Source organism: Pseudomonas sp. Rh2 (assembly GCF_040762985.1).
Classification (GTDB): Bacteria; Pseudomonadota; Gammaproteobacteria; order Pseudomonadales; family Pseudomonadaceae; genus Aquipseudomonas; species Aquipseudomonas taiwanensis.
The window spans coordinates 1,089,660-1,202,350 of the sequence record NZ_CP142890.1; the positions used below are offsets into that span (position 1 = coordinate 1,089,660).

103 protein-coding genes and 2 pseudogenes (1 of these 105 only partly in view) are annotated in these 112,691 nt (G+C 62.9%); 47 read left to right on the forward strand and 58 right to left on the reverse strand.

Going from position 1 to position 112,691, the window contains the following annotated elements; all coding sequences use genetic code 11:
- The 7 genes from rnr to dnaB form a co-directional block, all read left to right on the forward strand.
- On the forward strand, positions 1 to 1,202 hold the final stretch of the coding sequence (gene rnr / locus VXM67_RS04890) for a ribonuclease R (protein ID WP_023378485.1). Its footprint begins 1,375 nt before the window's first position; only the last 1,202 of its 2,577 coding nucleotides appear in the window; its start codon lies beyond the left edge, outside the window; its stop codon occupies positions 1,200 to 1,202.
- Positions 1,199 to 1,945 (forward strand): 23S rRNA (guanosine(2251)-2'-O)-methyltransferase RlmB, encoded by a 747-nt coding sequence (gene rlmB / locus VXM67_RS04895; RefSeq protein WP_023378486.1) that lies wholly within the window; start codon positions 1,199 to 1,201, stop codon positions 1,943 to 1,945. The genes rnr and rlmB overlap by 4 nt, the downstream gene beginning before the upstream one ends.
- 246 nt (positions 1,946 to 2,191) lie before the next feature.
- Positions 2,192 to 2,617 carry a 30S ribosomal protein S6 gene (gene rpsF, locus VXM67_RS04900; RefSeq protein ID WP_023378487.1) on the forward strand — a complete coding sequence of 142 codons (426 nt, stop codon included), beginning with the start codon at positions 2,192 to 2,194 and terminating at the stop codon, positions 2,615 to 2,617.
- Between the two features lie 28 nt (positions 2,618 to 2,645).
- A complete protein-coding gene (gene rpsR / locus VXM67_RS04905; protein WP_003249563.1) occupies positions 2,646 to 2,876 on the forward strand; it encodes a 30S ribosomal protein S18 in 231 nt (76 codons plus the stop codon).
- 33 nt (positions 2,877 to 2,909) lie between these two features.
- Complete coding sequence (locus tag VXM67_RS04910) at positions 2,910 to 3,773, forward strand: hypothetical protein (RefSeq protein WP_023378488.1); 864 nt, start codon at positions 2,910 to 2,912, stop codon at positions 3,771 to 3,773.
- A 20-nt stretch (positions 3,774 to 3,793) separates the two neighbouring features.
- The gene (gene rplI, locus VXM67_RS04915) at positions 3,794 to 4,240 is read left to right on the forward strand and encodes a 50S ribosomal protein L9 (RefSeq protein WP_023378489.1); all 447 of its coding nucleotides are present in this window, start codon (positions 3,794 to 3,796) and stop codon (positions 4,238 to 4,240) included.
- Positions 4,241 to 4,353: 113 nt separating this feature from the next.
- The gene (gene dnaB / locus VXM67_RS04920; protein WP_104882396.1) at positions 4,354 to 5,751 is read left to right on the forward strand and encodes a replicative DNA helicase; all 1,398 of its coding nucleotides are present in this window, start codon (positions 4,354 to 4,356) and stop codon (positions 5,749 to 5,751) included.
- Between the two features lie 75 nt (positions 5,752 to 5,826).
- On the opposite strand, the gene VXM67_RS04925 is transcribed toward dnaB, so the two are convergent.
- A complete protein-coding gene (locus VXM67_RS04925; protein ID WP_027907969.1) occupies positions 5,827 to 7,452 on the reverse strand; it encodes an ATP-binding cassette domain-containing protein in 1,626 nt (541 codons plus the stop codon).
- A 1-nt stretch (position 7,453) separates the two neighbouring features.
- Complete coding sequence (locus VXM67_RS04930) at positions 7,454 to 8,608, reverse strand: YcaO-like family protein (RefSeq protein ID WP_367237528.1); 1,155 nt, start codon at positions 8,606 to 8,608, stop codon at positions 7,454 to 7,456.
- A gap of 523 nt (positions 8,609 to 9,131) precedes the next feature.
- On the opposite strand from VXM67_RS04930, the gene VXM67_RS04935 reads away from it, so the two are divergent.
- Positions 9,132 to 11,429: a YgiQ family radical SAM protein gene (locus tag VXM67_RS04935; RefSeq protein WP_023378493.1), complete on the forward strand. Its 2,298-nt coding sequence runs from the start codon at positions 9,132 to 9,134 to the stop codon at positions 11,427 to 11,429.
- Positions 11,430 to 11,539: 110 nt separating this feature from the next.
- Here the strand turns inward: VXM67_RS04935 and VXM67_RS04940 are convergent, their stop codons facing one another.
- Positions 11,540 to 12,127, reverse strand: coding sequence for a TIGR00730 family Rossman fold protein (locus VXM67_RS04940; protein ID WP_023378494.1), 588 nt, complete (start codon positions 12,125 to 12,127; stop codon positions 11,540 to 11,542).
- Positions 12,128 to 12,477: 350 nt separating this feature from the next.
- Here VXM67_RS04940 and azu point away from each other — a divergent pair, with 350 nt between their 5' ends.
- Positions 12,478 to 12,927: an azurin gene (gene azu / locus VXM67_RS04945; RefSeq protein ID WP_367237529.1), complete on the forward strand. Its 450-nt coding sequence runs from the start codon at positions 12,478 to 12,480 to the stop codon at positions 12,925 to 12,927.
- Positions 12,928 to 13,072: 145 nt separating this feature from the next.
- On the opposite strand, the gene nadE is transcribed toward azu, so the two are convergent.
- Together nadE and pncB are read right to left on the reverse strand one after the other, a co-directional pair.
- The gene (gene nadE / locus VXM67_RS04950; RefSeq protein ID WP_104882229.1) at positions 13,073 to 13,900 is read right to left on the reverse strand and encodes an ammonia-dependent NAD(+) synthetase; all 828 of its coding nucleotides are present in this window, start codon (positions 13,898 to 13,900) and stop codon (positions 13,073 to 13,075) included.
- A 3-nt stretch (positions 13,901 to 13,903) separates the two neighbouring features.
- Positions 13,904 to 15,109, reverse strand: coding sequence for a nicotinate phosphoribosyltransferase (gene pncB, locus VXM67_RS04955; protein WP_027907974.1), 1,206 nt, complete (start codon positions 15,107 to 15,109; stop codon positions 13,904 to 13,906).
- A gap of 479 nt (positions 15,110 to 15,588) precedes the next feature.
- On the opposite strand from pncB, the gene VXM67_RS04960 reads away from it, so the two are divergent.
- From VXM67_RS04960 to VXM67_RS04985, 6 genes are all read left to right on the forward strand, one after another.
- Positions 15,589 to 16,725 (forward strand): branched-chain amino acid ABC transporter substrate-binding protein, encoded by a 1,137-nt coding sequence (locus VXM67_RS04960; protein ID WP_023378500.1) that lies wholly within the window; start codon positions 15,589 to 15,591, stop codon positions 16,723 to 16,725.
- A gap of 151 nt (positions 16,726 to 16,876) precedes the next feature.
- Positions 16,877 to 17,791, forward strand: coding sequence for a branched-chain amino acid ABC transporter permease (locus VXM67_RS04965; protein ID WP_013974411.1), 915 nt, complete (start codon positions 16,877 to 16,879; stop codon positions 17,789 to 17,791).
- 2 nt (positions 17,792 to 17,793) lie between these two features.
- Positions 17,794 to 19,092 (forward strand): high-affinity branched-chain amino acid ABC transporter permease LivM, encoded by a 1,299-nt coding sequence (gene livM / locus VXM67_RS04970; RefSeq protein WP_023378502.1) that lies wholly within the window; start codon positions 17,794 to 17,796, stop codon positions 19,090 to 19,092.
- Complete coding sequence (locus VXM67_RS04975; RefSeq protein ID WP_023378503.1) at positions 19,089 to 19,964, forward strand: ATP-binding cassette domain-containing protein; 876 nt, start codon at positions 19,089 to 19,091, stop codon at positions 19,962 to 19,964. Before livM ends, VXM67_RS04975 begins: the two co-directional genes overlap by 4 nt.
- Positions 19,961 to 20,677, forward strand: coding sequence for an ABC transporter ATP-binding protein (locus tag VXM67_RS04980; RefSeq protein ID WP_027907975.1), 717 nt, complete (start codon positions 19,961 to 19,963; stop codon positions 20,675 to 20,677). Before VXM67_RS04975 ends, VXM67_RS04980 begins: the two co-directional genes overlap by 4 nt.
- 628 nt (positions 20,678 to 21,305) lie before the next feature.
- The gene (locus tag VXM67_RS04985; RefSeq protein WP_023378505.1) at positions 21,306 to 22,073 is read left to right on the forward strand and encodes an SDR family oxidoreductase; all 768 of its coding nucleotides are present in this window, start codon (positions 21,306 to 21,308) and stop codon (positions 22,071 to 22,073) included.
- A 56-nt stretch (positions 22,074 to 22,129) separates the two neighbouring features.
- On the opposite strand, the gene VXM67_RS04990 is transcribed toward VXM67_RS04985, so the two are convergent.
- The 3 genes from VXM67_RS04990 to VXM67_RS05000 all read right to left on the reverse strand — a co-directional run bounded on the left by VXM67_RS04990 (position 22,130) and on the right by VXM67_RS05000 (position 24,672).
- Positions 22,130 to 23,227, reverse strand: a complete 1,098-nt coding sequence (locus VXM67_RS04990) for an AGE family epimerase/isomerase (protein ID WP_104882227.1) — start codon at positions 23,225 to 23,227, stop codon at positions 22,130 to 22,132.
- Between the two features lie 102 nt (positions 23,228 to 23,329).
- The gene (locus VXM67_RS04995; protein ID WP_023378507.1) at positions 23,330 to 23,962 is read right to left on the reverse strand and encodes a TetR family transcriptional regulator; all 633 of its coding nucleotides are present in this window, start codon (positions 23,960 to 23,962) and stop codon (positions 23,330 to 23,332) included.
- A gap of 122 nt (positions 23,963 to 24,084) precedes the next feature.
- Positions 24,085 to 24,672, reverse strand: coding sequence for a hypothetical protein (locus VXM67_RS05000; RefSeq protein WP_023378508.1), 588 nt, complete (start codon positions 24,670 to 24,672; stop codon positions 24,085 to 24,087).
- A 339-nt stretch (positions 24,673 to 25,011) separates the two neighbouring features.
- On the opposite strand from VXM67_RS05000, the gene VXM67_RS05005 reads away from it, so the two are divergent.
- Positions 25,012 to 27,072: an AsmA family protein gene (locus VXM67_RS05005; RefSeq protein ID WP_023378509.1), complete on the forward strand. Its 2,061-nt coding sequence runs from the start codon at positions 25,012 to 25,014 to the stop codon at positions 27,070 to 27,072.
- Positions 27,073 to 27,434: 362 nt separating this feature from the next.
- Here VXM67_RS05005 and VXM67_RS05010 read toward each other — a convergent pair.
- A pseudogene (locus VXM67_RS05010) lies at positions 27,435 to 27,964 on the reverse strand (bacterioferritin).
- Positions 27,965 to 28,011: 47 nt separating this feature from the next.
- On the reverse strand, positions 28,012 to 28,353 hold the full coding sequence (gene osmE / locus VXM67_RS05015) for an osmotically-inducible lipoprotein OsmE (protein ID WP_023378511.1): 342 nt from the start codon (positions 28,351 to 28,353) through the stop codon (positions 28,012 to 28,014).
- 123 nt (positions 28,354 to 28,476) lie between these two features.
- On the opposite strand from osmE, the gene VXM67_RS05020 reads away from it, so the two are divergent.
- From VXM67_RS05020 to VXM67_RS05030, 3 genes are all read left to right on the forward strand, one after another.
- Entirely contained in the window at positions 28,477 to 29,367 is an 891-nt protein-coding gene (locus VXM67_RS05020) for a triacylglycerol lipase (protein WP_023378512.1), read from the forward strand.
- Between the two features lie 62 nt (positions 29,368 to 29,429).
- Entirely contained in the window at positions 29,430 to 29,702 is a 273-nt protein-coding gene (locus tag VXM67_RS05025; RefSeq protein ID WP_023378513.1) for a PsiF family protein, read from the forward strand.
- 71 nt (positions 29,703 to 29,773) lie between these two features.
- A complete protein-coding gene (locus VXM67_RS05030; RefSeq protein WP_023378514.1) occupies positions 29,774 to 30,781 on the forward strand; it encodes an AI-2E family transporter in 1,008 nt (335 codons plus the stop codon).
- Positions 30,782 to 30,839: 58 nt separating this feature from the next.
- Here VXM67_RS05030 and VXM67_RS05035 read toward each other — a convergent pair whose 3' ends face one another.
- Complete coding sequence (locus VXM67_RS05035; RefSeq protein WP_186598266.1) at positions 30,840 to 32,111, reverse strand: Hsp70 family protein; 1,272 nt, start codon at positions 32,109 to 32,111, stop codon at positions 30,840 to 30,842.
- A 163-nt stretch (positions 32,112 to 32,274) separates the two neighbouring features.
- Between VXM67_RS05035 and cbpA the strand changes: the two genes are divergently transcribed.
- On the forward strand, positions 32,275 to 33,225 hold the full coding sequence (cbpA, locus tag VXM67_RS05040; protein WP_027907980.1) for a curved DNA-binding protein: 951 nt from the start codon (positions 32,275 to 32,277) through the stop codon (positions 33,223 to 33,225).
- Between the two features lie 2 nt (positions 33,226 to 33,227).
- Complete coding sequence (locus VXM67_RS05045) at positions 33,228 to 33,533, forward strand: chaperone modulator CbpM (RefSeq protein WP_023378516.1); 306 nt, start codon at positions 33,228 to 33,230, stop codon at positions 33,531 to 33,533.
- 95 nt (positions 33,534 to 33,628) lie between these two features.
- Here VXM67_RS05045 and VXM67_RS05050 read toward each other — a convergent pair whose 3' ends face one another.
- From VXM67_RS05050 to VXM67_RS05120, 15 genes and pseudogenes are all read right to left on the reverse strand, one after another.
- Positions 33,629 to 34,144 (reverse strand): GNAT family N-acetyltransferase, encoded by a 516-nt coding sequence (locus tag VXM67_RS05050; RefSeq protein WP_023378518.1) that lies wholly within the window; start codon positions 34,142 to 34,144, stop codon positions 33,629 to 33,631.
- Between the two features lie 31 nt (positions 34,145 to 34,175).
- Positions 34,176 to 34,874, reverse strand: a complete 699-nt coding sequence (gene urtE / locus VXM67_RS05055) for an urea ABC transporter ATP-binding subunit UrtE (RefSeq protein ID WP_023378520.1) — start codon at positions 34,872 to 34,874, stop codon at positions 34,176 to 34,178.
- Positions 34,875 to 34,958: 84 nt separating this feature from the next.
- Positions 34,959 to 35,783, reverse strand: coding sequence for an urea ABC transporter ATP-binding protein UrtD (gene urtD / locus VXM67_RS05060; protein ID WP_238346404.1), 825 nt, complete (start codon positions 35,781 to 35,783; stop codon positions 34,959 to 34,961).
- A 43-nt stretch (positions 35,784 to 35,826) separates the two neighbouring features.
- Positions 35,827 to 36,891: pseudogene (urtC, locus tag VXM67_RS05065) on the reverse strand (urea ABC transporter permease subunit UrtC); the annotation flags it as partial.
- Positions 36,891 to 38,345, reverse strand: coding sequence for an urea ABC transporter permease subunit UrtB (gene urtB, locus VXM67_RS05070; protein WP_238346405.1), 1,455 nt, complete (start codon positions 38,343 to 38,345; stop codon positions 36,891 to 36,893). The gene urtB and the pseudogene urtC, both read right to left, overlap by 1 nt.
- Positions 38,346 to 38,517: 172 nt before the next feature.
- Entirely contained in the window at positions 38,518 to 39,783 is a 1,266-nt protein-coding gene (urtA, locus tag VXM67_RS05075; RefSeq protein ID WP_023378524.1) for an urea ABC transporter substrate-binding protein, read from the reverse strand.
- A gap of 190 nt (positions 39,784 to 39,973) precedes the next feature.
- Complete coding sequence (gene cycA, locus VXM67_RS05080; RefSeq protein WP_023378525.1) at positions 39,974 to 41,389, reverse strand: D-serine/D-alanine/glycine transporter; 1,416 nt, start codon at positions 41,387 to 41,389, stop codon at positions 39,974 to 39,976.
- A gap of 170 nt (positions 41,390 to 41,559) precedes the next feature.
- The gene (locus VXM67_RS05085; RefSeq protein ID WP_023378526.1) at positions 41,560 to 42,927 is read right to left on the reverse strand and encodes a PepSY domain-containing protein; all 1,368 of its coding nucleotides are present in this window, start codon (positions 42,925 to 42,927) and stop codon (positions 41,560 to 41,562) included.
- 59 nt (positions 42,928 to 42,986) lie between these two features.
- A complete protein-coding gene (locus VXM67_RS05090; protein WP_027907982.1) occupies positions 42,987 to 45,044 on the reverse strand; it encodes a TonB-dependent copper receptor in 2,058 nt (685 codons plus the stop codon).
- 65 nt (positions 45,045 to 45,109) lie between these two features.
- A complete protein-coding gene (locus tag VXM67_RS05095; protein WP_023378528.1) occupies positions 45,110 to 45,541 on the reverse strand; it encodes a DUF2946 domain-containing protein in 432 nt (143 codons plus the stop codon).
- Positions 45,542 to 45,566: 25 nt separating this feature from the next.
- Positions 45,567 to 46,052 (reverse strand): copper chaperone PCu(A)C, encoded by a 486-nt coding sequence (locus VXM67_RS05100; protein ID WP_023378529.1) that lies wholly within the window; start codon positions 46,050 to 46,052, stop codon positions 45,567 to 45,569.
- 47 nt (positions 46,053 to 46,099) lie between these two features.
- Positions 46,100 to 46,489 (reverse strand): DUF2946 domain-containing protein, encoded by a 390-nt coding sequence (locus VXM67_RS05105; RefSeq protein ID WP_023378530.1) that lies wholly within the window; start codon positions 46,487 to 46,489, stop codon positions 46,100 to 46,102.
- 139 nt (positions 46,490 to 46,628) lie between these two features.
- Positions 46,629 to 47,423, reverse strand: a complete 795-nt coding sequence (locus tag VXM67_RS05110; RefSeq protein ID WP_081669743.1) for a cobalt-precorrin-6A reductase — start codon at positions 47,421 to 47,423, stop codon at positions 46,629 to 46,631.
- The gene (locus tag VXM67_RS05115) at positions 47,420 to 48,514 is read right to left on the reverse strand and encodes a cobalt-precorrin-5B (C(1))-methyltransferase (RefSeq protein ID WP_023378532.1); all 1,095 of its coding nucleotides are present in this window, start codon (positions 48,512 to 48,514) and stop codon (positions 47,420 to 47,422) included. The genes VXM67_RS05110 and VXM67_RS05115 overlap by 4 nt, the downstream gene beginning before the upstream one ends.
- Positions 48,507 to 49,718, reverse strand: a complete 1,212-nt coding sequence (locus tag VXM67_RS05120) for a bifunctional cobalt-precorrin-7 (C(5))-methyltransferase/cobalt-precorrin-6B (C(15))-methyltransferase (RefSeq protein WP_027907983.1) — start codon at positions 49,716 to 49,718, stop codon at positions 48,507 to 48,509. The genes VXM67_RS05115 and VXM67_RS05120 overlap by 8 nt, the downstream gene beginning before the upstream one ends.
- Positions 49,719 to 49,848: 130 nt before the next feature.
- Here VXM67_RS05120 and cobG point away from each other — a divergent pair, with 130 nt between their 5' ends.
- From cobG to VXM67_RS05150, 6 genes are all read left to right on the forward strand, one after another.
- Entirely contained in the window at positions 49,849 to 51,180 is a 1,332-nt protein-coding gene (gene cobG / locus VXM67_RS05125; RefSeq protein WP_027907984.1) for a precorrin-3B synthase, read from the forward strand.
- A complete protein-coding gene (locus VXM67_RS05130) occupies positions 51,173 to 51,799 on the forward strand; it encodes a precorrin-8X methylmutase (protein ID WP_023378535.1) in 627 nt (208 codons plus the stop codon). Before cobG ends, VXM67_RS05130 begins: the two co-directional genes overlap by 8 nt.
- Complete coding sequence (locus VXM67_RS05135; RefSeq protein WP_023378536.1) at positions 51,799 to 52,530, forward strand: precorrin-2 C(20)-methyltransferase; 732 nt, start codon at positions 51,799 to 51,801, stop codon at positions 52,528 to 52,530. Before VXM67_RS05130 ends, VXM67_RS05135 begins: the two co-directional genes overlap by 1 nt.
- Positions 52,518 to 54,224 (forward strand): precorrin-3B C(17)-methyltransferase, encoded by a 1,707-nt coding sequence (gene cobJ / locus VXM67_RS05140; protein ID WP_027907985.1) that lies wholly within the window; start codon positions 52,518 to 52,520, stop codon positions 54,222 to 54,224. The genes VXM67_RS05135 and cobJ overlap by 13 nt, the downstream gene beginning before the upstream one ends.
- A gap of 116 nt (positions 54,225 to 54,340) precedes the next feature.
- Positions 54,341 to 55,024: a hypothetical protein gene (locus VXM67_RS05145; protein ID WP_023378538.1), complete on the forward strand. Its 684-nt coding sequence runs from the start codon at positions 54,341 to 54,343 to the stop codon at positions 55,022 to 55,024.
- A gap of 70 nt (positions 55,025 to 55,094) precedes the next feature.
- A complete protein-coding gene (locus VXM67_RS05150; protein ID WP_367237530.1) occupies positions 55,095 to 55,751 on the forward strand; it encodes a hypothetical protein in 657 nt (218 codons plus the stop codon).
- Here the strand turns inward: VXM67_RS05150 and VXM67_RS05155 are convergent.
- The 13 genes from VXM67_RS05155 to leuS all read right to left on the reverse strand — a co-directional run bounded on the left by VXM67_RS05155 (position 55,748) and on the right by leuS (position 72,507).
- Positions 55,748 to 56,344, reverse strand: a complete 597-nt coding sequence (locus VXM67_RS05155) for a MarC family protein (protein WP_023378540.1) — start codon at positions 56,342 to 56,344, stop codon at positions 55,748 to 55,750. The genes VXM67_RS05150 and VXM67_RS05155 overlap by 4 nt on opposite strands.
- A gap of 79 nt (positions 56,345 to 56,423) precedes the next feature.
- The gene (locus VXM67_RS05160; protein WP_023378541.1) at positions 56,424 to 59,195 is read right to left on the reverse strand and encodes a hybrid sensor histidine kinase/response regulator; all 2,772 of its coding nucleotides are present in this window, start codon (positions 59,193 to 59,195) and stop codon (positions 56,424 to 56,426) included.
- Between the two features lie 135 nt (positions 59,196 to 59,330).
- A complete protein-coding gene (gene purD / locus VXM67_RS05165; RefSeq protein WP_023378542.1) occupies positions 59,331 to 60,626 on the reverse strand; it encodes a phosphoribosylamine--glycine ligase in 1,296 nt (431 codons plus the stop codon).
- A gap of 182 nt (positions 60,627 to 60,808) precedes the next feature.
- Positions 60,809 to 62,416, reverse strand: a complete 1,608-nt coding sequence (purH, locus tag VXM67_RS05170; protein ID WP_367237531.1) for a bifunctional phosphoribosylaminoimidazolecarboxamide formyltransferase/IMP cyclohydrolase — start codon at positions 62,414 to 62,416, stop codon at positions 60,809 to 60,811.
- 81 nt (positions 62,417 to 62,497) lie between these two features.
- Positions 62,498 to 62,818, reverse strand: coding sequence for a DNA-binding transcriptional regulator Fis (gene fis / locus VXM67_RS05175; RefSeq protein WP_011535876.1), 321 nt, complete (start codon positions 62,816 to 62,818; stop codon positions 62,498 to 62,500).
- On the reverse strand, positions 62,815 to 63,828 hold the full coding sequence (gene dusB, locus VXM67_RS05180) for a tRNA dihydrouridine synthase DusB (protein ID WP_027907988.1): 1,014 nt from the start codon (positions 63,826 to 63,828) through the stop codon (positions 62,815 to 62,817). Before dusB ends, fis begins: the two co-directional genes overlap by 4 nt.
- 176 nt (positions 63,829 to 64,004) lie before the next feature.
- Positions 64,005 to 65,345, reverse strand: coding sequence for a DUF3426 domain-containing protein (locus tag VXM67_RS05185; protein ID WP_367237532.1), 1,341 nt, complete (start codon positions 65,343 to 65,345; stop codon positions 64,005 to 64,007).
- A gap of 42 nt (positions 65,346 to 65,387) precedes the next feature.
- Complete coding sequence (prmA, locus tag VXM67_RS05190; protein ID WP_023378546.1) at positions 65,388 to 66,266, reverse strand: 50S ribosomal protein L11 methyltransferase; 879 nt, start codon at positions 66,264 to 66,266, stop codon at positions 65,388 to 65,390.
- 185 nt (positions 66,267 to 66,451) lie between these two features.
- Positions 66,452 to 67,768, reverse strand: a complete 1,317-nt coding sequence (locus VXM67_RS05195) for a lytic murein transglycosylase (RefSeq protein ID WP_027907990.1) — start codon at positions 67,766 to 67,768, stop codon at positions 66,452 to 66,454.
- 60 nt (positions 67,769 to 67,828) lie between these two features.
- The gene (gene arfA / locus VXM67_RS05200) at positions 67,829 to 67,993 is read right to left on the reverse strand and encodes an alternative ribosome rescue factor ArfA (protein WP_023378548.1); all 165 of its coding nucleotides are present in this window, start codon (positions 67,991 to 67,993) and stop codon (positions 67,829 to 67,831) included.
- 163 nt (positions 67,994 to 68,156) lie between these two features.
- The gene (gene holA, locus VXM67_RS05205) at positions 68,157 to 69,194 is read right to left on the reverse strand and encodes a DNA polymerase III subunit delta (protein ID WP_027907991.1); all 1,038 of its coding nucleotides are present in this window, start codon (positions 69,192 to 69,194) and stop codon (positions 68,157 to 68,159) included.
- Positions 69,195 to 69,233: 39 nt separating this feature from the next.
- Positions 69,234 to 69,839, reverse strand: coding sequence for an LPS assembly lipoprotein LptE (gene lptE / locus VXM67_RS05210; protein ID WP_023378551.1), 606 nt, complete (start codon positions 69,837 to 69,839; stop codon positions 69,234 to 69,236).
- Between the two features lie 61 nt (positions 69,840 to 69,900).
- Entirely contained in the window at positions 69,901 to 72,507 is a 2,607-nt protein-coding gene (gene leuS, locus VXM67_RS05215) for a leucine--tRNA ligase (protein ID WP_023378552.1), read from the reverse strand.
- A 226-nt stretch (positions 72,508 to 72,733) separates the two neighbouring features.
- Here leuS and VXM67_RS05220 point away from each other — a divergent pair, with 226 nt between their 5' ends.
- Both VXM67_RS05220 and VXM67_RS05225 read left to right on the forward strand, forming a co-directional pair.
- A complete protein-coding gene (locus VXM67_RS05220) occupies positions 72,734 to 73,048 on the forward strand; it encodes a hypothetical protein (RefSeq protein WP_023378553.1) in 315 nt (104 codons plus the stop codon).
- Positions 73,049 to 73,179: 131 nt separating this feature from the next.
- Positions 73,180 to 73,941 carry a YdcF family protein gene (locus VXM67_RS05225; protein ID WP_027907992.1) on the forward strand — a complete coding sequence of 254 codons (762 nt, stop codon included), beginning with the start codon at positions 73,180 to 73,182 and terminating at the stop codon, positions 73,939 to 73,941.
- 152 nt (positions 73,942 to 74,093) lie between these two features.
- Here VXM67_RS05225 and lnt read toward each other — a convergent pair whose 3' ends face one another.
- The 4 genes from lnt to VXM67_RS05245 are packed head-to-tail and all read right to left on the reverse strand — an operon-like array spanning position 74,094 to position 77,949.
- Positions 74,094 to 75,611, reverse strand: a complete 1,518-nt coding sequence (gene lnt, locus VXM67_RS05230) for an apolipoprotein N-acyltransferase (RefSeq protein WP_023378555.1) — start codon at positions 75,609 to 75,611, stop codon at positions 74,094 to 74,096.
- A gap of 8 nt (positions 75,612 to 75,619) precedes the next feature.
- Positions 75,620 to 76,459, reverse strand: a complete 840-nt coding sequence (locus VXM67_RS05235) for an HlyC/CorC family transporter (protein ID WP_023378556.1) — start codon at positions 76,457 to 76,459, stop codon at positions 75,620 to 75,622.
- Between the two features lie 25 nt (positions 76,460 to 76,484).
- Entirely contained in the window at positions 76,485 to 76,958 is a 474-nt protein-coding gene (gene ybeY / locus VXM67_RS05240) for an rRNA maturation RNase YbeY (protein WP_023378557.1), read from the reverse strand.
- Entirely contained in the window at positions 76,951 to 77,949 is a 999-nt protein-coding gene (locus VXM67_RS05245; protein WP_023378558.1) for a PhoH family protein, read from the reverse strand. The genes ybeY and VXM67_RS05245 overlap by 8 nt, the downstream gene beginning before the upstream one ends.
- A gap of 248 nt (positions 77,950 to 78,197) precedes the next feature.
- Between VXM67_RS05245 and VXM67_RS05250 the strand changes: the two genes are divergently transcribed.
- Positions 78,198 to 78,524: a DUF1820 family protein gene (locus tag VXM67_RS05250; RefSeq protein WP_016393488.1), complete on the forward strand. Its 327-nt coding sequence runs from the start codon at positions 78,198 to 78,200 to the stop codon at positions 78,522 to 78,524.
- Positions 78,525 to 78,530: 6 nt separating this feature from the next.
- Here the strand turns inward: VXM67_RS05250 and VXM67_RS05255 are convergent, their stop codons facing one another.
- The 4 genes from VXM67_RS05255 to VXM67_RS05270 all read right to left on the reverse strand — a co-directional run bounded on the left by VXM67_RS05255 (position 78,531) and on the right by VXM67_RS05270 (position 82,030).
- Positions 78,531 to 79,076 carry a tetratricopeptide repeat protein gene (locus tag VXM67_RS05255; protein WP_023378559.1) on the reverse strand — a complete coding sequence of 182 codons (546 nt, stop codon included), beginning with the start codon at positions 79,074 to 79,076 and terminating at the stop codon, positions 78,531 to 78,533.
- Between the two features lie 217 nt (positions 79,077 to 79,293).
- Positions 79,294 to 80,577 carry a glutamate-1-semialdehyde 2,1-aminomutase gene (gene hemL / locus VXM67_RS05260; protein WP_367237533.1) on the reverse strand — a complete coding sequence of 428 codons (1,284 nt, stop codon included), beginning with the start codon at positions 80,575 to 80,577 and terminating at the stop codon, positions 79,294 to 79,296.
- Between the two features lie 17 nt (positions 80,578 to 80,594).
- Positions 80,595 to 81,218 (reverse strand): thiamine phosphate synthase, encoded by a 624-nt coding sequence (thiE, locus tag VXM67_RS05265; RefSeq protein WP_023378561.1) that lies wholly within the window; start codon positions 81,216 to 81,218, stop codon positions 80,595 to 80,597.
- A 14-nt stretch (positions 81,219 to 81,232) separates the two neighbouring features.
- Positions 81,233 to 82,030 (reverse strand): hydroxymethylpyrimidine/phosphomethylpyrimidine kinase, encoded by a 798-nt coding sequence (locus VXM67_RS05270; RefSeq protein WP_023378562.1) that lies wholly within the window; start codon positions 82,028 to 82,030, stop codon positions 81,233 to 81,235.
- Positions 82,031 to 82,295: 265 nt separating this feature from the next.
- On the opposite strand from VXM67_RS05270, the gene VXM67_RS05275 reads away from it, so the two are divergent.
- From VXM67_RS05275 to VXM67_RS05290, 4 genes are all read left to right on the forward strand, one after another.
- Positions 82,296 to 84,287: a hybrid sensor histidine kinase/response regulator gene (locus tag VXM67_RS05275; protein WP_027907995.1), complete on the forward strand. Its 1,992-nt coding sequence runs from the start codon at positions 82,296 to 82,298 to the stop codon at positions 84,285 to 84,287.
- Between the two features lie 102 nt (positions 84,288 to 84,389).
- Entirely contained in the window at positions 84,390 to 86,042 is a 1,653-nt protein-coding gene (locus tag VXM67_RS05280; RefSeq protein WP_023378564.1) for an acyl-CoA dehydrogenase family protein, read from the forward strand.
- A 936-nt stretch (positions 86,043 to 86,978) separates the two neighbouring features.
- Positions 86,979 to 88,442, forward strand: coding sequence for an AMP nucleosidase (gene amn, locus VXM67_RS05285; RefSeq protein ID WP_023378565.1), 1,464 nt, complete (start codon positions 86,979 to 86,981; stop codon positions 88,440 to 88,442).
- Between the two features lie 6 nt (positions 88,443 to 88,448).
- Positions 88,449 to 89,084, forward strand: coding sequence for a pseudouridine synthase (locus tag VXM67_RS05290; protein WP_027907996.1), 636 nt, complete (start codon positions 88,449 to 88,451; stop codon positions 89,082 to 89,084).
- Between the two features lie 72 nt (positions 89,085 to 89,156).
- Here the strand turns inward: VXM67_RS05290 and VXM67_RS05295 are convergent, their stop codons facing one another.
- Both VXM67_RS05295 and VXM67_RS05300 read right to left on the reverse strand, forming a co-directional pair.
- Complete coding sequence (locus tag VXM67_RS05295; RefSeq protein ID WP_023378567.1) at positions 89,157 to 89,360, reverse strand: DUF2788 domain-containing protein; 204 nt, start codon at positions 89,358 to 89,360, stop codon at positions 89,157 to 89,159.
- Positions 89,361 to 89,379: 19 nt separating this feature from the next.
- Positions 89,380 to 89,856: an Lrp/AsnC family transcriptional regulator gene (locus tag VXM67_RS05300; RefSeq protein ID WP_016712159.1), complete on the reverse strand. Its 477-nt coding sequence runs from the start codon at positions 89,854 to 89,856 to the stop codon at positions 89,380 to 89,382.
- Between the two features lie 395 nt (positions 89,857 to 90,251).
- Here VXM67_RS05300 and VXM67_RS05305 point away from each other — a divergent pair, with 395 nt between their 5' ends.
- Positions 90,252 to 91,091: a DUF6515 family protein gene (locus tag VXM67_RS05305; protein ID WP_027907997.1), complete on the forward strand. Its 840-nt coding sequence runs from the start codon at positions 90,252 to 90,254 to the stop codon at positions 91,089 to 91,091.
- A 69-nt stretch (positions 91,092 to 91,160) separates the two neighbouring features.
- Here VXM67_RS05305 and VXM67_RS05310 read toward each other — a convergent pair whose 3' ends face one another.
- The gene (locus tag VXM67_RS05310) at positions 91,161 to 92,030 is read right to left on the reverse strand and encodes a cation diffusion facilitator family transporter (RefSeq protein ID WP_023378569.1); all 870 of its coding nucleotides are present in this window, start codon (positions 92,028 to 92,030) and stop codon (positions 91,161 to 91,163) included.
- Positions 92,031 to 92,055: 25 nt separating this feature from the next.
- On the reverse strand, positions 92,056 to 92,475 hold the full coding sequence (locus tag VXM67_RS05315; RefSeq protein WP_023378570.1) for a hypothetical protein: 420 nt from the start codon (positions 92,473 to 92,475) through the stop codon (positions 92,056 to 92,058).
- A gap of 118 nt (positions 92,476 to 92,593) precedes the next feature.
- Between VXM67_RS05315 and hrpB the strand changes: the two genes are divergently transcribed.
- Complete coding sequence (hrpB, locus tag VXM67_RS05320; RefSeq protein WP_104882211.1) at positions 92,594 to 95,122, forward strand: ATP-dependent helicase HrpB; 2,529 nt, start codon at positions 92,594 to 92,596, stop codon at positions 95,120 to 95,122.
- A gap of 43 nt (positions 95,123 to 95,165) precedes the next feature.
- Here hrpB and VXM67_RS05325 read toward each other — a convergent pair whose 3' ends face one another.
- Positions 95,166 to 95,822, reverse strand: coding sequence for a YciC family protein (locus VXM67_RS05325; protein ID WP_023378572.1), 657 nt, complete (start codon positions 95,820 to 95,822; stop codon positions 95,166 to 95,168).
- A gap of 155 nt (positions 95,823 to 95,977) precedes the next feature.
- Between VXM67_RS05325 and VXM67_RS05330 the strand changes: the two genes are divergently transcribed.
- Both VXM67_RS05330 and VXM67_RS05335 read left to right on the forward strand, forming a co-directional pair.
- The gene (locus VXM67_RS05330; RefSeq protein ID WP_027908000.1) at positions 95,978 to 96,721 is read left to right on the forward strand and encodes a DUF2076 domain-containing protein; all 744 of its coding nucleotides are present in this window, start codon (positions 95,978 to 95,980) and stop codon (positions 96,719 to 96,721) included.
- Positions 96,722 to 96,784: 63 nt separating this feature from the next.
- Positions 96,785 to 97,264, forward strand: a complete 480-nt coding sequence (locus tag VXM67_RS05335) for an NYN domain-containing protein (protein ID WP_023378574.1) — start codon at positions 96,785 to 96,787, stop codon at positions 97,262 to 97,264.
- Between the two features lie 2 nt (positions 97,265 to 97,266).
- Here the strand turns inward: VXM67_RS05335 and VXM67_RS05340 are convergent, their stop codons facing one another.
- Positions 97,267 to 97,725 (reverse strand): Lrp/AsnC family transcriptional regulator, encoded by a 459-nt coding sequence (locus VXM67_RS05340; protein ID WP_027908001.1) that lies wholly within the window; start codon positions 97,723 to 97,725, stop codon positions 97,267 to 97,269.
- A 151-nt stretch (positions 97,726 to 97,876) separates the two neighbouring features.
- Here VXM67_RS05340 and yedA point away from each other — a divergent pair, with 151 nt between their 5' ends.
- Positions 97,877 to 98,797 carry a drug/metabolite exporter YedA gene (gene yedA / locus VXM67_RS05345; protein WP_023378576.1) on the forward strand — a complete coding sequence of 307 codons (921 nt, stop codon included), beginning with the start codon at positions 97,877 to 97,879 and terminating at the stop codon, positions 98,795 to 98,797.
- A 56-nt stretch (positions 98,798 to 98,853) separates the two neighbouring features.
- Entirely contained in the window at positions 98,854 to 100,185 is a 1,332-nt protein-coding gene (locus tag VXM67_RS05350) for a DEAD/DEAH box helicase (RefSeq protein WP_027908003.1), read from the forward strand.
- Between the two features lie 45 nt (positions 100,186 to 100,230).
- On the opposite strand, the gene VXM67_RS05355 is transcribed toward VXM67_RS05350, so the two are convergent.
- The 3 genes from VXM67_RS05355 to VXM67_RS05365 form a co-directional block, all read right to left on the reverse strand.
- Entirely contained in the window at positions 100,231 to 101,481 is a 1,251-nt protein-coding gene (locus tag VXM67_RS05355) for a TIGR03862 family flavoprotein (protein WP_367237534.1), read from the reverse strand.
- A gap of 149 nt (positions 101,482 to 101,630) precedes the next feature.
- On the reverse strand, positions 101,631 to 102,545 hold the full coding sequence (locus VXM67_RS05360) for a histone deacetylase (protein ID WP_023378579.1): 915 nt from the start codon (positions 102,543 to 102,545) through the stop codon (positions 101,631 to 101,633).
- A gap of 75 nt (positions 102,546 to 102,620) precedes the next feature.
- Positions 102,621 to 103,310: a histidine phosphatase family protein gene (locus tag VXM67_RS05365; RefSeq protein ID WP_023378581.1), complete on the reverse strand. Its 690-nt coding sequence runs from the start codon at positions 103,308 to 103,310 to the stop codon at positions 102,621 to 102,623.
- A 163-nt stretch (positions 103,311 to 103,473) separates the two neighbouring features.
- Between VXM67_RS05365 and VXM67_RS05370 the strand changes: the two genes are divergently transcribed.
- The 4 genes from VXM67_RS05370 (at position 103,474) to VXM67_RS05385 (ending at position 106,734) form a co-directional block, all read left to right on the forward strand.
- Entirely contained in the window at positions 103,474 to 104,043 is a 570-nt protein-coding gene (locus VXM67_RS05370) for a GNAT family N-acetyltransferase (RefSeq protein WP_023378582.1), read from the forward strand.
- Between the two features lie 95 nt (positions 104,044 to 104,138).
- Entirely contained in the window at positions 104,139 to 105,008 is an 870-nt protein-coding gene (gene tesB, locus VXM67_RS05375; protein ID WP_023378583.1) for an acyl-CoA thioesterase II, read from the forward strand.
- A complete protein-coding gene (locus tag VXM67_RS05380) occupies positions 105,005 to 105,595 on the forward strand; it encodes an HAD family hydrolase (RefSeq protein ID WP_027908005.1) in 591 nt (196 codons plus the stop codon). Before tesB ends, VXM67_RS05380 begins: the two co-directional genes overlap by 4 nt.
- 128 nt (positions 105,596 to 105,723) lie before the next feature.
- Positions 105,724 to 106,734: an NAD(P)-dependent alcohol dehydrogenase gene (locus VXM67_RS05385; protein WP_023378585.1), complete on the forward strand. Its 1,011-nt coding sequence runs from the start codon at positions 105,724 to 105,726 to the stop codon at positions 106,732 to 106,734.
- 9 nt (positions 106,735 to 106,743) lie between these two features.
- Here the strand turns inward: VXM67_RS05385 and VXM67_RS05390 are convergent, their stop codons facing one another.
- Complete coding sequence (locus tag VXM67_RS05390; protein ID WP_367237535.1) at positions 106,744 to 107,436, reverse strand: FadR/GntR family transcriptional regulator; 693 nt, start codon at positions 107,434 to 107,436, stop codon at positions 106,744 to 106,746.
- Between the two features lie 290 nt (positions 107,437 to 107,726).
- On the opposite strand from VXM67_RS05390, the gene VXM67_RS05395 reads away from it, so the two are divergent.
- The 3 genes from VXM67_RS05395 to gabP all read left to right on the forward strand — a co-directional run bounded on the left by VXM67_RS05395 (position 107,727) and on the right by gabP (position 112,352).
- Positions 107,727 to 109,076 (forward strand): MFS transporter, encoded by a 1,350-nt coding sequence (locus VXM67_RS05395; RefSeq protein ID WP_202675856.1) that lies wholly within the window; start codon positions 107,727 to 107,729, stop codon positions 109,074 to 109,076.
- Positions 109,077 to 109,094: 18 nt separating this feature from the next.
- Positions 109,095 to 110,468 carry a glucarate dehydratase gene (gudD, locus tag VXM67_RS05400; RefSeq protein WP_367237536.1) on the forward strand — a complete coding sequence of 458 codons (1,374 nt, stop codon included), beginning with the start codon at positions 109,095 to 109,097 and terminating at the stop codon, positions 110,466 to 110,468.
- A gap of 492 nt (positions 110,469 to 110,960) precedes the next feature.
- Entirely contained in the window at positions 110,961 to 112,352 is a 1,392-nt protein-coding gene (gene gabP / locus VXM67_RS05405; RefSeq protein WP_023378589.1) for a GABA permease, read from the forward strand.
- A gap of 69 nt (positions 112,353 to 112,421) precedes the next feature.
- Here gabP and VXM67_RS05410 read toward each other — a convergent pair whose 3' ends face one another.
- Complete coding sequence (locus VXM67_RS05410; RefSeq protein ID WP_104882201.1) at positions 112,422 to 112,685, reverse strand: DUF3077 domain-containing protein; 264 nt, start codon at positions 112,683 to 112,685, stop codon at positions 112,422 to 112,424.
- Positions 112,686 to 112,691 lie beyond the last annotated feature (6 nt).

The following is a 112,691-nucleotide window of genomic DNA, read 5'->3' on the forward strand; positions in this document are numbered from 1 at the left end:
CGGAAATCCGCCCCACCGTGCGCAACGACGCGCACAAGCTGATCGAAGAGTGCATGCTGGCGGCCAACGTGGCCACCGCCGAGTTCCTGCAGAAGCACGGGGTTCCGGCCCTGTACCGCGTGCACGACGGTCCGCCGCCGGAGCGTCTGGAAAAACTGCGAGCCTTCCTGGGTGAGCTGGGGCTGACCCTGCACAAGGGCAAGGACCCGTCGCCCAAGGACTACCAGGCCTTGCTGGCCAGCATCGCCGATCGTCCGGATTTCCACCTGATCCAGACCGTGATGCTGCGCTCGTTGAGCCAGGCGGTGTACAGCACCGACAACAACGGCCACTTCGGTTTGAACTACGAGGCGTATACCCACTTCACCTCGCCGATCCGTCGCTACCCGGACCTGCTGGTGCACCGCGCCATCCGCAGCATCATCCGCTCCAAGGTCGAGACCCCGCACGTCAAGCGGGCTGGCGCGATGAGTATTCCGAAGGCGCGTATCTACCCGTACGACGAGAACACCCTCGAGCAATTGGGCGAACAGTGTTCGATGACCGAGCGCCGTGCCGACGAGGCCACCCGCGACGTGGTCAACTGGCTCAAGTGTGAGTACATGAAGGATCGCGTGGGTGAAACCTTCCCCGGCGTGATCACTGCCGTGACCGGTTTCGGCCTGTTCGTCGAACTGACCGATATCTACGTGGAAGGCCTGGTGCATGTCAGTGCGCTGCCGGGCGACTACTACCACTTCGACCCCGTGCACCATCGTCTGTCGGGCGAGCGCAGTGGGCGCACCTTCCGCCTGGGCGACACCATCGAGGTCAAGGTCATGCGCGTCGACCTGGACGAGCGCAAGATCGACTTCGAGGTGTCCGAGCAGCAGCTCAGCGCACCAGTGGGCCGTAAAGGTCGTAACGCCGCTCCAGTCGCCGACAAGTCCGAGGCCCCGAAGGTCGAAGCCAAGGCGACGCCCAAGCCGCGCAGCCGCAAGAGCGAGGCCGCCGAGGCGTACTTCCCGAAAGACGCGGTCCAGCGTAACGCCGAAGTGCGCAAGAGCCGTGAAATGAAAAAGGCGCTGATGAGCGAAGCCCGCAGCAGCGGCCATGCCAGCAGCAAGTCGGACAAAGGCGGCAAGTCGTCCGGCAAGCCGACCAAGCACCGTAAAGGTCCGTCCAAATCTGGCGGGCCACGCAAAGGCAAGAGCAAGCCATGAGTCAGCTGGAAAAAATCTACGGCGTGCACGCCGTGCAGGCGCTGCTGCAGCACCATCCGAAGCGGGTCAAGCAGATCTGGCTGTCTGAGGGGCGCAGCGAGCCACGTGTCCAGGGCTTGCTGGCGCTGGCCGCCGAGAACCGCGTACCGGTCGGCCAGGCCGAGCGCCGTGAGCTGGACGCCTGGGTCGAAGGTGTTCACCAGGGAGTGGTTGCCGAGGTCAGCCCGAGCCAGGTCTGGGGTGAGGCGATGCTCGACGAGTTGCTCGAGCGCACCGAAACCCCACCGCTGATCCTGGTGCTCGACGGCGTCACCGACCCGCATAATCTCGGTGCCTGCCTGCGCACCGCGGATGCCGCCGGTGCCACAGCCGTGGTCATTCCCAAGGACAAGTCGGCCACGTTGACCGGCGTGGTGCGCAAGGTGGCGTGTGGTGCGGCAGAGGTGATTCCGCTGGTGGCTGTGACCAACCTGGCGCGTACGCTGGAGAAGTTGCAGCAGCGCGGGCTGTGGGTGGTCGGTACCGCTGGCGAAGCCGAGCAGGAGATCTACCAGCAAGACCTGACCGGGCCGCTGGTGATGATCATGGGCGCGGAAGGCAAGGGCATGCGCCGCCTGACCCGCGAGCACTGCGATTTCCTGGTGAAGTTGCCGATGGCCGGCAGTGTCAGCAGCCTGAACGTGTCGGTAGCGACCGGCGTCTGCCTGTTCGAAGCCGTTCGTCAGCGCCAGGCCAAGCGCTGACCCTCAGCCTGTACCGCCCTTTTCGCGGTTTTACCCGCGAAAAGGGCGGTAGCTCGTGAATATGTTTCTGGCTGTTCAAATATTCACCAATCACCTTGCTTGTGCGTCCAGCCTTCTCTACAATTGCGCCCCTTGCCGAGCTGGCAGGTGCGCATGTGCCTCTACTCCCTGGCAAGACACACCAGTGTCATTCACTCCTTGTCTGACCAGATTCGCTGGCAGACTACTAACCCGTAAGGAGCATTCATGCGTCATTACGAAATCATCTTCCTGGTTCACCCGGACCAGAGCGAGCAAGTCGGCGGCATGGTTGAGCGTTACACCAAGCTGATCGAAGAAGATGGTGGCAAGATCCACCGCCTGGAAGACTGGGGCCGTCGTCAACTGGCCTACGCAATCAACAATGTTCACAAGGCTCACTACGTGATGCTGAACGTTGAGTGCACCGGCAAGGCCCTGGCCGAGCTGGAAGACAACTTCCGCTACAACGATGCCGTTATCCGTAACCTGGTCATCCGTCGCGACGAAGCCGTTACCGGTCAGTCCGAGATGCTGAAGGCAGAAGAGAACCGCAGCGAGCGCCGTGAGCGTCGTGAACGTCCTGAGCATGCTGACTCCGCCGAAGGCGATGACAGCAATGACAGCGACAACAGCGATAACGCTGACGAGTAATCCACGGACCTTTTGAGGAGCCTATTACATGGCACGTTTCTTCCGTCGTCGTAAATTCTGCCGCTTCACTGCTGAAGACGTGAAAGAGATCGACTTCAAAGATCTCAACACCCTGAAAGCTTACGTATCCGAAACCGGCAAGATCGTTCCGAGCCGTATCACTGGTACCAAAGCTCGTTATCAGCGTCAGCTGGCTACCGCTATCAAGCGCGCCCGCTTCCTGGCCCTGCTGCCCTACACCGACAGCCACGGCCGCTGAGACCGGGTCGTCGACAAGAAGTAAGGGATAAGCATGCGAGCGTTAGCTGATTTCATCATGCGCGGTCGTGTGCAGGCCACCCTGGTGGTGGTCGCAAGTGCGGTATTACCGCTGCTGTTCTGGTTGAGTGCCGCTGCCGGAAGCCTGGTGCTTCTGCGGCGCGGATTCAAGGACGCTTCAACGGTCATCGCCTGGGGCCTTTTGCCTGCGGTGGCCATTTGGGTCTTCGGCGATCCAAGCACCTTGCTGGTGCTGTTGGGAACGCTGGGGCTGGCCGCCTTGTTGCGTGCCGGGCATTCCTGGAGTCGGGTGTTGATGTCCAGTGTTGTGTTGGGGTTGGTCTACAGCCTCATCCTGGACACGGTACTGCGCGAAACCTTCGAGGTGTTGGCCAAGGCGCTTGTGAAAGCCCTGCCGCAAATCGAAGGCAAGCCGGTTATTCCCGGTGAGCTGATCGGCCCCGTGCTGGTCGCTTCCACAGCGGTGATGTTGCAATTGTTCAGCGTGCTGGCGTTGATGCTGGCGCGTTATTGGCAAGCGGTGTTGTACAACCCTGGAGGCTTCGGTCGCGAGTTTCGCGCCCTGAGGCTGCCACGGGGTGCCATGTTGGCGTTGGTTGCAGTGATGGTGTTGGGCCCGTTCATCGGCCCGCAGTTCATCGTCCTGGCATCCGCGTCCAGCCTGGTGCTCGTTCTGGCCGGCATCGCCTTGATGCATGGACTGGTGGCGCAGGGGCGACTGGCTGGTTTCTGGCTGGTTGGCATGTACGTGACACTGCCGCTGATCATGCAGCTGATTTATCCGTTGCTCGTGGTTTTGGCCATTGTCGACAGCCTGATTGATTTTCGCGGTCGCAAGTCCCCTCAGGGGAATGACTCCGCGAACGGTGAAGGTTAAAAGTTAAGAGGTTTTACCAAATGGAACTGATCCTGCTGGAAAAAGTCGCCAACCTGGGCAACCTGGGCGACAAAGTAAAGGTTAAGGCTGGTTACGGCCGTAACTTCCTGCTGCCATTCGGCAAGGCCACCGTTGCCAACGCCGCCAACCTGGCTGCGTTCGAAGAGCGCCGCGCCGAGCTGGAAAAAGCAGCTGCCGAGAAGAAATCGTCGGCTGAAACCCGCGCAGCCCAACTGGCTGAGCTGGAAGTCACCATCACCGCCACCGCTGGCGATGAAGGCAAGCTGTTCGGTTCGATCGGCACCCACGACATCGCTGACGCCCTGACCGCCTCCGGCGTTGAAGTGGCCAAGGCTGAAGTTCGTCTGCCGAACGGCACCATCCGTCAGGTTGGCGAATACGACGTAGCCGTGCACCTGCACAGCGACGTTGAAGCCACCGTACGCGTGGTCGTCGTAGCTGCCTAAGCTGCGCTGATCGGCTGGCCCCTCGCGGTTCAGCCGGTTAACATCGGGCACGGTCCTGTCTTTCACAGGCCGTGCCCTTTGTCTTTTTCATCCTCCAGAATTCTTTCGTGGCCATGAACGAGATCACCAATCCCGAACAGCTAGACTTGCAGACCGCAGCCCTGAAGGTGCCCCCGCATTCCATCGAGGCCGAACAGGCCGTGCTCGGTGGCTTGATGCTGGACAACAACGCTTGGGAGCGGGTGCTGGATCAGGTCTCGGACGGTGACTTCTACCGGCATGACCACCGCCTGATCTTCCGCGCCGTGCACAAGTTGGCGGACGCCAACCAGCCGTTCGACGTGGTGACCCTGCACGAGCAGTTGGACAAGGAAGGCTTGTCGAGCCAGGTGGGCGGGCTTGCCTATCTGGCGGAGTTGGCCAAGAACACCCCGTCGGTGGCCAACATCAAGGCCTACGCGGCGATCATTCGTGAACGTGCCACGCTTCGGCAACTGATCAGCATCAGTACGGACATCGCCGACAACGCCTTCAACCCCCAAGGCCGCAATGCCGAGGAAATCCTCGACGATGCCGAGCGGCAGATCTTCCAGATCGCCGAGGCGCGCCCCAAGACTGGCGGCCCGGTGGGGGTCAACGAGCTGTTGACCATGGCCATCGACCGGATCGACACGTTGTTCAACTCCGACAGCGACATCACCGGCGTATCCACGGGCTTCACCGACCTGGACGAGAAGACCAGCGGCCTGCAGCCCGCCGACCTGATCATCGTCGCCGGTCGTCCGTCGATGGGTAAGACCACGTTTGCCATGAACCTGGTCGAGAACGCCGTACTGCGCACCGACAAGGCGGTACTGGTGTTCTCCCTCGAGATGCCAGGCGAATCGCTGGTCATGCGTATGCTTTCGTCCCTGGGCCGTATCGACCAGACCAAGGTGCGTTCCGGCCAGCTGGACGACGACGATTGGCCGCGGCTGACCTCGGCGGTCAACCTGCTCAACGACCGCAAGCTGTTCATCGACGATACCGCCGGTATCAGCCCATCGGAAATGCGTGCACGAACCCGACGCCTGGCCCGTGAGCACGGCGACATCGCGCTGATCATGGTCGACTACCTGCAGCTGATGCAGATTCCGGGCTCGGCCGGTGATAACCGGACCAACGAAATCTCCGAGATCTCCCGCTCGCTCAAGGCCCTGGCCAAGGAATTCAACTGCCCGGTCATTGCCTTGTCGCAGCTCAACCGCTCCCTGGAGCAACGCCCGAACAAACGCCCGGTGAACTCCGACTTGCGTGAATCCGGTGCGATCGAGCAGGACGCCGACGTGATCATGTTCGTGTACCGCGACGAGGTGTACCACCCCGAGACCGAGCACAAGGGCGTGGCCGAAATCATCATCGGTAAGCAGCGTAACGGCCCCATCGGCTTCGTGCGCCTGGCGTTCATCGGCAAGTACACCCGCTTCGAGAACCTCGCGCCGGGCATGTACAACTTCGATGATGACGAATAATGGCTGTACTCACTGGGCTGCGGATAATTCATTGATTCAGTAGGGCACTGTGGGATCGCCTGCGAGCTCAGGTTTTCAAGCTGCGGAGCATCCCACTTGTGCTTGGCTGACGATCCGACCTTCGCTCATGGTGATCACCCGGTCAAATCTTGGCAGGGCGTTCTGATCATGCGTTACGCAGATCAGCCCTTTCCCTTGGAATGTTTCGAATAGCAGATCCCAGGTACGCTCCGCCGACCCGGCATCAAGGCCACTTGTGGGTTCGTCGAAGAAATTGAACTCGCCAGGCTGATTAAGTAGGCGTAGCAGTGTCAGCCTGCGAGCTTCGCCGCCAGAAATGGAGTCTGCGCGTGCATCCAGCTCGCGTTCGTACCAGTCTTTGTTCAGGCCTAGCCGTTCAAGCCACAGTTCGATTTGAGCTCGATCATGAGTGTGCTCGAACAGAACTGCTCGGGGCAGCGCTCCTGGAATGAAATGGGGGGCTTGAGGGCAAAGGCGTAAACGGCTGAACTGCTCGCTTGCGTCGAACTGTGCCAGACATCTGCCCTGGAGATAGACATGTTCACGCAACTGGAACACCGTTCCCGCCATGGCGTGCAGTAGCGTCGACTTGCCACATCCGCTGGGCCCAATCAGCGCGACCCGTTCACCATTGCGCAGCGCCAACGGCTCATCCAGTTGCAATTGCAATGTGTTGCGAGTGCTGAGTTGACAGGGGGCGATGCGCAGCCCTGCGCCTTCGTCGTTGGATTGAATGTCTGTCGTGGATGATGGACCGAACAGCGGGAGTTGAAGCCAGTGTTCAAGTTTGCGTTTGTCGAGCCGAAACTGATCGAGCATTCGCCAGGCATCGGCCATTTGCGCGACCCCCGACAGCAGTCCACTCACCAAGGTAAATAGAGCAACCAGTTCACCCAGGCTCAATTGCGGTGATGTCAGGGATTGATCATTTATACCCCACATCAGCAAGCCGCCACTGCCCAGACCGATGAACAGAATACGCAGGGCCTGAAGCCAGCCGCCGCTGTAGGCTACCCGAACGGCTGAATCGGCGTAGTCAGATAGTGTCTGGTTGACCGGAATCATTGCTGCAGCCTCGGCTTTTTCCAGCTTGACCGTAGACGCACTGGCAAAGGTATCCACCCACTGTTCGGCCAGTTCGTCCTCTCGCGAGTTCACCGCCTCGATATGCGGTCGGCGCCAACGCACCAAGCGATCATTGGCCCATAAGTACACCAAGCTCAAAGGAATGAGACCAATCAGGACCGAGCTAGCCCCCAGATAGGCGAACAGTGTGGCCAGCAGCATCGCCTCCGCCAACACTGGCCATGCTGATCCGATCAGAAAGCCGAGCCATCGCTCTTGGGCCGTTATTCCCCTATCCAGTACTTTTACCAAGGTTCCGCCATGGAGTTGTCCATAGGCTTCGAAGCGTTTGTCCAGCAATCCTCGGCACCAACGGATGGAGAGTTGCTTCACACGGTCTTGGCAGAGGCGTGCCAGGCTCCAGGCTTGTATAGGGGTCAATGAGGCTTGCAATGCGATAAGGCATATGAAGGCTCCGAGCAAAAACTGGGAAGACGAGACGGAGATCGACAGGTTATCGATAACGTTGGCCAAAATCAGGGCTGGTACGACGGTCGCGACTTTCAATATCAATGTCGTGCTCAAGGCAGCGACAACGCCTCGATAAATATGCATGTCAGTCCCTTGTGTCTTTGAATACGGATTGCGGGGCGACTGGAATGCCGGACCTGATCAAATGGAATCGCTCCAGTCCAGGTATGAAAACCTGCACGACTGTGGCGAAATTCGGGTGCGCATAAAGGGTGCGGTAAAATATGGCTCTATTGTGCTTGCCCAGATTTATCAATGTGCGCTTTATCTGCCTGCGTATGCTGAGTTCGGGGCTCTGGGGGTGCCAGGTAGGTACGGTATGAGTGGGGCAGGGGTTCAGAAGGGCGGCAAGTCGCTCGGATTGTAGCAGCATCGTTGCTGTAGAAAGGTCTTCTTGTTTTTCCACATGACCATGAAGTTGTTCGCATTGAATATTTTCAGTCACGGCGCGATACATTGCGATGGATGGGCTTATGGAGCAGCCGGAGCCGACATGGCAGAGTGTGCCGATTCTTTTTTCGGGTGAAATGGCAATGCAAAATGGCACGTCATAAAAGTCATGGGACAGGAAAATATTCAAATTCTTGGCGTGGCGAAAAAGCGCATTGTCATGAGTGAAAACTTCTTCCAGGAAAGTGTCCGAGGGGCGGTAAAGTTCTGGTGGAGAAGACAATCCACAGAGCGATAGATAATACAGGGAGAGCGCATGGCGCTCGATGGCCTCATTGATGGCATGCAACAGTGCTTCATTCTCTGTGCAACCCAGCGCCATGCCAGCGTTCGTTGCATATTTGGCAAGGAAGCCAGCGGCAGTCCTTTCGATTTCGTCTACATTTTTGGGTGAGGGAGCCATCATTGTCGCCGGTACGTTAATTTCGGCGTGGCTGTCCAGGGCTTCGAGCTTGAAATAAGGTATTTGGCAGTTGGAAGGTATAGACTTTAGCAGCCAATCGTCGAACGGCTCCATGGACTTTAAGATATGGTCGCTGCTGATCAGGGTGGGAGCGATGGCATCCATAAAGTAGTGTTCAAGGCTCTCGGCAAGTGCGCCTAGCTCACAGTATTCTCCCTTGCCGGCACCACTGGAAACCTCTTTAAAGGATCTGTCGTATAAATGGCAGGTGGCGACCAGTCCCTTTTTTTTCGAGTGATGTATCCTCGCATGCAAGCCTAGCTGACGATGCAACCCTGTCAGGCGGTTGTAGGCTTCCTCAATATTCAGTTCTCGCTCGGTTATCATTTCTGGCTCCTAGGCGTGACCTCGGACTCAGTGAACGTATAGTTCATTGCGCGAGAGATCTGCAGGGTGTGAATTTCAGAACGACGACGTCCCATGGTATGTGCTCCTTTTAGTTGTTTGAGTTGCGCGTGTCAGCGCATGGGTGTTGTAACACTTGCTTTTTTGTTTGTTCAATATTGGTTTTGGCATTGCAAGGGAAAGTTTGCGTAGGTTTTTTTACTTGAGTGTGAAGTCTTGCTCCTACAGCTCTCGGTGGAGTTGGTAAATATTTGTTGATAATTAGTGGGTTGATGTTTTTTTAGGGGGGAAGGGGGGAATCATTTTGTAAAAGATTGAATGGATTGCTAACGGTTGGCTGGGAAAACAGGGAAGGGGACGGAGGTCTGATGGTCGGGATTTCCATTGGCAACCTGTCCAGGCGTCGGGCAGGTCATCAATTCCCAGGAAGGTGGTCGGATTTGGTCAAAATTTGTGCTATATTCCGCGCCCGCGATTTCCCTGCACACCAGAACCGGTCACTGACATGCAAGCAGCCAAACCACTCTACGACTATCCAAAGTACTGGGCCGAATGCTTCGGGCCAGCGCCTTTCCTGCCCATGAGCAGGGAGGAGATGGATCTGCTCGGCTGGGATTCCTGCGACATCATCATCGTGACCGGCGACGCCTACGTCGACCACCCGTCGTTCGGCATGGCCATCATTGGCCGCCTGCTGGAAGCCCAGGGCTTTCGCGTGGGGATCATCGCCCAGCCGAACTGGCAGTCCAAAGACGACTTCATGAAGCTCGGCGAGCCGAACCTGTTCTTCGGTGTGGCCGCGGGCAACATGGACTCGATGATCAACCGCTACACCGCGGACAAGAAGATCCGTTCCGACGACGCCTATACCCCAGGTGGCCTGGCCGGCAAGCGTCCGGATCGCGCCAGCCTGGTGTACAGCCAGCGCTGCAAGGAAGCCTACAAGCATGTGCCGATCGTGCTTGGTGGCATCGAGGCTTCGCTGCGCCGTATCGCCCACTACGACTACTGGCAGGACAAGGTCCGCCACTCGATCCTGATCGACGCCAGCGCCGATATCCTGCTGTTCGGCAACGCCGAGCGGGCGGTGGTCGAGGTGGCTCAGCGCTTGTCCAACGGCGAGAAGATCGAAACCATCACCGATGTGCGCGGCACAGCCTTCGTGCGCCGTGACACGCCAGAGGGCTGGTACGAGATCGACTCCACCCGTATCGACCGTCCGGGCCGTGTCGACAAGATCATCAACCCGTACGTGAACACCCAGGACACCCAGGCCTGCGCCATCGAGCAGGCCAAGGGCGAGGTCGAAGACCCGAACGAAGCCAAGGTTGTGCAGATTCTCGATAGCCCGCGCATGACCCGGGAGAAGTCGGTCATTCGCCTGCCGTCGTTCGAAAAGGTTCGTAACGACCCGGTGCTGTATGCCCACGCCAACCGAGTGCTGCACCTGGAGACCAACCCTGGCAACGCCCGCGCCCTGGTGCAGAAGCATGGCGAAGTGGACGTGTGGTTCAACCCACCACCCATCCCCATGACCACCGAGGAAATGGACTACGTGTTCGGCATGCCCTACGCCCGTGTACCGCACCCGGCCTATGGCAAGGAGCGCATCCCGGCCTACGAGATGATCCGATTCTCGGTGAACATCATGCGTGGCTGCTTTGGTGGCTGCACCTTCTGCTCGATCACCGAGCACGAAGGCCGGATCATCCAGAACCGCTCGCACGAGTCGATTCTTCACGAAATCGAAGAGATGCGCGACAAGGTGCCGGGCTTCACCGGCGTGGTCTCCGACCTGGGCGGGCCAACCGCCAACATGTACCGCATCGCGTGCAAGAGCCCCGACATCGAGAAGCACTGCCGCAAGCCGTCGTGCGTGTTCCCAGGTATCTGCGAGAACCTCAACACCGACCACAGCTCGCTGATCGAGCTGTACCGCAAGGCGCGTGCCTTGCCGGGTGTGAAGAAGATCCTGATCGCCTCGGGCCTGCGCTACGACCTGGCTGTCGAATCGCCGGAGTACGTCAAGGAACTGGTCACCCACCACGTTGGCGGATACCTGAAGATTGCCCCGGAACACACCGAGCGTGGCCCGCTGGACAAGATGATGAAGCCAGGTATCGGTACCTACGACCGCTTCAAGCGCATGTTCGAGAAGTTCTCGAAAGAGGCGGGCAAGGAGCAGTACCTGATTCCTTACTTCATCGCGGCGCACCCTGGCACGACCGACGAAGACATGATGAACCTGGCCCTGTGGCTCAAGAGCAACGGCTTCCGTGCCGACCAGGTGCAAGCGTTCTACCCTTCGCCGATGGCATCGGCCACGGCCATGTACCACTCGGGCAAGAACCCGCTGCGCAAGGTGACCTACAAGAGCGAAGGGGTGGAGATCGTCAAGAGCGAGGAGCAGCGTCGTCTGCACAAGGCGTTCCTGCGCTACCACGATCCGAAGGGCTGGCCGATGCTGCGTGAGGCGCTGCAGCGCATGGGTCGTGCTGACCTGATCGGCCCGGGCAAGCATCAGTTGATTCCGTTGCACCAGCCGCAGACCGACGCTTACCAGAGTGCCCGTCGCAAGAACTCGACGCCGGCCGGTAGCCATAAAGTGGGCAAGGACCAGAAGATCCTCACCCAGCACACCGGCCTGCCGCCGCGTGCCAGCGATGGCAGCAAGCCTTGGGACAAGCGCGAAAAGGCCAAGGCCGAAGCGTTCGCCCGCAATCAACAGGCGGCCAAGGAGCGCAGGGAATCGGCGAAGGGTGGCAAGGGCAAGAAGCCGCGTCAGCCAGTAATCCCGCGCTGATCGAGCGCTAGAACCCTGTGGGAGCGGGTTACCCGCACGAGGGTGGATTCACCGACGTATGTGCGGATGAACCCACTCCCACAGGTTAGCTGTCAGGCTATCGATCGAGATCAATCGGGTTTCTTGTCTACCCACTTTGGCGCCACTGGCGCGACAAAGTTGTCCATCCCATCCAGTAGCTCATCCGGCTGCTCACCCAGCAGCAACATCGCCCGATGCTGCGGCCGCACGAATCCTTCCTCGACGATATGGTCGAGGAACCCGCCCAGCTTTTCATAGAAACCCTTCACATCGAGCAACCCCAGCGGCTTGGCGTGATAGCCCAGTTGCCCCCAGGTCCAGACCTCGAACAGTTCTTCAAGCGTACCCAAGCCACCGGGCAGCGCGATAAAGGCATCGCTCAGCTCAGCCATGCGCGCCTTGCGTGCGTGCATGCCGTCGACCACCTCCAGGCGGGTCAGGTTCTTGTGGCCGATTTCAGCGTTCATCAGGCTCTCGGGGATGATCCCGATCACTTCGCCACCTGCGGCCAGGGCCGCGTCGGCCACGGTGCCCATCAGGCCGACCGCGCCGCCGCCATACACCAGGGTCAGGCCGCGTCGGGCAATGGCCTGGCCAAGGGCCACGGCTGCTTCGCGGTAGGCAGGGTTGGCACCGATGCTGGCGCCGCAGAACACACAAACGGAACGTACAGGCATTGCTCATCTCCAGTCGCATTGCGGTGACAGGGTACGGCTCATGCCTGCTGGTTCCAAGGGCGGTTTCACTCTGGGCGGGAGAATTCGCACATCGCGCCACTGGCACCGTGGGCGTAAGCGGCGAGCAGGCTGTTCATCAGGCTTCCAAGGGACATTTCGGGTGACTCCTAATTGAGAGGTTGTCCCATCGTCCACTATAAGGGCATGATGTGCTCTTAGATTGGTTGTATACAATCAATCGAACAATTCTACTGACTGGCCTCTTGACACCCCTTTGATTCACATCAGGTGGGGGCTGAACGGTTTCAGGCAGTCTCGCAATTGATAAAACCCTGCCAAGGAGATTCATGATGTTTGCGAAAGCTGTAGCGGTATCCCTGCTGACCCTCGCCAGCGCCTCTGTCTTCGCAGCCGAGTGTTCGGTAACTGTCGACTCGACCGACCAGATGTCCTACACCACCAAGGAAATCACCGTCGACAAGAGCTGCAAGGAATTTACGGTCAAACTGACCCACTCCGGCAACCTGCCGAAGAACGTCATGGGCCACAACCTGGTGATCAGCAAGACTGCCGACATGCACGGCATTGCCACCGAGGGTATGAGCAAGGGCCTTGATAACGATTACATCAACGCCGCCAATGCCGGGATCATTGCCCACACCAAGATGATCGGCGCACCGGAAAAAGAAACCGAGGTGAAGTTCGACACCTCCAAGCTCGAAGCGGGTGGCGACTACAGCTTCTTCTGCACCTTCCCTGGCCACATCACGATGATGAAGGGCAAGGTGGTCGTCAAGTAATGATGGCTTGAACCAGGGGAGGTCTTTGCCCTCCCTACGCGACGCAAGGCCGCTCCCACAGGATTTAGCGCTTTCTCAAGCACTGCGCAGTCCTCGTGGGCGCGGCCTTGTGTCGCGACAGGGCCGCTAAGCGGCACCAGACGGCTCAAGGGGCGAACGGCAGTTCGCGCTTGTGCTGGGTCTTGCGGTAGGTGTTCACGATGATGTTGAACGCTTCCTGATCCACTGGCAGCCCATGCAGGAACGCGTCGATCTGCTGGTAGGTCACGCCATGGGACGCTTCGTCCGGCTTGCCCGGCGCGAGGTCTTCGAGGTCCGCGGTCGGCACTTTCTCCACCAATGATTCCGGCGCACCGAAACTACGGGCGATCGCTCGTACCTGGTTTTTCACCAGACCGCTCAGCGGAGCCAGGTCACACGCACCATCACCGAACTTGGTAAAGAAGCCCATTACCGCCTCTGCGGCGTGATCGGTACCGATCACCAGGCCAGCGCGGGCGCCCGCGATGGTGTATTGGGCCACCATGCGCATGCGGGCCTTGGTATTGCCCACCACGAAATCCACCATCGACGGCGAGCCGCCTTCCAGTGCTTTCACTTCAGATGCCAGGGCGCGTACTGCCGGGGCGATATCCACCGTGTGCACTTCGTCGGCCTTGATCACGTCCAGGCAGGCCTGGGCGTCATGCTCATCGTGCTGCACCTGGTAAGGCAGGCGCACGGCGATGAAGGTATAGGCCTTATCGCCAGTCTCGGCGCGCAACTCGTTGATCGCCCGCTGGGCGAGCAGGGCGGCGGTCAGCGAGTCGACACCGCCGCTGATGCCCAGTACCAAGGTCTTGAGCCGGGCATTGGCCAGGCAATCCTTGATGAAGGCCACGCGCCGGGCGACTTCGGCCTCGATTGCGGCTGCGTCGGCGAACGGCGGCTGTACCTTGAGCGCCTGGGCAATCTCTTGCTGAACGGCTTGCATGGGTTACTCCTTGCTGGGGATTTTGAATACATGGCGCATGTAGGCGACGAAGTTTTCATCGCGGCACTGGGTCTTGGCAGCCTCGTCGGAGATCTTGGCCACCGGCGAGCCGTTGCAGTCGGTCATTTTAAGCACGATGTTCATTGGCGCCACCCCAGGAATGTCGCAGGTCAGGTTGGTGCCGATGCCAAAACTGACATTGATGCGACCGCGCAGGGCGCGGAAGATTTCCAGCGAGCGGGTCAGGTTCAGGCCATCGGAAAACACCAGGGTCTTGGTCATGGGGTCTATACCGAGTTTCTGGTAATGGGCGATGGCCTTTTCCGCCCAAGCCACCGGGTCCCCCGAGTCATGGCGCAGGCCATCGAACAGCTTGGCGAAGTACAAGTCGAAATCGCTCAGGAATGCGTCCATGGTGATGCAGTCGGTCAGGGCGATACCGAGCAGGCCACGGTATTCGCGGACCCAGCAATCGAGGGCGGCGATCTGGCTGTCGATCAGCCGTGGCCCCAGTTGCTGGTGCGCCATGATCCATTCATGGGCCATGGTGCCGAGAGGTTTGACATCCAGTTTCCATGCCAGGTCGACGTTGCTGGTGCCGACGAACCGCGCCGGGAAGTCATCGCGCAACACCCGCACCACCTCTTCCTGGACGCGGCTTGAAAAGCGCCGACGTGTGCCGAAGTCAGCGACCTGCAATTCGGCCAGCTCGTCTTCACTGGCATGGGCGCGCAGCCAGTCGAACTTGCGATGCAACTGGTCGCGAGCCTCGGCCAGGCGCATGCGCGGGTGCAAGTGGCGGTTGCGCACTTCGCTGATGATGGCCAGCAGGGGCACTTCGAAGAGGATCACATGCAGCCATGGGCCGCGCAGCCGAAGGCACAGCTGGTTGTTCTCGATGCCCAGATGGACGTAGCTCAGGTTGAAGCGGAACAGCCCGAGAAAGCGCAGGAAGTCGGGTTTGAGAAAACTGATGCGTTCGAGAAAGGCCAACTGGCCTTTGTCCAAGGTCAGGTCGCCGAGCCGTTCGATCTGGTTGCGAATCTCGCCAAGGTAGGGACGAAGGTCTTCGCCGTTACGACAGCGGAATTCCCATTCCACATCGGCATCCGGGTAGTTGTGCAGCACGCCCTGCATCATGGTGAGCTTGTAGAAGTCGGTGTCGAGCAGGTTATGCACGATGCGCTCGGCGAATGCGCTCTCGCTCATTAAAGGGGCTCCAAAAGCGGCGAATGGCGAACATTGTGCCAGCCTTTTCAGTGCTGATGTGTCGATGCAGGTGCTGTGGCGGGGAAGTCGAGTCGTGCAGACAGGTAACGATTGAAGGCGTTTCGGGCAAATCAGGTGTTTTTTCGTGCACGAGCTAGCCTTGAAGCGGTGCGGTCTGTAGCAGTCGCGCACCAGCGGTGTGCACTTCGGTGACGTCCGCTGTTACAGGCAGGTTGCACGTAAACACTTGCCGAGGTTGCAATGATGGCACCCGATGGTTGCTCCTTGTCTGTACGTGTGGTGGCGCCCGCCGCGCGGCAGACGGTTGCACGCTCAATAAAGAAAAGGCCGTCGGTCGCTTGGACACGACCCTTGCAGTGAGTTTTTCCAGTTCTTATTACCGATGGCACGGCCCTTGCTCCAAGTACAGGGCTGAGAAGTTGTAGTGCCAACCAAAAAAACTCTAGGAGCACCACCTCATGTCGCAGACGTTTTACAAGAAAGGTTTCCTGGCTCTGGCCGTAGCTACGGCACTGGGTGTTTCTTCGTATGTTCAGGCCGACATCAAGATCGGCGTCGCTGGCCCCATGACGGGTGCCAACGCAGCGTTTGGCGAGCAGTACATGAAGGGCGCCCAAGCGGCAGCCGACAAGATCAACGCCGAGGGTGGCATCAACGGCGAGAAGATCGTTCTGGTAAAAGGCGATGATGCCTGCGAACCGAAGCAAGCCGTGGCCGTGGCCAACCGCCTGGTTGACCAGGACAAGGTGGCCGGCGTGGTGGGCCACTTCTGTTCCTCCAACACCATCCCCGCTTCCGAGGTCTACGATGAGGCTGGCGTGATCGCCATCACCCCAGGCTCCACCAACCCGCAGGTCACCGAGCGCGGGCTTTCCGCCATGTTCCGCATGTGTGGGCGCGACGACCAGCAGGGCATCGTCGCTGGCGATTACATCGTTGACGTGCTCAAGGGCAAGAAGGTAGCCGTCCTGCACGACAAGGATACCTATGGCCAAGGCCTGGCCGACGCGACCAAGGCGCAGCTGGAGAAGCGTGGCGTCAAGCCGGTGCTGTACGAAGGCCTGACCCGCGGCGAGAAAGACTTCAGCGCCGTGGTCACCAAGATCCGCTCTGCCGGTGCCGACGTTGTCTACTTCGGCGGCCTGCACCCAGAGGCTGGCCCGCTGGTGCGCCAGCTGCGCGAACAAGGCCTGAAGGACGTCAAGTTCATGTCCGATGACGGCATCGTCACCGACGAACTGGTCTCCACCGCTGGCGGCGCCCAATACGTCGATGGCGTCTACATGACCTTCGGTGCCGACCCGCGCCTGCTGCCGGACAGCAAGTCGGTGGTGGAAGAGTTCCGCAAGGCCGGTACCGAGCCTGAAGGCTACACCCTGTATGCCTACGCCTCGCTCCAGGCGCTGGCTGCCGCGTTCAATGGCGCGAAGTCGAACAAAGGCGAAGATGCTGCCAAGTGGCTCAAGGCCAACCCGGTCAAGACGGTCATGGGCGAGAAGAAGTGGGACAGCAAGGGCGACCTGACCGTGTCCGACTACGTGGTCTACCAGTGGGATGCCAACGGCAAGTACCACCAGCTGGATAAACAAAAATAAGAACGGCCAGGCCCGGGGCATGCTTCGGGCCATAGCCCCGCGGTACCTGTCTTTATCCGTAGATCTGCACAGTTCTGCGCTGCGAGGGCCGCTTCATCCGTGGCCCGCCGTGGTCGGCGCTCGTGCAATCTCAATCAGGTGAGATTGCGTTATGGATGGTATTTTCCTGCAGCAACTGGTCAACGGCCTGACCCTAGGGTCGGTCTATGGCCTGATCGCCATCGGCTACACAATGGTCTATGGCATCATCGGCATGATCAACTTCGCGCACGGCGAGGTGTACATGATTTCCGCGTACCTCGCGGCGATCAGCCTGGCATTGCTGGCTTACTTCGGTATCGAGTCGTTCCCCCTGCTGATGCTGGGCACCCTGTTGTTCACCATCGTCGTCACTGGCGTCTACGGCTTTACCATCGAGCGCATCGCCTACAAACCCTTGCGTAACTCCACCCGACTGGCACCGCTGATCAGTGCCATCGGCATCTCGCTGATCCTGCAGAACTATGCGCAGATCAGCCAGGGTGCTCGCCAGCAAGGCGTTCCAACGCTGCTGGAAGGCGCCTGGCGCGTCGAAGTCGGCACCGGCTTCGTGCAACTGACCTACACCAAGATCTTCATTCTGGTAGCCGCTTTCGTCGGCATGGGCTTGCTCACCTACGTGATCAAGTACACCAAGCTCGGCCGTATGTGCCGCGCCACCCAGCAAGACCGCAAGATGGCCTCGATCCTGGGTATCAATACCGACCGGGTGATTTCCTACGTGTTCGTCATTGGCGCGGTGATGGCCGCCCTAGCCGGCGTACTGATCACCATGAACTACGGCACCTTCGACTTCTATGCCGGGTTCATCATCGGGATCAAGGCGTTCACCGCAGCGGTACTCGGCGGCATCGGCTCGCTTCCTGGCGCGATGCTGGGCGGGATCATCCTGGGGATTTCCGAGTCGCTGTTCTCTGGCCTGATCAACTCAGACTACAAGGATGTGTTCAGCTTCTCGTTGCTGGTGATGATCCTTATCTTCCGCCCACAAGGCCTGCTGGGTCGCCCGCTCGTGGCTAAGGTGTGAACATGTCCGCTGCCAATACTGCCCCTGTTATCGAAAAAGGTTTCGACCTCAAACGCAGCTTGCTGGAGACCATCGTCGCCGGCCTGCTGGCACTCATTGTCTTCGGTCCGGTCGTCGGCGTGGTGCTCGACGGCTATAGCTTCAACGCCGAGCCCACCCGTGTCGCCTGGCTGGTCGGCGGGGTGATGGCCGGGCGTTTCCTGCTCAGCCTGTACCTGCAGACCGCCGCCGGACGCCGCATGCTCCAGGGCTTCGAGAGTGGTGGCTCGGGCGTGCATGTGCGTGCGCCTGACTACAAGTCGCGCCTGCGCTACATCATCCCGGCGCTGGTGGTGATCGCCATCGTCTTCCCGGTGTTTGCCAACAAGTACCTGCTTACCGTGGTCATCCTCGGCCTGATCTACGTGCTGCTGGGCCTTGGCCTGAATATCGTGGTCGGTCTGGCCGGTCTGCTCGACCTGGGTTACGTGGCCTTCTATGCCATTGGCGCCTACGGTCTGGCCCTGGGTTATCAATACCTTGGGCTGGGCTTCTGGAGCGTGCTGCCATTGGCCGCCATCGCCGCGGCGTTAGCGGGGTGCATACTCGGCTTCCCGGTGTTGCGCATGCACGGTGACTACCTGGCGATCGTGACCCTGGGCTTCGGCGAGATCATCCGCCTGGTGCTGAACAACTGGCTGTCGTTCACCGGTGGTCCCAATGGCATGCCGGCGCCGTCACCGACCTTCTTCGGGCTGGAGTTCGGTCGTCGGGCCAAGGATGGTGGGGTGCCTATCCATGAATTCCTCGGCATCGACTACAACGCCAACTTGAAGTTCGTGTTCATCTACGCCGTGCTGTTCCTGGTGGTGCTGGCGGTGCTCTACATCAAGCATCGGCTCACCCGCATGCCCGTCGGTCGTGCCTGGGAAGCGCTGCGCGAAGATGAAATCGCCTGTCGTTCGATGGGCCTGAACCACGTACTGGTCAAACTCTCGGCCTTCACCCTGGGCGCTTCCACCGCTGGCCTGGCCGGTGTGTTCTTCGCCACCTACCAAGGCTTCGTCAACCCGTCCTCGTTCACCTTCTTCGAGTCAGCGCTGATTCTGGCCATCGTCGTGCTCGGCGGTATGGGCTCGACCGTGGGTGTGGTGATTGCGGCGTTCGTGCTGACGGTGGCGCCAGAACTGCTGCGCAGTTTCTCGGAGTACCGTGTATTGCTGTTCGGCGTGTTGATGGTGTTGATGATGATCTGGCGACCGCGTGGGCTGATCCGCATCAGCCGCACCGGTGTGGTCCCGCGTAAAGGAGTGGCGCCATGAGCGACGATATCATTCTCTCGGTCGACAACCTGATGATGCAGTTCGGCGGCATCAAGGCGCTCAGCGATGTGAGCCTGAAGGTCAAGCGGAACCAAATCTTCGCCCTGATCGGCCCCAACGGCGCGGGCAAGACCACAGTGTTCAACTGCCTCACCGGCTTCTACAAGGCCAGTGGCGGGCGCATCGAACTGAATGTGCGCGGCAGCCACACCAATGTGATCCAGTTGCTCGGCGAGCGTTTCCAGGCTGCGGACTTCGTCTCGCCCGCGCGCTTTGCCAACCGTTTGTACTACAAGATGTTCGGCGGCACCCACCTGGTGAACCGTGCGGGCCTGGCGCGCACTTTCCAGAACATTCGCCTGTTCAAGGAAATGTCGGTGGTGGAAAACCTGCTGGTGGCCCAGCACATGTGGGTCAACCGCAACCTGCTGGCCGGAGTGCTCAACACCAAGGCTTACCGCAAGGCCGAAAGCGATGCACTCGACCATGCGTTCTATTGGCTGGAGGTGGTCGACCTGGTCGACTGTGCCAACCGCCTGGCGGGCGAGTTGTCGTATGGTCAGCAGCGGCGCCTGGAAATTGCCCGCGCCATGTGCACCCGGCCGAAGATCATCTGCCTGGACGAACCGGCTGCCGGCCTCAACCCGCAGGAAACCGAAGCCCTGAGCGGCATGATCCGTGTGCTGCGTGACGAGCATGACATCACCGTGGTGCTGATCGAGCACGACATGGGCATGGTCATGAGTATTTCCGACCACATCGTCGTGCTGGACCACGGCAACGTGATCGCCGAAGGCTCGCCACAGGATATTCGCCACAACCCGACGGTGATTGCCGCCTATCTGGGTGCCGATGAAGAGGAACTGGTATGAGTGCACCCATTCTCGAGCTGAAGGACCTGGACGTGTTCTACGGGCCGATCCAGGCGCTGAAGAAAGTCTCGATGCATATCAACGAAGGCGAGACGGTCAGCCTGATCGGCGCCAACGGGGCTGGCAAGTCGACACTGCTGATGTCGATATTCGGTCAACCGCGGGCTGCGTCCGGGCAAATCATTTATCGCGGTACCGACATTACCCGCAAGTCGTCGCACTACATCGCCTCCAACGGTATCGCCCAGTCGCCGGAAGGGCGTCGGGTGTTCCCCGACATGACCGTCGAGGAAAACCTCATGATGGGCACCATCCCCATTGGCGACCAATACGCCAACGAAGACATGCAGCGCATGTTCGAGCTGTTCCCACGGCTGAAGGAGCGCCGCAACCAGCGGGCCATGACCATGTCCGGTGGTGAGCAGCAGATGCTGGCCATCGCTCGCGCGCTCATGAGCCGGCCGAAGTTGCTGCTGCTCGACGAGCCATCGCTGGGGCTGGCGCCGATCGTGGTCAAGCAGATCTTCTCCACCCTGCGGGAGCTGGCCAAGACCGGCATGACCATCTTCCTGGTAGAGCAGAACGCCAACCATGCGCTGAAGCTGTCGGACCGGGCATACGTGATGGTCAACGGGCAGATTCGCATGACCGGCACGGGGCAGGAGTTGTTGGTGAACGAGGAGGTGCGCAACGCCTACCTGGGCGGGCACTGAGTCATCCAAACGCCGGGAAGCCGGTTCCTGCAGCGAGCGCTTCAACCTGTAGGAGCCGGCTTGCCGGCGATGTGGACAACTTGTCGCATATCTTTTCCGAAGCACGCCAGAATCCGCTCGCAAGTCATTGTTTCCACAGTTTCTATTTTTCCACGGATAATGTGGAACCGCCTGTGGAAAACATGGTGGCATCTCGTTGTATCCCTTTAACGACGGGGCCTGCAAAGGATCGGTCGTTTTTTGATCAAGCAGCCTTAGTACATGACTTTCCTGGGGATTCTTGCCCAGGCAGGGATGATCGACGCGCGTTCAATGCCTGTGGATAACTCTGTGAAAAAGCCTTGGACAGTCCGCTGTAGGCGGCATGTTTGAAAGCCCTGGGCCATCATGAAGACCGTGGCGGACGACCGCAGTAAGCTGAAAGGGTTCCGCTGTGTCGATAAGTTGCCCCCAATCCGTGGGGAAAGCCTTGTGGATAAGTTCTGCATACCTGCCGGCGGGCCCTCTGTTCCGAGGCTTCCGAGCATATGTACAAAAAATGACCAGCGCAGGACACGGCTTGCTGCCCGCGCGCTCGGAAGGCATGCTGCAAACCCTGCCGACGATAATCCACAGCGAGGAACAGAGCATGACGTCCACCGTATTCATCACAGGCGCGACTTCCGGTTTCGGCGAGGCCACCGCACGGCGCTTTGCCGAGGCGGGTTGGAAGCTGATCCTGACAGGCCGCCGCAAGGATCGCCTGGACGCCCTGTGCGCTGAGTTGGCGGCTAAGACCGAAGTGCACGGCCTGGTCCTGGATGTGCGTGACCGCAAGGCCATGGAACATGCCATTGCCAACCTGCCGGCAGGCTTTGAGAAATTGCGCGGCCTGGTCAATAACGCGGGCCTCGCGCTGGGGGCGGACCCGGCGCAGAAGTGCGACCTGGATGACTGGGAAACCATGGTCGACACCAACATCAAGGGCCTGATGTACACCACCCGCCTGCTGCTGCCGCGGTTGATCGCCCATGGCCGTGGTGCGTCGATCCTCAATGTGGGTTCGGTGGCCGGCAACTATCCGTACCCTGGCAGCCACGTGTATGGCGGTACCAAGGCGTTCGTCGGTCAATTCTCGTTGAGCTTGCGTTGCGACTTGCGTGGCACTGGCGTGCGCGTCAGCAACATCGAACCGGGCCTGTGCGAGAGCGAATTCTCGCTGGTGCGTTTCGGGGGCGACCAAGCCAAGTATGACGCCACTTACGCTGGCGCCGAGCCGATTCAGCCGCAGGATATCGCCGACACGATCTTCTGGATCCTCAACCAGCCGGCGCACATCAACATCAACAGCCTGGAGCTGATGCCGGTGAGCCAAGACTGGGCAGGTTTTTCGATCGACCGTTCGGCCAAGGGCTGATCGGCGGCCAGCCCGCTCCTGCAAGGCTCGCATGAGCCTTCGGGAGCGGAATTGCGTCAGTTCAGGCGCTGTAGGCCTTGCAGGCAGGTCGCCAAGTGATAGGGGGTGGTTGAAGGCATGTCGTGGCGGCTGACAGCGCCCTGACCATCCCGGCACTCATACCAGCCGCCAGCGTGAAGGAACCGTTGATCCATCGCCTTCAACTGCGCAGGCAGTTTCGCGAGTCCCTCTGGCCGCAACACCAGCGCCCGCAGGTATTCCGCCTGTGCCCAGATCCGCTGGGTGGCATCGAGCACCTTGCCGTTCACCTCCAGCATCGCCAGCACGGCCGCGTCCTTCACGCCGCACCGCTCGGCATAGTCGAATGCGCGGTCTATCGCTGCATGCAGTGGGGTTTCGCGCAGCAGCGGTGAGGTATCGAGCAGGTAGAACCATTCGAACTGATGGCCCGGCTCGAACCAGTTATCCACAGCATCGCGCGGTTTTTCCAGCATCAGGCCGTGCTCCGGCTCGATGAAGTGCGCGTGCAGGGCGTCGCACAGCCGCAGCAGTGCCTGGCGTGCCTGGTCGTCCTCGCGCACTGCCAGTACCTGAAGCAGGGCCTCGGCCAGGTGCATCTGCGGGTTCTGCAGCGGTCCGCTACCCAGATCCGACCAATCCTGGTCCAGGCTGGCTTCGTACAGGCCGTCGTCGCGGGCAAATTGTTGCGCGATGACTGTCAGGGCTGCGTTGAGGGTGGACTCCACCAGGCTCTCGCGCACCTTGCCCCAGTAGTGTGCGCAGGCGAACACGATGAATGCGTGGGTGTAGAGGTCCTTGCGGGTGTCCAGTGGCTTGCCGTCGGCATCGATGCTGTAGAACCAGCCGCCGTGCTCGGCATCGTGGAAATGCCGCTGCAATGAGCGGAACAGCGCGGCGGCACGTTCCGCTGCACCGGGCTGCTCGATGCGGCTGCTGAACAGGTAGAGTTGGCGGGCGCAGGCCATAGCGCGGTAGCGCTGGACCGGCAGCGGGCGATGCTGGGCGTCCAGCGCCTCGTAGGGCAGGGCCATGTCGGCGTTCCAGCCCGGGCCTTGCCACAGCGGCACGATGCGCTCGGCGAAGTGCTGGTTGAAGCGGGCCAGTTCGGGCAGGGTGGGGCGGGGGTCGGACATGAAGGCGCTCGTCGCAATCGGGCAGTGCGCCATGTTAGCAGAAGTGAGGTTGGGGATTGTTCGTGCCAGCCTGCCAGGAGCCCGGCCGCTGCAGCCAGCCGATCAGCCAGGATTGCCCAACCCCTGCCAATGTCGTGCCCCGACGAAGATGAAGCGCAGTTGCTGGGTGATCTTCTCTTGTGGCGTCAGTGCCTGTGGATAACCAGGCTCCGGACTGTCGATCAATTCGGGCAAGGTTGCGAACACGGTTTTGACCACAAGGTCGGCCATCACGGCCAACGCGGCCTGATCCAGATGTTGCCAGCGCTTCATGCGTCCAAGGTCGGTCGCCAGGTCGTTGCTGATGCCTTGGCGCAAACCGGCGATGGCTTGACGTACTGCCTGTGAACCCCCGTATTGCTCGCGGGCCAGAAACAGGAACTGGGCACGGTGAGCCGCGACCACATCGAGGAAGATGCGTACCGAAGCATCGGTGATGCCGCCAAGTTCGAATTCGTTGTGCCGAACAAGGCGAATGGTCTGGCGGAAGGTGGCGTCGACTTCGGCGACCAGGGCCAGGCCCAGGGCGTCCATGTCAGGGAAATGCCGGTAGAAACCGGTGGGTACGATGCCCGCGGCCCTGGCGACTTCACGCAGGCTGATGCTGCCGAACCCACGGCCGCTCTCCATCAACTGGCAGGCAGCGTCCAGCAGGGCCTGGCGGGTCTGTAGCTTTTGTTCGGCGCGAGGCAGCATGGGGGCGAATTCTGTGGCTGTACGGCTGGGCATTCTGGATAAAAAAACAAAGCCCGGTCAATGGACCGGGCTTGGAGGGGAGCAGGCGCTTTGCGTGGGATTGTTCTTTTCGGCCATGGCGATCAGCTCACTCGGCTGAGTTCGACCAGACGATCCGAACCACCCTCGGCGACGCGGCTGGAGCGTTCGATCAGACGGTCCGAGCCACCTTCGGCAACACGACCGGAGCGTTCGATCAGACGGTCCGAGCCACCTTCGGCAACACGACCGGAGCGTTCGATCAGACGGTCCGAGCCACCTTCGGCAACACGACCGGAGCGTTCGATCAGACGGTCCGAGCCACCTTCGGCAACACGACCGGAGCGCTCGATCAGGCGGTCCGAGCCACCTTCGGCAACACGGCCGGAGCGCTCGATCAGACGGTCCGAGCCACCTTCGGCAACACGGCCGGAGCGCTCGATCAGGCGGTCCGAGCCACCTTCGGCAACACGACCCGAGCGTTCGATCAGGCGGTCGGAGCCACCTTCGGCAACTCGACCCGAACGTTCGATCAGGCGATCCGCGCCACCTTCTGCCAGCGTTTTCAGCGGTTGGGCCATTTCGGCAGCGCTGGAACGCGATTCGGCGGTCAGGTGCTGGTCATCGGCTGGCATGGCGAAAGCGTTGGCGGCAAGGATTGAAAGGGTCAGGGTCAGCAGTTGGCGTTTCATGATTTCGGTGCTCCTCTCGGGGGCTGGAAAGTGGGTACGGAGTTAATGTTACGCCCGGTAACGCCAGAGAGAAGTTCATAAGGGTAATGGTGACAATCGACGATATTGATAGACGTTTAGACCGCTCTAGCACGGGGTTTCCATGGCAGGTAACGGCTAACGGCCACTGTTTCCGTGATGCGTGCGAAGGGCTGGAGATGACGGAAAGCTGAGCGGGGCATCTGGAAAAACCTGGTTATCATGGCCTCCTCGATAAAACCTCACTGGTTTTCATCAGTCCGAGATATTGAGTGCCACCATTGCGCTCGCTTCGTGCCATGTTGTCAGGAGAATCACGCAATGACGCGCCCCGCCAGAATCCTCGTCTGGACCCTCAGCAGCCTTGTGACCGTACTGGCGATCGTGCTGGTGGTGATTGCCACGTTCGACTGGAACCGCATCAAGCCGCTGCTCAACGAGAAGGTATCCGAAGCCTTGCATCGCCCTTTCGCGATCAATGGCAATCTTGCCGTGCAATGGCGTACCGAGCCGGAGGAAGGGGGCTGGAGAGCCTGGGTGCCGTGGCCGCGCTTCATCGCCGAAGACCTCACCTTGGGCAATCCTGACTGGTTGAAGGCGCCGAAGATGGTTGGGCTGGAACGTGTGGAGTTCCGCCTGTCGCCCTTGCCGCTGATCTTCCGGCAGATCGTCATCCCCCGTATCGACCTGACCCAGCCGACCGCCAGCCTCACACGGCTAGCTGACGGCCGTGCCAACTGGACATTCGACTTCGGGCCGAAGGACGAAAACGAAGCGCCTTCGCAGTGGCAGCTGGATATCGGCGCCATCGGTTTCGACCAGGGCAATGTCAGTGTCGATGACCAGACATTGAAAACCAGCATGAAGGTGCAGATCGACCCGTTGGGCAAGCCGATCCCATTTGGCGACATCGTCGGTAAAGCACGCGCCGAGAAGGCCGGTGGAGCCCAGGATTATGCCTTCGGCCTCAAGGCCCAGGGCCGTTACAAGGGCCAGCCGGTGTCTGGTACCGGCAAGATGGGCGGGCTGCTGGCCTTGCAGGACGCCAGCCAACCCTTCCCGCTGCAAGCCGACGTCCGGATTGCCGACACCCATGTGGTGCTGAGCGGCACGCTGACCGACCCGCGCAATCTTGGCGCGCTGGATTTGCGCCTGAAGTTGTCGGGTGCGAGCCTGGGCAACTTGTACCCCCTGACTGGCGTGACCCTGCCGGACACCCCGGCGTACTCCACGGACGGGCGGTTGAGCGCCAACCTGCGAGCCCCAGAAGGCGCAACGTTCAATTACCAGTCGTTCAACGGCAAGATCGGTGACAGTGATATCCATGGCGACCTGGCCTTCGTCGCCAGTCAGCCCCGGCCAAAGCTGTCGGGGAACCTGGTGTCCACTCAACTGCTGTTCAAGGACCTGGCACCGCTGATCGGTGCCGACTCGAACGCCGAGCAAAAGGCCCGCGGCGGGGCCAGCAAGCAGCCGTCGGGCAAGGTGTTGCCTGTGGAGGCGTTTAGGACCGAGCGCTGGCGGGCGATGGATGCCGACGTCACCTTCAGCGGCAAGCGCATCGTCCACAGTGCACAGTTGCCTTTCACCGATTTGTCAGCCCACGTGATGCTCGACGATGGATTGCTGCGCCTGGAGCCTCTGCGCTTCGGTGTGGCGGGTGGCAACCTGGCGTCGGATATCCGCTTGGACGGTCGCAATGTGCCGTTGCAGGGGCGCGCCAAACTGACTGCCAGGGGGTTCAAGCTCAAGCAACTGTTCCCAAGCTTCGCGCCGATGCAGACCAGTTTTGGTGAACTGAACGGCGATGCCGACATCAGTGGCCGTGGCAATTCGGTGGCGGCGTTGTTGGGCACTGCAAACGGTGACCTGCGCATGTTGATCAATGACGGCGCTATCAGCCGCAGCCTGATGGAGATCGCTGGGCTGAACGTGGGCAACTACGTGATTGGCAAGTTGTTTGGCGATGAAGATGTGAAGATCAACTGCGCAGCCGCGGACGTTGGGATCAAGAATGGGTTGGCGACGACGCGATTGTTCATTTTCGATACGGAGAACGCGATCATCTACATCAACGGTACGGCCAACTTTGCCAGTGAACAGCTCGATTTGAAGATCACGCCGGAGTCCAAGGGCGTTCGCTTGTTCTCGCTGCGCTCGCCGTTGTATGTACGGGGGCCGTTTGCCAAGCCTAGTGCGGGTGTGCAGGCGGTGCCGTTGGCGCTGCGCGGGGCGGGGATGGTGGCGCTTGGCGTGGTTGCTGGTCCGGCGGCGGGGTTGTTGGCATTGATAGCGCCGAGTAGCGGTGATGAGCCCAATCAATGTACGCCGTTATTGCAACAGATGAAGGCAGGCAAAGCACCAGCGGCAGTGAAGAAATAGCGCGGTCGCGCTGTGCGCTTCGCTTGTTCTGCTGTCGCGTTGCTGCTGCTGAGCTTTGCTTTTAGTGCGCGAGGATCCAGGCACCACACATCACGAGGTCAGGAGGCCGGAGTGAGGGAGCCCCGAAACGTAGGGGCTGGATGGTAGGGGCCAACGGTTATGGTTACTTTGGCCACGACCAAAGTAACCCACCGGAAGGGCGGAAAGGTGAAGAAGCGACTCCATGGCAAATGGATATTCACGCGGGACAAATGCCGGCTTTTAGTTAAATTTTCGGCCTATGGTTGGCCCGTGGTAAGTGGGTCAGCCTAACCTTGTGCCAAGGCGAAGTTCCATCACCGTTCCGCTCTTACGCAAAGCAGTCAGAGGCCCTGCAGCAAATCCGACATGTCATCGGCGTGCTCTTCTTCCTGTGCCAGAATATCTTCGAAAATACGCCGCGTAGTCGGATCCTTATCGCCGATGTATTGGATGATCTCCCGGTAACTGTCGATGGCAATCCGTTCCGCTACTAAGTTCTCCAACACCATTTCCTTGAGCGATTTACCCTCTACATACTGGGCATGCGAGTGCTTCGAGAGGTTATCCGGATTGAAATCAGGCTCCCCCCCAGCTGAACAATCCGCTCAGCCAATTTGTCAGCATGCTCGGCTTCCTGGTTGGCATGTTCCAGAAACTCCTGCGCCGCTACACTGGCCTTGATACCACTGGCCATGAAGTAGTGCCGCTTGTAGCGCAAGGTACAGACCAGCTCGGTGGCCAGCGACTCGTTGAGCAGCCGCAGGATTTTCTCGCGATCAGCAGGGTACCCCTCGGTCACGGCGCCTTGCTCGACATGCTGGCGTGCCCGCGCGCGCAAGGTATTCACATCGGTCAGTTCAACGTTGCTCATGGTGGTCTCCAAACAGATCAGGACAGGTGTTCAGGTGTCAGGAAGGTTCACGCGCCATGGACAGCTTCGCTGTCCTTTTCGCGTTGGTTGCAGGTCTTGAAGCCCTTGGCATCGACATGGCCGGTCGCATCGAAACGCACGTAGTAAGGTTGCTGGTGCCCATCGCGGTTGAGGATGTAGTCATTGCAGGTGCCGCCGTGGGGCAGGTCGATCACGTTCGAGGGGCTGCCACCGATGGCGATGACTTTCTGCATGGTCATGCCGTTCTCCACCTGCTTCACCAGCGGCTCGTCACGGAAGGTGACATAGTCCACCGGGTTTTCCGGACGGCTGCCGCACGCCGCCAGGGTGGCACTTGCCAGAAGAATCGCCAGGGTCTGCTTGTACATGGTCCCGCTCCTTGCTAAGGGTCTGTTCTGGATTGGAACCACAGCGCACGCCAGGAGTTCGATTGCGATGCCCGCCGCCTGCGCGGTAGTGTTGGCCCATCGTCCAAGGACAGGGGCCAGGCAATGGCGCAGGAACTGGCAACGCGATACCCACTGGTACTGGTGCCGGGCATGCTTGGGTTCGTGCGGGTGCTGCTCTACCCCTATTGGTTCGGCATCGTCCCGGCCCTGCGTCGCGGCGGTGCACAGGTGTTTCCGGTACAGGTCTCGCCCGTGCACTCCAGCGAGGTGCGAGGCGAGCAACTCCTGGCGATCATCGAAGCGCTCTGTCAGCGCAGCGGCGCCGAGAAGGTCAACCTCATCGGCCACAGCCAAGGCGCCCTGGATGCGCGTTATGCGGCGGCCAGACGGCCAGATCGCATCGCGTCAGTGACCTCGGTGGCAGGGCCCAACCACGGCTCGGAGCTGGCCGATCATCTGGCGCGGGTGGCGCCTGGCGACTCCCCGCAGGGGCGCGTGCTCAAGGCGGTGCTGCATGGGGTGGCGGTACTGCTGGTGTGGCTGGAGACCAGCTGGCGCCGCGATCCGCTACCCATCGATGTGCATGCCTCGCACCAGTCGCTGACCAGCGATGGCGTTGCACGCTTCAACCAGGCTTATCCACAAGGCTTGCCGCATACCTGGGGTGGTGAGGGGCCAGTAGAGGTCAATGGCGTTCGCTACTACTCCTGGTCGGGAACGCTGCAGCCGGGGCTGACCGACCAGGGCCGCAACCGGTTCGATGGCAGCAACCGCTTCTGCCGCCTGTTCGCCCGCAGCTTCGTGAAAGAGAAGGGACAGTGCGACGGCATGGTCGGGCGGTTCAGCTCGCATCTGGGGCAGGTGATCGGTGATGACTACCCGCTCGATCACTTGGACATCGTCAACCAGCAACTGGGCGCGGTAGGCAAGGGGGCCGATCCGGTGCGGCTGTTCACCGAGCACGCAGCCCGGCTCAAGGCTGCAGGGCTGTAGAGAAAACGACTACACTCAGCCCCATGTCCGTGCATCGGGCGCGGAGACAAGGAGACCACTCCATGAAGATGCTGCAAGTGCCTGTGCTGGTGTTGGGTGTGTTGATCTGTGGGCAAGGATTCGCCGCCACGGCGCAACAGGAGAAGATGAAAACCTGCAATGCCGAAGCCACCGAACAAGCCCTAAAAGGGGACGAGCGCAAGGCATTCATGAGCAAGTGCCTCAAGGCGACCCAGCAGGAAAAAATGAAAACCTGCAACGCCGACGCCACCGCCAAGGCGCTTAAGGGGGACGAGCGCAAGGCTTTCATGAGCGACTGCCTGAAGAAGAAATGACCTGTGCCTATGCCTGTAGGACGAAGGCTGGCAGACTGCGAATCTTTTCCGTTGTCTGCCGCTGAGGCTGTATGACCTTCACCCCCCGCCAGATCAACCTGGCCAGTTGGATCATCGTATTTGCCGGCCTGTTGCTGGCGTTGCCCCTCAAGTTGCTGCCCAGCCTGCTGGCCGGGTTACTGGTGTTCGAACTGGTCAACATGCTCACGCCACGCTTGCAGCCGGTCATTACCGGCCAACGGGCACGCTGGCTGGCCGTGGCCATGCTGGGGACCTTGGTGGTCAGTACCCTGGCGCTGCTGATCGCCGGAGCCTTCAGCTTTCTGCTGCACGAAGCCGAGAACCCCGGTGCCTCGCTGGACAAGTTCATCGGCCTGGTAGAGCGTGCACGTGGCCAACTGCCGCCGTTCATCGAAGGCTACCTGCCGGCCAGCGCCGCTGAGTTCAAGGTCGCCATCGGTGACTGGATCAAAAGCCACCTCAGCGACCTGCAGCTGGTGGGCAAGGGCATGGCGCACATGTTCGTGACCCTGCTGATCGGCATGATCCTGGGTGCCATCGTCGCCCTGCAGCGCATTCCCGACATTTCTCGGCGCAAACCCCTGGCGGCGGCACTGTTCGAGCGGCTTAGCCTGCTGGTGCAGGCGTTTCGCAACATCGTCTTCGCACAGATCAAGATCTCGCTGCTCAACACCGTGTTCACCGGCATCTTCCTGGCGGTGGTGCTGCCTCTGTTCGGCGTGCACCTGCCGTTGACCAAGACGCTGATCGTGTTGACCTTCCTGCTGGGGCTGCTGCCGGTCATCGGCAACCTGATGTCCAACACCTTGATCACCATTGTCGGGTTGTCGCTGTCGATCTGGGTGGCGGCCGCCGCCTTGGGCTATCTGATCGTCATCCACAAGGTCGAGTATTTCCTCAATGCGCGGATCGTTGGCGGGCAAATCAGTGCCAAGGCCTGGGAGCTGCTGTTGGCGATGCTGGTGTTCGAGGCGGCGTTCGGGCTGCCAGGGGTGGTGGCGGGGCCTGTTTACTACGCGTATCTGAAGAGTGAGTTGAAGCGGGCCGAGCTGGTGTAGGTTCCCCTGCCTCATCGCCGGCTCGCCGGCTGCTGCGGGCGATGAGGCAGGGAAGGATTCAGGCCGCGCCGTATCGCTTGCGCGCCTCGATCGCCAAGCCGCTCCCAATACTGCCGAAGATGTTGCCTTCCACGTGCTGGGCATTGGGCAGCATTGCCGCCACACTGTTGCGCAGCGCGGGAATGCCGCTGGAGCCCCCGGTGAAGAACACCGTGTCCACCTGGGCTGGGCTTACACCAGCCTTGCCCAGCAGCTCGGTCACGCTGCCACGCACACGCTCCAGCAACCCCTCGATAGCGCCTTCGAACAGTGTGCGGGTCAGGTCGACACCCAGCTCCCGCTCGACGCGGCCCAGGTCGATGCGTCGGCTATCGTGCTCGGTCAGCTCGATCTTGCTGGCTTCCACTTCCATCGCCAGCCAGTGCCCGGCGCGCTGCTCGATCAGCTTGAACAGACGGTCGATGCCGAGTGTATCCTCGATGTCGTAGCGCATGCTGCCCAGCGCCAGTTGCGACTTCTGCGAGTACAGGGCGTTGATGGTGTGCCAGGTGGCCAGGTTAAGGTGGTAGCTGGTGGGCATCAGGGCGCCGCTTTTCATCCGGCTGCCATAGCCGAACAATGGCATCACCCCTTGCAGGCTCAGTTGCTTGTCGAAATCGGTACCGCCAATGTGCACGCCGCCGGTGGCAAGGATGTCGCTCTGGCGTTCGGTCACCTCGTGGCGCTCGGGCGACAGGCGGATCAGGGTAAAGTCCGAAGTACCACCGCCGATATCGACGATAAGCACCAGCTCTTCGCGGCTGATGCCCGACTCGTAGTCGAAGGCCGCGGCGATGGGCTCGTACTGGAACGACACGTCCTTGAAGCCGATCTTGCGCGCCACTTCTGCGAGGGTGTCCTCGGCCTCTTGGTCGGCAGCCGGGTCTTCATCGACGAAGAACACCGGGCGGCCCAGCACCACGTGCTCGAATTCGCGACCGGCGGCAGCCTCGGCGCGTTTTTTCAGCTCGCCGATGAACATGCCCAGCAGGTCCTTGAACGGCAGGGCGCTGCCCAGCACGCTGGTGTCGTGCTTGATCAACTTGGAGCCCAGCAGACTCTTGAGCGAACGCATCAGGCGGCCTTCATAGCCTTCCAGGTACTCGTGCAGCGCCAGACGGCCATACACCGGGCGGCGCTCTTCGAGGTTGAAGAACACCACCGAGGGCAAGGTGATCTTGCCATCTTCAAGGGCGATCAGCGACGAAGCGCCCTGGCGGTGCCAGCCGACGGTGGAGTTCGAGGTGCCGAAGTCGATACCGAGGGCGCGGGCCGGTGATACGTCAGACATGGGAAAAGGCTTCCGGAGGCAAAACGGCCGCGCAGTTTATGCCACTTGGCAACAGAATCAAGACCGGCCGTCTGCCTTGGAGCAAAGCCAAGCGAAGCTTGAAAGGCTATGCTTGACCCCAATCTTCAGAAGCAACACGCAATTTCACACTGGTGATCCATAGATGGACTTCAAAGACTACTACAAGATACTTGGCGTAGAGGCCACCGCGGACGAAAAGGCGATCAAGGCCGCGTACCGCAAGCTGGCGCGTAAGTATCACCCCGACGTCAGCAAGGAGCGCGACGCCGAGGAGAAATTCAAGGAGGCCAACGAGGCCTATGAAGTGCTGGGCGATGCGCAGAAGCGCGCCGAGTACGACGAAATTCGCAAGTACGGCGGCCAGCATGGCCGACCGTTCCAGGCGCCCCCAGGCTGGGAAAGCCGGGGGGGTGGTGGCGGTTTCGAAGGCGGCGATTTCTCCGACTTCTTCAGCTCGATCTTCGGCGCCCGTGGCGGCAACCCCTTCGGTGGCCGTGGTCAACAGCGCAGTGCGGGTAGGCGAGGGCAGGACGTGGAACTGGAACTGGCGATCTTCCTCGAAGAGACCCTGAGCAAGGAATCCAAGCAGATCAGCTTCCAGGTGCCGCAAACCAATGGTGCAGGCCAGCGCACTGGGTTCACCACCAAGACCCTGAACGTGAAGATTCCCGCCGGGGTGACCGACGGCGAGCGCATTCGCCTCAAAGGCCAGGGCGCGCCGGGCAGCGGTGGCGGGGCCAATGGCGACCTGTTCCTGACCATTCGCATGGCACCGCACCCACTGTTCGATGTCGAAGGTCATGACCTGATCGTCACTGTGCCGCTGGCACCGTGGGAGGCAGCCCTGGGCACCAAGGTGGAGGTGCCGACCCTGGAGGGCAAGATCAACCTGACCATCCGCCCCGATAGCCAGAGCGGCCAGCGCCTGCGCGTAAAGGGCATGGGGCTGGTGAACAAACAGGGCGAGCGCGGCAACCTTTACGCGCAGCTCAAGGTGGTCATGCCGACCACATCCAACGAGGCTGCCCGCGAACTGTGGACCAAGCTTTCCGAGAAGGCAGCGTTCAATCCGAGGGCTCAATGGAGTAAGTGATCATGAGCAGCACCCTGATCGTTCAACTGGATATGCGCACCCTGTGCCAGGAAGCCAACATCACGAAGGATTACGTGATCGAGATCGTCGAGCACGGCATCGTTGAACCAAAGGGGCGAACGCCGGAAGACTGGCTGTTCGATGACCAGGCGCCGCTGTTGGCCAGGCGCGCGGTCAAGCTGCACCAGGAGCTGGATCTGGAATGGGAAGGCGTGGCCCTGGCGCTGGAACTACTGCAGGAGGTGCAGCAGTTGCGCAGTGAGAACAGTATGTTGAGGCAGCGCCTGGGCAGGTTTACCCAACTCTAGGCCCTAACGGCCGATTTCTGGCCCAGCCTCAAGGTTGCAGGGGCTGCTTTGCAGCCCTTTCGCGACGCAAGGCCGTTTGCACAGGGGAAGGCGCTTCAGCGTGGTTCAGCTCCTGGGGTCAGCAGCAACTGCATGAAGGTCAGGTCCAGCCAGCGCCCGAACTTCACTCCAACCTGCGGCATTTGCCCGGTCACCACGAACCCCAGCCGTTCATGCAGGCGCACCGACGCCGCATTGCCGCTCTCGATGGCCGCCACCATCACATGCTTGCCACAACCCCGGGCACGCTCGACCAGCGCACTCATCAGCTGCGGCCCGAGTCCTTTGCCACGCTGATCGTCGCGGATGTACACCGAGTGCTCCACGGTATGGCGAAAGCCCTCGAATGGCCGCCAGTCACCGAACGAGGAATAACCCAGTACACCGCTGTCATCCACGGCCACCAGGATCGGATACCCCTGTTGTGCCCGGGCTTCGAACCAGGCCTGGCGGTTGGCCAGGTCGACCGGTGTTTCGTTCCAGATGGCCGTGGTGTTGCGCACCGCGTCGTTGTAGATGTCGAGGATGCCCGGCACATCGGCGGGCAGGGCGTCGCGGATTTCGTAACTCATGACAGCGTCTCGCAGGATCGATGGCTGCAGATTAAATGGTTACCAGCCCGCGCACACCTTCTGCCTGCATGTTTTCGCCACGACCCCGTTGCACGATCTCACCACGGGCCATGACCAGGTACTGGTCCGCCAGCGCCTCGGCGAAGTCGTAGAACTGTTCCACCAGCAAGATGGCCATGTCGCCGCGCGCTGCCAGGCGCCGGATCACTGCGCCGATCTCTTTGATCACCGAGGGCTGGATGCCTTCGGTGGGCTCGTCGAGGATCAGCAGGCGTGGGCGGCTGGCCAGCGCGCGGCCGATGGCCAGCTGTTGCTGCTGGCCGCCGGAGAGATCGCCCCCCCGCCGTTGTTTCATCTGTTCGAGCACTGGGAACAGCTCGTAGATGAACGCGGGCACTTCACGGGCTTCGCGGGCCGGGAAGCGCGACAGGCCCATCAGCAGGTTCTCCTCGACGGTCAGGCGCGGAAAAATCTCGCGGCCTTGGGGCACATAGGCGATACCGGCATGCACCCGTTGCTGGGGCTTGAGCGTGGTGATGGCCTTGCCTTCCCATTCGATGCTGCCTTCGCGGGCTGGCACCAGCCCCATCAAGCAGCGCAACAGGGTGGTCTTGCCCACGCCGTTGCGCCCGAGCAGGCAGGTGACCTCGCCGACCTTGGCCTCGAAGGACAAGCCTCGGAGGATGTGGCTGCCGCCGTAGAACTGGTGCAGGGAGTCGATTTTCAGCATGTGAGAATTCCTGAAATGGTTGCAGTGCTCATGCCAGCCGCTTTGCGGGTAAACCACGAAGAGGCTGGCACAGCCACCGGAGAATCATCGGCCCAGATACACCTCGACCACCCGCTCATTGGCCTGCACCTGCTCCAGCGATCCCTCCGCCAGCACACTGCCCTGGTGCAACACCGTCACATGGTCGGCAATGCTGCCGACAAACCCCATGTCATGTTCCACCACCATTAGCGAGTGCTTGCCGGCCAGACCCTTGAACAGTTCGGCGGTGAACTCGGTCTCGGCATCGGTCATGCCGGCCACCGGCTCGTCCAGCAACAGCAATTGCGGCTCCTGCACCAGCAGCATGCCGATCTCCAGGAACTGCTTCTGGCCATGGGACAGCAACCCCGCCTGGCGCTGAGCCAAGGGCAGCAGGCGCAAGGTGCTGAGCACCTCTTCGATGCGCTGGCGCTGTTCGCCGCTCAAGCGCGCCGCGAGGCTGGCCCAGACCGATTTGTCGGTCTTGAGCGCCAGCTCCAGGTTCTCGAACACCGTCAGCGCCTCGAACACCGTCGGCTTTTGGAACTTGCGGCCGATCCCGGCCTGGGCGATCTGGTACTCGCTCATGCGGGTCAGGTCGAGGGTGTCGCCGAAGTAGGCACTGCCGGTGTCCGGACGGGTCTTGCCGGTGATCACGTCCATCATCGTGGTCTTGCCCGCCCCGTTGGGGCCGATGATGCACCGCAACTCGCCGACGCCGATGTAGAGGTTCAGCGCGTTGAGGGCCTTGAAGCCATCGAAGCTCACGCTGATGTCTTCCAGGCTCAGCACCGTGCCGTGGCGGGTATCCAGGCCGGCCTTGCGCCGCTGGCCCAGGCCGATGGCGTCACGGCTGGGGCCGAGGTTGTCGAAAACCGGTTCGAGCATGAACTCCGGATGCACAGGGGGGACGCCTTTCATGGCTGGCTCCTTTTTTCAACAGGCCGACCACCCCCTTGGGCAGGTAAAGGGTGACGAGGATGAACAGCGCGCCGAGGAAGAACAGCCAGAATTCCGGGAATGCCACGGTGAACCAGCTCTTCATGCCATTGACCAGGCCGGCGCCGAGCAACGGGCCGATCAGCGTGCCACGGCCACCCAGGGCGACCCATACCGCGGCTTCGATGGAGTTGGTCGGCGACATCTCGCTGGGGTTGATGATGCCTACCTGGGGCACGTACAAGGCGCCGGCCAGGCCGCATAGAACCGCGCTGAGCACCCACACCAGCAGCTTGAACCCGCGCGGGTCGTAACCGCAGAACATCAGGCGGTTCTCGGCATCGCGCACGGCGGTGAGCAAGCGTCCGAACTTGCTCTGGGTCAGACGCCAGCACAGGTACAGGCTCGCCAGCAGCAGGCCGACCGTCAGCAGGAACAGAACCGCCCGGGTGCCCTGGGCGGCGATGTCGAAGCCCAGGATGGTGCGGAAGCTGGTGAACCCGTTGTTGCCACCGAAGCCCGTCTCGTTGCGGAAGAACAGCAGCATGCCGGCGAAGGTCAGCGCTTGGGTCATGATCGAAAAATACACGCCCTTGATCCGCGAACGGAAGGCGAAGAAACCGAACACCAGCGCCAGCAGCCCAGGTGCCAGCACTACCAGGCATAGCGCCCAGGCGAAGTGCTGGGTTCCAGCCCAGTACCAGGGCAGCTCGTTCCACGACAGGAATGTCATGAACCCAGGCAAGCCGTCGCCAGCGGCCTGGCGCATCAGGTACATGCCCATGGCGTAGCCCCCCAGGGCGAAGAACAGGCCATGACCAAGGGACAGCAAGCCGGCATACCCCCACACCAGGTCCAGTGCCAGCGCGACGATGGCATAGCAGAGGATCTTGCCGACCAGCGTCAGTGTGTAGGCCGAGACCTGCAGGGCGTTGTCCGCCGGCAGCAGTGACAGCAGTGGCAGGGCCACCAGCACCAGCACGACGAGGGCACCGATGGCCAGGGTCAGGCGTGGCCCGGCCTTTTGCGAAGCGGTAACAAGCAGAGGCTGGTTCATCAGTCGATTACCCGTCCCTTGAGGGCGAACAGGCCTTGCGGGCGTTTCTGGATGAACAGAATGATCAACGCAAGGATGAGGATCTTGCCGAGTACCGCGCCAATCTGCGGCTCCAGCAGCTTGTTGGCGATGCCCAGGCCAAAGGCTGCCCAGAGGCTGCCGGCGAGCTGGCCGACACCGCCGAGCACCACCACCAGGAACGAATCGATGATGTAGCTCTGGCCCAGGTCCGGGCCAACGTTGCCGACCTGGCTCAAGGCCACGCCGCCGAGCCCCGCAATACCAGAGCCGAGGCCGAAGGCGAGCATGTCGACGCGCCCGGTGGAAACGCCGCAGCAGGCCGCCATGTTGCGGTTCTGGGTCACGGCACGCACGTTCAGGCCCAGTCGGGTGCGGTTGAGCAGCAGCCAGGTGAGCAGTACCACCGCCAGGGCGAAGCCGATGATCACCAGGCGGTTGTATGGCAGCACCAGGTTAGGCAGCACCTGGATGCCACCGGACAACCATGCCGGGTTGCTCACTTCGACGTTCTGCGCGCCGAAGATCAGACGAATGGCCTGGATCAGGATCAGGCTGATGCCCCAGGTCGCCAACAGGGTTTCCAGCGGCCGGCCGTAGAGGTGGCGGATGACGGTACGTTCCAGCGCCATGCCGACCCCGGCGCTGACAGCGAAGGCCACAGGCAAAGCGATCAGTGGATAGAACTCGATGGCGCCCGGTGCATAGCGTTGCAGCAGCACCTGGACCATGTAGGTGCTGTAGGCGCCCAGCATCAACATCTCGCCGTGGGCCATGTTGATCACCCCGAGCAGGCCGAAGGTGATCGCCAGGCCCAGGGCGGCCAGCAGCAGGATCGAGCCCAGGGACAGCCCGCTGAAGGCCTGGCCGAGCAATTCGCCTGCCAGCAGCTTGCGTTTGACCTGGGCCAGGCTGGTTTCGGCCGCGGTACGCACGCCGGGGTCGCGTTCGGCGTCAGGTTGCAACAGCGCTTCCAGCCGGGTACGGGCCAGGGGGTCGCCGGTTTCGCCGAGCAGGCGCACGGCTGCCAGGCGCACGGCCGGTTCGCTGGCGCCTAATTGCAGGTTGGCCAGTGCCAGGCCGAGCGCGGCATGCACGGCGGCGTCCTGCTCGCTGGCGAAGCGCCGGTCGAGAAAGGCCATTTGCGCCGGTTGTGCGCTTTTCTGCAGTTGCTGGGCGGCGGTCAGACGCGTGTCGCGGTTGTCGCTCAGCAGTTGGTGGCTGGCCAGGGCGTTGTCGATCAGCCCGCGCAGGCGGTTGTTGAGGCGGACTTTGCGGCTATCACCTTCGGCGATGCGGCCCTGACGAAGGTTTTCCAGCAGCGCAAGACGCGCGGCATCGGGTTGCGCCGCCCAGCCTTCGAGCAGGCGAGCCTGCTCGGCGGGCTTGGCGGTGAGGAAGAATTCGCCCTCGTTGGCCTGGGTTGCCAAGGGCATCAGCAGGAGCAGGGTGAGCAGCAGTCTGAGCATGCGGGTAATCCTGGAAATCGGCGGTGGATTCTTCGCGGGTCAACCCGCTCCCACAGGTACGCTGCACAGTTTGAATAGGGTGCGGTCTCTGTGGACGCTGGGTTACCCGCGAATGGGCCGCAAAGCGGCCCCAATGCACTCAGTTACCTTTCACCGCGTAGTCCGGCCGCTTCTCATTGCCCGGAATGAACGGGCTCCACGGCTGTGCACGCAGCGGCTGCTCGGTTTCCCACACCACGCTGAATTGCCCGTCATCCTGGATCTCGCCGATCATCACGGGCTTGTGCAGGTGGTGGTTGGTCTTGTCCATGGTCAGGGTGAAGCCCGACGGTGCCTTGAAGGTCTGCCCGGCCAGGGCTTCGCGGACCTTGTCGACATCGGTCGACTTGGCCTTCTCGGCAGCCTGTGCCCACATGTGGATGCCCACGTAAGTGGCCTCCATCGGGTCGTTGGTCACTGCCTTGTCGGCGCCTGGCAGGTTCTTGGCCTTGGCATAGGCTTTCCAGTCGGCGACGAACTTCTGGTTGACTGGGTTATCCACCGACTCGAAGTAGTTCCACGCGGCCAGGTGGCCCACCAGTGGCTTGGTGTCGATACCGCGCAGCTCTTCCTCACCCACCGAGAAGGCCACCACCGGCACGTCGGTGGCCTTCAGGCCCTGGTTGGCCAGTTCCTTGTAGAACGGCACGTTGGAGTCGCCGTTGACGGTGGAAATGACCGCAGTCTTGCCACCGGCGGAGAACTTCTTGATGTTGGCGACGATGGTCTGGTAGTCGCTGTGGCCGAACGGCGTGTAGACCTCTTCGATGTCTTTGTCCGCCACGCCCTTGCTGTGCAGGAAGGCGCGCAGGATCTTGTTGGTGGTACGTGGGTAGACATAGTCGGTACCCAGCAGGAAGAAGCGCTTGGCGCTGCCGCCGTCCTCGCTCATCAGGTATTCCACGGCCGGGATGGCCTGCTGGTTCGGCGCGGCGCCAGTGTAGAACACGTTGGGCGACATCTCTTCACCCTCGTACTGCACCGGGTAGAACAGCAGGCCATTGAGCTCCTCGAACACCGGCAGCACAGACTTGCGCGACACCGAAGTCCAGCAGCCAAACACCACGGCGACCTTGTCCTGGGTCAGCAGTTGGCGGCTCTTTTCGGCGAACAGCGGCCAGTTGGAGGCCGGGTCGACCACCACCGGCTCGAGCATCTTGCCGTTGACCCCGCCCTTGGCGTTGATCTCGTCGATGGTCATCAGCGCCATGTCCTTGAGCGATGTCTCGGAAATCGCCATGGTCCCGGACAAAGAATGCAGGATGCCGACCTTGATGGTTTCGGCGGCCTGGATGCTCCAGCTCAGGCCCATCGCCGCGAGCGATGCGCTGAGGGTAAAGGCCTTGATCAGACTGCGACGCTTCATGTGCTCTCTCCGCTGAGTTTTTTATGGTGTTGGGCAAGCGGGGAGGGGCTTTGCAAGGGGTGTGCCTAGTGGCAGAAGGTGCACAATAGAGGGGTTGTGCGAGGTATTAGGGCGTGAAGTGGATCCGATTTGGTGCCTGCGCTTTTGGCGTGCACAGGATTGGGGCCGCGTAGCAGCCCCAAGGGTTGTATCAGCTGTTGGACGCTTCACTCACGGCTGCACGCGGATGCCGCTTGCTGCGTACGAACTGATAGGTCACCGCCAGCAGCAGGAACCAGATCGGCGTCACCACCAGCGCAGAGCGGGTGTCCGCTTCCAGGCTCAGCAGCACCAGGATGAACGCGAAGAACGCCAGGCAGACGTAGCACATGAAACGACCGCCAGGCATCTTGTAGATCGAAGCCTGGTGCAGCGCCGCGCGGTGCTTGCGGTACTTCAGGTATGACAGCAGGATCAGCGTCCACACGAACATGAACAGCACCGCCGACACGGTGGTCACCAGGGTGAATGCCTCGATCACGTTGGGTACCAGGTAGATCAACACTGCCCCGAGCAGCAGGCAGGTGCAGGAGAAGTACAGGCCGTTGGCCGGCACCGAGCGGCTCGACAATTTCTCGAATGCCTTGGGTGCATCGCCTTCCTGGGACAGGCCATAGAGCATGCGGCTGGTGGAGAACACGCCGCTGTTGGCGGACGACGCTGCCGAGGTCAGCACCACGAAGTTGATGATACTTGCCGCCGCCGGCAAACCCGCCAGCACGAACAGCTCGACGAACGGGCTCTTGCCCGGCACCACCTCGCGCCATGGGGTCACGGCCATGATCGCGACCAGCGCCAGGACATAGAACACGATGATCCGCACCGGGATCGAGTTGATCGCCCGTGGCAGGGTGCGCTCTGGGTTCTTCGCTTCAGCAGCGGTGGTACCGACCAGCTCGATGCCGACGAAGGCGAACACGGCAATCTGGAAGCCTGCGAAGAAGCCCATCAGGCCATTGGGGAACATGCCGCCGTCGTTCCACAGATTGGCCAGTTGCGCGGTATGGCCGCTAGGTGCGTTGAAACCGGTCACGACCATGTACAGGCCGGTGGCGACCAGGCCGAGGATGGCGACGATCTTGATCAGGGCGAACCAGAACTCGAGTTCACCGAACATTTTCACGGTCACCAGGTTCAGCGACAGCAGCACCGCCACGCAGGTCAGCGCGGGTATCCACTGCGGCAGTTCGGGGAACCAGAACTGGGTGTATGCGGCGATGGCGACCACGTCGGCAATGCCGGTGACTACCCAGCAGAACCAGTAGGTCCAACCCGTGAAGTAGCCCGCCCATGGGCCGAGCAGGTCGGCAGAGAAGTCGATGAACGACTTGTAGTTGAGGTTCGACAGCAGCAGCTCGCCCATGGCGCGCATGACGAAGAACAGCATGAAGCCGATGATCATGTAGACGAAGATGATCGAAGGGCCTGCCAGGCTGATGGTCTTGCCCGAGCCCATGAACAGGCCGGTGCCGATCGCGCCGCCAATGGCGATCAGTTGGATGTGGCGGTTGGTGAGGTTGCGTTGCAGGTGCTGATCTTCAGCAGGAGGAGATGAGGTCCGGGTCATGGGCTGCATTCCATCGAGAGTCGGTCTTCTTTTCAGAGGTAGCCGGCTAGGCTAACACGCTCGTTCCAGATGTGTGCGTGACAGATCGACTCGTTTTTTGGGTGGCAGCCTGTGTCCCGCGGCGGCCCTTTCGCGGGAAAACCCGCGAAAGGGCCGGCACCTATCGAGATTCAGGCATTGGCCAACGCCCGGTGGCGCCGCAGCACCAGGCTGTCCACCCCCCACATCACGACCATCGACACTCCCACCAGCGGGAACATCACCCCGAGCACCAGCATCACTGCCACCGCCGTCTTCCAGCGCGGCAGGTCATGGCGCAGCGGCGGCACGCCCAGGCCACCTGCTGGCCGGCGCTTCCACCACATCACCAGGCCGCTGACCGAACCCAGCAGAATCATCAGGCACACCAGCAGGATGATGATCTGGTTCAGTGCCCCGAACATCTTGCCTTCATGCAGCATCACACCCAGTTCGGTGGTCTTGGCCACCGGGCTGTAGTCGTGCCAGCGTACGTCGGCCAGAACCTTGCCGCTGTACTGATCCACGTGCAGGGTGGCATCGTTGCGCGGATCGTCGGCGAACACCGAGACGGTGAATACGCCTTCGGCCGTGGTCGGTAGCGTGATGCTGTAGCCGGGTTCGACCTGGCGGGCGGTGGCGATGTCCTCGACCTGCTGCACGCTCACTTGGGGCGCCGCTGGCGCGTTGGACATCATGTGATGCCCGGCATGTTCGGCATGGGCACCGGATTGTGGCATTGGGGTGTTCTCCATGGCCCAGGGCACGGTCTGGCGATGGGCGCTGTTGAGTTCACGCGCTTGCTGGTCCGACTTGGGCACGTCGTTCCACATGGCCGCCGGGAAGCGGTTCCACAGATCGGCGTACTGCTTGCCCCACAGCCCGGTCCAGGTCATGCCGCTGAGCAGCATCATCAGCAACAGCGCCGAGCCCCAGAAGCCGCTTACTGCGTGCAGGTCGCGCCACAACACGCGGCCACGGGCAGACAGCCTGGGCCACAACACGCCGCCACCGCTGCGCCCTCGCGGCCACCACAGGTACAGGCCAGACACCACCAGCACGATACCCCAGCCGGCAGCCAGCTCGACCAGCCTGTCGCCGACCGTGCCGACCATCAGCTCGCCGTGCAGGGCCCGGGCGATAGCCTGCAGGTTCTGCTTGGCGTCCTGGTCGCCGAGGATCTTGCCGGTATAGGGGTCAACGAAGACGTTGAGCTCGCGAGCGCCCTCGTGCACCACGAACTGCGCACTGCGCTCGGCATCGACGGGCGGCAGGTACTGGCCCACGTGCCCCTGTGGATAGGCCTGGCGCACTTCGGCCAACAGGGTGTCGGCACCCTGTCGCTGCGTACCGGCTTCGACCACCATCAGGTCGCGGTACATCAAAGGATCGAGCTGTGGCTTGAACAGGTAGATGATCCCGGTGATCGCCAACAGGATCATGAAGGGCGCGACGAACAGCCCCGCATAGAAATGCCAACGCCAGGCCAGGTTGTAGAAAGAAATGCGTGTTCCGCTCATGGGAGCCTCCTGTCTTGACCTGCTGATGGGCGCGCCCGAAGCCGCGCCCGTTGTTATTGTCAGAAGCTGAAATCGACCTTGGTCCAGAAGGTCCTGCCTGGCTCGTTCACCGGCTGTGGATCACTGGCCGGGTAGCCGAACCCGGCATTCCCTGCCAGGTTCAGGTGCTCGGCGTAGGCCTTGTCGAACAGGTTGTCGACCCCCGCGCTGAGCTTGAGGTTGTGGCTCACCTTGTAGGCGCCGTTGAGCGAGAACACGCCGAAGCCCGCGCTTTTCTGATAGTCCTTGCCCACCACGTTGCCCTGGTTCTCGGCGATACGGTTCTGTTCGGCGACCAGGCGCCAGAGGGCGCCGACGCTCCAGGTGTCGCGGCTGTAGGTCAGGCCCAGGCGGCTCTCCAGCGGTGGCATTTGCGGCAGTGCCTTGCCGTCGCTGCTGTTCTTGCCCCAGGCGTAGGCCAGGGTGGCGTCGGCCTTCCAGTTTTCGGTCAGCTTGTAGGCCGCCCCCAGTTCGCCGCCCATGATGCGGGCGTCGATGTTCTGTGCCTGGGTACTGCTCATGCCCATCATGCCGGTGCGATAGTCGAACAGGATGTAGTCGCGTACCTGCCCGATATATCCCGAGGCCCAGGCTTCCAGGCGCTCGTCGCGGTACTGGATGCCAACGTCGAGCTGGGTGGTTTTCTCAGGCTTGATGCTGTCGAAGGCATTGGTCGAGCCGGTTGGGCCCTGGTCCGGGGAGAACAGCTCCCAATAATCGGGGAAGCGCTGGGCATGGCCGAGGCCGATGTAGGTGGTGGCTGGCAACGCCGCCAGGTCGTGCTCGTAGCGAACGAAGCCGCTGGGAAGGGTGTCGGCACGGGTGTTGCCCTGGGTGGCGCTGTCCTCGCGAAAGTCCCTGGCTGAGGCACGGTCCAGGCGCAGGCCGGTGACCAGGCGGTCTTCGCCGGTGGCGTACCAGGTGAGTTCGCCGAAGGCGCCATAGTTGTGGAAGTCGGCGTCCTTGTCCCAGGGTTTGTCCTTGTAGGTGTCCACGCCCATTGCGCTGCGCGCGCGGTGCTCGTTGGTCTGCGCGTCGATGCCGCTGATCAGTTGCACATCGGCCCAGCGCCAGGTGGCCTTGATCCGTGCCCCCAGCGTGCGGCGTTCGACAGCGGCGGCCATCGGCCCGGCCATCATGCCGGTGCCTGACGGAGTACGCAGGCTGTAGTTGTCCATCACATGGTCGGCGTAGTTGTAGTAGACCTGCGCCTCGATTTTGTCGAGCACCTCGCCCAGGTTGGATTTCTCGAAGCGCAGGCCTAGGCTCTCGCGCTTGAACTGCGAACCATCCATGCCCCGCCCGGCGTAGCGTGCCTCGCCGTCGCCCTTGCCGGCGGTAAGCTCCAGCAGGGTGTCCTGATCTGGCGTCCAGCCAAGGGTCACATCGCCGTTCCATTTGTCCCAGCGAGACGGCACGGTGTCGCCATTGCCGTCCTTGTAGTCGTCCGAGCGTGACTGGTTACCGACGAAGCGAGCGTAACCGAGACTGTTGCCAGCCGCGGCGTCGAGGACCTTATCGAAGCGGCCGTTGGAGCCGGCCAGTAGGCTGGCGTTGACGCGGCTGCCGAGGGTGCCGAAGCGTTCCGGATCGCGTTCGAAGAGAATGGTGCCAGCCGAGCCCCCGGGGCCCCAGATCACGCTTTGCGGGCCTTTGATGACGGTGAGGCGGTCGTAGGTTTCCGGCGAAATGTAGGAGGTCGGCGCGTCCATCCGGTTGGGGCAAGCGCCGAGCATCACGCCGCCGTTGGTGAGGATGTTCAGGCGTGAGCCGAACATGCCGCGCAGTACGGGGTCGCCATTGGTGCCGCCGGCGCGGATCGCCGAGAAGCCGGGAATGGTCTTGAGGTAGTCGGCACCATCGCTGGCCGGCACCGGTTGGCGAGGGTCTTTCGGATGGGTGACGACGGTCAGCGGCGAGCTTGGCGCTACGGCGGTGATCACCGTCGGGCTCAGTTCCGCTTCATGGCCTTCATGGCCGGTATCGGCGGCCAAGGCCATGGGGGCGAGCAGCGAGCCGCACAGTGCGGCGAGGGTCCCGCAGACGGCGGGAGTGAATACAGGGGTGCAGCCGGACATAATGATTCCAGTCGATCAGTCATGAGTAAGCGCGAAGCCTCCTGGCTCCGGGCGATATCGGGGGTTCAGACGCTGATCGAAAGGGGCGGCGCGCGGCTGCGTGCGCCGGGGAACACGGCCTGCCGGGCATGGCCCTGGCGCGTGGGTGCAAGGATGAAGGTGGAGGGCGCTGTGCTGGCTACGCTGAGCGGGCTAAGGGTTTGCGGCAGGGCGGGGCAGTTGAACAGCAGGCTGCAATAGCCGCATTTTTCCCACATCACATGCAACTGGCCATCGTTGCCCATGCCGTGATGTGTATCGCCGCCATGCTGATGGGCAGCCGCCATTGGCATGTCCATTGGCATGCTCATGCTGGCGTGGTGATCCATCGGCATCGACTGGGAAATCAGCGGGCCGATGAAGATCATCCACATGGCGAACAGGCTCAGCCAACCGCCACCGACGCGCCTGCGTTCAGGGCGGGTGGTACGGCTGAGGCTGTTACGTGGCAGGCTCATGGTGGCGAGCGCCTGTCAGCTGGCGTCAGTGCGCGTGTTCGTGGGCCTGCGGCTGGTCCGTCGGTGGCTGCTTCTGCACGGCCACATCGACGGTGATGTCGCCGGCCTTCTCGAAGTGCAGGGTCAATGGAAAGCGCTTGCCGTCGCTGAGCAGGCTGCGTTCTTTCGGTTGCATCAGCATCACGTGGTAGGCGCCAGGGGCGAAGGTCAGGTCCTTGCCCGCAGGTACCGTTACGCTTGGCACCTGCTGCATCTTCATGGTGCCGCCGCTGGTCTGGGCGTGCTCGTGGAGTTGCGCATCATCGCTGATCGGGCTGTCGACGCCGAGCAGGCGATCGTCGGCCTTGCCATTGTTGTGGACGACGAAATAGGCCGCGACGTTGGGGGCGTTCGGCGGTAGCGCCAGCGACCAGGGGTGGGCGATGTGCAGGTCGCCTACGGTGTACTCGTGGGCATTGGCGTAGGCGCCAGGCAGCAGCAGGGCAGCCAGCATGAGGGTGCGTTCGAGCATGGGCATGTCTCCGTTCTGATCGGGTTCGAAGCGAAAGCGTGATGAACTCAGACCAGGGGAGAGGCTCGGGGGTTGAGCGCGGGCCAAAGCTGGCGGGGCGTAGGTTGGTACGCGGCAAGCTGAGGCGCGAGCCCGGCAAGCACGGTGGGCGGATTGTGCAATTGCGGCGGATAGCCCGGCAGGGCAAGCAAGGGCGCGGCGCCCGAACAGCACCAGCAGTGCTGCATGTTGGAGTGGTCGTCGCTTTGCGTACCCAGGTCGATCTTGGCCAGGGCCTGGACATCGACCTTGGCCTTGCCCGCCATGCTGGAACAGAAAGCCCCCCACAGCAGCTGCTCAGCAGGGCCCTTGGGCGCAGCAGAGGACAGCGGCATGGCCAGCAGGTTGAACAGCACTGCAAGGCAGGCTATCCAGGCGATGTGCCGACGTGGGGGCATGGAGAGATCCGGTCAGGAATCGTGGTGGCTATTGTACGGCGGAGTATAGGTAAAAATGGCGGGGTGCGGTGAAGTGACGCAGTACCCCTGGACGCTTCGCTTCGATCCGCTGACCGAATCCAGCTTCGACGCCGCACAGCTAACGCTGAAAGTCTTCGCCCACCTGGCTTTCCGGCTGGCCGCGCTTCGGCAGATCCGCCGCGCGGTCCGTGCTTGGCAAGCCCAATGCCTCAAGCAGCGTGCTTGCCGAGTGGAATTCGCGCTCTGCCTTCGGCAACGGCGGGCGTTTCAGGACCAGTACCGGCACCCCCCGTTCCCGCGCCACTTCCAGCTTTGGCTCGGTGGCCACGCTGCCGCTGTTCTTGCTGACCAGTACATCGATGTCCCGACGATCGAACAACGCTCGCTCACCGGCGATGTCGAACGGCCCGCGTGCGCCGATCACCTCGCAGCGCGCATTGCCTGGGCAGGCCTCTAGGGCGCGGAGTGTCCAGAACTGGCCAGCCGGTATCTCGTCCAGATGTTGCAAGGGCTCGCGGCCCAAGGTGAACAGCGGGCGGCGGAAAGGGGCGAGAGCCTGGATCAGGTCCGCCCAGTTTTCCACCTCGCGCCAGTCATCGCCAGGCTGAGGCTGCCAGGCCGGGCGGCGCAGGGCCCAGCACGGGGTGCTGGTGGCGCGGGCGGCGCTTGCCGCGTTCTGGCTGATCTGTGCGGCATAGGGATGGGTGGCGTCGATCAGCAGGGTAATGCCTGCTTCGCGCAGGTAGCGCGCCAGTCCCTCGGCTCCCCCGAAGCCGCCGACGCGCACCTGGCAAGTCAGGTCCTGGGGCACACGGCCTATACCGGCCAAGCTGTAGACGTGCTCGGGGCCCAGTCGACGGGCGATGGCCAGGGCCTCGGTGACGCCACCGAGCAGCAGGATGCGTCCGCTCATAAGGTACCCGCGCGGCCTACGATGCCGCCTTGCCGGTCGATGGCGATCACTTCCATTCGCACCTGCGCGGGCACCACGCTGCGGGCAAAGGCCAGGGCGTGGTCACACACTGCATCACCCAGGGCTATGCCTTGGGCATGGGCCAGGGCCAGCGCCTGCTGGCTGGTGTTGGCGGCGACGATGGCGGTTTGCAGTGCCGGGTCGGCACCGATGTCCGCCGCCCAGCCGGCCAGTTGCGGCAGGTCGATGCTCGAATGGCGGCTGTGCAGGTCCATGTGCCCGGCCGCCAGCTTGCTGATCTTGCCGAAGCCGCCACACAAGGTCACTTGGGCTACCGGCACTTTGCGCAGGTGCTTGAGCACCGCGCCGACGAAGTCGCCCATCTCGATCAAGGCGATTTCCGGCAGGCCGTAGACGCGGCGTATGGTGTCCTCGCTGGCATTGCCGGTGCAGGCGGCGATGTGGGTGTATCCGTTGGTATGGGCGACGTCGATGCCTTGGTGAATCGAGGCAATGTAGGCGGAGCACGAAAACGGCCGGACGATGCCGCTGGTGCCGAGAATCGACAAGCCCCCCAGGATGCCCAGCCGTGGGTTCATGGTCTTGAGCGCCAGCTGTTCGCCGTCGCGCACGTTGACCGTGACCTCGAAACCCCCAGCGTAGGCACAGTCGCTGGCAAGTTGTTGCAGGTGCTCGCTGATCATGCGCCGCGGCACCGGGTTGATCGCAGGTTCGCCTACCGCCAGTACCAGCCCAGGTCGCGTGACCGTGCCGACGCCTTTACCCGCGACGAAGCGGATGCCTGGCTCCGCCAGTAAACGCACCTGGGTGTAGAGCAACGCCCCATGGGTGACGTCCGGATCGTCGCCTGCATCCTTCAGGGTACCGGCTTCAGCGCCTTGGTCATTGCGCCGGCAAAACTCCAGGCGCATCTGCACCACTTTGCCCTTGGGCAAGGTAATGCTCACCGCATCATGGCACTCACCGGTCAGCAACAGGCGCGCCGCCGCCAGGCTGGTGGCCGTGGCGCAGCTGCCGGTGGTCAGGCCGCTGCGCAGGGGGGCTGGTTGTTCTTGGGTTTCTTCACGCATCGGCAGGCTTCACCACGTCGAGCAGGGTGATTGGCAGGGCTTGGCGCCAGGTGTCGAAGCGGCCCAGAGGTTGCGCCTGGGCGATGTGGATACGCGTCAGTTCGCCACCGTGCTGTTCGCGGAAGTGGGCCAGGGCCAACTCGCTTTGCAGGGTCACGGCGTTGGCGACCAAGCGCCCACCAGGCCGCAGACGCTCCCAGCACAGCGGCAATACGCCCTCACGGGTGACGCCGCCGCCGATGAAGATCGCGTCGGGGCGCTCCAGTGCCTGCAGGGCGTCGGGTGCCTTGCCACGGATCAACTGCAGCCCAGGCACGCCCAGCGCGTCGCGGTTATGTTCGATGAAGCCTTGCCGCCCTTCGTCGGCTTCGATGGCCAGTGCCCGACAGGCAGGATGCGCGCGCATCCACTCGATGCCAATCGAGCCGCACCCCGCGCCCACGTCCCACAGCAGCTCGCCCGGCTGCGGTGCCAGGCGGGCCAGGGTGATGGCGCGGACATCGCGTTTGGTCAGTTGGCCGTCATGGCGAAAAGCCCCGTCGGGCAGCCCGGCGACCCGAGGCAGGCGCAACGCATGCGGGGTCGCGATGCACTCGATGGCGACCAGGTTGAGTGCGGCAACCTGTGCATCAGGCCAGTCTTCGGCCGTCGCTGACAAGCGACGTTCCTCGACGCCACCCAGATGCTCGAAGACTTGCACGCGGCTGGGGCCGAAACCCCGCTCGCGCAGCAAAGCAGCGATGGCACCGGGGCTGCTGCCGTCATTGCTCAGGACCAGCAGGCGCACACCGCTGTGCAGATGAGCGTTCAGCGTTGCCAGGGGCCGGCCGACGACCGACACCACCTGCACCTCCTGCAATGGCCAGCCGAGGCGGGCGGCGGCCAGGGCACAGGACGAGGGCATCGATAGCACCTGCATCTCGTCGGCGGGGAGCTGTCGCGCCAGGCTGGCGCCGACGCCGTAGAACATGGGGTCGCCGCTGGCCAGCACGCACACCGGCTCGCCGCGCAGGGCCAGGACCGGGGCCAGGGAGAAGGGGGCAGGCCATGGCTGGCGCTCGCCAGGCACGCAGCGTGGCAGCAGGGCCAACTGGCGCGGGCTGCCGATGATCCGCGAAGCGCTCAGCAGGGCGCGCCGGGCGTGCTTGCCCAGACCGCTGAATCCGTCTTCGCCGATACCTACTACTGTCAGCCAGGGGGCCATGGGTTCCTCTTCACTATTTTCGGGGTTGTGCACCGACCCCAAACCACGTCACAAGACCACCGGCTTTTCATGCCGCCGGACAAAGCAGGCATAATACCGCGCCTTCTACACTCAAGCGCATTTTCGCAGATTGCCGGACGCCCCATTGAAGCAGCCCAACGCCCCCGAAGTTTCACCCCGTCCCTCGGCTTGTCCGGGGTTGTGGCGCATCGTCAGTGCGCTTGACGGTGGAATCTGCCGGATCAAGTTGCCCGGTGGCCTGCTGCTGGCCGACCAGGCCGAAGCCGTTGCGGCGGCAGCCGAGCGTTATGCCGGTGGTGTGATCGAGGCGACCAACCGGGGCAACCTGCAGATTCGCGGCATTGGCCGCGATCCGAGCGGCTTGATCGACAGCCTGCTGGCTGCCGGGCTCGGCCCGCGCGAGGCCGCTGGCGACGATGTGCGCAACGTCATGCTCAGCCCTCTGGCCGGGCATGACCCGGCAATGTTGCTGGATGTGCGGCCCTTGGCGCTGGAGATCCTCCAGATGCTGGAAAGCACCCCGCGCCTGCATCAGCTCTCCGCCAAGTTCGCCGTGCAGCTCGATGGCGGCGAGGGCCTGGCCATGCTTGAGCATCCACACGACCTGTGGCTGTCGGCCGTGCGCCTGGAGCATCGCACCTGGTTGGCGTTTGGCCTGGCGGGCAGCCTGGTCGATGGGCAAGTGCTGGGCGCCGTGCCGGTGGCGCAGGGCTTGGCCCTGGTGCGTGCCGTGCTGGAGCGCTTCCTCGACCTGGCCAGCCCCGAGCAGTCGCGTATGCGTCAATTGCTGAAAAGCTGCACGCCCCAGGCGTTCATCGATGGGCTCGGACTGGATATCCGCCACGATGCCGCCGTGCTGAGCTGGAGGCGGACAGGCCGCGCCAGTCCCCGGTTGGGCGTTCTACCCCAGGCCCAAGGCATTGCCCTGGGCGTTGCACCGCCGCTGGGGCGACTGACACCCCACATGCTGCGCGGCGCCGCAGAGGTTGCCCGCGAAATGGGCGATGGCAGCCTGCGCATGAGCCCTTGGCAAAGCCTGGTGCTGACCAGTATCGCTGCCGACCGCAGCGATCAGGCGCTGGCGGCGCTCGCAGCCACCGGCCTGTTGTGCGACAGCCAGGCTCCCCTGGCCCGAATCACCGCCTGCACCGGTGCCAGCGGCTGCGCCAAGGCCCAGGCCGAAACCAAGGCCGATGCCGTTGCCCTGGCCTCGCTGTTGCGCCCAGGCGCTCCTGGCAGCGTGCATTTGTCTGGCTGCCCGCGATCCTGCGCCATGGCCCACGTCGCCCCAGCCACGCTGCTGGCCCGCTCGCCGGGCCGTTATGACCTTTACCTGCGCGATGCGCGCCTGCCGGGCTTCGGTGCCCTGCGCGCCGCCAACCTCACCTTGAACGAAGCAGGCGCCATGCTCGACCTGCCGACGGAGCACCTTGATGATTGACTACATCCGCGATGGTCAGGAGATCTATCGCAATTCCTTCCGGATCATCCGTGAGGAGGCCCGGCTCGAGCGGATTCCCGCAGATCTCGAAAAGCTCGCCGTGCGGGTGATTCATGCCTGTGGCATGGTCGACGCCATCGATGGCCTGCAGTTCTCCGAAGGCGCGGGCCGCGCCGGGCGCCAGGCCCTGGCCAACGGTGCGCCGATCCTGTGTGACGCGCACATGGTGGCCGAAGGCATCACCCGTGCGCGCCTGCCGGCCAACAACCAGGTGATCTGCACCCTGCGCGACCCAAGCGTGCCGGGCCTGGCCAAGGATGCCGGTAATACCCGCTCTGCCGTGGCGCTGGAGCTGTGGCGGCCTTACCTTGAGGGCAGCGTGGTGGTGATCGGCAACGCGCCGACCGCCTTGTTCTATCTGCTGGAGATGCTCGACGCTGGTGCACCGAAGCCTGCGTTGATCCTCGGTTTCCCGGTCGGCTTCGTCGGTGCCGCCGAATCCAAGGCGATGCTTGCCGCCGACAGTCGTGGCGTGCCGTTCGTGATCATGCAGGGCCGCCTGGGCGGCAGTGCGATGGCCGCCGCCGCGGTCAACGCCCTGGCCACGGAGGTGGAGTGATGACGCCGCGCGGACGTCTGCTGGGCCTGGGCGTGGGCCCTGGCGACCCTGAACTGATCACCGTCAAGGCGCTGCGCCTGCTGCGCGAGTCGCCCGTGGTTGGCTACTTCGTGGCCAAGGGGAAGCGTGGCAATGCCTTCGGCATCATCGAGGCGCACCTGCAACCTGAGCAGACCTTGCTGCCGCTGGTGTACCCGGTGACCACCGAAGCCTTGCCAGCACCCTTGTCCTACGAGCAGGTGATCAGCGATTTCTACGACGAAGCCAGCGTACAGGTGGCCGAGCACCTGGATGCCGGCCGTGACGTGGCGGTGATCTGCGAGGGCGACCCGTTCTTCTACGGCTCGTACATGTATCTGCACGACCGACTGGCCGACCGCTACGACACCGAAGTGATTCCGGGGGTGTGCTCGATGCTCGGCGGGGCTTCAGTGCTGGGTGCGCCACTGGTGTACCGCAATCAGAGCCTGTCGGTGCTGTCTGGCGTGTTGCCGGCCGAAGCGCTCAAGCGCCGCCTGGCCGACGCCGACGCAGCGGTGATCATGAAGCTTGGCCGCAACTTCCCCAAGGTGCGCGAGGTGCTGGCTGAACTGGGCCTGGACGGTCGTGCGCTGTATGTCGAGCGCGCGACCATGGCCAATCAGAAGATCGTGCCGCTGGATGAGGTCGATCCGCAGTCGTCGCCGTACTTCTCGTTGATCATCGTGCCGGGTGAAAAATGGCAGGGATGAACATGCACAAGGCGCCTGCGATCATCGTTCTGGGCCCTGGCAGCCTGGCCACGGCGCAGCGGATCAAGGGGCTTTACCCAGGTGCTGCGATCCATGGCCTGAGCGGGCGGGTCGAAGGCACCGACCATAGCTATGCGTCGTTTGGCGACACCTTGCGTGGTTTGTACCAGCAGGACACGCCGATCATCGCGCTGTGCGCGGCCGGCATCGTCATTCGCAGCCTGGCCAGCATGCTCACGGAGAAAGGCGTCGAGCCGCCCGTGCTGGCGGTCGCCGAGGATGGCAGTGCGGTGGTGCCACTGCTGGGCGGTCTGGCCGGGGTCAATGTCATGGCCCGCGAGATTGGCGAGGCACTGGGTGTGCCTGCGGCGATCACCACCAGCGGCGAGTTGCGATTCGGCACCTGCCTGTTGAACCCACCCGAGGGGTATGCGCTGGCGGACATCGAGCAGGGCAAGCGTTTCGTTTCGGACCTGCTGGCCGGCGAGACGGTACGTGTCGAAGGCGATGCCCCGTGGCTTGCGCAGGTTCAGCTGCCGGCCAGTGAGTCCGCGCAGCGCATCATTCACGTAGGGTGCGAGGCGCGTCCGGCCAGCCGTGATGAATTACTGATCCACGCCCGCTCGGTAGTGGTCGCCATCGAGTCCGTTGGGCCGGCTCTGGTCGAGCAGGTGCGTGCTGCCTTGGGTGCCGCGGGCATCGCCGAGCCGTCACTGGCCTGCTTGCTGGTGGCCGAGCAGGCCATGGCAGAGCCGTCCCTGCATGAGGCCGCGCAGACGCTCGGCGTTGCGCTGCGCTTCGCCCCGAGGGTGTCCGGCCTGGCGGACCTGGCGAGTGCTGCCTTGCCTGGAGCACGCCTGATCGAACAAGGCGGTGTAGTCATCGCGTTGGCCCCGTCGCCCGTGGATGTCACCCGGGTCGGCCGCCCCCGTGGCCGCCTTGCGGTCATAGGACTGGGGCCTGGCGCCGCCGAATTGATGGTTCCCGCGGTCAAGGCTGAACTGGCCCGCGCCCAGGATGTGCTTGGCTACGAGACCTATGTGCGCATGGCCGGCCCCTTCCGTGGCGACCAGATTCTGCATTGCACCGACAACCGCGAAGAGATGCAGCGTGCTCGCCACGCCTTCGAACTGGCCGCCCAGGGGCGCTCGGTGGTGGTGGTGTCGTCGGGCGACCCAGGGGTATTCGCCATGGCTGCCGCCGTACTGGAAGCCCTGCACGAATCGACCGACCCGGCCTGGCATCGCGTGGACCTGGAGATCCTGCCGGGTGTGTCCGCTTCGTTGGCCACTGCCGCGCAGGCTGGCGCGCCGTTGGGGCACGACTTCTGCGTGATGTCACTGTCGGACAACCTAAAGCCCTGGTCGATCATCGAGCGACGTCTGGACCTGGCGGCGCAGGCCGACCTTGTCCTGGCGTTCTACAACCCCATCTCGCGCTCGCGACCTTGGCAGTTGGGGCGTGCCCTGGAGATCGTGCGTCAGCATCGGGAGGGGAACACGCCTGTAGTCCTCGGTCGCGACGTTGGTAGGCCCGGGCAGACGCTCAAGGTCGTACCTTTGGCCGAACTGGTGCCAGAAATGGTCGACATGCGCACCATGGTATTGATCGGATCCTCCACCACCTGCACCTTCGAGCGTGCGGACGGGGGGCTGTGGACCTACACCCCGCGCTGGTACGGCAGCAAACCGTAAGCGGTTGGAACAGCTGCCGTCGAGGAAGCATTTCAGGCAGGGCAAGGTGTCTGGCGATCGGTAGGTTTGTGGGTGGGCCGCAAGGGCTCACCCCCCCTATCACGGAGATCCGCCACATGACCGCCACCCGCGAGAAACAGACACTTCAACTGCTCGCCGACGAAAACCTGTTCGTGTTCAGCGACAACGTCACCGAGCTCGTTCGCGAAGCCAGTCGCGACAGCCATGCCCTGGCCACCCAGGCCGCCAACAAGAAATATCACCCCACCAAGGAGGTGGAGGCCTGGTTCGAAGAATACCTGCGGATCATGGGGGCGACGGGTTGGACGGCACTCAAGTACGAAGTCAACAAGGTTACGGAGTCCGGGTCGTACGTCGAGATGAGCAACCTGTTCTACCAGGGGCTTCAGTCTGCATACGGGTCGGCGACCGGCGATATCAGGCAAAGCCTCAAGGACCTGGGTGGCGCCGTCATGGAGGCGCTTCAGGACAGCAAGATCATCAAGCTCCTGGGTACCCGCACGCGTGAAGACGACCGGGTGAGCATCAGCCTGTGCAAGTGCGCTCAATCGGAAAGTGGTGAGGTGGTCATGTTGGTCTGCGCCCTGCAGAACGATGAACTTCCCGACAGGAAAGGCGAAACCCTGCTGGGCAAATGGGAGCACCGTGGCGCCACGACCTATGCCTGCGCCGCTTCGCTGAGCTTCAGCCGCCGCCGTTACAACAATGCCCGCGAACTGATCGAGCTGAAACTCGATGCCAAGGCGCGTGAAGTGCTGGCTGAACTCAAACTCGACTGATTTGCGGGGCGGGACATCGGGACTGGCTTTCCGATGTCCCGCCCGGTATGCGACCTGGAGGTACTGGAAGATGTCTGACCTGAACTCTGTATCGTTATGCGGCACGGTTGTCGAAAGCAGCATCATGCCGTTTTCTTCCGATGTCAGCCGTGAGGCGCGAGAGGACATTCTGTTGGTGGTCCGCTTTGCACACCGTGTGGCGACGGAGGAGAAGGAGGAACCGCTGTGTCTGGACTGGTTTACCAACTACCGGCGCAAACTGTGTTTTCTTGGATGGGATGCGACGCCTGCGCCTATCGTAAGACACCCAGGCCCAAGCCGAGAGCGGATACTGGAACGGGCATTGTCGCGAATCGGGCAAGTGGGTAGGCCGGAGCACCTGGCTGTCGCGGAACGGTCCATCCTGGCATTGCAGCGCGATCCGACGTTGATCAAGCGCTTCGAAACGCGGATGAGAGAGCAGAACAAGACCCAGATTCAGCTGATGCCTTGTGTGCGCAGAGCGGGTGACGTCTACGACATGGTGCTGTTCCACATGGAGATGCTCGAACTGGACAGCTACAAGAACCTCTTGTTCGCCAAGGGGGAGTTGAAAATGGCACTTCATGCACACAGTGCCGAATTGATACGGTTCAACCTGCGTTTGTTCAGGGACCAGCACAAGCAGTTGGTCTTGTCGCGGGTGCTGTCCAAGGATCGCCAGCTTATCGAGGACTTGAAGCTCTAGGGCAACAGATAACCTTTGATTCCGGTAAAGATGATCTGTGCCGCAAGGGCGCAGACGAACAGCCCCATCAGGCGACTGACGATCTGCAAGCCCTGGTCACCCAGAATCCGCTCGATGCTGTTGGAGAGGTACAACACCAGGCCGACGGTGAAACTGGCCAGGGCGATGCTGACGATGGCCAGCAGCTTGTCGTCCCAATGCGGTTGGCCCACGCCCATCACCAGCAAGGCACCGATGGTGCCGGGGCCAACGGTCAGGGGGATGGTCAGTGGCACGATGGTCACGTCTTGTTGCACGTTGTCGGCCTGCACCGCCGGCTTGCCCTGGGCCATGCCCAATGCCGAGATGAACAGCACACTGCCGGCGCCGATGCGGAAGGCGTCGGCCGTGATGCCGAACACCCCGAAGATCACCCGCCCGAACAGGTACAGCAGCACGCTGGCGACCAGCGCGGCGAAGGCCACGCGCCATGCCAGTTGCTTGCGTTCCTTGCTGGAATAGCCGCGGGTCAGACCGATAAAGCACGACAGCACGAAGAATGGGCTGTAGAGCACGAGCATCTTCAGGTAGACGCTGAACAACTCATGGAGCATGGCAAGGTCCATGGCAGGAAGGGTGTGGGGAGTGTATCAGCGCCCCCATCGCCCGTGTAGGCGCGACAGGCCCTGCACATCACGAGGTATGCGCAGTATCCGCCTGGGCCTCACGGTTGTTCGCCCAGTACTGGATCAGCTCGCGCAATTGCGAGAGCTCCACCGGCTTGGCCATGTGCCCGTCCATGCCAGCGAGGCGCGCACGCTCTTTGTGCTCGGCCAGAATATGCGCGGTCAATGCCACCACCGGCGTGCGCTGGCGTTGGTTGGCGGCCTCCCACGCGCGCAGTTGCTGCGTCGCGGAGAACCCGTCCAGTACCGGCATCTCGCAGTCCATCAAGACCAGGTCGTAGCGCTGTGCCTTCATGGCTTGCAGGGCTTCTTCGCCGTTACTGGCGGTATCTGGCTCCAGGTCCAGCTTGCCGAGCATACCTCGGATCACCTTGGTCGAGATGCTGTTGTCCTCGGCCACCAACACGCGGAAATCGCGAGGCAGCTCAAGTGCTGGCGCCGCGCCGGGCATCGGTATGGACACGGCCTGTTCGCGGCCGCGTTGCGCCAGTTCCTCGGCCAGGGTGGTCTTGAGCGTGTAGCCCGCCACGGGCTTGGCCAGGATTCGCTTGACCCCGGCATTGCGGGCAATGACCTTGCTCGGTGCATTGCTGATGCCGGTGAGCATCACCACCAGGATGTCGTGGTTCAGGCTCGGGTCTTCCTTGATCTTGGCGGCCAGCTGCATGCCGGTCATGCCAGGCATGTTCTGGTCCAGCAGCACAGCGTCGAAGTAGTCGCGCAGGTGCGCCTTGGTGCGCAGCAGGGCCAGCGCCTCCTTGCCCGAAGGCACGGCGCTGACATTCATGCCCCAGGCGCTGCATTGCTGCACCAGGACCTTGCGGCAGGTGTCGTTGTCGTCGACCACCAGCACCCGGGCATCGCGCAGCGGGCCGTCGAGGTCGGTGGGCGGTTGTTCGAGTCGCGAAGGGTCCAGCGGCAAGGTCAGCCACAGGGTGTTACCCATGTTGGTGCTGCTCTTGATGCCGAACTCGCCCTGCATCATGCCGATCAGCTGCTTGGCGATGACCAGGCCCAGGTGGCCGCCCAGCTTGTTGCTCGACAGGAAGTGATGACTGTGCAGCTCGGCCTGCAGCAGGGCTTCGCGCTCTGCGGCCGGCAGTGGCTCGCCGCTGTCCTGTACGGCGATGCGCAAGCGTGGTGCCTCGCCGCGCTGGTCCAGCGCCACCACCAGCAGGATCTCGCCCTGGTCGGTGTTCTTCAGGGCATTCTCCAGCAGGCTCGACAGTGCCTGGCGCAGGCGGGTCGGGTCGCCGCTGATGACGCGTGGCACCTGCGGCTGGGTGAAGCTGATCAGCTCGATGTTCTGCTGTTCGGCCTTGGCCCTGAAGATGTTCAGGCAGTCTTCGATCAAGGCATTGAGGTCGAACTGCACATCGTCCAGCTCGATCTGCCGCGACTCGAGCTTGGAAATGTCGAGAATCTCGTTGATCAGGGTCAGCAGTTCGTTGCCGGCGCTGTGGATGGTCTGCACGTAGTCGCGCTGCTTGACCGACAGCGGCGTGCCGAGCAGCAGCTCGGTCATGCCCAGCACGCCGTTCATGGGGGTGCGGATCTCGTGGCTGATCTTGGCCAGGAACTCGGCCTTGGCATTGATTTCGGCATCGCTGGCAGCCAGCGCGCGGCTGGCGCTGAAGCGTTCCTCGCTCATCCGGCGCAGGCGTTCGCTGACGGCCAGGTTGAGGAGCAACCCGCTGGCCACGGTCATGGCCATGAGGATGCACAGCAGCCAGGGGGTCGAGGTGCGGGTCAGCCCGAGCAGTGCCGGAAGCAGTACCAGGCCGCAGAGGTTGTAGATCACCATGGCGAGACTGAACAGGCGCGCTGGCCCATAACCCTTGTACCAGTGGTAGCTGCTCACCAGCAGCATGCTTACGCTGCCCAGCGACAGCAGCGCATAGGTCATCAGGTTCAGCGGCAGGGTATCGACGAACAGCAGGACCAGGCCGCTGACCGCCGTGACCAGTATCTCGCCCTGCAACAAGCGGTTGAGCCGTGGCGAGCTGCAGGGGGAAAAGAAATGCTGGGTGAAGTACAGCCCGGCCAGCCCTGCCAGGACCAGGGTCAGGTAGGCCGCCGGCGTCTGCGCGCTATGCCACAAATGCCACCATGGGCCGCTGAGGTTCAGCAGAATCAGGCCGCTGAGCAGCATCAGGCCGTGATACAGGGCCAGCACCAGGGTGGTGCTGGAGCGGGTGTAGAGGAAGCGGATCAGGTTGTGCAGGATGAGCATCACCAAACCGCCGAACAGCATGCCGAACAGCAAGGGCTGAGCCTGGTCGGAGGCTGCTACCGCGGCGGGCTCCAGGCTGATGGCCGGGCGCAGCTGGTGCTCGGAGACCAGGCGCAGGTAAATATCCAGCGGCTGCTGGCGGTTGGGCAGAGGTAAGACATGGTCGCTGCCGCGCAGGGTCGGGCTGGCGTTGCCGGCCTGGGGGCCATGGTGCAGCTGACGGAGTAATTGGTCGCCGTCGAGGGCGTAGAGGTCGAGGCGTGAGAGGTCCGGGGCGAACACCCGCAGCAGTTGTTCCTGGTCGCCAGGCTCCAGCCGGTAGTGCAGCCACAGGGCCTGTTCCGCGGGCGCGGCATCCAGGTCGCCGAGGGCGATGGGGCTGAACTGGCTGCGGTAGCGATCGGAGCGCACATCGCTCAATTGCAGGTTGGCCTGTTCATCGAGCAGAACCGACCAGCCTCCGCCTTGTTCGGCCGAAGCCGGAAGCAGGCAGAGCAAGGTCAGCAAGCTGACGATCAGGGCTGTGGCAATCCGAAGCCGACGCACGACGAAATCCCTTCTTAGCTGATGTGCCGGGTATTAACTATGCGCGGCGCGCCAAGTCGAAGGCAAGGCCTTGGCCAGAGCCTGTCGACGAGCCGAAGGCCGTGGGCGCAGGGCACCACGGCGATTCGGTAATGCTTACTGCTGGTGCTCACCGCGCTCGCGGGCAATGGCCCGGTAGCCGATGTCGGTCCGGTAGAAGCTACCGTTCCAGCTGATTTCCTTGGCCAGGCGGTAAGCCTGCTGCTGAGCGTCGGCAACCGTGCTGCCCATCGCCGTGGCGCAGAGCACGCGGCCACCGTTGGTCACCACTTGGCCATCCTTGAGCGAAGTACCGGCGTGGAACACCTTGCCTTCGATCTTGGCCGCTGCTTCCAGGCCGCTGATCACGTCGCCCTTGGCGTAGTCGCCTGGGTAACCGCCTGCTGCCAGCACCACGCCCAGGCTCGGGCGCGGGTCCCACTGGGCCTCGACCTTGTCCAGGGCCTTGGCGAAGGCGGCCTCGACCAGCAGCACCAGGCTCGACTCCAGGCGCAGCATGACCGGTTGGGTTTCCGGGTCGCCGAAGCGGCAGTTGAACTCGATGACCTTGGGGTTGCCCGCTTTGTCGATCATCAGGCCTGCGTACAGGAAGCCAGTGTAGACGTTGCCTTCCTCGGCCATGCCCCGCACGGTCGGCCAGATCACCTGCTCCATCACACGCTGGTGCACCTCGGCAGTGACCACCGGGGCAGGGGAGTAGGCACCCATGCCGCCAGTGTTCGGGCCGGTGTCCTTGTCGCCGACGCGCTTGTGGTCCTGGCTGGTGGCCATTGGCAGCACGTTCTGGCCGTCGACCATGACGATGAAGCTGGCTTCCTCGCCGTCGAGGAACTCTTCGATCACCACGCGCGAACCCGCGTCGCCGAAGGCGTTGCCGGCCAGCATGTCACGCACGGCGGCTTCGGCTTCTTCCAGGGTCATGGCGACGATCACGCCTTTGCCTGCAGCCAGGCCGTCGGCCTTGATCACGATTGGCGCACCCTTCTCCTTCAGATAGGCCAGGGCAGGCTCGATCTCGGTGAAGTTCTGGTAGTCGGCGGTCGGAATCTTGTGACGGGCGAGGAAGTCCTTGGTGAAGGCCTTGGAGCCTTCGAGCTGGGCCGCGCCCTTGGTCGGGCCGAAGCAGTCCAGCCCACGGCTGCGGAACAGATCGACCACACCGATAACCAGCGGTGCTTCAGGACCGACGATGGTCAGGTCGACGTTCTTCTCGGCGAAATCGGCCAATTGCTCCAGGGCACAGACGTCGATGGCGACGTTCTCGCACTTGGCTTCGATGGCGGTGCCAGCGTTGCCTGGGGCAACGAAGACTTTCTCGACGCGTGGGTCCTGGGCGACTTTCCAGGCCAGGGCGTGCTCACGGCCGCCGCTGCCGATGATCAAAACTTTCATGTCAAAACCTCGAAATCTGTCGAACGAGAGTGCTTGCCTCTCGCTTTGCGAGGTCGCAGTAAAGCAGGTGGATGCAAGGCGAAGCCGGTTCCGATGAGCGTAGTTGCCTTCTGGCAATGAGCATCAGCGGAACCGGCCCCAACACAGCAGATACCTGCTTCAGTGCGGCCGATTGCCGTAAATCAGTGGCGGAAGTGGCGCATGCCGGTGAAGACCATCGCGATGCCGGCTTCGTCAGCAGCAGCAATCACCTCGGCATCACGCATCGAGCCACCGGGTTGGATCACGGCGCTGATACCCACTTTAGCCGCATTGTCGATGCCATCACGGAACGGGAAGAACGCATCCGATGCCATGACCGCACCCTGAACCTGCAAGCCGGCATGCTCCGCTTTGATGGCGGCGATACGGGCGGAGTTCACGCGGCTCATCTGGCCAGCACCGACACCGATGGTCTGACGCTGCTTGGCGTAGACGATGGCGTTGGACTTGACGAACTTGGCCACTTTCCAGGCAAACACCAGGTCATGGATTTCCTGCTCGGTCGGGGCGCGCTTGGTGACGATCTTCAGGTCATCGGCGGTGATCATGCCGATATCGCGGCTCTGCACCAGCAGGCCACCGTTGACGCGCTTGAAGTCCCAACCGGCGGCGCGCTCGGCAGGCCACTCGCCACACTCCAGCAGACGCACGTTCTGCTTGGCGGCAACCACTTCACGGGCGGCCTGGGAAATTTTCGGCGCGATGATCACTTCGACGAACTGACGGTCGACGATGGCTTTGGCGGTTTCGCCGTCCAGCTCGCGGTTGAAGGCGATGATACCGCCGAAGGCCGACTCGGTGTCGGTGGCGTAGGCCAGGTCATAGGCCTTGCGGATGCCGCCTTCGTTTTCAGGGACGACGGCCACGCCGCATGGGTTGGCGTGCTTGACGATGACGCAGGCTGGCTTGACGAAGCTCTTCACGCACTCCAGCGCGGCATCGGTGTCGGCCACGTTGTTGAACGACAGCTCCTTACCCTGCAGTTGGAGGGCGGTGGAAACGCTGGCCTCGCCTTTCTTGGCCTCGACGTAGAACGCCGCGCTCTGGTGTGGGTTCTCGCCGTAGCGCATTTCCTGGGCCTTGACGAACTGGCTGTTGAAGGTGCGCGGGAATTCGCTGCGGCCTTCGGTGCTCAGGGTCTCTTTGGCCTGGTCGATGGTGCCCATGTAGTTGGCGATCATGCCGTCGTAGGCGGCGGTGTGTTCGAAGGCCTTGAGCATCAGGTCGAAGCGCTGGGCGTAGGTCAGGCCACCGGCCTTGAGGTTCTCAAGGACGCTGGCGTAGTCGCTGGCGTTGACCACGATGGCCACGTCCTTGTGGTTCTTGGCGGCCGAACGGACCATGGTTGGACCACCGATGTCGATGTTCTCGATGGCGGTTGGCAGGTCACAGCCCGGCTTGGCGATGGTGGCTTCGAACGGGTACAGGTTGACGGCGACCAGGTCGATCGGCTTGATGCCGTGCTCGTTCATGATGGCATCGTCGATGCCGCGGCGGCCCAGGATGCCGCCGTGGATTTTCGGGTGCAGGGTCTTGACCCGGCCATCCATCATTTCGGCGAAGCCGGTGTAGTCGGCCACTTCCACCGCGTTCACGCCGTTGTCCTTGAGCAGCTTGTAGGTGCCGCCGGTGGACAGGATCTCGACACCGAGCTGTTGCAGCTCACGGGCGAATTCGAGGATACCGGTCTTGTCGGAGACGCTGATCAGGGCGCGGCGGACTGGCAGGCGGGTAGTCTGGTCGGTCATTTCGGGTTCCAATAACGCGGTGGAGTCAGCAAAAAAGGCGTCCCTTTGCAGAGGCCGCCTTTTCTGATTGGGATTCTGGCTTTACAACAAGTCGTACTGCTTGAGCTTCTTGCGCAGGGTGCCACGGTTGAGTCCGAGCATCTCGCTGGCCTTGGTCTGGTTGCCCTTGACGTAGTTCATCACGCATTCGAGCAGGGGCGCCTCGACTTCAGAGAGCACCAGGTTGTACACGTCCGTAACGGTAGCGCCTTCCAGGTGGGCGAAGTAGTTGTGCAGCGCCTTCTCGACGCTGTCGCGAAGGGTCTGGCCCTCTTCGCTCGGCGTGTTGAGGTGCTGTTTGAGGTTGGCGTTGTCGCTCACGGGCGTTGTTCCACTCACTAATGTCTCGGTCATCATCGTCATGCGGCCACCCCTTGTCCGTCCTCTGTCTCAAGGCTCTGTCGACGCTCGCTGAAAAAGGCGCGAACGTTGGCGCACTGCGCTTGTGTGTCTTCCAAAGCGTTGAACCGGGAGCGAAACTCCTTGCCACCGGGTCTTGTTGCCAGGTACCAGCCGACGTGCTTGCGGGCGATACGTACGCCCATTACATCGCCATAGAAGGCATGCAGCGCGGCCAGGTGCTCCAGCAGGATGCGTTCCACTTCGTCCAGCGTGGGGGCTGGCAACTGCTGGCCAGTCCTCAGGTAATGCTCGATCTCGCGAAAGATCCAAGGCCGCCCTTGGGCAGCCCGGCCAATCAACAGGCCGTCGACGCCGGTGGCGTCCAACACCGCCCGGGCCTTTTCTGGCGAAGTGATATCGCCGTTGGCGAAAACCGGGATCGACACCGCCTGCTTGATGGCAGCGATGGTGTCGTATTCGGCTTCGCCGGTATACAGGTCGGCGCGTGTGCGGCCATGTACCGCCAGCGCCTGGATGCCGGCCTGCTCGGCGATTTTCGCCACGTTCAGGCCGTTCTTGCTCGCCCGGTCCCAACCCGTGCGAATTTTCAGCGTCACCGGGACATCCACTGCACCGACTACGGCGTGGAGGATCTCGCTGACCAAGGCTTCATCTCTCAATAAAGCAGAGCCTGCGGCTTTGTTGCAGACTTTTTTTGCCGGGCAGCCCATGTTGATGTCGATGATCTGGGCGCCAGCTTCGACGTTGGCCCGGGCCGCCGCTGCCATCATCTGCGCGTCACCCCCGGCGATCTGGACCGAGCGAGGCTCGGGATCGCCTTCATGGATGCGGCGCAGGCTGGACTTGCGGCTGTTCCACAGGCTCATGTCGCTGGTCACCATTTCCGATACCACCATGCCTGCGCCCAAGCGCTTGCAAAGTGTGCGGAAAGGTTGGTCCGTAACCCCGGCCATAGGAGCAAGGATCAGGTTGTTTCGCAGTGTATAAGGGCCGATGCGTACCGCCGACATAGGTGTTCCCTGTTGTGGGGCCGAATCATTGGAGTCCGAAAAAGGGTTGGCATGATACCCGCTCTCGGTGACCGGATAAAGATGGATTTGGATAAAATCTGAACAGCTGCGGCCTTATGCCCGAAGGTTTGCGACAGCAGGCCAGCGCCGGCAAGATGCCGGCCCGACACCGCCGGTCACTCGGGAGAGCGGAAGCTGAGGCTGTAGTTCACGGCCTTGGGGCCCGGGTCGAGAATGTCCAGGGCGATGTGGATCGGGGTCTGGCTGGGCATTTCGCCACGCCCGGCCAGCTCCCCGGAGAGGTACTCGCTGGGCTTGAAGCGACGGCTGGCGATCAACTGGCCGTTGAGGTCGGCAAAGCGCAGCTCCAGCAGCGGGAATGGCTGCGCGAAGGGCGCGCGGTTGTAGATGATCGCATCGACGATCAGTGCACCCTTGAAGTCGGGGTGGCTGCGCACCACAAGGTTGCTGCTCTTGATGCGGGATATGTCGACGCGGGTCGGCACCTCGCAGCCCAGCAGCGGGCAGACTTGCTGGAACCAAGGACGGTACTGGTCCTGGCGGGCCATCTCGTCGAAGTGGTACCAGATGTACTGGAAGGCCAGCAGGCCTGCGGCCACTAGCGTCAGTAGGCCCCACAAAAGACGTTTGCCCCAGTTGGGTCGGGGTTTCTCCCAGTCCAGTTGCAGCGGGTCGTCGACCACATCGACCAGGGGTTCCTTGCGCGCCGGGCGCTCGGCCTTGGCGACCAGGTCGGGTTCGATGCGCTCGCCCGGCATCGGCTCGAACGGTTCGTCGTCACGGGCCGACAGGTGCAGGTCGGTGTCGTCATCGTCACGGGCGCTCAGGCCTTTGACGTGGACTTCATCCTCGGCTACCGAGAGCGGCTCGCTGAAGGTCTCTTGCGGCTCGACCTCGGTGCTTGAGCGCGCTGGCGGTTCGTCGTCGAAATCCAGGTCCAGGGTCGTGCCCAGGGTCGGCTCGGTGCGGTCGCCGGGTTCAGGCTCCCGTTCCAGTGGCTCCTGCTCCAGCAAGACGGGGGCAGGCTCGGCCGCAGCTTGGGGTTCGAGCGGTTCAGGTGGTTCGTCGATGGCGTTGCCGAACGGCTCGTCTGCCAGATCGGGCGGGGCGGGCTCGTCACGACGGGCGTGCAGTGCCCTGTCGCTGTTCGGGATGTGTGGCTCTGCCGGTTGGCCACGGCGCTCGAGTCGGGCCAGTTCCTGGTCCAGGTCGAGTGCGTCCAGCGCTTGCGCGGTGGCAGCCCAGTCTTGCGGCTCGGCAGCAGGCTCGCTGACCGGCGGTAGCGGCGCGAGAGCAGGTGCCGCGACAGGCTCTGCTGGCGGTACGGGCGCGCGAGCGGCGCCAGCACGGTTTTGCTCCAACAGTTGCTTGGCCGCATTGAACACCTGCAGGCAGTGGCCGCAACGTACTACGCCGCGCGCCACGCTCAACTGGTGATGGGTGACGCGAAAGCTGGTTTGGCAATGCGGGCACTGGGTGACGAAACTGTCGGTCATGCGGCAATCCGGGAGCTGTGCAGAGACTTATTCTAGGCCTGCCTATCGGCGGCGACCACTGATGCGCACCCAGCCGTCACGGACGACGATCGGGTCCAGCTCGAAGTCGGCGGCGTAGGCAGCGGCCACTTCTTCGCCTTGCTCGGCGAGAATGCCCGACAGGGCCAGCAGGCCACCTGGACGAACCAGGCCAGACAACTGCGGTGCCAGCGAAACCAGCGGGCCGGCCAGAATGTTGGCGACTAACACGTCGGCCTGCATGGCCGGCATGTCTTCAGGCAGGTACAGGGCCAGGCGCTCATCGGCGATGCCGTTGCGCTGGGCGTTGTCGCGCGAGGCCTCCAGGGCCTGTACGTCGATGTCGGTGCCGACCGCTTCACGGGCGCCCAGCAGCAGCGCGGCGATGGCCAGGATGCCCGAGCCACAGCCGAAATCCAGCACCTGGGTGTCTTTGAGCTGTTGGCCATCGAGCCATTCCAGGCACAGGGCGGTGGTCGGGTGGGTGCCGGTACCAAATGCCAGGCCGGGGTCGAGGAGCAGGTTGACCGCGTCTTTCTCGGGCGCCTCGTGCCAGCTTGGCACGATCCACAGGCGCTGGCCGAAGCGCATCGGCTGGAAGTTGTCCATCCAGCTACGCTCCCAGTCCTGGTCCTCGATCACTTCGGCGTGGTGCTCGGGCAACGTATCGCCGGTCAGCAGGCGCAGGTGGGCGAACACATGCTCCGGCTCGGCGTCGGCTTCGAACAGGGCCAGAAGATGGGTGTGCGACCACAGTGGGGTGGTGTTGAGGTCGGGCTCGAAGATCGGTTGATCCTCGGCGTCCATGAACGTCACCGAGACGGCGCCCACTTCGAGCAGGGCGTCTTCGTAGGTTTCGGCTTGTTCCGGGCTGATGGCCAGGCGTACTTGCAGCCAAGGCATGGCGGGCACCTTTGGTAAATCGACAGGGGCAGCCCGAGGCTGCGCGAAGGCTGGCAGTTTACGCGAGTGCGGTGGGTTTGTGGATGACTTGCGGGCTAATCAGCGGCAAGCAGACGCCTACGGATACACACGTGCGCTGTAGGAACCGGCCTGCCGGCGATGGAGTGCAAAGCACTCCTCCAGAATCACTGCTGACGCAGGCTCTCGAGCAACTTGTGCGTCGGATACCCATCCGCCGGCCATCCCAGCCCTTGCTGGGCATTACGAATGGCCTTGCGGGTGTTCGCGCCAATGATGCCGTCGGCATTGCCTGCTTCATGGCCGCTGGCGTTGAGCAGGTTTTGCAGTTCAACGCGCTCGGTCCGGCTCAGCGGCAGGTCTTCCTTCGGCCAGCTGCCGGCGATGAAGCCCCAGCCACTGAACCGGTCCCCCAGCAGGCTCACGGCCAGGGCATAGGACGACGAGTTGTTGTACTTGAGGATCGCGCGGAAGTTGTCCAGGACCAGGAACGCCGGGCCGCGTGCGCCGGCCGGCAGCAGGAGTGCGGCAGACAGCTGGTTGCTGCCCGAAGGCAACTGCGTGCCGGCGGGCAGTTTCACGCCCATCTGCAGCCACTCGTAGACAGGCTTGCGCAGCGCGCCATCAGCTTGCCAGTAATCGAAGCCGGCCGGCAGCTGGACCTCGAAGCCCCACGGTTGGCCGCGTTTCCAGCCCGAGCTCTGCAGGTAGTGAGCGGTGGAGGCCAGGGCGTCGGGGGTGCTGTTCCAGATATCCCGGCGGCCATCACCGTCGAAATCCACTGCATGGGTGTTGTAGGTGGTCGGGATGAACTGGGTCTGGCCCATGGCACCGGCCCAGGAGCCGCGCATGGCGTCTGGCTGGATGTCGCCGTTCTGCAGGATTTGCAGGGCAGCGATCAGTTGGTCCTGGGCGAACTGTGGGCGGCGGCCTTCATAGGCCAGGGTAGCCAGCGAGCGGATCACCGACTTGTTGCCCTGGAACTGGCCGAAGTTGCTCTCCATGCCCCATACCGAGACCAGCACCTGGCGGTCGACACCATATCGTTGCTCGATGCGGCTCAACAGTTCGGCGTTCTGCTCCAGCAGCTTCTTGCCGTTGCGTACGCGCAGCGGCGACAGGGCACCTTCGAGGTACTCCCATACCGGACGGGTGAATTCAGGTTGGCTGCGGTCAGCCTTGATCACGTCCATGTCTGGCGTCACGCCAAGGAATGCACGGTCGAAGGTGTTGGCCGCAATACCGGCTTGCAGGGCTTGCTGGCGGAAACCGGCCTGCCACTGGGCGAAGGTTTGCAGAGGCTGGATTTCAGTGCTGACGTCAGGCGTTGCGGTAGGCAGCGTCACTACCGGGGCGGGCTGGGCGGGTGCCAGCGGCAGGGCGTCGGCGGCGGTGGGTTTCTCCGCGCAGGCGACGAGCAGGATGAGGCTGGATGCCACGATCAGTTGGCGGGTTTTCCAGCGAGGGCGAAGACTGAGAAGCATGCACAGATCCAGAATTGCAGGTCAGGTGCCGACCATACCATGCCTGCGCTCGCGATGCTTTCATGCTGCCAAAAAGTACGAAGCCTCCCAATCTCTCGATTGGAAGGCTTCGCGGCGGTAGCTGCCTTTGCCCTTGTTCGGTCGTTCTTGTCGGCATCGGAACAGGGGCTGGGCGACGATGGACTTGGCCTTGTTGGGCCCGTGCTTTTTCGGCTTTTTGCTCATGGTGCAATTCCCGTTGGGGTGGGTGTCGGGGCGCACTGTAGGCCTGTGGGCAGGGTGAGGCCAATTGATTGTGTTTATGGTCCGGCGGCCTATCGCCGTGGTTCGTCGTCACGGCACTCTGGTACCTGGCGGGTGTGCAGGAGCTGCGTGTCGGCCAAGAGGCTCATTCGGGGGGCAGGACCAGACGCTGTCCGGCCATCAACAGCGATAGCCTGGCAAGCCCCGTCCATGGCGAGCCCTCGGCCTGGCCCTTGATCTGCGCATCGATACGCTGGGCGTCCTGCAGCAATTGCGCCCAACGCTGCGCGGAGAGACGCTGCAGGGCCTTGCTGACCAAGGGGCGGCGTTTGTCCCACACGGGCGGTCGCGCCTGGCTGAAGGCCTTGTCCAGCGGCACGCCTTGGCTGAACTGCTGCGCCAGGCCCGCCAGCAACCGCAACTCGCGGGCCAGCGCCCAGAGGATCACGGGTGGCTCGACACCTTCGCCACGCAGGCCTTCGAGCATGCGCAGGGCGTGGGCTGCCTCGCCATTGAGAATGGCATCGACCAACCCGAATACGTCGAAGCGGGCGCTGTCGGCAACTGCCGCCTGCACGGTTTCGACGGTGATCTGGTTGCCTTCGGCGAGCAGCTTGAGCTTTTCGATTTCCTGGGCGGCGGCCAGCAGGTTGCCCTCGACCCGTGCGGCGATCAGGTCGACGGCATCGCGCTGCGCCGACAGGCCAGCCTGGGACAGGCGCTGATTGATCCACTGTGGCAGTTGCTGAGTATCCACCGGCCAGATCTGGATGAACTGGCAGTGGGGCCCTTCGATCAGCGCCTTGCCCCATTTGGTCTTCTGCGCGCTGCCGTCCAGCTTGGGCAGGCTGATCAGCAGCAGGGTGTCCTCGGCAGGTTTGGCGCAGTACTCCATCAGCGCGCTGGCGCCCTTGTCGCCGGGCTTGCCCGAGGGCAGGCGCAACTCCAGCAGGCGGCGCTGGGCGAACAGGGAGAGGCTGGCGCCCGCCTGGAGCAGGGTGCCCCAGTCGAAGTTGGCGTCGGCACTGAACACCTGGCGTTCGTCGAAGCCTTGCTGACGGGCTGCGGTACGGATGGCATCGGCGGCCTCCTGGCACAGCAGCGGATCGTCACCGCTGACCACATAGACCGGCGCCAGGGCACCTTGCAGGTGCTTGTTGAGTTGGGCGGGGGAGAGCTTCATGGGAAACAGGCGGGGCACCCTGGGGCGCCCCGCACGGGCTTAGTTGCCCGGAACTTCCAGCGGCGATTGCTGTGGCGTCTCGGCCTGCTGGCGGCGAGCGGCCTCCAGTGCGGCGGCTTCTGCCTTGGCGCGTTCGTCGGCTTCCTGCTGCAACTGGTCAAGCTGCGTCGGCGTCAGCATCTGCAGGCGCACGACCATGGCTTGCACCAGGTCGCGACGCATCTCGGTGCGGGCCTGTTCGGCTTCCTGGTCGGAACCTGTGATGTTGGAACCGTCGTGGATGTAGATCTTGCGGACTTCCAGCTTGTCGCTGAGCAGTTCGAGGTTGTTCAGGCCCAGGATGCTGTAGTCCAGCTCGGTGGTCAGCTCGTATTCGGCCGAGCGGTTGCCACCGCTGTAGGTCGCGGCGCGCTGGCTTTCTTTCTCGTTGGTCAGCACCAAGCGGTAGGGTGCGCCTGCGTGAACGTTGACGCCACTGCGCTGCAGCACTTCGCGCAGCTGGGTCACGGTCTCGCCGTAGGCGTTGCGCGCGCTGACGTCCATCTCTTTGACGCTCAGCTCGGTGGTACCGGTGCCGCGCAGCTGGAAACCACAGGCGCTGAGCACGACGGCCAGGCCTATTACCAGCAGATTGCGTTTGATCATGTTGTTGCTCCCTTGTGAGCCGATTCCGCCCGCCCGCATAGGCTGCGGGCGGGCGTTGCCATCAGTTGGCGACGATGTTGACCAGCTTGCCCGGTACCACGATGACCTTGCGGATGGTCAGGCCGTCGGTGAAGCGCAGGACGTTCTCGTTGCTGCGGGCTGCGGCTTCGATCTCCTCGCGGCTTGCGGCGGCCGGCATTTCCACCTGGCCACGCAGCTTGCCGTTGACCTGGACGACCAGGGTCACGGTGTCCTGCACCAGTGCGCTTTCATCGACAACTGGCCAGCTGGCGTCGATCACGGCCTGGTCATGGCCCAGTGCCTTCCACAGCTCATGGGAGATGTGCGGGGTGATCGGGGCCAGCAGCAGGGTCACGGCTTCCAGGCCTTCCTGCAGCAGGGCGCGGTCCTGTTCGGTGGCCTGCGGGGCTTTTTCCAGTACGTTCATCACGGTCATCACCTGGGCGATGGCGGTGTTGAACTTGTGGAACTGGCCGACATCATTGCTGGCCTGCTTGATCGCAGCGTGGATGGCTCGGCGAATGACCTTCTGCGCGTCGTCCAGGGCGGCGACATCCAGCTTGCCCGGCAGACCCTGGGTAACGTGGGCCTGGGCCAGACGCCAGACACGGCGCAGGAAGCGGCTTGCGCCTTCGACGCCGGAGTCGGACCACTCCAGGCTCATGTCGGGCGGCGAGGCGAACATCATGAACAGGCGGCAGGTGTCGGCGCCGTAGGCTTCGATCATCGACTGCGGGTCGACGCCGTTGTTCTTCGACTTCGACATCTTCTCGGTGCCGCCGATTTCTACCGGCAGGCCATCGGTCTTCAGGCGAGCGCCGATGATCTTGGCCTTGGCATCACGCTCGACTTCGACGTCGGCCGGGTTGAACCAGTCCTTGCCGCCGTTGCTGGCAACGCGGTAGTAGGTCTCGGCGACCACCATGCCTTGGGTCAGCAGGTTCTTGAACGGTTCGTTGGAGGTGACCAGGCCTTCGTCGCGCATCAGCTTGTGGAAGAAGCGCGCGTACAGCAGGTGCAGGATCGCGTGCTCGATACCGCCGATGTACTGATCGACTGGCAGCCAATGGTTGGCCGCTTTCGGGTCGACCAGGCCCTTGTCGTAGTTGGGCGATGCGTAGCGGGCGAAGTACCAGGAGGACTCGACGAAGGTGTCCATGGTGTCGGTTTCGCGCTTCGCTGCGGTGCCGCATTTCGGGCAGGTGCACGCATAGAACTCGGGCATGCGCGCCAGCGGCGAACCAGCGCCGTCCGGTACCACGTTCTCCGGCAGGACGACCGGCAGTTGGTCTTCTGGTACTGGAACGTCGCCACAGGATGGGCAGTGGATGATCGGGATCGGGCAGCCCCAGTAGCGCTGGCGGCTGATACCCCAGTCGCGCAGGCGGAACTGAGTGCGCGATTTGCCTAGCTCCTTGCGGATCAGGGCTGCTTCGATGGCGTCGAATGCGCCCGCGAAGTCCAGGCCGTCGAACTCGCCGGAGTTGATCAGCTGGCCGTGTTCGCCATAGGCCGCCTGCCATTCGCTGCCGACTTCGTCGCCAGCGCTGGTGCGTACCACTGCCTTGACTGGCAGGTTGTACTTGTGGGCGAACTCGAAGTCGCGCTCATCGTGGGCTGGAACAGCCATTACAGCGCCGTCGCCGTAATGCATCAGCACGTAGTTGGCGACCCAGACCGGCAGCTTCTCGCCGGTCAGCGGGTGCTCGACCAGCAGGGAAGTGGCCATGCCTTTCTTCTCCTGGGTGGCCATGTCGGCTTCGGCAACGCTGCCGCTCTTGCATTCGTCGATGAATGCCTGCAGCGCCGGGTTGCCCTGGGCGGCCTGGGTGGCCAGCGGGTGCTCGGCGGCGACGGCGACATAGGTGGCGCCCATCAGGGTGTCCGGACGGGTGGTGAAGACCTTCAGGGTACCTTCGTGGCCGATGCTCGCCTGGTCGTAGGGGAACTGCACTTCCATGCCGCGCGACTTGCCGATCCAGTTGCGTTGCATGGTCTTGACCTGTTCAGGCCAGCCCGGCAGCTCGTCGAGGCTTTCCAGCAGCTCGTCGGCGTAGTCGGTGATGCGGAAGTAGTACATCGGGATTTCGCGCTTCTCGATCAGCGCGCCCGAACGCCAGCCACGGCCATCGATGACCTGTTCGTTGGCCAGTACGGTCTGGTCAGCCGGGTCCCAGTTCACGGTACCGTTCTTGCGGTAGATGATGCCTTTCTCGAACAGGCGGGTGAACAGCCACTGCTCCCAGCGATAGTAGTCGGGTTTGCAGGTGGTGACCTCACGTGCCCAGTCGATGGCCAGGCCCAGGCTCTTGAGCTGGGTCTTCATGTAGTCGATGTTTTCGTACGTCCACTTGGCCGGCGCGACGTTGTTCTTCATCGCGGCGTTTTCCGCGGGCATGCCGAAAGCATCCCAGCCCATCGGTTGCAGGACGTTCTTGCCCAGCATGCGCTGGTAGCGGGCAATCACGTCGCCGATGGTGTAGTTGCGAACGTGGCCCATGTGTAGCTTGCCGCTCGGGTACGGGAACATCGATAGGCAATAGTAGGTGTCTTTGCCTGGCTGTTCGGTAACAGCGAACGATTGTTGCTCGTCCCAGAACTTCTGGGCGGCGGCTTCGATATCACGGGGCGTGTATTGTTCGTGCATGGCTACTTTTGGCTGAGAGAGAAGAGACCTTGTTCCAGGCAGCGGAACCTCGCTGCGTCCGGCACTCCGGTGTCGTGAGCGTGAACGCCGTAGCATACAGCAGCGCCGCACATCGTGGGAAACCCTGATTGCGAACGTCCGCTGGTCGCAGGGGTCGGCTGCTTTTTGCAGTGACGCTAAGCTCATGGTTGGGGGGAGATATTCTTATCTTCAATGAGGTGAACGGATGGGAGAGACGCAGCTACCCGCAATCAAACCGGAGCTTTACGAACGCCTGATCGACCGTCTTGGGCTGGCGCTGGAAGTTGCCAGGACCTCGGTACGATTGCGCGACGAGATGCCCGCCGAGCTGGAACTGCGCGGCTTGAGCCATGCAGAGTTCGAAGTGATCAAGGCCTACCTGGAGTCGCTCCCGGAACGCCGAAATGCCTGCGTTGGCGCATACCCGCAAGCGGAGCCGGCCTCGGCAAAGATCATCTGGCTCAAGGACAAGCGACGCTCCACCGGCACGGCAAGATCCAGGACGCTGCCAAATCGTTAGCCGTTCAGGATTAAAGGCGCAGGCCATCGTGCGCCGGTGCTTCGATATACACCCTATGATCGGCGTCGGTCGCACTCTTGTTGCCCGACGCCGATCCTCTTAGGCTGCACGCCTTCCATGGAGGTGTGCCAATGCCGATTCGATTCTTCATCAAACAATGGTTGATGCCACCCGGCATCCTGTTCCTGCTCTTGCTGGCTGCCTGGTGGCTGCGTGCCAGGCGCCCGCGCCTAGCGGCGTTGTGCTTTGCTGTCGGGCTCGGAGGCTTGTGGTTGATGAGCCTGCCTGCGGTGGTGCAGGAGTCGGCGCGTTTGCTGGAGACCGAACCGCCTCTGGCTGTTGGTGAATGGGCGGGCCTGGCGAGCCGGGCCGATGCCATCGTGGTACTGGGGGCCGGGCGTGAACGGGGCGATCCGGCCTGGGGCGGTGGCGACCAGCCCAGCGCCTTGGCGCTGGAGCGCATGCGCTTTGCGGCGCGTCTGGCCAAGGCCTCTGGCCTGCCGGTGCTGACCAGCGGCGGCTTGCACTACGGCACGCCGCCGAGTGAGGCGCAGTTGATGGCCGACCGGTTGCAGGAGGACTTTGCCGTTGGCGTCAAATGGAAGGAAGAAGCCAGCCGTACGACCTGGGAGAATGCCCAGCTCAGCGCCCGGCTGCTTCAGCCTTTGGGTATTCGCCGGGTAGTGCTGGTGACGCAGGCATGGCACATGCAGCGCTCGCGCTGGAGCTTCGAGCAGGCGGGCTTCGAGGTGGTGGTGGCGCCGATGGGATTTCTTGGGCGTGATCATGCGCGGCCGTTTGGCGGGTTGCTGCCGGAGAGCCGGGCGGTGTGGCAAAGCGGGCAGTTGCTCAATGAGGCGGTGGGGTTGCTAGGGTATCGGTTGTTCTATTGAGATGGCCGTTCACCGGCAAACCGGCTCCAGCAGTGCCCCGCACGCTCTCGGCTCTTGCCCAGGACTGTTGTTTCCAAGCCCCGAAGTTCTTGGATGGGCGCGGCCATGCGACGCGAAAGGGCTGCGCTGCAGCCCTCGCCTGTCCCGTGTCGTCAAACGGTCTTCGCGATCCGCCCGGCTGCCAACGCCCAACCCAGCAACAGCGCACAGACGATCGCCAGCGGCCACGAGCGCCATTGCAGATAAGGTGTCAGTTGCTGCATGGGCACCACCTCGCCATACAGGATCGCCTGCTGGAATTGCGGTATTTGCGCGGTGATCTTGCCGAATGGGTCGATCAGCGCGGTGACCCCGTTGTTGGTGGCCCGGATCATCCAGCGGCCAGCTTCCAGGGCACGCATCTGCGCCATCTGCAGATGCTGCAGCGGGCCGATCGAGGTGCCGAACCAGGTGTCGTTGCTGATGGTCAGCAACAGGTCGCTGCGGGCAGCCAGGCCGGCGGCGAATTCCGGGTAAACGACTTCGTAGCAGATGTACGGCGCAATCTGGTAGCCCTTGGCTTGCAGTAGCGGCTGGTCTTCAGGTCCCCGGGCGAAGTCGGACATTGGCAGGTTGAAGAACTCGATCAGCCCCCGAAGCATGTCCTGCAGTGGCACGTATTCGCCGAACGGCACCAGCTTTTGCTTCAGATACGTGCCATCGCCCTCACCGGTGACGGTGATACCGTTGTAGTAGCGGCGCTGGTGGTGCACCACTTGCCGCACAGGTACGCCGGTGATCAGCGCAGAATGCCGCTCGGCGGCAAAACGCCCCATCACGTCGATGTAGCCCTGCGCCTGGTCCTTGAGCACCGGTACGGCTGTCTCTGGCCAGACCAGCAGGTCCACGGGCTTGGAGGTGAAGCTCATGTCGCGGTACAGCGCCAGCTGTGCGTCGATATGGGCGGGGTCCCACTTCAGGTCCTGCTCGACGTTGCCTTGCACGGCAGCGACCTTGAGCGGGTCGCCGACCGGGGTGGTCCAGGCGTGGCCCTTGAGCGCAAGGCCCAGGCCCCAGGGTGCCAGCAGCAGCACGATGCCGACCGCCAGGAATGACGGGCGTGCCCGCAGACGCGGCAGGTTGCACAGCAGCGCAGCGCTCATGGCCAGAACGAAGGACACCAGCCACACGCCACCCAGCGGGGCAAGCCCGGCCAGCGGACCGTCCAGCTGGCTATAGCCTGCGTATAGCCACGGGAAACCGGTCAGGAACCAGCCTCGGAAGGCCTCTTGCAACAACCACAGCGCAGCAAAGCACAACGCATCGGCCAGGGGCGCTTCATTGCGCCGTAGCCAGCGCGCCCACAGCCATGTGGGCAAGGCGAAGAACCAGGCAAGCGCCGCGAAGAACGCCAGCAGCAGCAGAGTCGCCAGCAGCGGAGAAGCACCGCCATAGGTGTTCATGCTGACGTAGATCCACCAGGTGCCGGCACCGTACAGGCCGAAGCCGAAGCACCAACCGCGGCCCATGGCCTGGCGCGGGCTGAGCTCGCGCAGGCCGAGGTAGAGCAGGGCGATGGACACCAGGGCCAGCGGCCAGATGTCGAATGGCGCCAAGGCCAGGAGAGTGGAGGCGCCGGCCGCCATGGCCAGCAGGTTACCGGGCCAGCCGGGGCGGGTGATCCAACGCATGTTTGTCCTTAGCGGGTGATCGGTGTCAGGCGCAGCAAGTGTATCCGCCGGCTATCGGCGTTGAGAATACGGAATCTGTAGGAACCGATCTCGGTAGTCTCGTTGCGCTTTGGCAGGTGGCCAAAGGCGCTCATCACCAGGCCGCCGACCGTGTCGAACTCGTCGTCCGAGAACTCGCTGTCGAAGAACTCGTTGAAGTTGTCGATCGGTGTCAGTGCCTTGACCAGAAAGTCGCCGCTTGGCAGTGGCTTGATGTAGCTGTCTTCCTCGACATCGTGTTCGTCTTCGATGTCGCCGACGATCTGCTCAAGCACGTCCTCGATGGTCACCAGGCCCGCCACACCACCATATTCGTCGATGACGATGGCCATGTGGTTGTGATTGGCGCGGAATTCACGCAGCAGCACGTTCAGGCGCTTGGATTCCGGCACGAAGGTGGCGGGGCGCAGCAGGTCCTTGATGTTGAAACTGTCGCCGTTCTCTTTGAGGATCAGCGGCAGCAGGTCCTTGGCCAGCAAGATCCCGAGCACATCGTCATGGCTTTCGCCGATCACCGGATAGCGCGAGTGGGCGGCGTCGATCACCGCAGGCAGGAACTCACGTGGCGACTGGGTAGCCTTGATGCTGATCATCTGCGAGCGTGGCACCATGATGTCGCGCACCTGCAGGTCCGCGACCTGGATGGCACCTTCGACGATGGTCAGCGCTTCGCTGTCGAGCAGCTTGTTCTGATGGGCTTCACGCAGCAGCTCGAGGAGCTCCTGGCGGTTTTTCGGCTCATGGGCAAAAGCCTGGGTCAGTTTACCCAGCCAGGACTTCTGCCCGTTGCTCGATCGATCTTCGCTCATGGCGGTTCTCGTGATCCTTGCAGTATCAGTGTGTGATTGATTCGTTTTCATCGTCGGCATATGGGTCGGGGTGACCCAGTTCTGCCAGCAATTCCCGTTCCAGCGCTTCCATTTCCTCGGCCTCATCGTCTTCGATGTGGTCATAGCCGAGCAGGTGCAGGCAGCCGTGGATGACCAGGTGCGCCCAGTGAGCCTCCAGGGACTTGCCCTGTTCGGCGGCCTCGCGCTCGACCACTGGCACGCAAATGACCAGGTCGCCCAGTAGCGGGATATCCAGCAGGTCGTCCGGCACGTCGGCTGGGAACGACAACACATTGGTTGCGTAGTCCTTGTGCCGGTAGGTGTGGTTGAGTTCGCGGCCTTCGGTTTCGTCGACCAGGCGAATGGTCATTTCCGAGTCGGCGCTGCGCTGGCGCAAGGCCAGTTCGCACCAGCGGCGGAAGGCGGCGTCATCCGGGGCGGCAGCGTCCGTGGCCCGTTGCAGGTCGAGTTCAAGCATCTTTGCCGGGAACCTCGGGTTTTGCCTGACGGGCGTCGAAACGGTCGTAAGCCTCGACGATGCGCTGCACCAGTGGGTGACGAACCACGTCTTTGGGTTGGAAGTGGGTAAAGCTGATGCCCGGAACGTCCTTGAGCACCTCGATGACGTGGGCCAGGCCCGACTTGGTGCCGCGTGGCAGGTCGACCTGGGTGATGTCACCGGTGATCACCGCCGTCGAGCCGAAGCCGATTCGGGTGAGGAACATCTTCATCTGTTCGAGCGTGGTGTTCTGGCTCTCGTCGAGGATGATGAAGCTGTTGTTCAGTGTGCGGCCACGCATGTAGGCGAGGGGGGCGATCTCGATCACCTGGCGCTCGATGAGCTTGGCCACATGCTCGAAGCCCAGCATCTCGTAGAGCGCGTCGTAGAGCGGGCGCAGGTACGGGTCGATCTTCTGCGCAAGGTCGCCTGGCAGAAAACCGAGCTTCTCGCCGGCCTCGACGGCCGGACGCACCAGCAGGATGCGACGCACTTGCTCGCGTTCCAGGGCGTCCACGGCGCAGGCCACGGCCAGGTAGGTCTTGCCGGTACCGGCCGGGCCGATGCCGAAGTTGATGTCGTTGGCCAGGATTTCCTTGACGTAGCGCTGCTGGTTGACCCCGCGCGGGCGAATGTTGCCCTTGCGTGTACGCAACGAAACGCTCACCTCATTGACCGCCGGGTTGTCGATGTTCTCGACCGTGGACTCCTGCAGGTACAGGTGGACGGTTTCCGGCGACAGGTCGGAGGATTTGGCCTCGCGATAGAGACGTCGCAGCAGTTGCTCGGCAGCGGAGGTCGTCTTGGGTTCGCCGATCAGCTCGAATTGGTTGCCGCGGTTGCGGATTTCGATGGCCAGGCGTTGTTCGATCAGGCGCAGGTGCTCGTCGAACTGGCCGCACAGGTTGGCGAAACGGTGGGCCTCGAAAGGTTCGAGGATGAAACGATGGGGTTCTATGGGTGCGTTCAAGGTCGTTTTTTAGCCGCTCGACGGCAATGAATGTGATCTCAAGAATAACCCTTCGATGGCAGTGGCGAAAGCACTGAAACGATCAAGGGTTGGCACAAGCTATGTACTGCCCGTTCCGGCCTTGTCGCCGGCGAGCCGGCTCCGGCCGGAAGTGCGGGACTCGTGCTGACTGGAACCGGCGGCACAGATCGATCTGCCTCTCTGCTATGATGCCCGCCTTTTCTTACGCATGTGTTATCTCCGCAAACATGAGCAAACGCGAACCCGCCATCTATAAAGTCATTTTCCTGAATCAGGGCCAGGTCTTCGAAATGTATGCCAAGCAGATCTACCAGAGCGATCTGTGGGGCTTTCTCGAAATCGAGGAGTTTGTCTTCGGCGAGCGCACCCAAGTGGTGGTCGACCCGAGCGAAGAGAAGCTCAAGAACCAGTTCGAAGGGGTGATCCGCAGCTTCGTGCCGATGCACTCGATCGTGCGTATCGACGAAGTGGAGCGTCTGGGAACGGCCAAGATCAGCGAAGCCAAGGGGGGTGGCAATGTAATGCCATTCCCGATGCCGATGCCGGAGAAGTAAGGCGTTTCAGGGAAGTGGCGAGAACGGCGTGCGCCCTTCGGCGTTCTGTAGTTCAAGCAGGTACTTGCGGAAGATCTGGCCGAGCACCTGGGTGGCATGCTCCAGCTCGTCACGGGGCATCTGCTCGGTCACTTCATCGGCCATGTCCAGTGCATCCTCGGCACCGTTGACCGCGGCCATCTTCAGCAGGATGTAGGCCTGCACGTTATTGGCCTTGACCCCTTCGCCATGGAAGAACATGGCGCCCAGGCGGTATTGGGCTTCGGCGTGACCTTGCAGCGAAGCTTTCTCGAACCAGTCCAGGGCCTTTTTCAGGTCCTTTGGCGTTTGCGTGTAGTAATACTCGCCCAGTTCGAACTGCGCTTGGGCGTCCCCGGTCGCCGCCGTCTGCTCACAGGCCTTCAAGGCATTGTGCAGGTCTTCTGGCTGAACGTTCAAAGTGCAGCGGCCCGTCGCTGGAATCAGCAACGAGTTACCGCCCTCCGCCAGGGCCAGCAGGGGCTGAAGAAGCAACAGGCAGCCCATGGTCAGGGCGCGGCCGGTGCGGTTCATGGGGATCGACTTACCTCTGCAAAGCTACGGCCAATGTCTCTGGTGGCACATTATGGGATAAGCAGCGCCAACCTTACAAAGTTTTACGCGAATTTCTGTTTGGTTGGGGAAGTCAGTGCGTGTTGCAGGCTCTTTTATTACCCGCCCCCACAGGTATTGCACAGGTTACCAGGCCTGTGAAGTACCTGCAGGAGCCGGCGGCCGGCGATCAGGGAGCTTACTTGAGCTTGGCGAAAGCGCGCTCGGCCGCATCCAGGGTGATCTGCAGCTCTTTCTCGCCGTGGGCGATCGAGGTGAAGCCGGCCTCGAACGCGCTTGGGGCCAGGTATACGCCACCTTCGAGCATCAGGTGGAAGAAGCGCTTGAAGCGCTCGGCGTCGCTGGCCATCACGTCGTCGAAGGTGACGATGTCGTCGGCGCCACTGAAGTACAGGCCGAACATGGCCCCCGCCTGGGTCGTGACGAACGGAATGCTGGCAGCATCGGCGCGCTGCTGCAGGCCATCGAGCATGCGGCTGGTGAAGGCGCTCAGTTCATCGTGGAAGCCCGGGCGGCTGATCAGTTTCAGGGTGGTCAGGCCGGCCGCCATGGCCAGTGGGTTACCCGACAGCGTGCCCGCCTGGTAGACAGGGCCCAGCGGGGCGATGCAGCCCATGATTTCGCGTTTGCCACCGAAGCAGCCGACGGGCATGCCGCCACCGACGATCTTGCCGAAGGTCGACAGGTCCGGCTTGATGCCGTAATGGCCCTGTGCGCCACCGAGGGAGACGCGGAAACCGGTCATCACTTCGTCGAAGATCAACACCACGCCGTGCTTGTCGCACTGCTCACGCAGGCCTTCGAGGAAGCCTGGAGCCGGTGGTACGCAGTTCATGTTGCCGGCCACCGGCTCGACGATGATGCAGGCGACGGTCTGGCCGACTTCGGAAAGGGTCTTCTCCACCGCAGCGATATCGTTGAACGGCAGGGTCAGGGTGTGCTTGGCGAAGTCCGCCGGGACGCCGGCGGAGCTAGGCACGCCCTGAGTCAGCAAACCAGAGCCGGCCTTGACCAGCAGGCTGTCGGAGTGGCCATGGTAGCAGCCCTCGAACTTGATGATGGCGTCGCGGCCAGTGTAACCACGGGCCAGACGAATGGCGCTCATGGTCGCTTCGGTGCCCGAGCTGACCATACGCAGCATTTCCATGGACGGCACGATCGAGCAGACCAGGTCGGCCATTTCGGTTTCCATGGCGGTCGGTGCGCCATAGGACAGGCCGTGTTCGAGCTGCTTGCGTACCGATTCGAGTACGTCCGGGTGGCCGTGGCCGAGGATCATCGGGCCCCAGGAGCCGACATAGTCGACGTAGCGCTTGTCGTCCTCGTCAACCACGTAGGCGCCTTCGGCGTGCTTGAAGAACAGTGGCGTGCCGCCGACGCTCTTGAAGGCACGGACCGGCGAGTTGACGCCGCCGGGGATGTGCTTCTGGGCTTGGGCGAACAGGGATTCGGAACGGGACATGGAGTTATCTCTCGAAATCAGGAAGCGAACAGGGCGTTGAAGGCGCGGGCGCGGCGGGTAACTTCCTGCGCGCTGTCGGCACCGAACAAGCCATGGATCACCGCCAGCAGGTCTGCACCATGGGCGACCAGCGGGGCGGCGTTGTCGAGGGTGATTCCGCCGATCACGGCGATCGGCAGCTTGACCTGGGCACGGGCCTGTTCCAGCAGCTCTACGCTGGCGGCCGGCGCACCGGGCTTGGTCACCGAGTTGAAGAAGCGCCCGAAGGCCACATAGCTGGCGCCTTCGTTGGCCGCTTGTCTGGCCAGGTCGAGCTGGGCGTGGCAGGTCGAGCCGATGATGGCATGGCGGCCCAGCAGGGCGCGGGCGGGTGTCAGTGGGCCATCGGTTTGGCCCAGGTGCACGCCGACGCCCAGGCGCGCGGCCAGTTCGGCATCGTCGTTGATGATCAGCTGGGTGCCGTAGCGCTCGCAGAGCTGCTTCAGCGCCTCTGCTTCGCGCAGGCGGCGGGCGGCATCGTCGCTTTTGTCACGGTATTGCAGCAGGCACACGCCGCCTTCAAGGGCTGCCTCGACGTGGGACAGGAAACGGCCGGCGAGCAGCTGGCTGTCGGTGATCGCGTACAGACCGCGTAGCTTCATCGGAAAGCCTCGTATCAGGAACAGAAGTCCAAGGGCAGGCGGCGCGGGACGAACTGGCCTTTGCCCAGTTGTTCGGCATCGCGCAGGGTTCGCCAGGTGTAGTCCAGGGCACTGCGTACGGCGCTCTGGAGCTGCTCGCCAAGTGCCAGGCGACCGGCTAGGGCACTGGCCAGCGTGCAGCCCGAACCATGGTAGCTGCCGGGCAGACGTTGGCAGGTCCAGGTGTGGCTCTGGCCGTCGCGGCTGTACAGGCGGTTATGGATTTCGTCTTCGTCACCGTGGCCACCGGTGATCAGTAGGTGTTTACAGAACGGCAACAGTTTTTCGGCACACTCGTCGGCGCTGCCGTCGGGCAGTTCGGCCAGAATGCGTGCTTCGGGTAGGTTTGGCGTGGCGATGGTGGCACGCGGCAGCAGGCGTTCGCGCAGGGCATAGCCGACCTCGTCCTTGCCCAGGCGGCCGCCGCCACCCGCGCGCAGCACGGGGTCGCAGACCAGCGGGAGGTGAGGGTGGGCGCTGAGCAGTTCGGCAACGGTGTCGACCATTTCGATCGACCCGAGCATGCCAAGCTTGACCGCAGCGACATCGGAGTCGGCCAGCACGGCGTTGGCCTGTGCCAGTACCCATTCGCGGTCGAGCACGCGGAAATCGGTAACGTTGACGGTATCCTGGACGGTCAGGGCTGTTACCGCGGGCGCGGCGTGACAGCCTTGGGCGATCAGGGCTTCGATATCTGCCTGCAGGCCGGCACCGCCACTGGGGTCGTGGCCGGAGAGACAGAGGACAACGGGGCGGGAGCTGTAGGTATTCATGGTCGGCGAGCTTACCACCAATCCCATTTGCGCGGATCGTCCTACAAACGCTATTTGTTGATCAATCGGTCAATTTATTGGTTTCGGATGTCTGCAAGCCATTGATCTAGAGCGGTTTCTTTAAAATATGAAGTGGCCCAATGCTATCGTTGAAGGCTATGCTAGAGTGCTCGGATAATTCGACTAACGGGTACTGCCGGGGTACGTCGTCTCAAAGGGATGGGGGGCAACCACGACGCGACCGGACAGGCCATGCTGGGGCTGTATGCGCTATTTGCTGATTGTGCTTCTGGGCTGGCTGCCCGTGCTGGCCGGTGCGGTCGAAATAACCGACGCGACCCGGCATCTCCCGCTTGGCAGGGTCATGCAGGTCTACGAGGACCGCGACGGCAGCGCCAGTATCGCTCAGGTCAGCGCACCTGCGTTCGCCAGCCGTTTCCGCCAGCATGGTCAGGACGTGCTCAATGCTGGTTACTCGACGTCGGTGTTCTGGCTCAAGTTCGACCTGCGTTACGCCGCTGCCCCGGGTGCGGCGCCGCGTCAGTGGCTTCTTGAACTGGCCTACCCGCCATTGGACCATCTCGAACTGTATCTGCCTGACGCCAGCGGAGCCTACCGCCTGGCCCAGCGTACCGGCGACGCGCTGCCTTACCACAGCCGGCAGATACGGCAGAACAACTACCTCTTCGAACTGCCCTTGCGCCCGGGCCAGGCGGTCACGGCCTATCTGCGCCTGCACAGCCAGGGCTCGGTCCAGGCCCCCTTGGCGCTGTGGTCGGCCGAAGCCTACATCGAAGAGCAACCTGCGCGTTTGTACGTGCTAGGGATCATCTACGGCGTTTTGCTGGTGATGCTGGTGTACAACCTGTTCATCTACCTGAGCGTTCGCGACGTCAGCTACCTCTATTACATTGCCTATATTGCGTCGTTCGGCTTGTATCAGGTATCGGTCAATGGCGCGGGCGTAGCCTACTTCTGGCCCGACAGCCCCTGGTGGGCGAATGCGGCGACGCCGATGTTCATTGGCGCTGCCGGCTTGTTCGGGTGCCAGTTCGCCCGGCATTTCCTGCAGTTGAGCAGTATTGCCCGTGGTTTCGACCGGCTGTTGCAACTGTTGATGCTGGGCGGTGCGCTGGTCATGGTGCTGGCAGTGAGCATGCCCTATGGCGTCGCCTTGCGCATGGCCACCTTGCTGGCGCTGGCGTTCACCGTGAGCATTTTCGCGGCGGGGCTTTATGCCTGGTGGCATGGCCTGCGGGTGGCGCGCTGGTTCATCATCGCCTGGTCGGCGTTCCTGCTCGGCGGCCTGGTCAACACCCTGATGGTGCTGGGCTATCTGCCGAATGTGTTCCTCACCATGTACGCCAGCCAGCTCGGCTCGGCCCTCGAGGTGGCGCTGCTGTCCTTGGCCCTGGCCGACCGGATCAACAGCCTGCGCGAGCAGCAGGCCAGCACGTTACGCGACACGGGGCGGACGTTGGAGCAATTGAACCAGCAACTGGCACGCAGTAACCGCCTGAAGGACGAGTTCCTGGCCACTGTGACCCACGAACTGCGCACGCCGATGAATGGTGTGATCGGTTCGCTTGAGTTGATGCACACGCTACCTATGGACGCGGAGATGGCTCAGTACCACCGGACGGCGGTGGGCTCGTCGCAGGACATGATGGACATGGTCGACGACATTCTCACCCTGACCGAACTCCAGGCCGGCCGCCTGCGTGTGCAAGGCACGCCGTTCAGCCTGCGGCGTCTGGTCCAGGACCTGCGGGCGGGCTACGCCGGGCGTGCGCTGGGCAAGGGTTTGTACCTGAGCCTGGACATTCCTGCAGAATTGCCTGACGCGCTGGTTGGGGACGCGCAGAAGCTGGCCCGCTGCCTGGGTTGCCTGGTGGATAACGGCCTCAAGTTCACCCACCAGGGGGGTGTCATGATTCAAGCCCGAGGCCGGCGTCTTGGCCCGGACAGCCTGTCGCTGACCTTCACGGTCAGCGACAGTGGCATCGGCTTCGATGACCTGGACCAGGCGATTCTCTACCAACGCTTCTTCCAGGTGGATGGCTCGATGACCCGACGTTATGGCGGCCTGGGTATCGGCTTGTCGATCTGCCGACAGTTGGGCGAGTTGCTCGGGGCCACGTTGTCCCACGAGTCGACGCGGGGGTTGGGTAGCCGATTCGAACTGACGCTGGAGGTGGCCATCGAGCAGGTGCAGATGCCTCCCGGGCGGACGGCCTCCGGGGCAACGCGGTTCTAGGTCATTCCGTCGCCGTCTGTTTAGTCATATTTGTCACTATGACTGCCTGGCAGGGAGTGCTTCACTGGGGTTTCAGGCTTGCCCGGATCCAGGAGCTCGACGATGAACCTGCACCAGTACGCTGAAACCCACGAAGTGACGAACCAGCCGCCCTCCCTGGATGGCGCCAACCTGTACCGTCTGGACCAGCCGCTACAGGAGTGGTCGCAGCGTTGCGGCGCGGGCTGGGCGGAGTCGCGGATCGACGCCTATGGCGCCCTGGCCGGCGGACCGCTGATGGCGGCTGGCTTTCTGGCCAATGCGCACAAGCCGGAGTTCAGCAGTCACGACCGTTATGGCCATCGGATCGACCTGGTGGAATTCCACCCCGCGTATCACGAGCTGATGCGCACGGCCGTCGAGCACGGGTTACCTTCACTGCCCTGGGCCGAACCACGCCCGGGCGCCCACGTGGCCAGAGCGTGCATGACCTACCTGCACAGCCAGGCCGAAGCCGGCACGGGCTGCCCGCTGACCATGACCTTCGCTGCGGTGCCGGCTTTGCGCGTGCAGCCGGAGCTGGCCGAGTACTGGTTACCGAAGATCCTGGCGCGGGAGTACGACCCACGAAACGTCGGTGACCGGCACAAGGCCGGGGTTACCCTTGGCATGGCCATGACGGAAAAACAGGGCGGCACCGACGTGCGTGCCAACACCACCCGGGCCTACCCGGTTGGCGCTTCCGGGCCCGGCCAGGCGTACGAGTTGGTCGGGCACAAATGGTTCTGTTCCGCGCCCATGTGCGATGCCTTCCTGACGCTGGCCCAGACGGAAAAGGGCCTGAGCTGTTTCCTGTTGCCCCGGCATCGGCCTGACGACAGTCGTAACCAGTTCTATATCCAGCGGCTGAAGAACAAGTTGGGCAACAGCTCGAATGCTTCGAGCGAAGTGGAGTTTCGTGGTGCCTTGGCGTGGATGATCGGTGAGGAGGGGCGGGGCGTGCCGACCATCATCGAGATGGTGGCCATGACCCGTTTCGACTGCATGGTGGGTTCCAGTGCCTTGATGCGGCAGGCGTTGACCCAGGCGGCCCATCATTGCGCGTATCGCAAGGTGGGTGGCCGGGTATTGAGCGAGCAGCCGTTGATGCAGAACGTGCTGGCTGACCTGGCCCTGGAAAGCGAGGCGGCGCTGGCCTTGAGCTTGCGCATGGGGCAGGCGCTCGATCAGTTGGACGATCCTCAGCAAGCGCACTTCGCGCGGTTGGTGACGGCGGTGGGCAAGTATTGGATCTGCAAGCGGGCGCCGGGGATGATCAACGAAGCGGCGGAGTGCCTTGGGGGCGCGGGTTATGTCGAGGAGAGCATCTTGCCCCGGCTGTACCGAGAGGCGCCGGTCAACTCGACTTGGGAGGGTTCTGGGAACGTGCAGTGTCTGGATGTGCTGCGGGCGTTGTCCAAGGAGCCGGGAGTGTTGGACGCTTTGTTCGCCGAGTTGGGCGATGGCCATGGTGACCCGCGGCTTGCAGCGCATATTGGCAATCTCAAGGGGGCTTTTGCCGACACCGGAGACATTCAATACCGCGCCCGGCAGTTGACCGAAGATATTGCGCTGGCGCTGCAGGCCAAATTGTTGCTGGAGGCAGGTAATACAGCGGTGAGTGATGCATTCATTGGCAGCCGGTTGTGCACGGGTGGCCGGGTGTATGGGGCGTTGCCCAGGGGTATTGATGTAGGAGCGCTCGTGGCGAGAGCTACGCCTGTTTGGTCAAATTGAGAAGCGCCTCATTTTGAGTTCTTGCTCTTGCTCTTGCTCTTGCTCTTGCTCTTGCTCTTGCTCTTGCTCTTGCTCTTGCTTTTGCTCTGCTTTTGCTTCTAATGCGCGATAGTCCAGACGCCACGAATTGCGACGTCAGGAGGCCGAGCGTAGGGCTTGCGGAGGGTGGTGACGGGCATGGATGCCCGTCAAGCGCTGCGGCCCAGGATGGGCCGTTCAGCGCGGTCCTCCCGGGAGCAAGACCGTAGCGAGGGGACCCCGAAGCGCAGCGTAGGGGCCGGATGATAGGAGCCAACGGTTTTGGTTACTTTGGCCACGACCAAAGTAACCCGCCGGAAGGGCGGAAAGGTGAATAGGCGCCTCCATGGCAAATGGATATTCACGCTATTTGAATGCCAGTACCAAGTATTCGCTTTGAGGTTTGAGGTTTGAAGTTTGGTATTTAGATTTATGAGCATATCCATTTGCCAAGGCGACGCTCAATCACCTTTCCGCTCTTACAGCGGGTCACTTTTTGGCAGACGCCCCAAAAAGTAACCAAAAAAGTCTGGCTCCTATCATCCGGCCCCTACGCTGCGCTCCGGGGTTCCCTCACTCCGGCCTTGCTCCGGGAGGACCGCGCTGAACGGCCCATCCTGGGCCGCAGCGCTTGACGGGCATCCATGCCCGTCACCTCCCTGCGCAAGGCCTGCGTTCGGCCTCCTGACGTCGCAATTCGTGGTGTCTGGACTATCGCGCACGAAAAGCCAGAGCAACAGCCAGAGCACAAGCCACAGCACAGCCAGAGCACAAGCCACAGCACAGCCAGAGCACAAGCCACAGCGACAGCCAGAGCGACAGCCAAGCCAGAGCGAGATACTCCTGATCAATGGGGATGTAATTACCCGCGAAGGTAGGCAAGATGACTCCCATGCATGTCCAGACAGGAAGCCCAGTGTGAGCCAAGCTTTTGTAGTCGTTGATACCCCCGAACAGGCCGTCGATCGTCTGGCGGCCTTGCATGAACAGGCCACCGGGGCCCTCAGCCAGGCCCTGAAGCTTTACCTGAAGGACCGTACCCAGCCCAATGACGACGAGCGGGCCTTGTTCCGCTACCCGGCCCTGCGCCTGACCTACTACAGCCATGGCGAAGTCGCCGCCACCACCCGGGCCTACGCCAAAGTCCAGGTAGCCGGCACCTACAGCGTTACCGTCACCCAACCCGCCGCGTTCAGAAGCTACCTCCTGGAACAGCTGCGCCCGCTGATGAGCGACTACACCGTAACGGTGGAAGTCGGTGTCAGCGAACAGAACATCCCATACCCCTACGTGGTCGACCAAGGCGACGAACTCGCCGGCAGCGGCATCACCGCCGCAGAACTCGCGCGGGTATTCCCCAGCACCGACCTGTCAGCCGCCACCGACAACATCGCTGACGGCCTGTGCGACTGGGGCAGCGCCGAAACCCTGCCGCTGGCGCTGTTCGACGCCGCCCGCGTCGACTTCTCGCTGCGCCGCCTGGTGCACTACACCGGCAGTGACTGGCGCCACATGCAGCCGTGGATCCTGCTGACCAACTACCACCGCTATGTCGACCAGTTCATCAGCCACGGCCTGGAGCAATTGCGCGAGGACCCACGCTTCGTACGCATGGTGTTGCCAGGCAATGTAGTGATCGAGAAGGGCATGGACCACGGTGAGGCCCAAGCGCTGGTCGCCAGCGTCGTCTGGCACCGTTACCAGATGCCGGCCTACCACCTCATCGCCGGCGATGGTGATGGCATCACCCTGGTCAACATCGGTGTCGGCCCGTCCAACGCCAAGAACATCACCGACCACCTGGCGGTGCTGCGCCCGCACTGCTGGCTGATGATCGGCCACTGTGGCGGCCTGCGACAGTCGCAGACCATCGGCGATTACGTGCTGGCCCACGCCTACATGCGCCGCGACGGTATCCTCGACCGGGTCGTGCCGCCGAACATTCCGATTCCGGCCCTGGCGGAAGTGCAACTGGCACTGCAGGAAGCCGCGGCGCAGGTGACCGGCGAGCGTGGCGAGGCCTTGAAGAAGCGCCTGCGCACCGGCACCGTGCTGACCTACGACGACCGCAACTGGGAGCTGCGTTGGGCCCAGGAGCGTCCGCTGATCAACCTGTCCCGCGCCGTGGCGGTGGACATGGAAAGCGGCACCATCGCCGCCCAGGGCTACCGCCTGCGTGTGCCGTACGGCACCTTGCTGTGTGTTTCGGATAAGCCGCTGCACAGCGAGATCAAATTGCCTGGCTCGGCCAATGCCTTCTACAACCGCGCCGTCAGTCAGCACCTCAAAATCGGCATCGCTGCCCTCGATCTGTTGCGTACCGAGCTCAATTCGTTGCACTCGCGTAAACTGCGCAGCTTCGATGAGCCGCCGTTCCGCTGAGGATCCATGCCCCTGCCACCCCGTTCCAAGCCGCGCCGTCCCTCGGCGCGGCCTGCCGGTCCACGTCGCCAACCCAAGGCGCCGCCGGCCGAGCCCCGCCTGATCCTGTTCAACAAGCCGTTCGACGTGCTGACCCAGTTCAGTGACGGCGAAGGGCGTGCCACCCTCAAGGACTACATCGACATCCCGGGCGTCTATCCAGCCGGGCGGCTGGATCGTGACAGTGAAGGCCTGCTGCTGCTGACCAACGACGGTGGACTGCAAGCGCGCATCGCCGATCCGAAGCACAAGTTGGCCAAAACCTATTGGGTGCAGGTCGAAGGCGAGCCGAGCGACGAGCAATTGCAGCGGCTGCGCGACGGCGTGGAACTCAACGACGGGCCCACCTTGCCAGCACAAGCGCGGCGCCTGGATGAGCCTGATCTGTGGCCGCGCAATCCGCCGGTGCGGTTTCGCAAGAGCGTGCCGACCAGTTGGCTGGAGCTGGTGATTCGCGAGGGGCGCAACCGCCAGGTGCGGCGGATGACGGCAGCGGTAGGGCTGCCTACCTTGCGTCTGGTGCGGGTACGTATTGGTGACTGGACCCTGGATGGCCTGGACCAGGGCTGCTGGCGCGAGGTGGCGCCAAAGCTCGTGCGCTAACCCAGCGCCGTCGGCAGGGGCAACACCGCCCCTGCAGGAGCTGGCTTGCCGGCGCTGAGCTCCGCCAAACCGCTAAACCCCCTCCAGAAACCCCACCACCACGCTCTTGATGATGAAGGCCAGTACACCCAGGCCCAACACGAAGAACAGAATCAGCGTACCAAAACGCCCCGCCTTGGATTTCTTGGCCAGGTCCCAGACGATGAAGCCCATGAAACCGATCAGCACGGTCACCAGGACGATCATCATCCACTCTTCAAATACAGCCGGATCCATCTGTTTTCTCCTGTTGCGATCAGCGCAGGTGGGTCAGCGGCATTTCGGTGCTGGCCAGCACCTGGTTGAGCACGAAGCTCGAACGCACGCTGGTGACGCCTTCGATACGGGTCAGGCTGCCTAGGAGCAACTTCTGGTAATGGTCCATGTCGGGCACCACGACCTTCAGTTGATAGTCAGCGTCCATTCCCGTGACCAGGCTGCATTCCAGCACCTGGGGCAGGTTGCGGATGGCGGCTTCGAAGGTTTCGAAACGCTCCGGGGTGTGACGGTCCATGCCGATCAATACATAGGCAGTCAGGCTCAGACCGAGTTTCTTGCGGTCGAGCAGGGCGACCTGGCGCGAGATATAGCCGTCGTCTTCCAGTTGCTTGACCCGACGCGAGCATGGGGAGGGCGAAAGACCGATACGTTCTGCCAGCTCCTGGTTGGAGATGCGTGCGTCACGCTGCAATTCGGCGAGGATGCTCAGGTCGTAGCGGTCAAGCTTGCTCATGGGAAAGGCCTTTTCTGTTCAGATTGCGATGAATTATCAATCCAGGGTGAAAAATTGCGCAAGTGCTATTTATCCGAGCAATCTTCGCAATCATCTGCTGCACCGTCTCCCGTATCGTTACTCACAGAATCACTGCCCGGACATGAGTCCACGGCGACGCGCCCTAGGCGGGCGGTCGCGGCCAGCCATCCAACAGGATCCGCCAGGCCCCCGGGCTACACACCGTCCAGAAGACGATGTGAGGTGAGCCGGTGCCACAAGCACCGAGCACGGACGACAATTCCCAAAGGGAGGCCCAGCGGCCTCCCTTTTTTCATGCCTGCGTTTTTCATCTGCCCTTGCCATGGGCGCGGTAGACTGGCGGCCAGTGCAGTGCATTCACCGAGAGGAACAACATGAAGTCGCGCATCTGGCAGTTGGCAGGTGTTGGTGTGTTGGGGCTGGGCATCAGCTTGGGCGCTTTGGCCCAAGGGCCGGGCGAGGGCTATGGCGGTCAGGGCGACACCCCCCAGCAAGGCGCCAATGGTGGCGCCCCAGGCCGTGCGCTCAACTCGCGCGACGAAGTGCGTCAAACTCAACCTGCGCGACAGGGTTACTACCAGGACATCCCGCGTCGCAATGGCGAGGTGCGTTCGTGGGAGGCGGGTGGCCCAGGTCAGCGGCCTGGGGGCGACTGGCATGGGCGTCCGGACGGGCATGGCAATGGCTGGGGGCCTGGGCCGCAGTACCGCCCTGGGCATACGGTAGACCGCTTCCCCGACCGTTACTGGAAGGTGCCCTACCGTGGGCAGGATTACTTCTACTCGGGCGGTTACTGGTATCGCCCTCATGGGGGCCGCTATATCGTGGTGACCCCGCCGTATGGTGTGCGGGTCGATTACCTGCCGCCTTACGCCCGCGAAGTATGGCTGGGCGGGGCGTTGTTCTTCCTGGTGGCCGATACCTATTACCAGTACCTGGCCGACAGCCGCGAATATGTAGTGGTCAACCCGCCTGTGGCCAGGCCTGCACCGGTAGTGCCCGCCGCCAACGGTTATGACGTGGTGGCCTACCCGATGTATGGCCAGGGGCAGGAGCAGCAGGATCAGGATCGCTACCAGTGCCACCGCTGGGCCGTAAGCCAGTCGGGGTTCGACCCCGCGAACGCCAGCTATGCGCCCGCCGCCAACGTGGCGGACACCTACCGACGTGCGCTGGGCGCTTGTCTGAGTGGGCGGGGATACAGCATCAACTGAGGCTGTGTGTCGCCTGGATAGACCCTATCGCCGGCCAGCCGGCTGCCGCACCCGTTGGCGATAGGGGGCTCAGACAGGGTCCGCATGCACCATCACATCCGCCTTCGGATACCGCTGGCGGATCGCCGCAGATGCTGCCACGCACAATGCATGTGCCTCGTGCAGCGGCAGTTCCCCGGGCAGCTCCAGATGCAGTTGCACGAACCATTGGTTGCCTGACATACGCGTGCGCAGGTCATGCACGCCTTTTACCCCAGGCACCGCCAGCACTTGTTCGGCCATGCCTTCGGCGACATCCGCAGGCAGCTCCTGGTCCATGAGGATCGCCGTGCTCTCCCGGGCAATCTGCAGCGCGCTCCAAAGGATGTATACCGCGATGCCGAGGCCGAACAGCGCATCCACTTGTGGCCAGCCGAAGCGGGCCAGCACCAGGGCCAGCAGGATGCTGCCATTGAGCAGCAGGTCAGAGCGGTAGTGCAGCGAATCGGCGCGTACGGCCGTGGAGCCGGTCAGGCGGATGACCTTGTGCTGCAAGGCCAGCAACGCCACGGTCAGTACCAGCGACAGCAACATCACGGCGATGCCGATGCTGGTGTCGCCCAGAGGCTGCGGTGTCTGCAGGCGCTCGACCGCTTGCACCGCGATCAGCACCGCGCTGCCACCGATGAACAATGCCTGGGCCATGCCGGCCAGGGCTTCGGCCTTGCCATGGCCGAAACGGTGGTCGTCATCGGCCGGGCGCAAGGCGTAGTGCACGGCCAGCAGGTTGAGGAACGAGGCGACGGCGTCCAGCGCCGAGTCGGTCAAGCCCGCCAGCAGGCTCACCGAGCCGCTGAGCCACCAGGCGACCGCCTTGCTCAGGACCAGGATGCTGGCCACGGCCAATGAGGCGCGGGTAGCCAGGCGCAGCAGGCGTTGGTGTTCAGCCGGGGTGATCATGCCGGAGGCGATGTCCTTGTGTGGTTCAGGCGGCCGGGACCAGGCCGTAAGCGGCCAGTTGCTCGACGCTGCCACGGTGCTGGATCAAGCGCGGGTCGTTCAGCGGCAAGCGCTGGCCCAGCTCGCTTTCGAGAATGGCCTGCAGCTTGAGGTTGTCGACCTTGCCGTCGGGCGTGACGGCTTGGCGCAGTTTCTCCGGCGCGACCTGGGCCGTGGTGCCGCCGGGGTAATAGATGGCACCGGTGGCGAAGTCCACGCCGAAGGCGATCAGGCCAGGAATGACATAGAACAGGATACCGATGGCATCGAGCGCGGCGACCACAGGGTCGATCTTGCCTTCGATCTGGCCGCGACGGTCAGGGTAGAACAGCGTGCCACAGGCCGTCAGCTGGGTCAGCAGGGTGGCGATGAGTACGCTGCCAATGACGCGGGAAGGGATACGCATGTGAATCTCCGAAAAAGGTGTACTGCAAGGCTAGGCGTTACGCCAGCACCTGATGCTAAGACCATGATAGAGCAGGCTCGGTTCGCCGTTATACTCGGACGATTGTTCGAGGACCACCATGATTTCATTACCAATCGATGCTGTCTTGCCCGCCCTGCGCCGGGCGCTGGAAAACCGTGACGAAGCGGTGCTAGAAGCGCCTCCCGGTGCGGGCAAGACCACCCGGGTACCCTTGGCGTTGCTGGACGAACCTTGGCTGGCCGGCCAGACCATCCTCATGCTCGAACCCCGTCGCCTGGCCGCCCGTGCGGCGGCCGAGCGCCTGGCCAGCGAGCTGGGCGAGAAGGTCGGGGAAACCGTGGGCTACCGCATCCGGCTGGACAGCAAGGTGGGCCCCCATACCCGCATCGAAGTGGTCACCGAAGGTATCCTCACGCGGCGCCTGCAGGCTGACCCGGCGCTGGACGGGGTGGGCTTGCTGATTTTCGACGAGTTCCACGAACGCAGCCTGGACGCCGACCTGGCCCTGGCGCTGAGCCTCAGCGGCCGCGAACTGCTGCGCGACGAGCCGCCGCTGAAGATCCTGCTGATGTCCGCGACCTTGGAAGGCGAACGCTTGTCGCGGCTGCTGGACGATGCGCCGGTGGTCAGCAGCGAGGGTCGCATGCACCCTGTGGATATCCATTGGGGGCGCCCGTTCCAACCCGGTGAATTCATCGAGCCACGGGTTGTGGACAGTGTGCTCCAGGCCTTGGCGGACCAGACCGGCAGCCTGTTGGTGTTCCTGCCCGGTCAGGCCGAGATTCGACGTGTCAACCAGAGCCTTCGCGATGCCCTCGGCGAACGTCCCGAGATCCTGCTGTGCCCATTGCACGGCGAACTCGACCTCAACGCCCAGCGTGCGGCCATCGACCCTGCGCCCAAAGGCCAGCGCAAGGTGGTGCTGGCCACCAATATCGCTGAAACCAGTCTGACCATCGACGGTGTGCGCGTGGTCATCGACGCCGGCCTGGCACGCGTCCCGCGTTTCGACCCAGGCAGTGGCATGACGCGCCTGGACACGCAGCGCATCTCGCGGGCCAGTGCCACCCAACGTGCCGGGCGGGCTGGACGTCTGGAGCCGGGGGTGTGCTACCGACTGTGGTCCGAAGCCCAGCACGACCAGCTGGCGGCCCACGGCAGTGCCGAAATTCTTCAGGCCGACCTGGCAGGCCTGGCCCTGCAACTGGCGCGATGGGGGGTTGAACCAGGGCAACTGCGCTGGCTCGACCAGCCGCCGACTGCTGCGTTCGCTCAAGCCCGGGACCTGCTGGCACGGCTGGGCGCGTTCAAGCCGGGCAGCCGCGATCATCTCAGCGAGCACGGCCAGGCCATGGCCGAGCTGCCTGCCCACCCGCGCATTGCGCACCTGCTGTTGCGCGGGCAGAGCCTGGGGTTGGCCGACATGGCCTGCGATGTCGCCGCCTTGCTGGGCGAGCGCGATATCCAACGCGGGGCTGGCGCCGACTTGCACAGCCGACTGGCGCTGGTCAGCGGCGAGGCCAAGGCCGGTCGTGACAGCCAAGGGGGCGTGCAGCGTGCGCGCCAGCTGGCCCGTCAGTACCGGGGGCTGTTGCGCGGCAAGGCCGCAGCGGCGGTTACCGACCCTGACCATCCTCGTTGGCTCGGTGCGCTGTTGGCGCTGGCCTATCCCGATCGGGTCGCTCAGCAGCGCCGCGAGGGCGGTGCCGAGTATCGCCTGGCCAATGGCCGCGCAGCGCTGTTCGCCGAGGTCGATGCTCTGATGAAGTGTCCATGGCTGGTGATCGCCGACCTGGGCAGCCGTCAGGGGCAGCGGGAAGAGCGCATCTACCTGGCGGCCGAGTTCGACCCGGCGCTGTTGGACGGCGTGCTGGCCGAGCAGGTCGATGTCCTCGATATTCTTGACTGGGACGAGCGGGAGAACGTTTTGCGTGCCGAGCGTCAGCGCAAAGTGGGCGAACTGGTACTCAGTCGCGAACCCTTGCCTGGTTTGGATGAAGAGGCGCGAACCAAGGCCCTGCTCGGTTTGGTGCGACGCAAAGGCCTCAACCTGCTGACCTGGACGCCGGAACTGCGCCAGTGGCAGGCGCGTATTGCGTTGTTGCGCCAGCTCGATCTCGCGCAGGACGGCCAAAGCGAATGGCCTGATCTGAGCGACGAGGCATTGTTGGCGAGCCTCGATGTCTGGCTGCAGCCGTACCTGGGCAACGTGTCGCGGCTGAGCCATTTTGCCGCGCTGGATGTGTCCTCGATCCTGCGCAACCTGCTGCCCTGGCCGTTGCCGCAACGTCTGGATGAGCTGGCGCCGCAATCGCTGACAGTGCCTTCGGGTTCGAACATCAGGCTCGATTACAGCGAGTACCCGCCGATTCTCGCCGTGCGCCTGCAAGAGCTTTTTGGCTTGGCGGATACGCCACGTCTTGCGCAAGGACGCCTGCAGGTGAAGCTGCACTTGCTGTCACCCGCGCGCCGACCGGTGCAGGTCACTCAGGATCTGGCCAACTTCTGGCGCACGACCTATGCCGAAGTGAAGAAAGACTTGAAAGGACGTTACCCGAAGCACTACTGGCCGGATGACCCGCTGGTGGCCGAGGCCACGGCGCGGGCCAAACCACGCGGCACGTGACAGCGCCGGCACCGTTGCTGAAATGGGCGGTGCCGGTCAGGTATCACGCGCCAGCTTCGCCTTCGAGCAGCATGAACAGGCGGTAGAGCACCACGGTGCTGAACAGTTGCAAGAACCCGCTGAGGCTGTCCATGGCCAGCTTGGCGGCCGGCGAAGGCTCTGCAATGGCCATCAGCAGCGTGCCATCGATCAGCCAGATCGGCGCCAGCACGCCCACCACGCAGATCATGATGCGCATGAAATGGCCGGTGGTCATCCGCGCGCTTTCGCGCATCGCTTGCACCACTGGCAGGCCGCGCAGAACCAGCAGGTACTCGGCGAACACCAGGTTGATCATGATCCACACGCCCGGGAAGATGAACAGCGCCAGGCCCGCCATGATCAGCAGCGAGCTGATCAGGATCAGCAGCGCCAGTTGCGGCCACAGCTGCACGGCGCGGGCGAACAGGTTGCGCTTGGGGATGTCCTGGCCGTTGCTGCGGGTGTCCAGGTAGAGGATCAGCGCCGCGCTGTAGAGCGGGTAGAACAGAAGACTGACCAGCATGCCGTAGGCAGGTGAGGCCTGCTCGCCCATTTGCCGGTACAGCAGTTGAGTCAGCAGGGCCTCGAGCACCACCAGTGGCAGGCACAGCGCAATGATGCTCTGCAAGTGGCGGCGGAAGAAGTACAGGGAGTCGCGCAGAACGCTCAGCGGATTCATCAGTCAACATCGCATGGCTGTAGAAGCAGGGGCCTTACTTTAGCCCAGAGCGGCCAGTTGCTAAAAAATGTTTCACCGTCTCGATGATTGAATCCTCTGGTTACGCGCCCCATCTTTGACACATCCGATGTCCTGCTCCCCCATGAGGTAGCTCCATGAACACTGAAGAACAAACCCTGATCGACGGCCTGTTCGGTCGCATCAAGCAAGCCGAGGACCCGAGCCAGCCTCGCGATGCCCAGGCCCAGGCGCGCATCGAGGACCACCTGCGACAGCAACCGGCCGCGCCTTACTACATGGCCCAGGCCATTCTGGTCCAGGAGGCTGCGATCAAGCGCCTGGACGAGCAGAACAAACAGCTCGAAGCCGAACTCAAGCAAGCCCGTGCCCAGCTCGAGGCAACCCGCAGCAGCAACAGCAGCAGCGGTGGTTTCCTGTCCAGCATCTTCGGCGCAGGCACACGCAACCCAGAGCCGGTTCAGCAACCTCAACGCCCAGCAGCGCCTGCTTCCGGTGGAGGCGGCTGGCGCGAGCCGTCCGCACCTGGGTTCTCCCAGCCCCCTGTGCAGCAGCCAGGTTTCGGTGCAGCCCCGGCCCGCAGTGGTGCCAGCAGCTTCCTCGGCGGTGCCATGCAGACCGCGGCCGGTGTGGCGGGCGGCGTCTTGCTGGCGCAGGGTATCAGCAGCCTGTTCAACCATCACTCGCAGCCGGATGAGGTGGTCGAGGTGATCAAGGAAGAACCGGCCCCGGCCAGCGACAACGGTGGTTGGAACGACGCTTCCGAGCCTCGGCAGGTCGCCGACAACGGTGGCTGGGGCGCTGATCAGGGGGGGTATGCGGATACCGACTATGGCAGCGATGACGGCGGGTTCTTCTCCGACGACGACACCTTCGTCTGACCGGTCTGGCATACTGGAGGCATTTCAGGGGTGCGTTGCGCCCCTTCCTGCCGAGAGTGAGTCGTGAAGAAGATCGCGCTGTTCGCCGATGTGCAGAACCTCTACTACACCGTGCGCCAGGCCTACGGTTGCCACTTCAATTACACCGCGCTATGGGCCGATGTGTGTCGCGAGGGCGAGATCGTCGAAGCTGTGGCGTACGCCATCGACCGTGGCGACACCAAACAACAGCAATTTCAGCAGATCCTGCGCAACCTCGGTTTCGATGTACGTCTCAAACCCTTCATCCAGCGCAGCGATGGCTCGGCCAAGGGCGACTGGGACGTGGGTATCACCCTGGATGTGATCGATGCCGCCAGCCGTGTCGACCAAGTGGTGCTGGCCTCAGGCGATGGCGATTTCGACCTGTTGCTCGAGCGCGTGATCCAGCGCCATGGCACCGAGGCGGTGGTCTATGGCGTGCCAGGGCTGACCGCGTTGTCGCTGATTCGCGCCGCCAGCCGCTACGTACCTATCGAGGGGCGCCTGTTGCTGCGCCATTGAACTCAGCTTTTCTTGCCATTGCTCTGCAGGTGATCCAGCGGCACCCGCCGTTCCACCGCGCTGGACAGAATGATCGAGGTCTTGCTGAAACCCAGCTGCGAAACGCGGTTGATCAACGCTTCCAGTTCAAGCATCGAACCCACGGCAGCCTGCATGATCACGCAAGGGTCGCCGGTCACCCGGTGGCACTCGGTCAGCTCGGGTATGCGGGCCAGCTCGTCATAGCTCTGTTGATTGCCATGGCTGGCCAGCCGCAATTCGATCACGCACTGTATCGGCAGGCCGATCTTGGCCAGGTTGACCTTGGCCGTGTAGCCAGAGATGACCCCTGTGGCTTCAAGCTTGGCCACCCTTTCCGCGACCGCCGGCGCCGAAAGATTTACCTGGCGAGCCAGTTGTGCGTAGGTGGCCCGTCCGTTTTCGAGCAGGGCGGCGAGCAGCATGCGGTCGTATTTGTCCATCTGAGGTTCCTGCTTTGCATTCAACGGCAAAATGGCCGAACAAACGTTCATTGCAAAGTGTAAGGGCGTGTTAAACGTGTTTTGTAACTTAAGTTTGCACGGAAGCCTTTCTAAACTAAGTCACCCGTAAACGGATTTCGAGTCTTTTTCCATGCCTGCCTCCCGTCGCCTTCCCTGGTTGCTCATTGGTGCCTTCCTGGCCTTGTATCTGGTCTGGGGTTCCACCTACCTGTTCATCCGCATCGGTGTCGAAACCTGGCCGCCGATGCTCATGGCCGGGGTGCGATTTTTGATTGCCGGTAGCCTGTTGTATGGCTTCCTGCGCTGGCGTGGGGTGCCGGCACCGAGCTGGACGCAGTGGCGTGCGGCAGGCGCCATCGGCTTTCTGTTACTCAGTTGCGGCAATGGCGGTGTGACCCTGGCCGAGCATGCCGGGGTTGCATCGGGTGTGGCGGCCTTGGCGGTTGCCACCGTGCCCCTCTTCACCTTGCTGTTCGGGCTGCTGTTCGGTCACCGCAACTCGCGGTTGGAGTGGGCGGGGATCGTCCTTGGCCTGGTCGGTATCGGGCTGCTGAACCTGGGGTCGAACCTGCAAGCCAGCCCCATGGGCGCGGCACTCATCCTGTTCGCGGCGGCGGCCTGGGCGTTCGGCTCGGTGTGGAGCAAAAACCTGCCCTTGCCCCAGGGCGCGATGGCCAGTGCCGCCGAGATGCTGGTCGGCGGCGCGGTATTGCTGCTGGGCAGTGCCCTGAGCGGCGAGCGCTTGACGCAGATGCCCACCGCAGCCGGTTGGGGCGCGCTTGCCTACCTGGTGTTCTTCGGCTCGATCCTGGCCTTCAGTGCCTACATGTACCTGCTCAAGCACGTACGTCCGGCGGCAGCGACCAGCTATGCCTATGTCAATCCGGCGGTTGCGGTGTTGCTCGGCATCGTCTTTGCCGGTGAGACCATTGGCGCCGAAGAATGCCTGGCCATGGCGGTGATCATTGGCGCGGTAGTGCTGATCGGCCTGCCACAGTGGCGCAGGCCGCCGCAGCCCGTGCAGCCGTTGAAAGGCGAAATCTGCAAGTAGGGTGGGGTGTTGCGGTAAACTTGCCGCCTTCGCTGAACCCCCCTGACGGTATTGCCATGAATTTCGCCAAACTCGGCCTGATCGAACCCTTGCTGCGCACGTTGCAGCACCTGGACTACAACACTCCGACCCCTGTCCAGGCCAAGGCCATTCCCGCCGTGCTGGCCGGCCGCGACCTGATGGCCGCGGCCCAGACCGGTACCGGCAAGACCGCGGGTTTTGCCCTGCCGGTGTTGCAGCGCCTGGCCCTCGAAGGGGAAAAAGTCGCCAGCAACTCGATCCGAGCGCTGGTGCTGGTGCCGACCCGTGAACTGGCCGAGCAGGTGCATGCCAATATCCGTGAGTATGCCGAAAACCTGCCGCTGAGCACCTATGCGGTGTATGGCGGTGTCAGCATCAACCCGCAGATGATGCGCCTGCGCCGGGGTGTCGACCTGTTGGTGGCAACCCCAGGGCGACTGCTGGACCTGTTCCGTCAGAATGCGGTGAAGTTCGCACAAGTGCAGACCCTGGTGCTCGACGAAGCCGACCGAATGCTCGACCTGGGGTTCGCCGAGGAACTGCAGGCGGTGTATGCCGCCTTGCCGCGCAAGCGCCAGACCCTGCTGTTTTCCGCCACCTTCTCCGACCAGATCCGCATGTTGGCGGGCCTGGCCCTGAACGATCCGCTGAGCATCGAGGTCAGCCCGCGCAACACCACGGCTTCGACGGTCAAGCAGTGGCTGGTGCCGGTGGACAAGAAGCGCAAGGCCGACCTGTTCTGCCATCTGCTGCGCAAGCAACGCTGGAAGCAAGTGCTGGTGTTCGCCAAGACCCGTAACGGTGTCGACCAATTGGTGGAGCGTCTGATGGGCGAGGGCGTGAACGCCGATGGCATTCATGGTGACCGGCCACAAGCCACGCGCCAGCGTGCGCTGGACAGTTTCAAGGCCCGCGAGATTCAGGTGCTGGTGGCCACCGATGTGGCGGCGCGCGGCCTGGACATCGACGACCTGCCACTGGTGGTCAACCTGGACCTGCCGATCGTGGCCGAAGACTATGTGCACCGCATCGGCCGCACCGGCCGGGCGGGCAACAAGGGCGAGGCCATTTCGCTGGTGTGTGCCGACGAAGTGCAACTGCTGGCCAGCATTGAAACCTTGATCCGCCAGACCCTACCGCGTCATGAAGAGCCGGACTTCATCCCCGATCACCGGGTGCCGATGACCGATGCCAGCGGCCAGGTGATCAAGAAGCCGAAGAAGCCCAAGAAGCCGAAAGAGAACAGCGCCAAGCGTGGGTTGGGACGGTGGATGGACAGTGCCGAGTCTGGCGCCTCGGAAGCCCCGGTCAAGGCAGTACGCAAGGTGCCGAGTTTCAACAGTGGGCCGCGTAAGCGTAAGCCTTGAGGTGGTCGGGGCCGCATTGCGGCCCAATCGCCGGTGAGCCGGCGCCTACCGTGCGGGTTTGGGATGGGCCAACCACTGTGCCGCAGCGCGCCCCGCTCGCAGCCCGCTGGCAAAGCACGCCGTCAACAGGTAGCCCCCGGTCGGGGCCTCCCAGTCCAGCATCTCTCCGGCACAAAACACGCCGGGTAGTTGCTTGATCATCAACCCCTCATCCAGCCCCTCGAAGCGCACGCCGCCGGCGCTGCTGATCGCTTCATCCAGCGGCCGTGGACGCAGCAACTCGATGGGCAATGCCTTGATCGCCTGTGCCAACGCTTGTGGGTCGGCAAAGGTGGCCTGGTCGGTCAGTTCGCGCAGCAAGGCGGCTTTCACGCCGTCGAGCCCCAATTGGCTGTGCAAGTGCTTGGCCATGGAACGCGAGCCTCGTGGCTTGGCCAGGGCGAAAGCGATTTTATCCACAGGCCGGTCAGGCAGCAGGTCGAGTCGCAACGTTGCTCGGCCATCACGGTTGATCGCCTCGCGAACCGGCGCCGACCAGGCATACACCAGGCTGCCCTCGACACCCTGGGCGGTAAGAATGAATTCGCCCTTGCGCGGCGCACTGCCAGGCACGCTGAGGGCGATGTTCTTCAGTGGTGCGCCGGCGAACTTGTCCTTGAGCAATGCACTCCAGCCTGCGACTTCAAAGCCACAGTTGCTCGGTTGCAGCGGCGAGATATCCACACCCCGGGCGGCCAGCAGCGGCTGCCAGCTGCCATCCGAGCCCAGGCGTGCCCAGCTACCACCACCCAACGCCAGGACTACCGCACTGGCGCATACACTCAGTTCGCCCTGTGGATAAGCAATCCGCAGGCTGCCGTCATCGTTCCAGCCCAGCCAGCGATGGCGGGTGTGGATAACCACGCCGCTGTCGCGCAGGCGCTTGAGCCAGGCACGCAGCAGTGGCGCGGCTTTCATGTCGCGGGGGAAGACACGGCCCGACGTGCCGACGAAGGTCTCGATGCCCAGGCCGTGGATCCACTGGCGCAAAGCATCGGCATCGAAGTCGTGCAGCAGGGCGTCGATCTCACCCTGGCGTTCGGCGTAGCGCGAAACGAAGGCCGGGTAAGCCTCGGAATGGGTGATGTTCATGCCACCCACGCCCGCCAGCAGGAACTTGCGACCCACCGAAGGCATGGCGTCGAACACCTCCACGGCGAGGCCGGCCTGGGCCAGGGCTTCGGCGGCCATCAAGCCAGCGGGGCCGGCGCCAATGACGGCGACCAGGGGAGGGGAGGCAGGGTGTAGATCGGACATGGTGGGGGGCAGGCTGTGGAAAAGAGCGCGCATTCTACCGCAGGCAGGCCTGTGGCGGCACTGAACAAAAAATGATCAGCACCTTGTACGCCAGGTGTTCAGAGGGCTGCAGCCGCTTTCCCGCAGGTTATCCACAAGCGGTTCCACAGTCATTGTGAACAACCGATGACTTTCGCAGCGCTGTGGTGAAGGATCCCGTGGCGCTTGGCCAGGGCCAGACGGTCCTTGCTGTAGCCGCCACCGATGACGCCCACCACTGGGATATCGCGGCCCAGGCAATGGCGCAGGACCTGTTCGTCACGCGCAGCCAGGCCCTCATCGGTAAGTTGCAGGTAACCCAAGGCATCGTCCTTGTGCACATCCACCCCAGCGTCGTACAGCACGAGGTCGGGCTGGTACAGCGGTAACAGGTAGTTGAGGGCATCGTCCACCACCTTCAGGTACGCAGCGTCGCCCATGCCTCGGGGCAACGGGATGTCCCAGTCGCTTTGCGCCTTGCGGGCCGGGAAGTTCTGTTCACAGTGCAGCGACACGGTGATGGCATCGGGGGTGTCATGGAGAATGCGCGCGGTGCCGTCGCCCTGATGCACGTCGCAGTCGAAGATCAGGACCCGGTGCACGCGCCCAGCCTCCAGCAGGTAACGGCTGATCACCGCCAGGTCGTTGAAAATGCAGAAGCCGGCGGGGTGGTCATAGTGGGCATGGTGGGTGCCGCCGGCCAGGTGACAGGCCACCCCATGGCGCAGCGCCATTTCGGCGGTGAGCAGCGACCCGCCGACGGCGCGCACGGTCCGCCGAGCCAGGGCCTCGCTCCATGGCAAGCCAAGACGGCGCTGGTCTTCGCGAGACAGTTCGCCACTCATGTAGCGCTCGATGTAGCCCCTGTCATGGGCCAGGGCGAGGACGTCGTTCGGGCAGATTTCCGGACGCAGCAGCGCCTGGTCGGTGGTCAGTCCGCTGTCGATCAGGTGATCGTGCAACAGGCGGAACTTGTCCATCGGGAAGCGGTGCTCGGGGGGAAATTCCGGGCTGTAGTCTTCGTGGTAGATCAACGGCAACGGCATGGCAGGTTCGCATTCAGGGCCAGCGGCCATCTTGCCAGCAGTTGCCGTGTCGTTGCCAATGCCAGCGTTGCAAGGCTACCGCTCGGTCGTGGCCAGTACCCGCTGCCAGTCCGGCGCGTTCATGCGCCCCAGGATCCTTGCCTTGCCGGTGCTGTCCACCGAAACGAACAGGGCGCTGGCGTATCCGCTGTCACGCTCGCCGCCAGCCACCTTCTGCGCGCGCTGGAAATGGTCGATGCAACCATTGTGGGTGACCAGCACCAGGTTGTGGCCTGGGCGCTTGCGAGCCAGCGCATCGTCGACGAACGAGCGGTCGCAGCGCTCCAGCCAATCTTCGCTGGGCACGGCTTGGCCAAGAATGAAATGAGCCGTCTGGCGTGTGCGCAGCTTGGGGCTGCTGAGCATGTCAGCGTTGGCCAGCCCCAGGTGTTGCAAGCCCTGGCCGACGCGGGTGGCGGCCTCACTGCCGGCCACGGTGATGCCGGTGGGGTCGTCCAGGCACGGGCCGGGGGCGCTGTCGCAGCGTTCGGCATGGCGGACCATGACGATCACCGCACCCTCGGCCCAGTCCTGCAGCAGGCCGCTGTCACTTAACTGTTGTTCGTTGCCAAGGTCCACGATATGCGTCCTCGTTGCCAGCCAGGTGCTCAACGCCGCCAGTATCAGGCACAGGCCGAAGGCGGCACCGAGAAGCGTGCGCAGGCGTCCACTTCGCTTGCGTTGGGTGTGGGCGATAGGGGCTTCCAGTGTGTTGCTCGACTGCATGCGTCACTCCGATGGCATGACCGCGCCAGGCGCGGCGTTGGATGCCGGCATTCTGGAAAGCGTGCTGTCGGGAGGCGGTGAAGGGGTTGTGAAAATTGCATTCAAGGCGCCCTGGCCGCGCCTACGCTTTAAACTGCAAGACCGTGAAACCGGAGCCTCATCGATGACCCCTATCTTGCATCTGGAAAGCGCACGTCTGGTGCTGCGTCAATGGCACGACGACGACTTGCGCGAGTTCGCCGCCCTGTGCGCGGACCCGCAGGTGATGCGTTATTTCCCTGCCCCCATGACGCGCCTGGAAGCGGCAGCCTTGATCGGACGGATCCGTGGTCACTTCAACGAATACGGCTTTGGCCTGTGGGCGCTCGAGCGCAAGGACAGTGGTGCCTTCATCGGCATGACTGGCCTACTCAACGTCAATTTCGACGCCCCCTTCGCCCCGGCCGTCGAGATAAGCTGGCGCCTGGCGCGGCGGCACTGGGGGTTGGGTTTCGCCAGCGAGGCGGCCTGGACGTGCCTGCGTTGTGCTTTCGCCCAATTGCGCCTGGATGAAGTGGTGTCGTTCACTACCGAGGGCAACCTGCCGTCGCAGAAAGTCATGCAGGCCATTGGCATGGTGCAGGACGTTTCTGGCAGTTTCGAACACCCCCGCCTACCCGCAGGTCACCCTTTGCGCCCCCATGTGCTGTATCGCATCGACCGGGCGCACTGGGAGCAGACCCTGCGCGGCTGAATGGTTGGCCATGCGCGGTGCCGATGACAAACCCTGTATCATTTACCCCGATGAGCGCGCCGAAGAGCTGTGATGCCTTGCTAGGAGAACCCCCGATGAGCCATGTGTTGGACGACCTGGTCGACCTGTTGAGCCTCGAGTCGATCGAGGAAAACCTGTTCCGCGGACGCAGCCAGGACCTGGGCTTCCGCCAGCTGTACGGTGGTCAGGTACTGGGCCAGTCGTTGTCGGCGGCCAGCCAGACGGTCGAGGATGCGCGCCATGTGCATTCGCTGCATGGCTACTTCCTGCGGCCGGGCGATGCCAGCCTGCCGGTGGTCTATTCGGTCGACCGCGTGCGCGACGGCGGCAGCTTCAGCACGCGCCGGGTGACGGCGATCCAGAAGGGCCAGACCATCTTTACCTGCAGTGCCTCGTTCCAGTACGACGAGGAGGGCTTCGAGCACCAGGCGCAGATGCCTGATGTGGTGGGCCCCGAGAATCTGCCCAGTGAAGTCGAGCTGGCGCGCACCATGGCCGATCACCTGCCCGAGCGCATTCGCGAGAAGGTGCTGTGTGCCAAACCGATCGAAATCCGCCCGGTCACCGAGCGCGACCCGTTCAATCCCAAGGCTGGCGACCCGGTCAAGTACGCCTGGTTCCGCGCTGACGGCAGCCTTCCGGACACCCCGGCGCTGCACAAGTACCTGCTGGCCTATGCCTCGGACTTCGGCCTGCTGACCACCTCGCTGCAGCCCCATGGCAAGTCGGTGTGGCAGAAGGATATGCAGATCGCCAGCCTCGACCACGCGCTGTGGTTCCACCGTAACCTGCGCGCCGATGAATGGCTGCTGTACGCCACCGACAGCCCGTGGGCTGGTAACTCCCGTGGTTTCTGCCGTGGCAGCATCTACAACCGCGCCGGTCAGTTGGTGGCGTCCTCCACCCAGGAAGGTCTGATTCGTCACCGCAAGGACTGGGCATGAGCCTCGCCGAGATTCGCAACTGGGTGTTCGACATGGACGGCACGCTCACCGTGGCGGTGCACGATTTCGCGGCCATCCGCGAGGCGTTGGAGATTCCTGCCGAGCATGACATCCTCACCCATCTGGCGGCGTTGCCAGCAGCGGAGGCGGCAGCCAAGCATGCCTGGCTGCTGGAGCACGAGCGTGACCTGGCCATTGCCTCCACGGCCGCGAGCGGCGCGGTGGAGCTGGTGCGTGAGCTGGCCGCGCGTGGCTGCCGGCTGGGTATTCTGACCCGTAATGCCCGGGAGCTGGCGCATGTGACCCTGGAAGCGATCGGTTTGGCGGACTGCTTTGCGGTCGAGCACATCCTCGGGCGTGACGAGGCCGCGCCCAAGCCCAGCCCAGATGGCTTGTTGAAGATCGCTGATGCGTGGGGCGTGGCCCCGGGCGAGCTGGTGATGGTCGGGGACTATCGTTTCGATCTCGATTGCGGGCGCGCAGCGGGCGCGCGAACGGTGTTGGTGAACCTGCCGGACAACCCCTGGCCTGAGCTTGCCGACTGGCATGCCGCCGACTGCCACGCGTTGCGCAGCCTGTTGGGCTGAAGGGCCTGTCGCCAACGGACAATCCGCCTGGGGCTGCGCGGCGTCCGCCGGCGATGGGGCCATTACAGACACCGCCGCCATTGCTGGCTAAGCTCCTGTTCTGCTTCCCCATCCAAGGAGTTCCAGCCATGAGCAGCAAGGCCATCTACGTCCAACCCGGCGGCGGCTACGACAAGGTCCAGGTCGGCACCTGCGAGGCCCCGGCACCAAAGGCCGGCGAGATCACCGTGCGCCTGCACGCCAGCTCCCTCAACTACCATGACTTCGCCGTGGTCAGCGGCATGTGGGGGCCGAGCGAGCGGCGTATTCCCATGGCCGATGGCGCGGGCGACGTGGTTGCGGTCGGCGCGGGTGTCGATGAATTCAAGGTCGGCGATGCTGTGGTCAGCACCTTCTTCCCAGGCTGGCTCGACGGCCAGGCCCAGGTCGAAGGCTTCGCCAGCGTCCCCGGTGATGGCATCGACGGTTACGCCCGCGAACACGTGACCGCCCGTGCCACCGCCTTCACCCTGGCCCCCAAAGGCTACAGCCATGCCGAAGCCGCCACGCTGACCACCGCCGGCCTCACCGCCTGGCGTGCGCTGATGAGCGATGACCACCTCAAGCCCGGTGACACGGTGCTGGTGCAAGGCACCGGTGGGGTGTCGATCTTCGCCCTGCAATTCGCCAAGTTGGCCGGCGCGACGGTCATCGCCACCTCATCCAGCGACGCCAAGCTCGAACGCCTCAAGTCGCTGGGCGCCGACCACCTGATCAACTACCGCACCACCCCCGCCTGGGGCGAGCAGGTGCGCCAGCTCACCGACAACCGGGGTGTCGATCACGTCATCGAAGTGGGCGGCCCTGCGACCCTGGAGCAGTCGATGATCGCCGCACGGATCGGCGGGCATATCTCGCTGATCGGCATCCTCACCGGGGTGGCAGGGCAGTTGCCGCTGGTGCAGGCGCTGGTACGGCAGATCCGCCTGCAGGGCGTGCTGGTGGGCAGCCGGGCGCAGCAACAGGCGATGGTCCGGGCGATCGATGCCAATGGCCTGCGGCCTGTGGTAGACAAGCACTTCGAACTGGAGCAGATCGTCGATGCGTTCCGCTACCAGGAGAGCAATCGCCATTTCGGCAAGATCTGCCTGACCTGGTAACCCGTTCGGTCAGTCCGGCAACAAACGGTCCCGGCTGTTGGACAGGTGCAAGCAGATCGCCGCCCGCGCCGCATCTGGGTCCTTGCGCCGAATGGCATTGAGGATGGCCTCGTGTTCGAGGTTGGCCAGGTAGGCATGGCGAGCCAGGTTGGCGCCCGAACGCTCGTTCAGGGCCATGCGGTTGCGCGGGATCATGCCATTGCCCAACTGCATCATCATCTCGGTGAAGTACAGGTTGCCAGTGGCTTCGGCAATCAGCAGGTGGAAACGCCGGTCGGGCTCGATACAGCTGTCGCCGGCCGCTGCCAGGTCCTGGTAATCGTCCAGCGCCTGGCGCATGCGCTTCAGGTGCTCGTCGCTGCGGCGCAGGGCGGCGAGGGCGGCGGCCTGGCCTTCCAGGCCGATTCTCAACTCCAACAGATCGCGCACACTGGCGGCGTTCTCTGCCGCCACCCGCAAGCCCGTCTGGGCCTGGCGCTCGATCACGAAGGTGCCGATCCCGTGGCGTGGCTCCACCAGTCCCGACGCCTGTAGCTTCGACAAAGCCTCGCGTACCACCGTGCGGCTGACGCCATGCTCGCGCACGAGCGTGTTTTCTGAGGGCAGCTTGTCACCGGGCTGGAAGGTGCCCAGCAGAATGTGTTGGGTCAGGCTCGAAACCAGGTCGTGGGCGCGGCTGTGGCCACGGGAGTAGGTGTCCATGGGTTTTCCTAGTAGCCATTAACTTGTATGACAAGTTAATGCATCGAAATATTTTTTGCAGATTTTTTGTATCGAAGACGGAGTGGTCTTGCCGCTGTTTTAACGAATATCGCGCAATTTAGGCTTTTTGCAGCTTGTATTTTGCCATTTAGACGGTTTTTCACGTCTTGTCGTACAACTGCCCGGCGAATATGCTCGTTCCCACTGGCCTGTCAGACAACCCCGGCGGACTGCCTCCCGCCGACGACAGCCTCTCGACCCGCACAAAAACAATTAGTGGGAGATTTCACGTGAACGACACCCTCGATCCGTCCGCCCGAAGCGGTGGCGACGCGTTGGCCAGTGCCGTGGCCAAGGTCAAGCGCCATGTCCTGCCGCTGTTCGTCATCATGTTCATCGTCAACTACCTCGACCGCGTCAACATCGGTTTCGTGCGCCCGCACCTGGAAAGCGACCTTGGCATCAGCGCGGCGGCCTACGGTTTCGGCGCAGGGCTTTTCTTCATTGGCTACGCCCTGTTCGAAGTGCCGTCGAACATGCTGTTGCAGCGTGTCGGTGCACGCCTGTGGCTGACCCGCATCATGTTCACCTGGGGGCTGGTCGCTACGGCCATGGCGTTCGTGCAGAACGAAACCCAGTTCTATGTACTGCGCTTCCTGCTGGGGGTGGCCGAGGCCGGTTTCTTCCCAGGGGTCATCTATTACTTCACCCGTTGGTTGCCAGCTGCCGAGCGCGGCAAGGCCATTGCCATCTTTCTCAGCGGTTCGGCAGTGGCATCGCTGATTTCCGGGCCCCTGGCCGGCGCCTTGATGCAGATTCAGGGCATGGGCCTGCACGGCTGGCAGTGGATGCTGTTCATCGAAGGCATGGTCTCGGTGGTGCTGTGCTTCTTCGTGTTCTTCTGGCTCGACTCCAAACCACAGGACGCCAAGTGGCTGAGCAAGGCCGAGCAGGATGCCCTGGTCGAAACCATCGACCGCGAGCAGCGTGAGCGCGAGGCGGGCGGGGTGGTGAAGGTGTCGGCCTGGCGACTGCTCAAGGACCGTCAGATCGTGCTGTTCTGCGTGATCTACTTCTGCATCCAGCTGACCATCTACGCAGCGACCTTCTGGCTGCCGAGCATCATCAAGCGCATGGGCGAGCTGTCCGACATTCAGGTGGGCTTCTTCAACTCCATCCCCTGGCTGATCTCGATCCTGGCGATGTATGCCTTCGCGGCAGGCTCGGCGCGCTGGAAGTTCCAGCAGGCCTGGGTGGCCGCCGCGCTGGTGGTCGCGGCCATCGGCATGTTCATGTCCACCACAGGCGGGCCGGTCTTCGCATTCGTCGCCGTGTGTTTCGCCGCCATCGGTTTCAAATCGGCCTCGTCGTTGTTCTGGCCAATCCCCCAGGGGTACCTGGATGCGCGGATCGCTGCGGCGGTGATCGCCCTGATCAACTCCGTCGGCAACCTCGGTGGCTTTGTCGCTCCCACCACCTTCGGCCTGCTCGAGCAGCAGACCGGCTCGATCCAGGGTGGCCTGTATGGCCTGGCGGTGACCTCGGTGCTGGCAGCGATCCTGGTGTTCTTCGTCCGCACCCGCCCCAACACCTCCTCGAACAGCCTCAAGCCGCAGTCGGCGTTGAGCCAGACCCACTGAACCTGCAGGAAACCCTACATGAACATGCAGAGCACTCTAGAATCCTTCAGCGGCTCCCCGGTACACACCGCCACCCCAGTGGTCACCGACCTGCGCGTGATCCCGGTGGCCGGCCACGACAGCATGCTGCTCAACCTCAGCGGTGCCCATGGCCCGTACTTCACCCGCAACGTTGTGGTGGTGCGTGACAGCGCTGGCAATACCGGCCTGGGTGAAGTGCCTGGCGGCGAGAGCATTCGCCAGACCCTGGAGGACGCCCGCAGCCTGGTGGTCGGCCAGCCCATCGGCCACTACCAGCGCGTGCTCAACGCCATGCGCCAGACGTTCGGCAACCGCGACGCTGCTGGTCGTGGCCTGCAGACCTTCGACCTGCGCATCACCGTGCACGCGGTGACGGCCATCGAGTCGGCCTTGCTCGACCTGCTTGGCCAACACCTGGGGGTGCCGATGGCAGCACTGCTGGGTGAAGGCCAGCAGCGCGAAGCAGTCAAGATGCTGGGTTATCTGTTCTACATCGGTGACCGTCAGCAGACCAGCCTGGCCTACCGCAACGAAGCCGACGCCGATAACGACTGGTTCCGCCTACGCCACGAAAAAGCCCTGACCCCTGAGGCTGTGGTGCGCCTGGCGGAAGCTGCGAAGGCGCGTTATGGCTTTGGCGACTTCAAGCTCAAGGGCGGCGTGCTGCGTGGCGAGGAGGAGATGGAAGCGGTCACCGCCCTGGCCGAGCGCTTCCCTGAGGCACGCATCACCCTGGACCCCAACGGTGCATGGTCACTCAAGCAAGCCATCGCCCTGTGCCGCGACAAGCACGCTGTGCTGGCTTACGCCGAAGACCCATGCGGTGCCGAAAATGGCTACTCGGGCCGTGAAGTGATGGCGGAATTCCGTCGTGCGACCGGGCTGCCGACCGCCACCAACATGATCGCCACCGACTGGCGGCAGATGGGCCACGCGATTCAGTTGCAGTCGGTGGACATTCCGCTGGCCGACCCACACTTCTGGACCCTGCAGGGTTCGGTGCGTGTAGCGCAGATGTGCAACGACTGGGGGCTGACCTGGGGCTCGCACTCCAACAACCACTTCGATATTTCCCTGGCCATGTTCACCCAGGTGGCGGCCGCGGCGCCGGGCGAGATCACCGCCATCGACACCCACTGGATCTGGCAGGACGGCCAGCGCCTGACGCGCGAGCCGCTGCGCATCGTCGACGGCCATGTGCGCGTGCCGCAGCGCCCCGGGCTGGGCGTGGAGCTCGATGAAGACCAACTGGCCAAGGCCCATGAGTGCTACCGCAACATGGGGCTCGGCGCACGGGATGACAGCGTGGCGATGCAATTTCTGATTCCGGGCTGGACGTTCGATCACAAGCGGCCCTGCCTGGTGCGCTGATTCCAATCTGCTCGCGAAAGCCCTTTCGCGGATAAACCGCTCTTACAGGCACGGCGCCGTCCCCAACAACCGCCGGGATCCTGTAGGAGCGCGTTTCACCTGCGAACCCCGGCGAAGCCGGTGCCATCCTCCCGGGAACGTCTACTCCGCACTTAACGCCGCCCCGCAGGCTCACGCCGCCCCAGCACATCCGCATGAAAAACGAAACCTCCAATTCGCCAGCAGGCGCGTTCAGACACGCCATCTGCAACTTGTGACGCAATCGGAAAACCCTTGTCGTGATCGCGCACCTACGGGACGTTCTCGTGTAATTTCCTACAGCCTCACGGGGCTTAAATGAAGCCCGAATTCCGCTGGCGCGTTGCTCTGTAAAGCGTGCAAAAGGCCTACAACAGAGCGCGAGTGACGTGCCCCTTACGTTCTTCCCAAGGAGATTTTTTCGCTTACGTCTGCCCGTCCTTTCCTTGTGTCAGCAAAAAGAGAACAACATCAATGAGCACCGTGGGATCTGATGGCAACCTTGCACAAGGTTTCAAGCCACGTCACGTAACGATGCTGTCCATCGCGGGCATCATCGGCGCCGGACTTTTCGTGGGTTCCGGGCACGCCATCGCGGCGGCCGGGCCAGCAACCATTCTTTCTTACTTCGTGGCCGGAACCCTGGTGGTGCTGGTCATGCGCATGCTCGGCGAAATGGCCGTAGCGCACCCCGATACGGGTTCATTCTCCACCTACGCCGACCAGGCCATAGGCCGCTGGGCCGGCTACACCATCGGCTGGTTGTACTGGTGGTTCTGGGTCCTGGTGATTCCCATCGAAGCACTTGCCGCCGGGCACGTGCTCAACGCCTGGTTCCCGCAGGTGGACAGCTGGATCTTCGCCCTCGCGTCAGTCCTGCTGCTGGCCAGCACCAACCTGTTCAGCGTGGCCAAGTACGGTGAGTTCGAGTTCTGGTTCGCCATCCTCAAGGTCACGGCGATTCTGGGCTTCATCGGCCTAGGTTTCGCCGCGCTGATGGGCTGGCTGCCCAACCGCGAAGTCAGCGGCCTGAGCACCCTGATGGCCGAGTACGGCGGCTTCGCCCCCAAAGGCTGGTCGGCGGTGGTCGGTGCCTTCATCACCGTGATGTTCAGCTTCATTGGCACCGAGGCGGTGACCATCGCCGCATCCGAGTCCAGCGACCCCTCGCGCAACATCGCCAAGGCCACCCGCTCGGTGATCTGGCGCATCAGCACCTTCTACATCCTGTCGATCTTCGTGATCATCTCGGTGGTGCCGTGGAACGATCCACAGCTTGCGGTGGTGGGTTCGTACCAGCGCGCGCTGGAAATCATGAACATCCCCAATGCCGCACTGATGGTGGATTTCGTGGTGCTGATCGCCGTCACCAGTTGCATGAACTCGTCGATCTACATCGCCTCGCGGATGATGTACTCGTTGGCCAAGCGCGGTGATGCCCCAGCCTTCCTCAACAAGACCTCCAAGGTCGGCGTGCCGCGTGCGGCCGTGTTCGGCAGCACCCTGATCGGCGCGGCCATCGCCGTCCTCAATTACTTCGCGCCCAAGGGCGTTTTCGAGTTCCTGCTCGCAAGCTCCGGCGCCATCGCTTTGCTGGTGTACCTGGTGATCGCCATTTCCCAGCTGCGCATGCGCCGTCGCCTGGAGCGGGAAAATGCCGAGCTGAAGTTCCGCATGTGGCTGTTCCCATGGCTGACCTGGGCGGTGATTGCCTTCATCAGCGGTGCGCTGGCGGTGATGATGTATACCCCGGAGCACCGGGCTGAGGTGACGGCGACCTTGAGCCTGGCGATCGTGATTTCCTTCCTGGGGATCGTGACCTCGCGTGGGCATGCGCGGGCAGTGGCGGTGCGGTCGGTGGGCTGATGGGGTTCACTGATTGAAGGTGAAAAGAGCACCCTGGGATGGGTGCTCTTTTTGTTTGGGCGACTTGCTTCAGCGCAGCAGGCCCAGTTCAGCATCATCCAGCAGGGCTTTGCCCAGCGCGCAGAGGTAATGCGCAGCCCATATCAGGCTGGGTTTGTCCTCCATCAACCCGTCGATGGTCAGGTCTCGTGCATAGCCCATCAGTTCCGAGGCCTGTTCGCGGGCGTTTTGGCAGGGGATGCCGGCTTCGATGCGAAACAGGGGGTGGGTCTGGTTTTCACCTTGGTAGAAGATGGTTTTGCCCACTGTGCATTTGATGTCTTCGGTGGCCATTGAGGA

Excerpts from the sequence above, each read along its gene's own strand:
- rlmB (WP_023378486.1), top strand. The coding sequence starts at position 1,199 with ATGAGTCAGCTGGAAAAAATCTACGGCGTGCACGCCGTGCAGGCGCTG.
- rpsF (WP_023378487.1), top strand. The coding sequence starts at position 2,192 with ATGCGTCATTACGAAATCATCTTCCTGGTTCACCCGGACCAGAGCGAG.
- rpsR (WP_003249563.1), top strand. The coding sequence starts at position 2,646 with ATGGCACGTTTCTTCCGTCGTCGTAAATTCTGCCGCTTCACTGCTGAA.
- VXM67_RS04910 (WP_023378488.1), top strand. The coding sequence starts at position 2,910 with ATGCGAGCGTTAGCTGATTTCATCATGCGCGGTCGTGTGCAGGCCACC.
- rplI (WP_023378489.1), top strand. The coding sequence starts at position 3,794 with ATGGAACTGATCCTGCTGGAAAAAGTCGCCAACCTGGGCAACCTGGGC.
- dnaB (WP_104882396.1), top strand. The coding sequence starts at position 4,354 with ATGAACGAGATCACCAATCCCGAACAGCTAGACTTGCAGACCGCAGCC.
- VXM67_RS04925 (WP_027907969.1), bottom strand. The coding sequence starts at position 7,452 with ATGCATATTTATCGAGGCGTTGTCGCTGCCTTGAGCACGACATTGATA.
- VXM67_RS04930 (WP_367237528.1), bottom strand. The coding sequence starts at position 8,608 with ATGATAACCGAGCGAGAACTGAATATTGAGGAAGCCTACAACCGCCTG.
- VXM67_RS04935 (WP_023378493.1), top strand. The coding sequence starts at position 9,132 with ATGCAAGCAGCCAAACCACTCTACGACTATCCAAAGTACTGGGCCGAA.
- VXM67_RS04940 (WP_023378494.1), bottom strand. The coding sequence starts at position 12,127 with ATGCCTGTACGTTCCGTTTGTGTGTTCTGCGGCGCCAGCATCGGTGCC.
- azu (WP_367237529.1), top strand. The coding sequence starts at position 12,478 with ATGTTTGCGAAAGCTGTAGCGGTATCCCTGCTGACCCTCGCCAGCGCC.
- nadE (WP_104882229.1), bottom strand. The coding sequence starts at position 13,900 with ATGCAAGCCGTTCAGCAAGAGATTGCCCAGGCGCTCAAGGTACAGCCG.
- pncB (WP_027907974.1), bottom strand. The coding sequence starts at position 15,109 with ATGAGCGAGAGCGCATTCGCCGAGCGCATCGTGCATAACCTGCTCGAC.
- VXM67_RS04960 (WP_023378500.1), top strand. The coding sequence starts at position 15,589 with ATGTCGCAGACGTTTTACAAGAAAGGTTTCCTGGCTCTGGCCGTAGCT.
- VXM67_RS04965 (WP_013974411.1), top strand. The coding sequence starts at position 16,877 with ATGGATGGTATTTTCCTGCAGCAACTGGTCAACGGCCTGACCCTAGGG.
- livM (WP_023378502.1), top strand. The coding sequence starts at position 17,794 with ATGTCCGCTGCCAATACTGCCCCTGTTATCGAAAAAGGTTTCGACCTC.
- VXM67_RS04975 (WP_023378503.1), top strand. The coding sequence starts at position 19,089 with ATGAGCGACGATATCATTCTCTCGGTCGACAACCTGATGATGCAGTTC.
- VXM67_RS04980 (WP_027907975.1), top strand. The coding sequence starts at position 19,961 with ATGAGTGCACCCATTCTCGAGCTGAAGGACCTGGACGTGTTCTACGGG.
- VXM67_RS04985 (WP_023378505.1), top strand. The coding sequence starts at position 21,306 with ATGACGTCCACCGTATTCATCACAGGCGCGACTTCCGGTTTCGGCGAG.
- VXM67_RS04990 (WP_104882227.1), bottom strand. The coding sequence starts at position 23,227 with ATGTCCGACCCCCGCCCCACCCTGCCCGAACTGGCCCGCTTCAACCAG.
- VXM67_RS04995 (WP_023378507.1), bottom strand. The coding sequence starts at position 23,962 with ATGCTGCCTCGCGCCGAACAAAAGCTACAGACCCGCCAGGCCCTGCTG.
- VXM67_RS05000 (WP_023378508.1), bottom strand. The coding sequence starts at position 24,672 with ATGAAACGCCAACTGCTGACCCTGACCCTTTCAATCCTTGCCGCCAAC.
- VXM67_RS05005 (WP_023378509.1), top strand. The coding sequence starts at position 25,012 with ATGACGCGCCCCGCCAGAATCCTCGTCTGGACCCTCAGCAGCCTTGTG.
- osmE (WP_023378511.1), bottom strand. The coding sequence starts at position 28,353 with ATGTACAAGCAGACCCTGGCGATTCTTCTGGCAAGTGCCACCCTGGCG.
- VXM67_RS05020 (WP_023378512.1), top strand. The coding sequence starts at position 28,477 with ATGGCGCAGGAACTGGCAACGCGATACCCACTGGTACTGGTGCCGGGC.
- VXM67_RS05025 (WP_023378513.1), top strand. The coding sequence starts at position 29,430 with ATGAAGATGCTGCAAGTGCCTGTGCTGGTGTTGGGTGTGTTGATCTGT.
- VXM67_RS05030 (WP_023378514.1), top strand. The coding sequence starts at position 29,774 with ATGACCTTCACCCCCCGCCAGATCAACCTGGCCAGTTGGATCATCGTA.
- VXM67_RS05035 (WP_186598266.1), bottom strand. The coding sequence starts at position 32,111 with ATGTCTGACGTATCACCGGCCCGCGCCCTCGGTATCGACTTCGGCACC.
- cbpA (WP_027907980.1), top strand. The coding sequence starts at position 32,275 with ATGGACTTCAAAGACTACTACAAGATACTTGGCGTAGAGGCCACCGCG.
- VXM67_RS05045 (WP_023378516.1), top strand. The coding sequence starts at position 33,228 with ATGAGCAGCACCCTGATCGTTCAACTGGATATGCGCACCCTGTGCCAG.
- VXM67_RS05050 (WP_023378518.1), bottom strand. The coding sequence starts at position 34,144 with ATGAGTTACGAAATCCGCGACGCCCTGCCCGCCGATGTGCCGGGCATC.
- urtE (WP_023378520.1), bottom strand. The coding sequence starts at position 34,874 with ATGCTGAAAATCGACTCCCTGCACCAGTTCTACGGCGGCAGCCACATC.
- urtD (WP_238346404.1), bottom strand. The coding sequence starts at position 35,783 with ATGCTCGAACCGGTTTTCGACAACCTCGGCCCCAGCCGTGACGCCATC.
- urtB (WP_238346405.1), bottom strand. The coding sequence starts at position 38,345 with ATGCCCTTGGCAACCCAGGCCAACGAGGGCGAATTCTTCCTCACCGCC.
- urtA (WP_023378524.1), bottom strand. The coding sequence starts at position 39,783 with ATGAAGCGTCGCAGTCTGATCAAGGCCTTTACCCTCAGCGCATCGCTC.
- cycA (WP_023378525.1), bottom strand. The coding sequence starts at position 41,389 with ATGACCCGGACCTCATCTCCTCCTGCTGAAGATCAGCACCTGCAACGC.
- VXM67_RS05085 (WP_023378526.1), bottom strand. The coding sequence starts at position 42,927 with ATGAGCGGAACACGCATTTCTTTCTACAACCTGGCCTGGCGTTGGCAT.
- VXM67_RS05090 (WP_027907982.1), bottom strand. The coding sequence starts at position 45,044 with ATGTCCGGCTGCACCCCTGTATTCACTCCCGCCGTCTGCGGGACCCTC.
- VXM67_RS05095 (WP_023378528.1), bottom strand. The coding sequence starts at position 45,541 with ATGAGCCTGCCACGTAACAGCCTCAGCCGTACCACCCGCCCTGAACGC.
- VXM67_RS05100 (WP_023378529.1), bottom strand. The coding sequence starts at position 46,052 with ATGCTCGAACGCACCCTCATGCTGGCTGCCCTGCTGCTGCCTGGCGCC.
- VXM67_RS05105 (WP_023378530.1), bottom strand. The coding sequence starts at position 46,489 with ATGCCCCCACGTCGGCACATCGCCTGGATAGCCTGCCTTGCAGTGCTG.
- VXM67_RS05110 (WP_081669743.1), bottom strand. The coding sequence starts at position 47,423 with ATGAGCGGACGCATCCTGCTGCTCGGTGGCGTCACCGAGGCCCTGGCC.
- VXM67_RS05115 (WP_023378532.1), bottom strand. The coding sequence starts at position 48,514 with ATGCGTGAAGAAACCCAAGAACAACCAGCCCCCCTGCGCAGCGGCCTG.
- VXM67_RS05120 (WP_027907983.1), bottom strand. The coding sequence starts at position 49,718 with ATGGCCCCCTGGCTGACAGTAGTAGGTATCGGCGAAGACGGATTCAGC.
- VXM67_RS05130 (WP_023378535.1), top strand. The coding sequence starts at position 51,173 with ATGATTGACTACATCCGCGATGGTCAGGAGATCTATCGCAATTCCTTC.
- VXM67_RS05135 (WP_023378536.1), top strand. The coding sequence starts at position 51,799 with ATGACGCCGCGCGGACGTCTGCTGGGCCTGGGCGTGGGCCCTGGCGAC.
- cobJ (WP_027907985.1), top strand. The coding sequence starts at position 52,518 with ATGGCAGGGATGAACATGCACAAGGCGCCTGCGATCATCGTTCTGGGC.
- VXM67_RS05145 (WP_023378538.1), top strand. The coding sequence starts at position 54,341 with ATGACCGCCACCCGCGAGAAACAGACACTTCAACTGCTCGCCGACGAA.
- VXM67_RS05150 (WP_367237530.1), top strand. The coding sequence starts at position 55,095 with ATGTCTGACCTGAACTCTGTATCGTTATGCGGCACGGTTGTCGAAAGC.
- VXM67_RS05155 (WP_023378540.1), bottom strand. The coding sequence starts at position 56,344 with ATGCTCCATGAGTTGTTCAGCGTCTACCTGAAGATGCTCGTGCTCTAC.
- purD (WP_023378542.1), bottom strand. The coding sequence starts at position 60,626 with ATGAAAGTTTTGATCATCGGCAGCGGCGGCCGTGAGCACGCCCTGGCC.
- purH (WP_367237531.1), bottom strand. The coding sequence starts at position 62,416 with ATGACCGACCAGACTACCCGCCTGCCAGTCCGCCGCGCCCTGATCAGC.
- fis (WP_011535876.1), bottom strand. The coding sequence starts at position 62,818 with ATGACGATGATGACCGAGACATTAGTGAGTGGAACAACGCCCGTGAGC.
- dusB (WP_027907988.1), bottom strand. The coding sequence starts at position 63,828 with ATGTCGGCGGTACGCATCGGCCCTTATACACTGCGAAACAACCTGATC.
- VXM67_RS05185 (WP_367237532.1), bottom strand. The coding sequence starts at position 65,345 with ATGACCGACAGTTTCGTCACCCAGTGCCCGCATTGCCAAACCAGCTTT.
- prmA (WP_023378546.1), bottom strand. The coding sequence starts at position 66,266 with ATGCCTTGGCTGCAAGTACGCCTGGCCATCAGCCCGGAACAAGCCGAA.
- VXM67_RS05195 (WP_027907990.1), bottom strand. The coding sequence starts at position 67,768 with ATGCTTCTCAGTCTTCGCCCTCGCTGGAAAACCCGCCAACTGATCGTG.
- arfA (WP_023378548.1), bottom strand. The coding sequence starts at position 67,993 with ATGAGCAAAAAGCCGAAAAAGCACGGGCCCAACAAGGCCAAGTCCATC.
- holA (WP_027907991.1), bottom strand. The coding sequence starts at position 69,194 with ATGAAGCTCTCCCCCGCCCAACTCAACAAGCACCTGCAAGGTGCCCTG.
- lptE (WP_023378551.1), bottom strand. The coding sequence starts at position 69,839 with ATGATCAAACGCAATCTGCTGGTAATAGGCCTGGCCGTCGTGCTCAGC.
- leuS (WP_023378552.1), bottom strand. The coding sequence starts at position 72,507 with ATGCACGAACAATACACGCCCCGTGATATCGAAGCCGCCGCCCAGAAG.
- VXM67_RS05220 (WP_023378553.1), top strand. The coding sequence starts at position 72,734 with ATGGGAGAGACGCAGCTACCCGCAATCAAACCGGAGCTTTACGAACGC.
- VXM67_RS05225 (WP_027907992.1), top strand. The coding sequence starts at position 73,180 with ATGCCGATTCGATTCTTCATCAAACAATGGTTGATGCCACCCGGCATC.
- lnt (WP_023378555.1), bottom strand. The coding sequence starts at position 75,611 with ATGCGTTGGATCACCCGCCCCGGCTGGCCCGGTAACCTGCTGGCCATG.
- VXM67_RS05235 (WP_023378556.1), bottom strand. The coding sequence starts at position 76,459 with ATGAGCGAAGATCGATCGAGCAACGGGCAGAAGTCCTGGCTGGGTAAA.
- ybeY (WP_023378557.1), bottom strand. The coding sequence starts at position 76,958 with ATGCTTGAACTCGACCTGCAACGGGCCACGGACGCTGCCGCCCCGGAT.
- VXM67_RS05250 (WP_016393488.1), top strand. The coding sequence starts at position 78,198 with ATGAGCAAACGCGAACCCGCCATCTATAAAGTCATTTTCCTGAATCAG.
- VXM67_RS05255 (WP_023378559.1), bottom strand. The coding sequence starts at position 79,076 with ATGAACCGCACCGGCCGCGCCCTGACCATGGGCTGCCTGTTGCTTCTT.
- hemL (WP_367237533.1), bottom strand. The coding sequence starts at position 80,577 with ATGTCCCGTTCCGAATCCCTGTTCGCCCAAGCCCAGAAGCACATCCCC.
- thiE (WP_023378561.1), bottom strand. The coding sequence starts at position 81,218 with ATGAAGCTACGCGGTCTGTACGCGATCACCGACAGCCAGCTGCTCGCC.
- VXM67_RS05270 (WP_023378562.1), bottom strand. The coding sequence starts at position 82,030 with ATGAATACCTACAGCTCCCGCCCCGTTGTCCTCTGTCTCTCCGGCCAC.
- VXM67_RS05275 (WP_027907995.1), top strand. The coding sequence starts at position 82,296 with ATGCGCTATTTGCTGATTGTGCTTCTGGGCTGGCTGCCCGTGCTGGCC.
- VXM67_RS05280 (WP_023378564.1), top strand. The coding sequence starts at position 84,390 with ATGAACCTGCACCAGTACGCTGAAACCCACGAAGTGACGAACCAGCCG.
- VXM67_RS05290 (WP_027907996.1), top strand. The coding sequence starts at position 88,449 with ATGCCCCTGCCACCCCGTTCCAAGCCGCGCCGTCCCTCGGCGCGGCCT.
- VXM67_RS05295 (WP_023378567.1), bottom strand. The coding sequence starts at position 89,360 with ATGGATCCGGCTGTATTTGAAGAGTGGATGATGATCGTCCTGGTGACC.
- VXM67_RS05300 (WP_016712159.1), bottom strand. The coding sequence starts at position 89,856 with ATGAGCAAGCTTGACCGCTACGACCTGAGCATCCTCGCCGAATTGCAG.
- VXM67_RS05305 (WP_027907997.1), top strand. The coding sequence starts at position 90,252 with ATGAAGTCGCGCATCTGGCAGTTGGCAGGTGTTGGTGTGTTGGGGCTG.
- VXM67_RS05310 (WP_023378569.1), bottom strand. The coding sequence starts at position 92,030 with ATGATCACCCCGGCTGAACACCAACGCCTGCTGCGCCTGGCTACCCGC.
- VXM67_RS05315 (WP_023378570.1), bottom strand. The coding sequence starts at position 92,475 with ATGCGTATCCCTTCCCGCGTCATTGGCAGCGTACTCATCGCCACCCTG.
- hrpB (WP_104882211.1), top strand. The coding sequence starts at position 92,594 with ATGATTTCATTACCAATCGATGCTGTCTTGCCCGCCCTGCGCCGGGCG.
- VXM67_RS05325 (WP_023378572.1), bottom strand. The coding sequence starts at position 95,822 with ATGAATCCGCTGAGCGTTCTGCGCGACTCCCTGTACTTCTTCCGCCGC.
- VXM67_RS05330 (WP_027908000.1), top strand. The coding sequence starts at position 95,978 with ATGAACACTGAAGAACAAACCCTGATCGACGGCCTGTTCGGTCGCATC.
- VXM67_RS05340 (WP_027908001.1), bottom strand. The coding sequence starts at position 97,725 with ATGGACAAATACGACCGCATGCTGCTCGCCGCCCTGCTCGAAAACGGA.
- yedA (WP_023378576.1), top strand. The coding sequence starts at position 97,877 with ATGCCTGCCTCCCGTCGCCTTCCCTGGTTGCTCATTGGTGCCTTCCTG.
- VXM67_RS05350 (WP_027908003.1), top strand. The coding sequence starts at position 98,854 with ATGAATTTCGCCAAACTCGGCCTGATCGAACCCTTGCTGCGCACGTTG.
- VXM67_RS05355 (WP_367237534.1), bottom strand. The coding sequence starts at position 101,481 with ATGTCCGATCTACACCCTGCCTCCCCTCCCCTGGTCGCCGTCATTGGC.
- VXM67_RS05360 (WP_023378579.1), bottom strand. The coding sequence starts at position 102,545 with ATGCCGTTGCCGTTGATCTACCACGAAGACTACAGCCCGGAATTTCCC.
- VXM67_RS05365 (WP_023378581.1), bottom strand. The coding sequence starts at position 103,310 with ATGCAGTCGAGCAACACACTGGAAGCCCCTATCGCCCACACCCAACGC.
- VXM67_RS05370 (WP_023378582.1), top strand. The coding sequence starts at position 103,474 with ATGACCCCTATCTTGCATCTGGAAAGCGCACGTCTGGTGCTGCGTCAA.
- tesB (WP_023378583.1), top strand. The coding sequence starts at position 104,139 with ATGAGCCATGTGTTGGACGACCTGGTCGACCTGTTGAGCCTCGAGTCG.
- VXM67_RS05380 (WP_027908005.1), top strand. The coding sequence starts at position 105,005 with ATGAGCCTCGCCGAGATTCGCAACTGGGTGTTCGACATGGACGGCACG.
- VXM67_RS05385 (WP_023378585.1), top strand. The coding sequence starts at position 105,724 with ATGAGCAGCAAGGCCATCTACGTCCAACCCGGCGGCGGCTACGACAAG.
- VXM67_RS05390 (WP_367237535.1), bottom strand. The coding sequence starts at position 107,436 with ATGGACACCTACTCCCGTGGCCACAGCCGCGCCCACGACCTGGTTTCG.
- gudD (WP_367237536.1), top strand. The coding sequence starts at position 109,095 with ATGAACATGCAGAGCACTCTAGAATCCTTCAGCGGCTCCCCGGTACAC.
- gabP (WP_023378589.1), top strand. The coding sequence starts at position 110,961 with ATGAGCACCGTGGGATCTGATGGCAACCTTGCACAAGGTTTCAAGCCA.
- VXM67_RS05410 (WP_104882201.1), bottom strand. The coding sequence starts at position 112,685 with ATGGCCACCGAAGACATCAAATGCACAGTGGGCAAAACCATCTTCTAC.